The following is a 115,343-nucleotide window of genomic DNA, read 5'->3' on the forward strand; positions in this document are numbered from 1 at the left end:
TGTAAGTGCGGTAACGCATTCAGCTGACAGATACTAATAGGTCGAAGACTTATCCTGAGAGGTTCGAAAGATAAGCGGAAGAGATTGGAGAAAATGAAGTCGCAAGACTTTCTGTATGAAATTCTGAAGGTACATGAAATAAAAAGTATTGACATCAACCTGAATCTGTGTTAGGCTTGATGAGTACGCCGTGGTATACCAGGTGTTATTCCTCGATAGCTCAATGGTAGAGCACTCGGCTGTTAACCGAGGGGTTGTAGGTTCGAGCCCTACTCGGGGAGCTAATCTTATAAGGCCCCATGGTCAAGCGGTTAAGACATCGCCCTTTCACGGCGGTAACACGAGTTCGAATCTCGTTGGGGTCATTTAATTTAATATGCCGATGTGGCTCAATTGGCAGAGCAGCTGATTTGTAATCAGCAGGTTATCGGTTCGAGTCCGATCATCGGCTTTTTGCTGAAAAGCAAAAAATGGGTGGATTCCCGAGTGGCCAAAGGGGACAGACTGTAAATCTGCTGCGTAATGCTTCGGTGGTTCGAATCCACCTCCGCCCATTTCTTTTTATTTATATCGCGGGGTGGAGCAGTCTGGAAGCTCGTCGGGCTCATAACCCGAAGGTCATAGGTTCAAATCCTGTCCCCGCTACTATTATGTAATATGCCCAGATAGCTCAGTTGGTAGAGCAGAGGACTGAAAATCCTCGTGTCGCTGGTTCGATTCCAGCTTTGGGCACGACTTTGAAAAGCTGAAATCGTTATGATTTCAGCTTTTTCTTTTATCTGTAAAAAGATTGAAAGAAAATCAGATTCAGGTGTTGATAAATAAGGAGTGTGCAGTATGGAGTTTAATGTTGGTCAGGTAATTAAGATGAAGAAGCCGCATCCATGTGGTGCAAATGAATGGGAGATCCTTCGCGTTGGTATGGATTTTCGTTTAAAATGTAAAGGGTGTGATCATCAGGTGATGGTACCGAGAAAACTGGTTGAAAAGAATTTTAAAGGTTTTATAGAATAGCAAAAAAGTATTGAAATAATGCTGAAATAATAGAAAAAAATCCTTGCAACCCGGAAATTTTTATGATATTATTTTGTTCTGTGATGTGTTAATAATCATATATTTCCTTGCTCATATATCATATATGGGCCAGAGACCATAAGGAGGTGCAATTACATGAACAAGTATGAGTTAACTTTAGTAGTTAATGCAAAGATTGATGAGGATGCTAGAACAGCAGCAGTTGAGAAAGTAAAGGCTTACATCGAGAAAGCTAATGCAACTATCACTAATGTTGAAGACTGCGGACTTAAGAAGCTTGCTTATGAGATCCAGAAGATGGGCGAAGCTTACTATTACTTCATTCAGTTCGATGCAGAAGCTGATGTACCAGCACAGCTTGAAGCTAATGTTCGTATCATGGAGCCTGTTCTCAGATATCTTTGCGTTCGTTTAGACGCTGAGTAATAGGAGGAATTCCGTATGAATAAAGTAATTTTAATGGGTCGTTTAACAAGAGATCCAGAGATCAGATATTCTCAGGGGAATGATCAGATGGCAATTGCCAGATACACTCTCGCTGTAGATAGACGTTTTAACAGAAATGGTGATCAGACCGCAGATTTTATTAACTGTGTTGCTTTTGGCCGTTCAGCAGAATTTGCTGAAAAGTATCTGAAACAGGGTACAAAGATTGTGGCTACTGGAAGAATCCAGACAGGCAGTTATACCAATAAAGATGGAAACAAAGTATATACAACAGATGTTGTTATCGAAGATCAGGAATTTGCTGAGAGCAAAGGAAGTTCTTCATCAGATGGCGGAAGTTATCAGCCAGCTGGCAGACCTTCACCTGCAAATGCAAGCGCAGAAGGTTTTATGAGTATTCCGGAAGGTATAGAGGATGATTTACCATTCAAGTAAAGAAGGAGGTAAATACAATGGCTTATACAAAGACAGATAGAGCAGACGCTCCAATGAAGAGAAGAAATATTCGTAGAAGAAAGAAAGTATGTGTATTCTGTGCAGATAAGACTGCTGTTATCGATTATAAAGATGCAAACAAGTTAAAGAGATACATCTCTGAAAGAGGTAAGATTCTTCCTAGAAGAATTACCGGTAACTGTGCTAAGCATCAGAGAGCTTTAACTGTAGCAGTTAAGAGAGCAAGACAGATTGCAATTTTACCATACGTAGTAGATTAATCTATATTCATTGGTTACACCGTAAGGTGCATACAATCTGAAAAATGAAGGATGGTTGTGAAGTGATTCACAATCATCCTTTTTTACATTAAATAAGCAAGGCATAGATTTTGTATTTACACGAAAATCTATGCCTGACTCGTTTAACGAAATATTGACGTCTTGAACCATCCGGGATTTAATTTTGATTAAAGATATTATATAATATAGAAGATATAGTAATATTATTAGATAAAAAACAAATGAATAATCAGGAATATGAAAAAGAGAATAGCACAAAAAGAATGCAAGGAGACCTCTATGGCAGAGAAGATCGTACAGATAGATCATATTACAAAAAAATATAAGGAATGTACAGTATTGGATGATGTATCATTGTCTATACGGACAGGAGATGTCATTGGGCTGGTGGGCGGCAACGGAGCAGGTAAAACGACATTGATGAGGGCGATTGCAGGAAGCATTCCGGTTGATTCGGGAGAAATCATTTTTTCAGGAGAACGAAGAACTCAGGATGTAGGAACGCTGATTGAGAATCCGAATATATATACCGATATGTCAGGAATCGAGAATCTTCGATATTTCGGCAGATTATTTGGGGTAGAGGATGAAACGGTATATGAGAGCCTGTTGCAGCAGATGGGGCTTGCAGAAGCCGGAAAGAAATTGGTTGGCAGGTATTCACTTGGAATGAAACAGAGACTTGGCATAGCGGTTGCAATGCTCGGTGATCCGAGGCTTTTGATCTTAGATGAGCCATTAAATGGTTTGGATGTACAGGGGATGCAGGACCTGGAAGAACGTCTGTTGGCAATGCATGAGGATCGGTCAATCGGAATATTGATCAGCAGTCATGTGATCGGCGAATTGGTAAAACTTTGCAATCGGTATCTGGTTATGGATCATGGCAGAATCTGTATGGAATATACAAGGGAAGAACTGCTTCAACAGGCAGGCAGCGAGGAAACAGTTGAGAATTATATTATTACACGATTCCAGAAATCAATGTAAACAAATAGCATAAGTGTAGAAATAGAATATCAAATATTATAAAAAAATAACTATGGTAGATTCGGATAATAAAATAAATACAAAAGGTTTAAATGGCAGGAGATTTGAATAACAAGAGATTTGAATAACATGCTGTACAGAAAATAACAGCTAAGACGGAAAGGCAGGAAACAGATGATGAATCAGATCATTCGTGCAGAGAATTACAGAATCAGGAAGAATAAGACATTTCGTATTGCATGCATTGTGATCATTGGAATGGTATTGGTTGGATTTGCATTATTTTATGCTGCAACACATATTATATCCGGAGAACTGATGGAAGCAGCAGGTGGATACGATACGGATCTTGATGCATTTACAGATTTAAATCTGTTTGATTGTGCGGGAATTGCTGCTTCACTGATGCAGGTGCTTTCCATTTTATATGCGATTGTGATCACGATTATGATAGGGGCGGAGAAACGGAATGGGATCTATTCGCTGATGCTGGAACGCGGATATCAGGCATGTCAGATCTATATGGGTAAATTATATGAGACAACGGTGATAGCGGGCATCAGTTATCTTTTATATGTAGCAGTATCGTTGATTGCCGGGGCGATATTCTGGCATGGAACGATCGAACGCGAGGATGTGACAGGATTTATCCGAGTATTTCTTTTAATGCTTGTTATGTATGTAGTTTCTTCCTATATCTATATGGCAGTTGCGATGAATGTAAAAAATGCAGGAATGGCAGTTGCGGTGAATCTCATTATTGTACTTTTATTCTCAACAGTGATAACAGGTCTGGATCAGATTCTTGCTGATGGAGATGTGTTTCTCCGCAAGTACTGGCTCTTATCCGCAATCGAACAGTTTGCCTATATCGATCATACAGATACAACTGTGCGGGAAACTATAACAGGATTGATAGAAGCGGTCGGCTATGGCGGGCTTGCGGTGTTTATTGGCAATACTGTATTTACAAAGAAAAAAGATAAAAATAGAAAATGAACGCTGCCGGCTATGTGAAGATATTTGACCGATAAGCCTTATGATAAAGTGTGGTTTTCGTTGACAAAACAAAGGGATGCGTTTATGATTATTAAGAACTTTAATGTGGATGGAGTCTGTCCACAGGAAAGAATGCAACAGTGGAATACTTTTATATAACCAGACGCTGCATTATATCAACATTAAGTAATGAAAAGGAGTATATTATGGGTAAGTACACGAAAGCAGATATCTTAAGGATGGTAAAAGAAGATGATGTAGAGTTTATCAGACTTCAGTTTACAGATATTTTTGGAGACCTTAAGAATGTTGCTATAACTTCAAGTCAGATTGAAAAAGCACTGGATAACAAGATTATGTTTGATGGTTCTTCTATTGAAGGATTTGCAAGAATCGAGGAATCCGATATGTATCTCTATCCAGATTATGATACATATGAGACTTTCCCTTGGAGACCACAGCAGGGTAAGGTTGCCAGACTGATCTGTGATGTTTATAAGCCGGATGGCACTCCATTTGAAGGTGATCCAAGATATGTTCTGAAGAAGGCATTGAAGGAAGCTGCTGATATGGGTTACATGATGAACGTAGGTCCTGAATGTGAGTTCTTCTTGTTCCAGACAGATGAGAATGGATTACCAACAACGAATACTTACGAGCGTGCAAGCTATTTTGATCTTGGACCACTTGATTTCGGTGAGAATGCCAGAAGAGATATGGTACTGACACTGGAACAGATGGGATTTGAGATTGAAGCTTCCCACCATGAGGTTGCTCCTGCACAGCATGAGATAGATTTCAAGTATGGTGAGGCATTAAAGACTGCCGACAGCATCGAGACATTTAAGCTCGTTGTTAAGACAATTGCCAAGAAGCATGGTCTGTGTGCTACATTTATGCCAAAGCCAAAGTATGGCGTATGTGGTTCCGGTATGCATATGAATATGTCCTTGTCAAAGGATGGCAAAAATATATTTGCAGATGATAATGATAAGCTTGGTTTAAGCCAGGAAGCATATTACTTCATCGCAGGTATCATGGAACATATGAGAGAGATGTCAGCAATCACAAACCCATTAGTAAACTCTTATAAGAGACTGGTTCCTGGTTATGAAGCCCCAATTTATATTGCATGGTCAGCAAAAAACAGAAGCCCACTGGTTCGTATCCCAAGTGCAAGAGGAGCAGGAACAAGAGTAGAGCTTCGTTGCCCGGATCCAACAGCAAATCCATATCTGGCAATGGCTGTATGCTTAAAAGCCGGATTAGACGGAATCAAGAGACAGCTTCCGCTTGTACCAAGTGTTGACAGCAATATCTTTGAATTAACAAGAGAAGAAAAGAAAGCAAGACACATCGAGAGCCTTCCGGCAAACTTAAGAGAAGCTGTTTTATGTATGAGAGACAGTGACTTCATGAAGGAAGCACTTGGTGAGCATATCTTTACACGTTACACATCAGCAAAATTAGATGAGTGGAACGAATATACCAGACAGGTCACTGACTGGGAGATCAGCAATTACCTTTACAAAGTCTGATCAGAAGCCGGTATGTTTAAGTAAAACCGAAGAAGAACAAGGAGTAATACAGACACCCATTTTATGGGTGCCTGTGTTGCTATATTATAGAATCAATTTGTTCCATGAAAATATAAGGAACTGAAACTGGTCGGGTGAGAGGTTGCTGTTTTGGTAAATGTAATTGTACTATTTGCAAAAATAGAAGAAGCAAAGAGCATAAAAAATCTTTTGGTTCGACATGGAATCAATGTAACTCAGGTATGTACGACCGGAGCACAGGCGGCGCAGGCAGCAGATGCGTGTGATGATGGTCTTATTATATGCGGATACCAGTATCCGGATATGTTATTTTCGGAGCTGGCGGCAAATATACCGGATTATTTTGATATGCTTGTGATTGCATCTCGTGTGCATTACGAGGCGTGTAGAGAAAGTGGAATTACATGCCTGCCGATGCCACTTCGTACACAGGATTTTATCAATACTGTTTCACTGACGGTTGAAAATATTCTGTGGGAGCGTAAGAAACGCAAGACAAAACCAAAGGAACGTACAGAAGAAGAAAAAAAGGTAATTAAGGCTGCAAAACTGAAATTAATGGATGATAATGGATTTGATGAGCAGGGCGCTCATCGGTATCTGCAGAAAAAGAGCATGGATAATGGTATCAATATTGTTGAAATGGCATATATGATACTGGAACATACAGCACTGTTTTAAGGAGGCACGAATATGAAGTTTACAAAGATGGAAGGTCTTGGAAACGATTATGTGTACATAAATTGTTTTTCAGAGAAGGTAGAAAATCCTGAGAAACTGGCGATTGCCATGAGTGACCGGCATTTTGGTGTTGGAAGTGATGGAGTGATCCTGATTAAGCCATCCGATAAAGCAGATTTTACAATGGATATGTATAATGCAGACGGTTCCAGATCTGAGATGTGTGGAAACGGTATCCGTTGTGTAGGAAAGTATGTATATGACTATGGACTTACAGATAAGACGTCGGTATCTGTAGAGACACTTGCCGGAATCAAATATCTGGATTTTGTGATAAAGGACGGCAAGGTTGATATGGTAACAGTTGACATGGGTGCGCCGATCCTCAAGGCAGATCAGGTGCCTGTGCGTTCAGATAAAGAGCAGGTGATTGATGAGAAGATCACAGTAGCGGGTGTGGATTATCATATGACCTGTGTATCCATGGGAAATCCACATGCAGTTATGTTCGTAGACGATACAGAACATTTCCCGTTGAAGGAAGCTGGTCCGTTATTCGAGCATCATGAAGTATTTCCGAACCGTGTGAATGCGGAGTTTGTTCAGGTGATCGACCGTCATACCGTAAAGATGCGTGTATGGGAGAGAGGAACCGGAGAGACATTGGCATGCGGAACCGGAGCATGTGCAACAGCCGTTGCATGTGTATTAAATGGAAAGACAGATGATGAGGTAACCGTAAAATTATTAGGCGGCGATCTGATCATCCGCTTTGATAGAGAGAACAATAAAGTATACATGACAGGTCCTGCCAGGGTAGTTTTTGACGGCGAGACTGACAGATTTTAGGAGGAAATGACATGTTTAAGGCAAATGAGAATTATCTGAAGCTTCCGGGAAGTTATTTATTTTCAACAGTAGCAAAGAAACAGAGAGAGTACAGTGCGGCACATCCTGATAAGAAGATCATCCGTCTGAGCATTGGAGATGTAACACAGCCGCTTGCTCCTGCTATTATTGAGAGACTTCATTCGGCTGTAGATGAGATGGCGGTAGCAGAGACATTTAAGGGTTATGCACCGGATCTTGGATATGAATTCTTAAGAAATACCATCGTAAAGAATGACTATATTGACCATGGAGTTGATATTTCTGCTGATGAGATCTTTGTAAGTGATGGTGCAAAGAGTGATTCTGCAAATATTCAGGAGATTTTTGCACCGGAAAGCAAGATTGCTGTATGTGATCCTGTTTATCCTGTTTATGTAGATTCAAATGTAATGGCAGGCAGAACCGGAACTTATGATAAAGAGACCGGACTCTGGAGCGATGTGATCTATATGCCTTGTCTGGAGGAGAATGGATTTGCACCGGAATTCCCGAAGGAGGAGCCGGACATTATCTATCTGTGTTTCCCAAATAATCCGACAGGAGCAACCATCAGCAAAGCACAGCTTCAGGAATGGGTTGACTACGCAAATAAGATCGGAGCTGTGATCATTTATGATGCAGCATACGAAGCATATATCAGCGAAGACGATGTACCACATTCCATCTACGAGTGTGAAGGTGCAAGAACCTGTGCGATCGAGCTTCGAAGCTTTTCGAAGAATGCAGGATTTACCGGAACTCGTCTTGGATTTACAGTTGTGCCAAAGGATCTGAAGGATGCAAATGGTGTTGCACTTCATGGTTTATGGGCAAGAAGACATGGAACCAAGTTCAATGGTGCTCCATATATTGTTCAGGCAGCAGGAGAAGCTGTATATTCAGAAGAAGGTAAGGCACAGACAAAGGCACAGATCGCATATTATATGAATAATGCCAAGGTGATCTATGATGGATTAAAGGCAGCAGGCTATTCTGTATCCGGTGGCGTGAATGCACCATATATCTGGTTAAAGACACCGGATAAGATGACTTCATGGGAGTTCTTTGATTATCTGCTTGCAAATGCAAATGTCGTAGGTACACCGGGATCAGGCTTTGGACCGAGCGGTGAAGGGTATTTCAGACTGACAGCATTTGGTACATATGAGAATACAGTAGAAGCGATCGAGAGAATTAAAGCGTTATAATAGCGGGGTGCAATTAACTATATAATTGTGGAGGTAGCAAGATGAAAGATAATGGGCTGTTAGTGCAGTATTTTAATGCAAATACACCTGCTGATCAGACATTATGGGCAAAAGCAGCAAAAGATGCAGTGACATTGAAGAAAATCGGTGCAACAGCAGTATGGTTTCCGCCTGCAACTAAAGGGGCAGCGGGAAAAGAAGATATGGGTTATGCGCCATATGATCTGTATGATCTGGGGGAATTTAACCAGAAAGGGTCGGTTGGAACCAGATATGGTACAAAGAAAGAATATCTGGAAGCAATTGACGCGATGAAGGCACAGGGAATCAATGTATATGCAGATATTGCAGTCAGACAGAAGTTAGGTGCAGATTCTGTGGAGAAGGTTACGGCAGCGGATTTTAATGCCAAGGATATTCCACAGATGATCGGTAATAAAAAGATAGTAGGAGCCTTGTCGAAGTTCACCTTCGCGGGCAGAAGAAGTAAGTATTCTAAGTTCAAATGGAATTGGAATCATTTTGCCGGAATTGACTGGCAACAGGATGATTTTAAGAAACGTGTCTGCGAGCTGTCAGGTATGACAGAGGAAGAAGCGGAGAAGAAATATAAACTCAGCAAGTATGATTACATCATTGGCAGTGAACTTGATCTGTATAATCAGGAAGTATATGATGAATTAATGACATGGGCAAAGTGGTATGAGGATGTGACCGGAGTGGACGGATTCCGTTTTCAGGAAGCAGAGAAGGTTCCGGGATGGTTCATCAGAGACTTTGCAGAAGCTGCTTCGAATGCCGGAGAAGAAGAAAAAGAGATCTTTACGGTAGGAGACTTCTGGCACTGGAGATGTGACTATATCAATGATTACATTGCGTCTGCGGACAATCAGCCATCTATGTTTGATGTGCCGCTGCATTTCAGTTTCCATGATGCATCAGTTGCAGAAGGAGAATATGATCTGAGCCGGTTACTGGATGGTTCCATGATGATGAGCAATCCTGCAAAGGCAGTTACATTTGTAGAGAATCATGAATCACAGCCGGGCGGTGTGCTGGAATCTGCTGTAGCAGAGTGGTTTAAACCACTGGCATATGCGATTATCTTATTAAGAGAACAGGGATATCCTTGTATGTTCATGGGTGATTATGAAGGCATTCCTGCGGCTAAGATCAAGTCCAGAAAGACGGTTATGAACAAGCTGTTAAAGCTTCGTAAGAAATATGCATACGGAACACAGCATGACTACTTTGATCATCCGGATGTTGTCGGCTTCACCAGAGAAGGAGATGCAGAGCATGAGAATTCCGGTCTGGCAGTTATTATGTCAGATGGGACCGGCGGAACAAAGCGTATGTATGTCGGCAGACAGTTCGCAGGCTGCCATTTCGCAGATGTAATGGGAAATGCAAAGTATGATATCCGTATCGATGAAGAAGGCTGTGGCGAATTCTATGTAAACCGTCAGGGACTTGCGGTCTGGATCAAAAAAGATTGCAAATTATAAGAAATTGAGTTATCATATTAATACTTTAGATTGTAAAAGTGCATGAAAGTCTGAGGATGATCCGGATTTTCACAGCATAAGAGTGGCAAAGGAGTATGAGTTATGGGAAAGACAGTGCATACAGAAGCAGTCCGTGATCTGTTTGAAGCAATACTGACATTGGAGACAGAGGAGGAATGTTTTAATTTCTTTGAAGATGTTTGTACGGTAAATGAATTGTTGTCCATAGCCCAGAGATTTGCGGTTGCGAAGATGTTAAAAGAGGATAATACTTATCTGGAAGTTGCCGAGAAGACCGGCGCATCGACAGCAACGATCAGCAGAGTAAACAGATCTCTTAATTATGGTAAAGATGGTTATGAACTTGTATTCAGCAGAATGAATCTGGATAAAGAGAAGAAAGATTCGGAATAACAACATATAAAACAGGAAATCCTCCGGGAATGGATCAAGACAATCCGTTCCCGGAGGATTTTGTTTGTCCTACGACCAACCTATGTCTGCGCAGGCACTACGGCAAACAGGAGTACTGTGCAAATGACTCGTTTCGATTTCTATAAACTGCATATATCTGATTCGCAAATATTCCTGTGCTAACTCGCCTGACGGCTCAAACAAGCACCCATATTTGCTGATATATGCAATTTATTACGAAATCTTCGCTTGATGTCATTTGGCACAGTACTCCTGTTTGCCGTAGTGCCTGCGCAGACATAAAATTGATCGGACAGACATTGGTCTGCCCGACCATGCGGGAAGAAAATCCCATATATATTTGGTATTAGGAAGCGGAGCAGGATTTAAAGGGTATTTATAAAGCGCATGAATGCTTCTCTGCCTTCTGTGGTATTTTTGTATACACCGGAGCATTCCAGAACTTTTGAGAATACCTTGCCGATCTCGTTCTGGATGATTCCATGGATATTTTCCTGAGTAATGTCATAAGCTCCGATCCATTCATCTACCCAATCTGCATGTTTTTCGATGGTTTCATTTGCGCGGATGTCCTTGTGGTTTAATATTGCATCCTCAAGCTCTGCCATTTCGCCTTTTAATCTTGCAGGAAGAACAGCCAGACCCATAACCTCGATCAGACCGATGTTTTCTTTTTTAATATGATGATACTGGCTATGTGGATGGTAGAGTCCCATCGGACATTCTTCGGTTGTGATATTGTTACGAAGTACCAGATCCAGTTCAAACAGATCTCCATGCATTCTTGCGATAGGAGTAATTGTGTTATGTGGAGTATCATCTGTGTAAGCGTAGATATAAGCAGCTTCGTCCGTATAATTTCTCCATGCTGTCAGGATGTGATCTGCTGCATCTGCGATACGTGCAGGATCGGAACCCTGAAGACGGATAACAGACATAGGCCATTTGACGATACCGGCTGTCAGGTCTTCGTAACCAGGTAAGGTAAAGTTTGATTCATATGGAGCCTTTGCCATTGCAAATGTATAGCCGCCACCCTGAAAATGGTCATGGCTTAAAATGGAACCGCCAACGATCGGAAGATCGGCATTGGATCCGGCTGTATAGTGAGGAAACAGTCGGACAAAATCAAGCAGCTTCACGAATGCGGCATGGTCGATCTTCATTGGAGTATGGTTAGCATTAAAGATGATACAGTGCTCGTTATAGTATACATAAGGGGAGTACTGTAAAAAATATGCCTGTCCATCTAAGGTGATAGGCATGATTCTGTGATTCTGCCTTGCAGGATGTGAGAAATGTCCGGCATAGCCTTCGTTTTCACGGCAGAGCAGACAGGCTGGATAACCGGATTTCTTTGCCTTTCCGGCTTTTGCGATATCTCTTGGATCCTTCTCCGGCTTGGACAGATTGATCGTAATATCGATCGGACCGTATTCCGTTTCCGTAACCCATTTTTCATCCTTTGCGATACGGTCTTCACGAATATAGTTTGTAGCCTTGCTGAAAGCATAATAATAATCCGTTGCTTCCTTTGGGGATACAGCATATTTATCAGCAAATATTTTCCGTACAACGGATGGAGCAGGAGTGAGCATACCCATGATCTTTGTATCGAAAAGATCACGGTTTGTGATCGTGTCATCCTCCATCAGTTTATGCCGGTATGCATAATCTAACATATCGTTTAGGATATCAACGAGCGGACGGGATGGGATCTCGGCCGGTTCGGTGTATTCCTGAATGTCGAATAACTCTAACAGACGGTTTGTAACATATATTTCGTCTGCGGGATCTACGAGTCCTTTATTTAAACCATAAGTAACTAATTCTTTGATATATGTTTCTATCATAATCGTAACCTCCCATAAAATTTGTTATTATATCGTGAGCATAGCTCACTCAATGCATTCCGCAAAATCAGCATCCTTGCGAGCAAATAATTTTGCGTTCATTATATCATGTGCTTCGCACATTCTATGCATTCCGCAAAATCAGCCCTCTTGCAAGCAAGTGATTTTGCGTTCATTATATCGTGAGCTTAGCTCACTCAATGCATTCCGCAAAATCAGCCCCTTGCAAGCAAGTAATTTTGCGTTCATTATATCATGTCGTCTGTTTTACAGTACCTGCATACCGCCGTATTTGCGGATCTTCAGTACATGACAGGAGCCTTCGCCAAATACATGATCCATAGCCTGACGATAAGTTTCAACAGTGTCATTTTCTACAAATGCCTGAATGGTTCCGGCAAAACCACCGCCGTGAACACGGCTTACTCCGTGGCTTCCAAGTGTGATATCACTGACAGCCAGAGCAACAGATACATTCTGAGCCTGAATGTCTTTATTTGTATATACGTTCTGCAAATATTTGAAAGAAGAATCGCCGGATGCTTTAACAGCCGCGAGAAATGCCGGCATATCACCTTTTTTCAGGGAAGCAGCCTGAATTTCTACCCGTTTTACTTCTTCAAAATAGTGAAGGGCACGAAGCAGGTAACGGTCGCCGAGTTTGGTGCGGATATCAGTCATGTGGTCGATGATATCCTGTTCACTTAATTCGTTTAATACCGGTTTGCCAAGCATCTCCGCAACGGCACACATCTCGGCAGGAACTGCAGCATAGTCAGCAGTCAGATCTACATGGGAGCCCTTTGTATCAGTGATACAGAGACTGTAACCGCTCTTTGCCATATCAAAGTCGATCTTTTCAACAATAGGATCGGCCGGATCTGCAAAGTCGATATGTACAAGATTTCCGACGGAAGATGCCATCTGATCCATCAGACCGCAAGGCTTTCCGAAGTATACATTTTCTGCATACTGGCCGATGATCGCAATCTCGATTGCAGATACGGAACCATTATTATAAAGTCCCGACAGGATGGTTCCGATGATTGTTTCGAATGCTGCAGAAGATGAAAGACCGGCACCGATCAGTACATCACTGGTGATATATGCTTTGAAGCCGCCAACAGCGTGTCCGCGTTCCTTTAATCCGGCAGCAACACCCTTGATCAGAGCCATTGTTGTTTCTTTTTCACTTTCTACAAGAGAGAGGTCGGATGCGTCGATTGTAATGAGATCATATCCGTCTGAGATAACCTGGATCTTATCATCGGAAGTCTTTGCAACGATGGCAATCGCATCCAGATTGATAGATGCGGCAAGTACCTGACCGTGCTGATGATCAGTATGATTTCCACCTACTTCACTTCTGCCCGGAGCGGAGAAGATAGATACCTCTGTGTCTCCGAAATCTTTGATGAATTCCTGAAGAGCGGCGATATATCTGCCATTCTGATAAGCGAGCAGATGCTCATCGACATAGATATCGGTTAATAATTCATTGTACTGTTCTGATTCAAAGTCTTTTATTAGTTCAGATGCATGTTTCATATGTTTATCCTCCTGATCATACATGATAATTGATGTGCTTATATCTGTACGGTGCGTAAATGTGTGTTTACTTGTACAGATGTGTCTGTTTTTCTAAGTCTGTTTGTTCTTTATAGTGACAGGATAACATATGTTTAGTAAAATGTCAACAATACTTTAGTAAAGATTTACTGAAAAAGTAATTGAAAAATAAAAAAAAATCTGTTACACTAGGTTGGTAAAAATATAGTAAATTTATCCAATAAATATGGAGTAAAGAGGTATATTATGACGACAATCAAGGATATTGCGAGATGGGCAAATGTGTCACCGGCTACAGTTTCAAGAATTTTGAACGATGATCCGACATTAAATGTTTTACCGGAGACAAAGGAAAGAGTCCTTCGGGCAGCGAAAGAATTGCATTATACAAAGAAAAAGTCAGCCAGATTAAAGAAATCATTCCAGCTTGGGCTTGTGCTTTGGTTCTCTGCAGAAGATGAGATGAAAGATAGCTATTATCTGTCCGCAAGAAAGGGAATCGAGGATTTCTGTATCAGCCAGTCGATTGAACTGGTTCGGGTATTTCGGAATGACAGCAACTATCTGGACATGCTGCGTGGTTGTGATGGAATTATCTGCCTGGGTAAGTTTGCGCAGGAGGAAGTAAAATCATTTATAGAGATATGCAGTAATATTGTATTTCTGGATATGAAGGTGGAGCATTATAATATTACTTCCCTAACGATGGACTTTAAACAGGCAGTAAGGGATGTGCTTGATTATCTGTACCATCTGGGACATCGCAAGATTGGATTTATGGGTGGTAAAGAGTATGTGGGAAATCATGAGCTTCTGGTTGATCCAAGACTGGAAGAATACATTGCATATATGAAAGAAAAGGATCTTCCATACGAGAAATATCTGTATGAGGGAAACTTCAATACATTCTCCGGTTATGAGATGGGAAAAGTGATAGCAGGATCTGACGAACGTCCAAGTGCAATCTTTGCAGCCAGTGATGCACTTGCGGTAGGAGCATTAAAGGCATTCAAGGAAGCGGATATGGAAGTGCCGGAGGATATTTCACTTGTTGGCTTTAATAATACAGAGCTTAGTGAGTATACAGTTCCTGCACTTACAACGGTAAATGCTCCGGCATATGATATGGGACAGCATGGAGCAAACCTGATCTACGCTGCATCAAACCTTAGTATCCGTACTCCGTTAAAGGCTGAGATCCCATGTAATCTCATCGTCAGGGAATCCTGTATGGAATACACAGAAAAATAAAATTTAAAAAATGATTGATAAATTGCGCAAAAGTTGCTTGTTTAAATACAAGAGTTGCGCAAAACATTGCGCTACACTAAGAGAGAACAAGTGAATACAATGGATGATATGTCACAACTACAGAGAGCAGTTGAAAATCATAAGATTGATGGATTGATTCTTGGACGGACACTGATCCGGGATGATAGAATCAAATATTTAAAACAGACGGATCTTCCATTTGTAGCGATTGGAAGCACGGAAGAACCGAATGTTGCGCAGATCGATAACGATCATATCGCAGCCTGCCGGGAATTAACCTCCATTCTCATTATGAAGGGAATGAAGAAATTTGCATTGATTGGTGGGGACAGCAATCATGTAGTCAACCGGACAAGGCGAGAAGGCTTTGAACAAGGTATTACCGGTGCCGGACTTATGATAGAAGATATGAAAGTATATATGGATTGCGTTGATAGATCAAATGTCGAGATGACAGTAGAAGACAGTATGCGCCACATGGTCGACTGTATTGTCTGCATGGATGATGGTATCTGTAAATGGGTGCTGGACAAGCTTAGAAAAGAAGGCATATCTGTTCCGGAACAGATATGCCTTCTTTTTATAACAGCGCCCTGCTTGAAAATAACCGCCCGGCGATCACATCATTACAGTATGACCCAAAAGAACTTGGTAAAACAGCCGGAGAGACACTATTTCGGATGATCGAAGGTGAAGATATCGCAGACCGGATTTTATTAGGATATGAAGTGACACTGAAAGGATCTACGCAATAGATCAGGCATATAGAATGTATGCAAACCGTTGAAACCTTGAGGTTTTAACGTGAACATAAAATATCCCCCCTCCTTTAAAGAGAGCCTTATTAAGCTGATGATAAGGCTCTCTTTTGTGTTGGGTTAGAATGATATAAGTCTGGCTTCCTGTCTGATTATATAAACGCATGACTCATTTTGTTTCTATTCGATACACTCACCTATTTATCAGCAGTCGCCCAAACTCACCCTGTGGGTTCAGACATGGGCTTGGTGCTGATGGTTAGAGTGCATCTCATTACGAAACTGCATGAATGTCATTGCTTTTTATATAATCAGACAGGTAGCCGGGCTTATATTAGTTAAGTATTTCTCAGAAAGAGAGACTTATTTGCTACTTGCGCAAACTGTTGCACCATATTTTGGAAAAACTATTAAAAACACGCAACTATCTGTTTGAATAGATAGATGTATTTGTAATATAGCACATAAAAATAGGTTAAAAAACTGATCAAAATGTATCAACATGCTATGATTCACAGATAGCAAGATATGAAGCAAGAGACCTTGGACCATCTAACATCGAAGCATCAAATTCAGATGTAGTACAGGCAGATCCGGCTATCGCAGCACTTGCAGCACAGGCAGCATATGCTACACCACAGCGTGTTGGTAACAATTACTGGGATCCTGCAAAGACACTTGGACAGATGCAACAGAGCCTTTTTTCATTCATTTTAGTTATAAAGAAATACAGCAAGCGTGGCTTGCTGTATTTCTTTATAGTACAATCTGAAAATTTTATTTTATCTTTTTATTAGTTGACTTGAAGCTGACGGATGTATCGTTTGCTTTTGTCTTTCCGGCTGTGGCGGCTTTCTCTGCAGCTTTTGCTTTCTCTGTGTTTTTTATTTTTTGTTCATTTTTCTTTAATGTCTGTTCCTGAACGGAATGCATGTCATCAATCAGGTGCTCGATGCACTTCTTCTTAACATAGACATCAACGGACAACATAGAGACCATACACATATCGTGAAGATAAGCGTCTGTTTCCGGATCATACATATCGGATGCCTTATCATAGGTGGATAAGATGCTTTTGATTATGTCATTATAGTTATCGATCTCGTAATTGAATAATTTGCGGTAGACCTCTTCGATGTTGACCGGTGATTCACCGCTATAGCAGTCGTTGTTATTCATCGGGGCAAGAAGTGTCTGAATATCAGTGATACTTACAAAGTTCTTGAGGTAGTAAATATACAACAGCATGATCAGATGATCCTTGGAGTAACGCTTCTTGTCGGGTGGCGGGAGAAGGTTGTTTTTCGTATAATTATTGATCATGGTCTTTGTCATGGTCTTGTCATCGTCACTTCGTTTATTAGCGTTCAGCTTATCCTCCATAAAGGTTGTTAACTGATCCATATACAGATCGATCTCAGGTATATCATCCGGATCGATGTAACTCAGAGAAGTTGCAATCTGTAATAATTTTTTTCTGCGAGTAATATTTTTATTCATTAGAATCTCTCCCAAACATAACCAAATCTGTATGAATTCTATAGGAAAGTCCTGCTTTCATGTAAACGATATGAAATACAGGACTTTATAACCTTAGTATTCTATTATATAGGAATAAAAATCACAACACAAGCATTTTGACAGAATTTTTAAAATTAAAAACTCAAACTGAACAGACGTATGTGTGTCTATGTTATGATGCTCTTTTTAGATGGCAGTTTTTAAGAACAGATTGGATTATTCGTTGTTGCTATCAATATCAGTATTCGGCTTTGGTAGAATTTCGAGCAGAACTCGTGAAACACGATTTTTATCTAATTTTGTTACCTTGCAGGATATCACACCATCAGATGCTGTATCTCCAACGGATGGAAGGTGATCTAATAACTGGATGATATAACCACCGATAGAATCATAATCTTCAGATTCGATATCCAGATCCAGCGCATCGTTCAGGTCGTCTAATTTGATTCCGCCATCAATGCTGTAATGTGTATCATCTATTTTCACAATATTATTATGCTCTGCATCATCGTATTCATCCTTGATATCACCGATTATTTCTTCGATCAAGTCCTCCATAGAGATCAGACCAACACAGACGCCATATTCATCCAGCACGATACCGATGGAATTTGAACTGGATTTCATGTTTGCCAAAAGATCATTTGTTTTTTGAAATTCATAAACATAGAATGGTTCGCGGACGATGTTTGTTACGTCAAAATTGTTGATGTCATGGGTTGCTTTATAAAAGAACAGATCTTTTACATGCAGGATGCCGATGACATTATCACGAGAATCCTTATAAACAGGAAGTCTGGTGTAAGGAACCTCCATATACTGCTTCAGCAGTTCATCATAAGTAGCGGTAACAGGAACCATGGTCACATCGGTACGGGGAATCATAATATCACGAACACGGGAATCTCCGAAGTCCACTACGTTTGTGATCATTTCCTTTTCCTTGTTCTCGATGACACCTTCTTCCTCACTGACGTTTACCATGGTGATCAGTTCATCTTCGGTAATGGATTTGGCACTTTCGTTTGTATCCATATGTAAGATCCAGAAAATAACATGAGAGATCTTGTTTATGATGAATACAAATGGGGTAAAGATATATACCAGAAACTGTACGACGTCCACATAAAGTATTGACATTTTAACACTGTTATTTTGGGCAAGCGTTTTCGGTGTGATCTCACCAAATAACAGGATCAAAAGGGTGAGGATTCCGGTTGCGATTCCGACTGCCTTGCTTCCGAATAAATTAGTGGTAAGTGTTGTTGCAAGAGCGGAAGCTGAAATATTCACGATGTTATTACCTATTAATATTGTGCTGATCAGTTTGTCGCTGTTAGAGATCAGTTTAAGAACTCGGGCAGCACGTTTGTTCCCGCTATCAGCCATTGAACGCAGGGTGAATTTATTGACGGTTGTAAGAGCTGTTTCGGCAGAAGAAAAGAATGCCGATAACAGGATTAATAGAATAATTGTAATTAACTGGATAATTGTACTGGGGTGCAAAAAAAATCATCTCCTAAAAATATTTTTGCTTTTGATTGTACAGAATAGAGAAAAACTTGTCAAGAACAGAACGACTAAGAAATGGTGATTTTATATAAACATTAGACTATCCGGTAGTGTTCGGAATAAATGAAGGAGAAGATGCAGATACTAATGCATGTAGATGATAATAGACAGTTATGCAGATATCATTGCCTGATGTTGTTGGTGCATGACCGGATCTATGAAATCTGCGATAAAGACTGACAAATGTCAAGGAGGTAAGAACGATGAGAAGTTCAACAGAAACCTATCATGAGGTAGCAGAACGTTGCAGTGCTTATGAAAAGACATGCCATTGCAACAGCATGACCAACAAAGCGGATGGTGAAAAGAGCTGCTTAAACTGTTCCCATTTCAGCAAGGACAAACATTGCAAATTAGATCTTTATGATCCGATTGTAAAGAATCTGAAATAACAGGAAAACAAAACAGAAGGGTTCACCCCTGACCGGTCAGCCGGAAAAGACTTGCCAAATTAGCCTTTTCCGGCTTTTTTCAGGCGCATACGTTCTTTTCATAATTGACACATATTCAACTAGTTGATATACTTTTAGATTAGAAAAATGGAAAGGTATGTGTATCGATGATAAGTGCAAATAACGTAACATTAAGATTTGGAAAGAAAGCTTTATTTGAAGATGTAAATATTAAATTTGTACCGGGTAACTGCTACGGACTGATCGGAGCAAACGGAGCCGGTAAATCAACCTTTTTGAAGATCCTTTCAGGAGAGATCGAACCATCAAAGGGTGATGTCACAATGGATGAGGGGGAGCGTCTGTCTGTATTACAGCAGGATCACTACAAGTTCGATGAATACACAGTACTCGATACTGTTATCATGGGAAACAAGCGCCTGTATGAGATCATGAAAGAAAAAGATGCGATCTATGCAAAAGAAGATTTTACAGATGAAGATGGTATCCGTGCTTCCGAACTCGAGGGCGAATTTGCTGATATGAACGGATGGGAAGCAGAATCCGATGCGGAGACTTTGCTAAATGGCCTTGGTGTGGATACAGAATATCATTATATGATGATGAAAGATCTGGATGGTGGACTGAAGGTTAAGGCACTGCTTGCGCAGGCGTTATTTGGCAATCCTGACGTTCTTCTTCTCGATGAGCCTACGAACCATCTGGATATGGATGCGATCGCATGGTTGGAGGAATTCCTGATCAACTTTGAGAATACCGTTATCGTGGTATCCCATGACCGTTATTTCTTGAATAAGGTATGTACTCAGATCGCCGATATCGATTATGCAAAGATCCAGTTATATGCCGGTAACTATGATTTCTGGTATGAGTCCAGTCAGTTGATGATCAAGCAGATGAAAGAAGCAAATAAGAAGAAGGAAGAGAAGATCAAGGAATTACAGGAATTCATTCAGAGATTCTCGGCAAATGCTTCCAAGTCCAAACAGGCAACCTCCAGAAAGAGAGCACTGGAAAAGATCGAACTGGATGATATCAAGCCATCCAGCCGTAAATACCCATATATTGATTTCCGCCCAAAGAGAGAGATCGGAAATGAAGTATTGACTGTATCTCATATTTCAAAGACAGTAGAAGGCGAGAAACTGTTAGATGATGTATCGTTTACAGTAGGACATGATGACAAGATTGCATTTGTCGGACCAAATACAAAGGCAACAACAATGCTGTTCAAGATCCTTGCGGGAGAAGAAAAACCGGATGAAGGAAGCTTCAAGTGGGGCGTTACAACTTCACAGGGTTATTTTCCGAAGGACAACACAAAGGAATTCGATAATGACCTGATCATCGTAGACTGGCTGACGCAGTATTCGGAAGAAAAGGATGCAACTTATGTACGAGGCTTCCTTGGAAGAATGCTATTTGCCGGCGATGATGGCGTTAAGAAGGTAAAGGTTCTGTCTGGTGGAGAAAAGGTTCGTTGTATGTTATCCAAGTTGATGATCATGGCTCCGAACTGCCTGATCTTAGATGAACCTACAAACCATCTGGATATGGAATCTATTACGGCATTGAATAACGGATTGATCAAGTTCCCGGGTGTTATTCTGTTCTCATCACAGGATCATCAGTTTGTACAGACGACAGCAAACCGTATTATCGAGCTTACCAATACAGGCCTGATCGATAAGCAGACAACATATGATGAATATCTGGCAAATGATGAGCTTGCAAGAAAGCGCCAGATCATGAACATGGATGTTGACGGAGAAGATTAAGAATTAAGAATAGAAGTAAAAATGACAGACTGGGGATGTTTCATATGAAGATGAGATTAGAAAAGCCTGAGATTGCAAAACGGGCAGGCGAAGAAGGAAAGATTTATTCGTTTGGCAAGGAAATATGGCGGTTTATTCTGGTATTCCTGATCGGAAGCTTTATTGCAGGTTTGATCCCTGCGATATATGAAATGTACCTGTTCCTGTCGGATGTGGAAATGTTCGACCAACTGCAGCGGCTGTTTTTAAATGACGATTCATCATTTTCAGATATGATGGAATTGGCAACCAATATGACAGACGAAATGTATATACTTACATTATTCTGTACACTGATTCTGATTATTTCTGTTCTGGTCTATTGTAATAAGATAGAAAAGCGTTCCTATTATTCCATGGGAATTGTTAAGAAAGATGGAGCAAAGCATTATGTACAGGGCTTGCTTGTTGGCGCGGTATCCTTCTCTCTTTGCGTACTTGCAGGTGCTGCTCTTGGATTTGTAGATATTAAGGGATGGAATCAGAACTGCAATCTGCTGATCGTGCTTTTATATTTTATCGGATTTCTGGTACAGGGCTTCAGTGAGGAGATTGCATTCCGCGGATATTTTATGATAAGTCTGATGAAACGAAGCTCGGCAGTAAAAGCTGTTCTTGTGAATTCACTGGCATTTGCATTCTGCCATATGCTAAATCCCGGACTTACAGTTCTTGCTTTCTTCAATCTGATGTTGATCGGAATATTCCTGTCACTCTATGTGATAAAAACAAATGATATCTGGGGTGCGGCAGGCTACCACAGTATGTGGAATTTTGTGCAGGGAACCTTCTATGGAATCTCTGTCAGCGGAACCAATGTAGGAAGTGCTGTTCTTTCCTCTGAGATCAAACCGGGAAATATATTCCTGACGGGCGGTAAATTCGGCATGGAGGGCAGCATAGTGGCAACTGTCGTGATGGCAGTAGTCTTAGTTCTCGGAATGCTTTACTATAATAGAAAAGAAACAAAACAGAATATAACTGGATAGAAGAAGATTACACAGGGCTGTCTCCGGAGTGGATCCGTTATATGAATATACCCACTATAACATGACGTTTGCGAGGATTTCGTCGCAAGCAACACATTGCCAGTAAATACGGGTGCTTGTCTGAGCCGAAGGCGAGTTAGCACAGAAGTATTTACGAATCAGGCATGTGTTGCGAGCAGAAGCCGCAGCAAGTCATTTATAGTGGGTATATTTATATTTGGATCACTTCAGAGACAGCCTTGTGTGATCTTCTTCTATATAGGTATTATTTATAGCTCCAATCCGAGGTCGAAGATGAAGTTGCAGATCTGCTTGACACGCTTCTGGTTGTCTTCGGATACGCCGGGGAAACAGATGTAGACATCATCGTAGCCCGGATTCAACTTCTTTGCAAAGTCGGTATCACTGATGTTGATCGCGTATGGAGCACTCTTTCCTGTGTAAGCAGGAGAAGTTGTGATCTGATCATTATAATCAGCGGTGAAAATATCATACAGATCGGAAGGCAATGCTTCACCCAGTGTATGAATGATCGAACTTTCACTTAGGTATTCCAATCCGCGTTTATTTGTAATGATAATATCGTAGTAGTTTTCATCACATAGAGTAGGAAATGCAATGTAGTTTCCGCTTTCGGCATCTTTGGATACTTCATTGGTGCTGGTGCTTGGATCATACTTCAGATCCAGAACCTTCTGAAACTGATAATTGTCATCAAAACCATAGTAGTTCCAATAATCAGTTTCTATGACAGAGGAATCAAGTGCTTCCAGATCTTCGCAGTTTACAACTGCATAGGAGAGTGCAATCGGTTTGTTGCCACGGAAGAATGCAACTACGATCAGACTGATTGCGATGATCACGATCAGCGGCAACAGGATCTCCATCTTATATGCATATAAAAAGTATTGTAACTTTTGCACAAAGGTCATTCCTTCGGTAGTTTCCTTTAATCGTTTTCTTTTTGCTGCCCGGCGCTCTTTACGGGACATCGTTGCAAATTCCAGTTTGTCCTCAATCTTAAGATCTTCCTTTGGTGGAACCTTGCGGGGATCTTTGAACTCGTGCGGCTGATCCTGTTTGTTTTCAATATTCTGTGCTTTTGCCGGTTCCTTCTTTTCGACGGCAGTCTGAGTATTGACAGTTTCCTGTTTGGTTTCGATATTTTGTGCCTTAGCCGGTTTTGCTGTTTGTACAGCAGTCTGTTTTTTTACCTGCGCCTGAGAATTTGCGGCGACATTGTTGCTTTTCTTCTTTTTCTTTTTACTGTTGCCCATATTGTTTCCTTTTCTTCTTATATAATAATGATAAGTATAACACAGATGGAAATGGATAAAAAGGAGCAGGTATGGTAAAGAGTATGAAAAAAGAATGAAAATATAAGAAATGAAATATAAAGAATATGTATTTAGCAGATCATAAAGATGAGTACCTGATAAAAACAGAATTGGCGATGTGTGTTGTGGTAAAAACGTATACATTTTAACAAATACGCATTGACTATTGTGTACAGACAGAGTTATATAGAAAGAGAAATGCAACAATGTGAAAAATGAGACAAAGGAAAAGAAAAAGTTTAAATTGTATGTCAATTGAGCTAAAATTGTAGAAATAGTATAAATACCCCATGTCGCAAATTGGTAAATTTTTTTTAACGAAAATTTAAAAATGTACAAAAAAGATAAAAAAGAATAAAAAAGGACTTGCCAAATTAGATAATATGTCCTATAATAAGCCTATGTTGACAAGGAAATTTGTCAATAATATCTTAAGAAAGCCACATACATAATCATGTTTGACATATTGTGTAAATGATAAGTTAATCAGATCATGTATAAAAGTGGCAGGCATTCCAGTAAATAATACAGATGCAGATGTCAATCCGCAGAAGTATGAATGAAAGGAATAGCACACATATTTTAAAAGGAGGGTTTTTTTGTGAGAAAAATCAAAAAAGCATTGGCTCTTTCATTAGCACTTGCTATGGGATTATCACTTGTTGCATGTGGTGACAAGGATGATTCAACAACAGAGTCAAAATCATCAGAAGCAACATCAGAGGCAGCATCATCAGAGGATGCATCATCAGAAGAAGCATCATCAGAGGACGCTTCAGGAGCAGCTAAGATTGAAGCTCCTAGCACAGATGGATGGGATGACAGCAAGAAGATCTACGCTTATTCATGGGATGAAGATTTCTCAAAGAAGCTGAACATCGTTCTTGACAAGTTCCCAGAGTACAAGGATTACGTTGAGTTCGTAACACTTGGTCTTGGTGGAACATCAGATGACTACAAGACAGCTATTGATACAGCTCTTACAAGCGGAGACAAGTATCCTACACTTATCCCAGCTGATAACGATGTAGCTAAGTACTGGTCAGAGGATGATTCAAAGACGGCTAATCTGTATGACTTAGGTTTCACAGATGAGATGCTTGCTAACTCATACGACTTCGCTAAGCAGTATGGTACAACAAACGGCGAGCTTAAGTGTGTAACATGGCAGGCAACAGCAGGTTCTGTATACTACAGAAGAGACATCGCTAAGGAAGTTCTTGGAACAGATGATCCTGCAAAGGTTCAGGAAGCACTTGCTTCATGGGATAAGTTCTTCGAGACAGCTGAGACATTAAAGGCTGCTGGATACAAGATCGTGTCTGGTGCTCCTGATGTTAAGTATGCTATCTGGGATACTCAGTCACAGCCTTGGGTAACAGATGATGGTTCAAAGGAAACTCTTACACTTGACAAGTCAGTTACAGAGTATCTTGAGACAGCTAAGAAGATTTACGATGGTGAATATTCAAACAACACATCTATGTGGGATAATTCATGGGCATCAGATATGAAGGATGATTCTAAGGTATTCTGCTACTTCGGATGTCCTTGGTTCATTGGTTCAATGCAGGGTAATGGTGCTACAGATGGTAAGTGGGGAGCTGTTACAGGCCCTACATCTTATCACTGGGGCGGTACATATGTATGTGTAGGTAAGGATACAAATAACCCTGAGTTAGCTGCATTCCTTCTTTACGAATTAACATGTGATCCAGACGTAGGTGTTGAAATCACAAACAAGACAGGTGACTGTGTAAACAACAAAGAAGCTAATGCTAGACTTATCGCTGGCGAACTTAGCGTTGACAATGCAGCAGCTAAATTCCTTGGTGGTCAGAATCCTATCGAAGTATGGGCAGCATCAGCAGAAGGTATTAACCTCAGCAACTTAACATACCAGGATGCTTCAATCAAGGCATTTATTGATGAAGCTTCTACAGCATACAATTCAGGAACATACAAATCAGTTGATGAAGCTGTTAAGTATATCCAGGATAAGTGTGCATCAGAATTAGGTATTTCAGCTGAATAATCCCTAAAAACTGATTAAGTAACACAATTTGCACGCATCAGTAATGAAAGTTGCTGGTGCGTGTGTACTATAAACAATTAATTTTTAGGGGGTGCTCTTACACAATGAAAAAGAATAAGACAGTTGAATATGGAAAATATGGTTTACTTTTTCTCATTCCATTCTTTCTTGTATTCTTAGTTTTTCAGCTGTATCCTCTTCTTTATACTTTTTATAATTCATTTATCTATTCCGCTAAAAATGGTAGATATGTAACTGAGACGGTTGGTCTTGGAAACTTTACAAATTATGTATTTGCAAAGACTGGTAGCGAGTTCTGGCAGTCATTAATGGTAACAGTAGTTCTGTGGATCTTAAACTTCATTCCACAGATTTTATTGGCTTTACTTCTTGCTGCATGGTTTACAGACATCAAGATCAAGTTAAAGGGAAGCGGTATTTACAAGGTTATCATGTATATGCCTAACATTATTACAGCAGCTACAATCGCCGTATTATTCTACGGTATGTTCGAGGTTAATGGTCCTATCACGACTATTTTCAAAGACCTTGGCTGGTGCGATAAGGGTGGTATCTTAAATCATGGCTGGGCATCATTGATCATCATTGCTTTCATTCAGTTCTGGATGTGGTATGGTAACACAATGATCGTTCTTTGTGCAGGTATCTTAGGTATTAACCCATCCCTGTATGAGGCTGCAAGCGTAGATGGTGCTTCATCTAAACAGCAGTTCTTCAAGATTACACTTCCATTGTTAAAGCCGATCTTACAGTATACACTTGTAACATCAGCTATCGGTGGTTTACAGATGTACGATATACCTCAGTTGTTCAATGAGGGCGGTCCTGTAGTTGTAACAGGCAGTGGATCATCCGTTAATTCAACAACAACAGTCGTAATGCTGATTAAGAAGTATGTAAGTGCCGGAGGTACACAGGATTATGGTAAAGCCGCTGCATATTCAGTTATGCTTTTTGCATTCACACTGATTATCAGCTTACTGTTCTACAAATTAACAGCAGAAAAATCATCAAAGGATGGAAAGTAGGTGAACAAAGTGGATCAGACAGAATCAAAAGTATCAGGAGGCAAGATTGTCAGATACGTCGTTTGTATCTTGCTTTGTTTCCTGTCAATATTGCCATTTTATATTTTGATCATTAACTCTACTTTAAAGTCAACAGAAATTGTTACAGGTATTAAATTGATACCGGGTGGAGAATTTATTACAAACTTCAAAGGTTTGTTAGCAGGTAGTGAAAAAACAAGTGGTGTTAACGTACTTCAGGCTATGTTAAACTCTTTATTAGTTACTGTTCCGGCTACAGCATTGCAGATCTATTTCGGATCATTAACAGCTTATGCAGTTACAGTATATAACTTCAAGTTAAAGAAGTTTGCATGGGGCTTTATTTATGCGATCATGATGATTCCTCAGCAGGTATCAATCGTTGGTTTCATTAAGATTTGTAACTTAACACACTTATACGGATCATTCTTAGCGCTGATTATTCCGGCAATCGCTGCTCCTACTACTGTTTATTTCATGAAGCAGTACATGGAAACAGGTCTTTCAGTTGAGATCGTTGAAGCAGCCAGAATCGATGGATCGGGAGAAATTCATACATTCAATACGATTGTACTTCCGCTGTTGAAACCGGCTATGGCAACACAGGCGATCTTCGGATTCGTTGCATCATGGAATAACCTGTATACACCTTCAATTATTCTTGCAACAGAGAGACAGAAGCAGACAATGCCTATGTACGTTTCAGCGTTAAAGGCAAATGATAAGTCAAGAGACTGGGGTCAGATTTACTGTGGACTTTTCACTACAGTACTTCCAATTCTGGTTATGTACTTCTTCCTTTCTAAGTACATTATCGCAGGTGTAGCACTTGGTGGTGTAAAGGAGTAAAGAGGTCTTTTATAAAATATAATGTAGGTATCGGAAGCCATGGGCGATCGATACCCACATTATATATACTGAATAAGTGAGGAGAAGCTGCTGTAGCAGGTTCTCTATATTTTTGTTTATGAGGAAAATTTGATGAATGAAATGACAAACAATCAAGACAACAAGAATAGCGGAAGGGACAAAGAACCGTTTTTGAGACGCGCAATGGATGCATTTGGAACAATGTTTGCACTGAATATCTGTTTTGTAGTAGGCTGTATTCCGATCTTTACGATTGGTGCATCATTTACTGCATTGTATGCAATGTGCATCCGGCTTCAGGAAGATGAAGAGGAAACTGTTGTTTCTGGTTTCATTCATGAGTTTAAGCGTAGTTTCAAACAATCTACGATTGCGTTTTTACTGTTGCTCGTTGCAGTTGCTGTAATGTTGGCTGAATATATCATGATCAAGCGGGTGACAGGATTTATTTCAACATTTTATACATTTGTGCTTATAATTGAGGCAGTATTAGTTGCACTTGTTGTACCATTTTTATTTCCGTTAATTGCAAGGTATAATAATACGTTGAGCATCACGGTAAGAAATGCAATGGTACTTTCAATCACTTACCTGTGGTCATGGGTAAAGGTCGTTATCGCATGGTTTGTTCCGATATTTATCTGTGTGAAATATCCGGTTGTGTTTGTGAGTATCTGGTATATGTGGCTGTTGCTTTTATTCGGAGCTATCGCATGGGGAACAACGCATACGATGCGTAAGATATTCCGGTTGAATGAACAAAGGATTATTGATACTGCAGAGAAGGAGAGAAAAGCTGCGGAAGAAGCGGCGAAGGAAGCTGAACCGGATGAATCGGAATCAGTGGATGAAGAGGGAAAATAAAAGAAAAACAAATTGTATTCTTTCAAAATAAAATAAAGGAAAAAGAAAAAGTCTGTAGAATAATAAAATTGTACGGACTTTTTTGTTATATTCGTTATATTGACCATGGAGGATGGTAAAATATGCTGATTCGTGAAAAACAGGAGCGACAAGAACATGAGATTCTGAGTCCATATGCATCATTCAGTGATCAGAGCAGAGGCAGGGATCGGGAAGAAGAACAGTGCGATCTTCGGACGGTCTATCAGCGGGACAGAGATAGGATCATTCACTGTAAGGCGTTCCGCCGCCTGAAGCATAAGACACAGGTATTCCTGTCACCTGGAGATGATCATTACAGAACGAGACTTACACATACCCTTGAGGTGGCGCAGATTGCAAGAACGATCGCAAGATCACTTCGACTGAATGAGGATCTGACAGAAGCAATCGCACTTGGCCATGATCTGGGGCATACACCATTTGGACATGCAGGAGAACGGGCATTGTCCAGATGTTCCGGCAGGTCGTTTCAGCATAATGAACAGAGTGTGCGTGTGGTGGAAAAACTGGAGAAAAGGGGAGCAGGGCTGAATCTGACATGGGAAGTCAGAGATGGAATGTTGAATCATAAGACATCCTGTACGCCGGCAACATTGGAAGGTAAAATCGTCCGGTTGGCAGATAAGATTGCATATGTAAATCATGATATGGATGATGCAATTCGAGGTGGAATTATGAAAGAATCCGATCTTCCGGTTAGTATCGTTAAGGTACTTGGCAACAATACCAGAGATCGATTGGACTGTCTGATCCATGATGTGATTGATACCAGTTATGAAACGGATACAGTTCGGATGTCAGAAGAGATCGGTGAGGCGTTATCAGCGCTTCGCAGATATATGTTTGAATATCTGTATACGAATCCTGTGGCAAAAAGGGAAGAAGTAAAAGCAGAAAAGTTACTAGAGATATTATTTGATTATTACAGAGAAGATCAATCGAGGCTGAATAATGAAAGCATAGAAATGCTCTATATGGGAGAGGATCTTACGACCGTAATCTGTGATTATATAGCAGGTATGACGGATAATTATGCGATCGAAACATTTAAGAAGATCTATGTTCCGGGTGCGTGGAAGGGTATTTGAGATAACATCACTGTCAAGTTTGCAATATATATGTTTGCAACGAGAGCAAGTGACGAGGTGACAGAGTTAAACCCTGTAATCTGTATGTGATTACGTTTTTTATATAGGATAATGAACAGTTAGATGGGAAATTATTAAATTGGAAAGGAAGGGTAGTCGTTGTACTATTCAGATGAGGTCATAGATGAGGTGATATCCAGAAATGATATCGTAAATGTGATATCGGGATATGTCAGCCTCAGAAAAAAAGGAAGGACATTTGAAGCCTGTTGTCCATTTCATCATGAAAAGACACCATCTTTTAAGGTGGATCGGGACAAGCAGCTGTATCACTGTTTTGGATGTGGTGCCGGGGGAAATGTATTTACATTTATCATGGAATATGAGAATATGTCGTTTCCGGAAGCGGTACAGTATTTGGCAGATAAGGCAGGAATGACACTGCCTGAAAGCAGCCAGTCAGGACAGGATGCATCAAGAGAAAAATATAAAATACTGCTACGGGATATGAATAAGACAGCGGCAGCGTATTTTCACTATATTATGAGGCATACTGAACATGGAAAGAAAGCCTATGAATATTTTAAAGGCAGAGGACTTTCGGATGAAACGATCGATCGATTTGGACTTGGGTATGCCGATGTTTACCGGGATGATTTGTATCGATATCTGAAAGGTAAAGGGTATTCCGATTCTGAGTTAAAGGATTCCGGTCTGGTAGTGATCGATGAGAAAAATGGCGGATCGGATAAGTTCTGGAATCGTGCGATGATACCGATTCTGGATATTAATGGCAAGGTGATCGGCTTTGGCGGACGAGTTATGGGTGATGGAAAGCCAAAGTATATTAACACCAGTGATACCGTTGTGTTTGATAAGAGTCGGAATCTGTTTGCAATGAATATTGCCAGAAGAAGCAGGAGAAAAGGTTTTATCTGTTGTGAGGGCTATATGGATGTTATATCCATGCATCAGGCAGGCTTTGATAATGCGGTAGCATCACTTGGAACTGCATTTACCTTTGGACATGCAAATATATTGAAACGATATACGAATGAAGTATATCTGGCATATGACAGTGATGGTGCGGGTGTTGCAGCTACGCTAAAGGTTATTTCGATTATGCGAGAGGTAGGAATATCTGCGAGGGTCATCAATATGCGACCGCATAAAGATCCGGATGAATTTATTCAGACACTTGGAAGTGAAGCGTTTGAGGAGCGGATACAGAAGGCAGAGAGTGCGATCATGTTTGAGGTGCGGATGCTGTCTGAACAGTATAATCTGAATGATCCGGAGGAGCGAACCTCCTTCCACAATGAGACAGCAAAACGACTGGCACAGATAGAAGAAGTGCTGGAACGTAATAATTATATCGAAGCAGTATCGAATCTGTATCATATCGATAAGGCAGGCCTTACAGATCTGGTACACAAATATGGAATTGCAGGTGTTCCGCGTTCGGAGATCGTAGAGCGGGAGGAACGGCGCGTCGAACATGAAAACAGGACGACTGATCCGGCAAAGAATAAGCCGATGAAACTGCTTTTGACATGGATGGTGAATGAACCGGGATTGTTTCAGAAGTTGGACGGCATCATTGATGAAACCAGTTTTGAAGATGGCGTTTACCGTGTGGTGGCAGACAAGCTGTTTTCACAATATCGGGAAAACGGGAAGGTGGAACCGGCAAGTATCGTAACAACATTTGAGTCGATAGAGGAACAACGTCTGGTGGCAGAAATGCTTCAGACGAATATCGGAATTGACATGACGCAGGAAGAAATCAACAATGCGGTGACAGATGTTGTGAAAAAGATAAGATTAAGCAGTATAGAAGATAAACTGGCAAAGACAAATGATATAAAAGAGATGCAGAATCTCATACGTGCCAAGGCGGATCTTACGAAGCTGCATATTTCATTATAAAGTGGATAAACTATTATATATTTATGGAGGATCATGATTTATGGAATCAAAAGAGAATAAAGAGCAGATTGAAGAGAAATTTCAGGCGAAGCTTCAGGGCTTACTGGAGATGGCAAAAAAGAAAAAGATGGTAATTGAAGATACAGAGATTATCCGTTACTTTAATGATGCAAAAGAAATTGAGCTGAATCTGGAACGGATGGAACAGATCTTTTCATTTTTAGAGAGCCATAATGTTGATATTTTGACAATCACAGAAGAGGATGACGATGAGGAACTTCTGCTGGATGATCTGGAAGAGGATGTAGATGTAGATAAAATCGATATCTCTGTACCGGATGGGGTTAGTATTGAAGATCCTGTCAGAATGTATCTGAAAGAGATCGGTAAAGTACCGCTTCTGAGTGCTGAGGAAGAAATCGAACTGGCAAAACGTATGGAAGAAGGAGATGAGCAGGCAAAGCAGAAGCTTGCAGAAGCAAATCTTCGTCTGGTTGTCAGCATTGCAAAGCGTTATGTTGGACGTGGTATGCTTTTCCTCGATCTGATTCAGGAAGGAAATCTTGGTCTGATCAAGGCAGTAGAGAAGTTTGATTATAGAAAGGGATATAAGTTCTCCACATATGCAACATGGTGGATCCGTCAGGCGATCACAAGAGCAATTGCGGATCAGGCGAGAACAATCCGTATTCCGGTTCATATGGTAGAGACGATCAATAAGCTTATCCGTGTATCCAGACAGTTATTACAGGAGCTTGGAAGAGAACCACAGCCGGAGGAGATTGCAGAGGTTATGGATATTCCTGTTGAGCGTGTACGTGAGATCCTGAAGATTTCACAGGAACCTGTATCCTTAGAGACACCTATCGGTGAGGAGGAAGACAGCCATCTGGGTGATTTTATTCCGGATGATAATATGCCGGTTCCGGCAGATGCTGCTGCATTTACCTTATTGAAGGAACAGCTGGTAGAGGTACTTGATACATTGACCGAACGTGAAAAGAAGGTGCTTACGCTTCGTTTTGGTCTTGAAGACGGCAGGGCAAGAACACTGGAAGAGGTTGGTAAGGAATTCAACGTAACCAGAGAGCGTATCCGTCAGATCGAGGCAAAGGCTCTTCGGAAGCTCAGACATCCAAGCAGAAGCAGAAAACTGAGAGATTATATATACTAAAATAGGGATGGAGAGCATATGATAGAACTGTCGAAACGGATGCAGTCGGTTGCGGATATGATACAGCCATGTGATGCAGTCGGAGATATTGGCTGCGATCATGCATTTGTATCGATATATCTGATAGAGCAGCACAGAACAAAACGGGTGATCGCATCCGATGTCAGACGAGGACCGATCGCGATCGCAAAACGAAATATAGAGGCAATGAACCTGGCGGATCAGATAGAGATACGTATGGGCGACGGGCTTGATACAATCGTACCGGGCGAGGTGAATGCTGTTGTTCTGGCTGGAATGGGCGGTATGTTGATGATCGACATTCTGGAACGCGGCGAAGAGGTGGTCACACGTTGTGATCAGCTTGTGCTTCAACCACAGTCGGATATTGAAAAGGTCAGGCGATATCTGGCAGAAAAGGGGTACCATCTTGCAGATGAACAAATGTTGATCGATGCCGGAAAATATTATAATCTTTTGGATGTACGGATTCAGAGGATGCTACAGGCGGATGAATGTATGATCGATTTGCCACAGCCTGATGTGTGGAATGGAGATTTACCACAGCACGATGAACAACCTGCAGATGTGGCGTGGACAGATAAGGCAGATAATTTAGATTTTGCAGAGGACTGGTGCTATATGTATGGTGGAAGCCTGTTGCGAAAGAAAGATCCGGTTTTGCGGTCGTGGCTGGTAAAACAGCGAGATACAACAGCAGGGTTGATTGACAGCCTGAGTGGTAAGAATACGGAGAATGCCGCAAAACGTCTGAAAACAATAAAAGCAGAACAAAAGACCATCTGTGCAGTTTTGAAACAGGTGTACAGCATAGATGGATAACAGAGAGCCGGACATTTAAATGTCGGCATACTCTGTTAACAGAATGTTTTGGAGGTTTATTAAGGATATGAGCGAAAAAGCGATACATAACAGCGTGCTGACTTTAAAGGAGCTTGCAAAGAAATGGGCGATTCGTGTAGGCGCTGATTCGGTAGAGAAGCTCAATGAGATCGTAGAAGCGGGTAAAGGTATGGAGTTGATCCTTGTGTGTGAAGCCATGCAGCAGAATACGATTTATGATATTGCGAGAAACATACGCAAAGAAAAGAAAAAGATCATATTGATCGCAGGACCAAGTTCTGCCGGTAAGACGACATTTTCGCATCGCCTTAGTATACAACTTCGGGCACTTGGATTGCATCCGCATCCGATTGCAGTAGATAATTATTTTGTCAATCGGAAAGATAATCCAAGGGATGAAAATGGAAACTACAATTTTGAATGTCTGGAAGCGGTGGATGTGGAACTGTTGAACCATGATATGCAGATGCTTCTTCAGGGGGAAACGGTCGAACTTCCCGAATTTGATTTCTTAAATGGAAGAAGATTGTATAAGGGAGATAATTTGCGGATCGGAGATCAGGATGTGCTTGTGCTTGAGGGAATCCATTCATTGAATCCGAAGATGTTATATGCATTGCCCGATGAGGATAAATATCGTATATATATCAGTCCGTTAAACCAGTTGACGATCGATACAGATGATAAGATATCTACCATAGACAGTCGTTTGATCCGCAGGATCGTTCGAGATAACCGAACTCGTGGGCACAATATAGAACGAACACTTTCAATGTGGAAATCTGTCAGACAGGGTGAAGAACGGTATATATTTCCATATGAGAGTAATGCTGATGTTATGTTCAATTCCGGATTGTTGTATGAATATTCTGTATTAAAAAAATATATAAATCCATTACTGATGGAGGTATCGGAGAAGTCGCCGTTTTATTCAGATGCATTACGCCTGAAAGAATTGACTGATCGTTTTGTAACTCTGGAAGATACCATTGTTCCGTTGAACTCGATTTTACGTGAGTTTATCGGTGGAGGCTGTTTTAAAGTCTGAGGATGAAGAAAGAGCTTTTAAGAAACAAATATTTATAATCAAAGACAGAGAAAAAGTTATCGTATTTCTTTATATAAATAGCATATAATCAGTTGTATACAAAATGGGAGATAACATTACTATTGGGATATGTATGTTATCTCTCACTTTGTATAAGTCAATGAACAGATAAATGGGCTGGCTATATATGTATGAAACAGACCTTTTTCTACGTCGGTACTTAACGAGCCGCTTGAAAAGCGGAGAGCTTAGAACCGCTATGTAGAAAATAGAACGCGAGTGTTCTGTGAAATACATATATAGCCAGCCCATTTATCGTCATCATATAAAAGCTGGACGATAAGCCGGGTTATGTCGAGAGTGATCATCTATCTAGGCTTTATGTTACCATAAAGCTCAAGCGACCTACCTGAGACTTGACGGGCAGCCATTCGTCTCACAGCCGAAGCTGCTTTTTTGGTCTTGCTTCGAGTGGGGTTTACAGAGCCTGTTCTGTTACCAGAAGCAGCGGTGAGCTCTTACCTCGCCTTTCCACCCTTACCATGTACATGGCGGTTTATTTCTGTTGCACTAGCCTGGGAGTTTCCTCCACCGGACGTTATCCGGCACCCTGCCCTGCGAAGCCCGGACTTTCCTCACCTGTCATATGACAGCCGCGATCACTTGTCCAGCTCATTACTTTTATAGCAGAATGAACACAAAAAGTAAAGGGGAAAATAAAGAAACAGAAAACATGGTTTTAAAAACTACTTCTCATGGTATAAAAAATTGTTGAAGTGGTGGCAGATGGGTGTTATAATCTCTCTATAGAAGCCTGATAATATATATTGTCCAAGATTTAATATAAGAGGGTGAAATATATGGAGAATAATTATCTGTTAAATAAAGAATATATTAGAATAAAAAATATGAATACAATCAGCTATGGCGGAAATCAGTCATGGTGCAGGAGTAAGAAGATGCAGAAGGTAGGATGTGGTGTAATTGCTTTGGCAGATATATCAATCTATCTTGCAGAACAGAACCCGGGGCTTATGACAGATGCAATTCGCAAAATCAACAAGCCGAAGGGCTTATATAATAAAAATGACTATCTTGCATATGTAAAATGGTTCTATAAGCATTATGTTTTTTTCCTGTGGTATAAAGGAATGACAGGTGTGACGTTAATGAATACATTGAACCGATATTTTATGCTGAATGACATCGGACTTCGTGCAAGATGGAGATTGTTTTTGTCAGATGAGGAAATGATGAAGCAGATTCGGCATTTGATCCGTAAGAATAAACCGGTTGTATTATCAATCGGACCGAATATCCCGAATGTATTTGGCGATAAAGGAATCCATATGTATGTGGAAAAGGATGGACGTATGCTTGCTTCCATGAAAAAGAATGTTCACAGTCATTATGTAGTTGTGACAGGGGTAGAAGAAATATCAGGTCATGAGTATCTGATCGTTTCATCCTGGGGCAAAAAATACTACATCAGCTACGAAGAATACCGTGACTATGTAAAACATTCCGGTGGAAGAATTACAAGTAGCATTCTGTACATCAAGGGAATGATCTAATACTGAAAATTTTATTTGTAATTTATGCGGATATTGTTATTTATTACAAAACATATAGAAGGGGTTCTGCCCCGGATACAAACAACCACTATAAATGACTCGCTGCGGTTTCGATTCGCTGCACATGCCCGATTCGTAAATGCTCCTGCGCTAACTCGCCTTTGGCTCGAACAAGCGCCCGCATTTACTGGCAATGTGCATCTCATTTCGAAATCCTCGCTTATGTCATATTATAGTGGTTGGTTGTATCCGGGGCAGAATTCCTTCTGTATGTTTATACGGAATAACAATATCTGCGCAAAACTAAATTAAAAAGATTTTCCGTATTAGATCATTCTCTTTGGAGATCAATGTCAGACTGGATAGTTATTCATCTGTTGGTTAATGCATATTACATTATAATCATGTATTGCTACATAGTTATTTTCGGGTTAATGCCTGTAACTCGGTTTCTGTCAGTTCGCGGAATTCGCCGGGAGCGAGGGCTTTGTCCAACGTCAGACTTCCCATGGACAGGCGTTTCAAGTAGGTGACCTTCATGCCGAGGGCTTCGAAGGAGCGTTTGACCTGGTGGTAGCGTCCTTCAGTGATCGTCAGGAGAATCTCCGAAGTCTGGGTGTTTAGGTCGGTGTTTTTTATGACTAAAGTACCCGGTTTGGTTGGCTTGTCATCGCCAATGTCCAACCCTTCTTTAAATGCTTTTGTGTGTTCTTCTGTTGCCAGACCATCGATGCGAGCAAAATATGTTTTTGCTACATGTTTGGACGGCGACAGGAGATTGTGGGATAGTTCTCCGTCATCGGTGATAAGCAGCAGGCCTTCTGTGTCGATATCCAGACGACCGACAGGAAAAAGATTCTTTACAGGGACGGAAGCTTTTAACAGATCCAGAACTGTTATATGTAGATTATCATTTGTTGCGCTGACACAGCCCGAGGGCTTATTCAGCATATAATAATGGTGCTTTTGGTATCCAATCACCTTTCCGTTATAAGAAATCTGATCTGCATTTTCATCAATCTTCTGTTCGGGAGATTTGCAGACGATTCCATTTACCGAGATCATTCCTTTTTTTATATATTGTTTTACCTGGGAGCGGGAGCCAATGTCCTGATTTGCCAGAAATTTATCGATTCGCATAGTATATACCTGCCTTTGGTGTTTTAGTTATTCGAAAAAACACTTGTATCCAAGAGATTTTTCATTATTATAGCATGGATTTTTTTGATGTTGGAGAATAAATTCAGTTAATTTCAGAAAACAGGTGGTATTGTATGAAAATGTTATAATAAACCTGCATTTGTGACGGAAATGTTAAATGTTAGATTGTAAAATAAAATTACAGCAGATTATATAAAATAAACAAAAAAATCCAGCGTTTATTTACGGAAAATTAATACATTTTACCATAAAAACTTTGGTTGGAAGACATATGCGTATTGACAGAAACTTTGAATTAGAGTATTATTTTTAACAGAAATGTAACATTTTGTCATGGATTTTAATAAATAGGTACGAAAAGATGAGAATTAGAAGAAATAATCGTTTTTCCCATGTGGGAAGAGGTTTGTTTAGTTATAGATACATAAAACGTAATCTGCTTGTGGCAGCAGCTACGATTGTTACAGCAGCGGGAATTGGACTTGTTGTAAAGTATGGAGAGGCGTTGGATCACAGCCCGGCATATCTGAACAGCCAGACTGCTCAGACTGCATCTGTTGGGACAACTACTGAGGAGGCTGCCACTGTTGATGTGGCTGCACTTCAGACCAGCACGACAAAGAAGGCTGCTCAGAAGAAGACTGTAGTGGCAAAAGCAGAGGAGAAATCCGAATTTGATGGTAAGTTTATCGCAAAGATCAATGATACATTAAATATCAGAGAAGAAGCTACGACAGATTCCAACATCGTAGGTAAGCTGTTTGACGGTAATGTAGGTGATGTATTAGAGACATCCGGTGAATGGACAAAGATTTCATCGGGAGATGTAATCGGGTATGTAAACAGTGATTATATTCTGACCGGCAAGGATGCTGAGACATATGCAGAAGATTACAAGAAAGTCCTTGGAACAGTAACAGATGATACGGTTCGTGTACGTGCAGATAAGTCTACACAGTCAGATATCCTTGGGCTTGTAGCGAAGGATACCGTTCTTTCTGTTAAGACACAGGATAAGGATTGGGTAGAAGTTACAATGAATGACGGAACAGATGGTTATATAGCTGCGGATTATATCACAGTAGAAGAAACTTATGAGTATGCAATGTCGATTGATGACTACACAGCTATGGTAGAAGCTGAACAGCAGAAAGCATATGAAGTGGTATCAACTGATGACAGTGCAGATATAATGACGGCAGATGAAGAAACAACCGAGACGGCAACAACTGAGACTCCGACAACTGAGGGAGCAACAGAAGCGGATACAGAAGTGTCTACAACAGAAGCAACAACAGAGGAGAAGTCGGATGATAGTTCTAAGATTGATGCATCCCAGTATGATGATGCTTATCTGTTGGCATGTTTGGTCAGCATGGAAGCAGGATATGAATCCTATGAAGGACAGTTGGCAGTAGCAAATGTCGTTTTGAACCGTGTAAGAAGTGGTAAATGGGGAAGTTCTATTTCATCAGTTATTTATGCACCGAATCAGTTCCCTTGTGCAACGGGAAGCGTAATGCAGGGATACTTGCAGGATGGTCCGTTATCAACAGCACAGCAGGCAGCAAATGATGCCTTGGCCGGTAACAACAACATTGGAAGTTTTATGAGCTTCTTAAATAAGAATTATATTGATACAGATTCTTTATCTGATTATCAGATTATTGGAAATCATTGTTTCTACTAAAGTGTTTTTGAAAGATGGATTTAAGCTTATGAAGATAAATGAAAATATTCATGGGGAGCGGGAACTCGATACAGATCCGGTTACTTCAACGATAACGATAAACAATGACAGATTTAACAGAAGATACATACGCAGTTGCGGGATGTATCTTTTGTTGTTTCTGATATGTATTGGATTTTACATGATAAATATGGCTGTAGAACATGTATATCCGTTTGGCAGCAGAAGCTTTCTGTATCAGGATGCATGTGATCAATATCCCGGTATACTGAAAATTTTCCTTGAATGGCTGCATTCAGGGGATAAAGGTTCATTTATATGGGAACGGGGGCTTGGAATCGATATTGTTCTGAACATGTTCTATTACTGCATGAGCCCGTTTAATATTATAGCCATAGTACTTGGTCCGGATCGTGTTGAATTATCTATGACATTGATGATCGTACTCAAAGCATCATGCCTGGCTCCGGCAGGACTGTTCTTTTTCAGGCATTCAAAGATTCGCAGATTTGCGGAAAAGGGATTGTCAGAGAAATATATAACTGTAATTTCCATGATGTTCGGACTCCTGTATGCGTTAAACAGTTATGTGGTGGTATATAATCATAATGTGCTCTGGCTGGACGGACTGATTCTGCTTCCGTTTATTGCGATTGCAGTTGAGCATCTGGCGGAAGGCAAATGGCAGCTCCGTTATACGTTGTTATTAGCCTGTGCATTTTTGTTTAATTATTATTTTGCATTTTATATTTGCCTGTTTATAGTCTGCTATTTTTTTATGCAGGATTGGAAGAATGCTAAGAATTTATGGTCCGGTGTATGTCGTTTCTTCGGATGGTCGGTTATGGCGGTATCGATTGCGGGAATGGTTGTTCTTCCGTCTCTTTATGCCATTATGAATCTGTCATCCTGTGGAAACGGGGACTATAGTCTTCCATGGTATAGAATCAGTAATCTAGGAATGTTTGTTAATTCATTTTATCCATTGCGACAGATATCGACGGGATATTTGTTCAGTCACAATAATTATTGCGGTATTCTGGTGATTATGTTCTTCCTGCTTTTCTTATTCGGAGCGGGAATCAAATGTAGTTTTAAGCTTCGATATACGGCCGTTATTTTATTCCTGACTATTGGATTGAACATGGTCGGATTAAATTATGTCCTGCATGGCTTTACGATTACGCATGGACTCGGAAATCGTTTTGCATTTATCCTTGTCTTTTTCATTTTGATGGCAGGTTATATCGGAATGCTCAGATTACAGCAGGTAAAGGTATGGCAGATAATCAGTATGTCAGGTATCGGTATTACTATATTCCTTTTGGAGCTGTTCTTAAATAAGGAAGATGCGAATTCCTATTCCTATGCGGCTGTATTGCTCTTTGGTATATCATATCTGATCTTATTGATCTTGTATGTCAGAAAGAGTATTCGTTATACGACCTGCTATGTGTGGATGATAGTATTATTGTGTATAGAGATCTTTGCAAATGCATGGATTCAGATGCCGCAGAAGTATAATGATGAGCGGCTTCAGAGCGAGATATCTGCTTCGGACTGGTTAACGGATTATGAGCAGTTGCAGCTTGCAGAAGGGGAGAGAAAGACTGCATTGGTGTCACAGAACTATATGCCGTATTCAGACGTAAACTGGTATTCATCTGTGGCAAATGGCAGTATAGTAGATGTGTTTACCAGCCTTGGAATATCAAGATATCAGAATATTGAATATACCTATAGAGGGGTAACTCCGATCAGTCGCCAGCTCTTTAATGTACGGTATGTTGTGACTGATGAAACAGGGGTTGCAGGTGGGTATCGTCTGATCGACCGGAAAAATGAGAAGATTGATTTCTACGAAGCGGATAATCTGGCGGGCATGGGATTTTTGATGAGTAAAGATGTTCTTGACTGGAGCGGAACAGCGAAAACGGAAGATACATCGGATGTATTCGAGAAAGGCAGCATGGCAGAGAATCAGAATGAACTGGTAAAGCTTGTGACCGGACATAAGATCACGCAGAATGCCTTTACAAGAATTGATATACCGGAGGATGCAGTAACAAGTGCCGGTATGGATATTACCGGACAGAAGAACGGTGAGTATTCCTATATCAGTACCAATGATGTTTTTTCAGCAATCACGGTGAATCTTACTGCGGAAAAAGACGAAGATCTGTATCTGGAATGTGCGGACACGAAGCCTCAGTGTATCGAAGTAAAGGTGAATGATGAAGTAACAGTGTCTACGAATTACACGGATTCAGCGGATTTTTATCATGTAGGTCAGGTAAAAGAAGGGGATGCTGTACAGATTCGAATGTATGCGATAAGAATTCGTCTTTATACAACGGCAGTTAAAGATCAGGAGGGAACGAAAGCATTTGCGCTGTATTCCTTAGATCAGAATGTAGTGAAAGCATTTGAAGAATATACAGAGTCACATCAAATGACATTTGACGGATGGACCGATAATACTTTAAATGGTCACATAACGACAGAAGAATCCGGTATTTTATATCTGGCGGTTCCGTACAATAAGGGATTTTCGGCAGTTGTTAATGGCAAAAAAGTAGCTCCTGTAAAGATCGGAACCGGCCTGATGGGTGTTCCTGTAGAAGCAGGGGAACATGTGATTACACTGACCTACAATACACCATATCTGATGGCGGGCATATGCCTGTCTGTGATAGGAATATTAATATTGGCAGGATATGTGATGATCAGCAGAAAAAAATCGTCCAATAAATAACGGACACAAATTATCAGCTTATAAGAATGCAGATATTGAAAAACAGATCATAATAAATTCTTATAATAAAAACAGGCAACTTGAGTGCGATCGCGCAGGTCAAGCTTCATAAGGATATTACTGAGATAATTGCGGACGGTTCCTTCCGAGAGAAAGAGCTGCTCCGCAATTTCTTTGTTGTTCAGACCATCTGCAACCAGTCGGATCAGTTCAAATTCCTTTTCCGTAAGATTGTAGGACAGGTAATCAAAACGATCATCAGTCTGTAACAGGGTAGGGATCTTGTTCATGATCTCATTCCCGAAGACAGTTTGACCGTTGTGTACGGCAGTGATCGCAGATGCAACTGTCTCAAAATCCTGTTTTAAGATGTATCCCTTTGCGCCGGTCCGGATGGCTTTGATGATATAGTCATCGTCGGCAAAGGTAGTAAGTAACAGAATCTTTGCGTCAGGGTGTCCGGTGATGATTTCTTTCGCTGCGGTCAGACCATCCATGCCTTCCATACGGATATCCATTAACAGAACATCGGGGCTGTATGTATCGTACAGGGAGATGGCATCGTGGCCATTTGCTCCGGTTGCAAGTACGGTAATGTCTGAGCAGGATTCTAATATGATCTTTAAAGATGCACTGACAAATGCATCATCATCAACAATTATAATATTCATGCAGTTCTATCTCCTTTTTGTGTATGTTTTGGAATACTGACAAACAGGCGGAAGCCGGATTCGGTTGATATCTGTAAAGTGCCGGATAAGGATTGGACTCGTTCCCGGATGTTGGTAAGTCCGATGCCGGGGGAGTCTGTAAGGTGAATGCCTGTTCCGTTGTCACGGATCGTCAACTGATAGAAGCCCGGATGTTCCCGGATCAGAATCGAGAGTTGATCACCGTTGCTGTGCTTTACGGCATTGGTGATCGCTTCTTTGGCAATGCTGATAAGACAGTATTTGATATCCTTCGGAACAATGTTGCTCATATCATATTCAAATGAAGTATGAAAGCCTGTTATATCATTTAACATATCCTGAATGGCAGCTTTCGTATCAATGGATTCATCGTGAAGGTCGTGGACACTTGATCGTATACTGTTCATGGCAGTATCCAGCGTAGCGCGGAGGTCAGAAAGCGGATTTGTAAGGATCGGTTCTTTGTTGATCGTCTGGATCGCACCAACCTGGAGAATGGATCTGGTGAGCATATGACCGACATTATCATGGATCTCTCTGGCGATACGATTTCTCTCTTTCAGGGTTGCAGTATAGATCCTGTTATCCTGTTCCTTCCGGATCATACGGATCCGTTCCTTTGCCAGAAGTTCGTTTGTCTCCGATGTATCTGTAAGGTGTTTCATCTGTTGATGAAGGGTGGCAAGCTCTGTAGTCAGATATCCGTATAACATGCTGCACAGACAGAGGACACCTATCAGAAGTAAAGTATCCATCGGAAGTTTTGCAGATGCCAGAATGATGGAAAGAACTCCGATGGGTGCAGTAAAACAAACCGGTCGTTTGCTCAGATAGAAGCAGAAAAGCGGAAGAAATACAACAAACTTAAGGCACAGACAGCACAGAATAAATATGCCTACGTGGATCAGTACCGGAGCTGTGGGTGGGAGTCTGTCGGCAATCAGTATTGTGCCAAAGGCAAGGATGATCGCAAACAGAATATATATTACGCTGCGCGTGCATATAGAAAAAGTGTGAATACACATAATACAGCATATTGCAAATATAAGCAGTCGAGTCAGGATTTGCTTCATAACTTCTCCTTGTATGTAGACAGGTCACGCGGGTGTCAGGTAATTGCGTGAACCGGCTTGGATTTATAAGTGACGGTATTAGTATACCTGTTGAGAAATACAGCGTCAATTGACTACGGTTGAAAAACTCCGGATTTTAAAAGAATGTGACAAATGTCATATTACAGATGTGATGATTGGCACTGAACAAAAATTTTGGTATATGGTAGAATGACAGCATAACATGGAACATATGCGATGAGTTTCAGACGCGATGCCGGAAGAAACAATAGCATCCGAATAGAAAATGAATGAGGAGACAGTTATGGAATATGCGATTGAAGTAAAAGATCTGGTGAAACGATATAAAGATTTTGTAGCATTATCACATTTTGATCTGGAGGTGAGAGAGGGCGAGATCTTCGGTCTGCTTGGACCGAATGGATCGGGCAAGACGACGACGATCAACTGTATCTTGTCACTGCTTACATACGATCAGGGCGATGTCCGCGTATTTGGTAAGAAGATGACATCGACGAGCTACGATCTGAAACGGGAGATCGGTGTTGTAATGCAGAATGTGGCTGTATTTGATGAAATGACGGTATATGAGAATATCGATTATTTCTGTGGGTTGTATATCAGGGATAAAGAGACAAGAAAACAGTATGTAGAGGATGCAATCGCATTTGTCGAGCTTCAGGACTATAAGAAGTTCCTGCCGAAAAAACTGTCAGGAGGACTTCTCAGACGATTAAATATTGCGTGTGGAATCGCACACAAACCGAAGCTGATCTTTTTTGATGAACCGACGGTAGCGGTAGACCCACAGAGCAGGAACAAGATCTTAGAGGGAATTGTCGAGCTGAATAAGAAGGGCGCAACGATCATTTACACTTCTCATTACATGGAAGAGGTAGAACAGATCTGTAGCCGTATATTGATCATGGATAAAGGTCGGAAGGTCGCTCTTGGCACGAAGGAAGAGCTGAAAAAAATGATAAAGAAGACAGAGAGTATCTTCATAGAAGCTCCGGCACTGACAGATGAACAACTGCTGGAGCTGAGACAGCTTCCACATGTGTATGACAGTTCATATCAGGATGGAATGTTGAAGCTGACCTACTCCGGTGGAGATCACAATCTGATCCGGGTTATGGAATATATGAAGGAGCATGCGGTATTATTTGGAAAAGTATATACCGAGCTTCCAAGTCTGAACGATGTGTTCCTTGAGATTACCGGGAAGACACTTCGGGATTAGGAGGGGTGGATATGTTTTGGCATAATTTTAAATATGCAGGTAAAATGCTGATAAAAGGAAAAGATACACTGTTCTGGACGATACTGTTTCCGATCGCATTATTCACATTCATGTACATGGCATTCGGAAATATCATGGAAAAGGATGAGATGTTTAAAGATATCCCGGTCGCAGTTGTGAGGGATGGTAAGAACGATACAGCGCTTATGATGGTGCTGTCTACGCTTTCTATGGACGGTGAGAATAAACGGATCGACATGGAGGTGCTCAGTGAGAAAGAAGCACTTCGGAAGTTAAATGATGAAGAAGTGACCGGTGTGATCTATACATCGGATGCGAGCCTGACAGTGAGGCAGAGTGACATCAAGGAGTCGATACTGGAATCAATCCTGAATCAGTATAAGCAGATGGAACAGATGTATCTGAATCTGATGCAGAAGGATCCGGAGGCTGCATCGGAGATCATTCAGAAGGCAGTGCAGAGCGATGCGGTATATTATGAAGAGATTTCCACAACGGACGGATGTCAGAATGAGTATTATAATTATTTCTATGCAGTGCTTGCTATGAGTTGCCTGTTTTCTTCCTTTGCCGGAATCACAAGAATGCATAAGCTGCAGGCAAATGAAAGCGCACTTGGAATGCGTCGTTGTCTGTCGCCGAATCCTAAACTTGTGACTGTTCTGGCGGAGTATCTGGCATTACTGCTGGTTCAGTTTGCAGCCGAGGTTATCACTGTAATCTATATGCGGCTGTTCGGTGTACAGTTTGGAACAAAATATCCGGCTATTTTACTGGTACTCTTTATTGCATGTAATATCGGTATTGCCGGAGGAATGCTGATTGGTACCTGGTCAAAATGCTCATATGGAGGAAAGATTGGAATTGCGGTAGCGGCCAGCCTGATCTTCTCTTTTATGGCGGATCTGATGGTACATGGAATCAAAAACAGTATTGAAGATAAACTTCCGATCCTGAACCGGGTTAATCCGGCAGTGTTGGTAACGGATTGTCTCTATGCGCTCAATGTATACGATAATTACGATCGTTATTTCAGAAATATTCTGATCTTAACCGGTATGGCTGTCTGTCTGCTTGGAGCGAGTATTCTGGTCTTAAGGAGGAATAAATATGCAAGTGTTTAAATCCTATTTTAAAATCTTAAATAAGAAAAAAGGCTCAATGTTGATGTATATTGGGATCTTTGCAGGCATTATATTTGGATTTATATTGCCGAATTCCGGTAAAACAGAAGATGAATATAAAAGCATGAAGTGTAAATTTGCCTGGTTTGATTATGATCATACGGAAGAAAGTGAAGAACTGTTTTCGTATCTGGATCATGCACATAAACATGCTGAATTAAAAACAGATACGACGGAAGCGATGCAGGACAGTCTGTTTAACCGGAATACAGACTGTATCGTCCGCATTAAAAAAGGTTATGCGGATCATCTGGATAAGGAAGATCTGTCCGATTATATCGAGATCGTTGCAATTCCAAACCGGAGTAAGGTGGAACTGTTTGAATCGGACGTGAATAAATACATCTCTTATCTGAATGCATATTTTGCAGCCGGATATGACCGGGCAGAGGCAGCAACTCAGGTAAATGAACTGTTTCAGATCAGAACGAACGTAACGATGACGACCGAAGACCATGGCGGAAAACATAGTACGAGATATACATTTTTCAGTTATCTGGGATGGATATTTGTGGTCATGATGATCGAAGGTGTGAGCCCGGTATTGATCGTATATGATAAAAAAGAATTAAGAGAACGGATCGCAAGCTCAGCATATAAATATTCCAATATGACAAAAGAAATCCTTCTCGGAACGATCGTAACAGGATTCCTTGGATGCGCAGTATTTGCGGTTGGAGGGTGCTTTGTATTCAGAAAAGAAATGTTTACGGCGGCAGGACTTGGAAATCTGCTCAATATGGTTTGCTACATGTTCGTAGCTATGGCACTTGCCTTTCTTGCAAGTAAGATTGTCCGAAACGAGGAGGGCTTCAGTATGATCGGCAATATAGTGTCCCTTGGTATGGCATTCCTGTCCGGCATCTTTGTTCCGGTGGAATTTCTTGGTGAAGGGGTCATAAAGCTGGCACATTTCCTTCCGGCTTACTGGTATGTCAAAGTCGTTGATCTTCTGGACTATGAGGCAAAGATACCATCGGAAGCATTCGTATATATGGGGATCGAGGTGCTCTTTGCAGCCGCCATCATCACAATTGCAATCGTGATCGACCGTGCCAGAAACCAACGCTTGGTGAGTAGTTAGATGATGAAAGTTTTATAAAAAGGGAAGTGGACATTATCTATTATTCCGCAAGACGCTTTCGCTCTGTTTCTCATGTAGCGGTACTAAAGTTCACCACTCCGTGGTTCACTAAGTACCGACATTCGAAAAGGCTTGCTTCATAATAATAATGTCCACTTCCCTTTTACATAAAACTTTCATCATCTGGAAGCTACATTCCTGTTATGAAGGAAACATATCTGGAAATCGATATATGAAACAAAATGGGAAATAGCATTACTATTATGAAGCAAGCCTTTTTTAATGCCGGTTCTTAGCGAGTCGCCATGGGCGAGGAGCTTAGTGCCGTTGCGTTAAAATAGAGTGCGAACGACTTGCGGAATAATATGTAATGTATTTCCCATTTTATTTCAAAGATTTACGGAAGAAATTTCCTTTATAACAGGAATGCCGCTTCCATTTCAACTATTATTTGTCGTTGTTCTTGTTCTTCTCGTTCATCATTGCGCGGACTTTCATGGACAGACCGAACAGGTTGATGAATCCGGTTGCATCCTTATGGTCATACAGCTCACCGGTAGTGAAGCTTGCAAGACTCTCAGAATACAGAGAATATGGAGAAGTTGTTCCGGCTTTGATGATGTTTCCTTTGTACAGTCTCATCTTAACCTGACCGGTAACTGTCTCCTGTGTCTTTTCAACAAATGCCTGAAGAGCCTCACGGAGAGGGCAGAACCACTTTCCTTCGTATACAAGATCTGCAAACCTGGTTGCTACGAGCTTCTTGTATGCAAGTGTTTCACGATCCAGAGTCAACTCCTCTAACTGCTTGTGAGCTTCCATCAGAATTGTTCCGCCGGGAGTCTCATAAACACCACGGGACTTCATGCCGACAACACGGTTCTCAACGATATCGATAATACCGATACCATGCTTGCCGCCTAAACGGTTTAATTCACGAATGATATCAGAAACTTTCATCTTTGTACCGTTAATAGCAGTTGGGATACCCTTTTCAAAATCAAGTGTCAGATATTCATCCTCATCCGGTGCCTTTTCAGGGGTAACACCGAGAACCAGAAGATCATCGTAGTTTGGTTCGTTTGCAGGATTCTCCAGTTCCAGACCTTCATGGCTGATGTGCCAGATATTACGGTCACGGCTGTAAGAATGAGCAGCATCAAACGGAAGATTGATACCGTGTGCCTGACAGTATGCAATCTCCGCATCACGGGAATCCAGCTTCCATTCCGGCTGTCTCCATACAGCGATAACCTTGATGTCAGGAGCAAGAGCCTTAATTGAAAGCTCAAATCTTAACTGGTCATTTCCTTTTCCTGTTGCACCGTGACAGATCGCAACAGCACCTTCCTTACGAGCAACCTCAACTAATTTCTTAGCGATCAGAGGTCTTGCGAAAGAAGTACCGAGTAAATATTTATTCTCATATACAGCATCTGCCTGAACGGTTGGCATGATGTATTCATCACATAATTCATCAACAACATCCAGAATGTATAACTTGGAAGCTCCTGAATATTTTGCTCTTTCATCCAGTCCTTCCAGCTCACTTTCCTGTCCTACGTCGATGCAGGCGCAGATAACATCGTAATCATAAGTTTCTTTTAACCAAGGGATGATAGCTGTTGTATCAAGGCCGCCTGAGTATGCAAGAACAACTTTGTCTTTTGCCATTTCTAAATCCTCCTTAAAATCCGTCTGTGTGGAATATGTACATTTCTGATATATCATAATTCCATTTGTTGAATAAAGGACATATCGTCCTGTCTGCAAATTAATATATAACGGTAGTGAATATTATGCAAGTGTTTTTTGAATAGAAAAGTGGAAAAAATAAAAAAGAAACAAAATGGAAGAAAACAGAATTTACAATATAGAAGAGGGATAGAAGAAAAAATACGATCATGAAACAAAAAGAATAAAATATGAATATTACATATACAAATATGAATAATATTCATATACGCATTGAATTACAGGAAACATCGGTTTGTATATAATGAATAGAAAGTTGTAACAAATCAGAAAAAAATAGTAGAAATAAGAAAAAATAGGAATAATGTTTGAGTATCTTGTAGAAATGCTATATAATATAATAGACTGTGGATACTGGTTATTATAGACTGTGAATGGGAAATCCTGAAGTTAGAAATCACAGCCAGATATAATAATTCGGGTGAAAGAATGAAAAGTTTTTTGATTAACAGGAGGAATAAGAGATGAAAGGCATTATTTTAGCCGGAGGATCTGGAACAAGGTTATATCCGTTGACAAAAGTAACATCGAAGCAGCTGCTTCCGATTTATGATAAACCGATGATCTATTATCCGATGTCAGTTCTGATGAATGCAGGGATCCGTGATATATTGATCATTTCAACACCGCAGGATACTCCAAGATTTGAGGATCTGTTGGGAGATGGAAGTCAGTTTGGTGTAAATCTTACTTATGCTGTACAGCCTACACCGGATGGACTTGCACAGGCTTTTGTTATTGGTGCGGATTTTATTGGTGATGATACTGTGGCAATGGTTCTCGGTGATAATATTTTTGCAGGCCACGGACTTAAAAAGAGATTACGTGCAGCTGTTCAGAATGCGGAAAACGGTAAGGGTGCAACTGTATTTGGTTATTACGTAGATGATCCGGAGCGGTTTGGAATTGTTGAATTCGACAAAGACGGACGTGCGATCTCGATTGAGGAAAAACCGGAAAAGCCAAAGAGCAATTACTGTGTAACAGGTCTCTATTTTTACGATAATAAAGTTGTTGAATATGCAAAGAATCTGAAACCATCCGCCAGAGGCGAGCTTGAGATCACCGATCTGAACCGTATTTATCTTGAACATCAGCAGTTAAATGTAGAGCTTCTCGGACAGGGATTCACATGGCTGGATACAGGGACACATGAGAGTCTGGTTGATGCCACGAACTTTGTAAAGACGATAGAGCAGCATCAGCATAGAAAGATTGCATGTCTTGAGGAGATTGCATACCTGAATGGATGGATTTCCAGAGAAGAAGTTCTTGAAGTATATGAAGTTTTGAAGAAGAATCAGTATGGACAGTATCTGAAGGATGTATTAGATGGTAAGTATCTGGATGTGCTTGCATAGCTTTTGCAGATAAAAAGATAAAAGATAGATTGAGGAGAAAGATAAAAATGAGTAAAACAATCATAGTAACAGGTGGAGCCGGCTTTATCGGTTCAAATTTTGTATTCCATATGCTTGATAAATATCCGGAATATCGTATCGTATGCTTGGACAAGCTGACATATGCAGGTAATCTGTCAACACTTGAGCCGGTAATGAAGAATCCGAATTTCAGATTCGTTAAAGCGGATATTTGCGACCGAGATGCCGTTTACCGGTTATTTGAGGAAGAAAAGCCGGATATCATTGTGAACTTTGCAGCAGAGAGTCATGTTGACAGAAGTATCGAGAATCCGGATATTTTCTTAAAGACAAATATTATGGGTACGGCAGTGCTTATGGATGCCTGCAGAAAATATGGAATTGAGAGATATCATCAGGTATCCACCGATGAAGTGTATGGAGATCTGCCGCTTGACAGACCTGATTTGTTCTTTACAGAAGAAACACCGATTCATACAAGCTCTCCTTACAGCAGCTCAAAGGCAGCAGCAGATCTTCTGGTATTGGCATACCACAGAACTTACGGATTGCCTGTCAGCATATCCAGATGTTCGAATAACTATGGACCGTATCATTTCCCGGAGAAACTGATACCATTAATGATCGTAAATGCATTGAATGACAAGCCTCTTCCCGTATATGGTGAGGGCTTGAATGTGCGTGACTGGTTATATGTAGAAGATCATTGTAAGGCTATCGACCTGATCATTCATAAAGGGCGTGTTGGCGAAGTATACAATGTCGGTGGTCACAATGAGAAACAGAATATTGAGATCGTTAAGATCATCTGTAAAGAACTTGGCAAGCCTGAGTCTCTGATCACACATGTTGGCGATCGTAAAGGACATGATATGCGCTATGCAATCGATCCGACAAAGATCCATAATGAACTTGGATGGCTTCCGGAGACAAAGTTTGAAGATGGAATAAAGAAGACGATCCAGTGGTATCTTGATAACAGAGAATGGTGGGAGACCATTATCTCGGGAGAATACCAGAATTACTATGAGAAGATGTATGGTAATCGTTAATTTGTGGAAAAGAGGTAGAGAAATAAGATGGGACAGATTAAAGTTACAAAAGCACCGATAGAAGGATTGTACATTATTGAACCTGCAGTACATGGAGACAGCAGAGGATATTTTATGGAAACCTATAACCAGAAGGATATGGAGGAAAATGGTCTGAATATGGTATTTGTTCAGGATAATCAAAGTATGTCGACAAAAGGCGTGCTTCGTGGACTTCATTTTCAGAAGAAATATCCGCAGGGAAAACTAGTACGTGTGATTAAAGGTGCAGTTTATGATGTTGCTGTTGATCTGAGATCAGGAAGCAAAACATATGGAAAATGGTATGGTGTGGAGTTGACAGAAGAGAACAAGAAGCAGTTCTATATCTCGGAAGGTTTCGCTCATGGATTTTTAGTTTTATCGGATACGGCGGAATTTTGTTATAAGGTAACAGATTTCTATCATCCCGGTGATGAGGGCGGTCTGGCATGGAATGATCCTGAAATTGGTATTGAGTGGCCGAAGGTCTTTGGTGAATATCAGGGAAACGCAAGTGCGGAAGGGTATCATCTGGAAGATGGAACCGCGCTCAACCTGAGTGATAAGGACCAGAAATGGCTGGGATTAAAGGAAACATTTAAGTTCTAATAAAGTTTTTAGTTGCAGAGAGGATGTCTTTCACTAATGGATAATAAGACTACACAGTATGATAAACGTCTATCGGAATACAGAGACAGACTGTTACAACGGAATAAGGAAATGACAACGGACGATGATGAGCTGATCGATTCGATCATCAATCAGAATGAACCGGAAAATAGCAAAGCTGACGGTAAAGCAGATGGTACATCTGAGGAGAAAATGGCAGATTCTGTATCAGATGCTTCTTCGGCGAAAGAAACACCGGTATCGGAATCCTATAAGGAATATGCAGACAAATTAGAGTCGGTATTAAAAGAGGTTGGGGTTGCGACAGCGGAGAAGTCCGAATCGAAGCAGCCGACAGAGAGAATAAAAGAAGACCGTGTAGCCGAAGAACGGAAAAGGCTTGCTTATAAGAAGCTCGGTTATGAAGAACAGACGCAGGATGATACCATGGAATCTGAGGCAGATATGGATGAATCGGAAGAAGATGGACATACAGTTGCTGATGTATTTGCAAATCTGAGAGAAAGTGTCCGGGATGCAGTAGGTGAGGCTGAGAAGAAGGTCAGAAGCCGGAAGCCTGTCAGATCAGAAGTGGGTAATGATGGACAGAAACGATCATTTCGACTGAATACACTCGGTAAATGGGCGGTTACAGGCATTGTATTGTTCGTAGTATTCCTGATCCTTACGATCGGTTATGTATCGGCGAATAAATCTTATAAGTATAATCAGATGGATATTCGTCCGATCAAGAACAGTGATCTGGTTGTCAACGAAGGTGTAAAAGAACAGACAAAGGGTTATACCACGATTGCACTTTACGGAGTTGATTCCAGAGATTCAAATCTGGATACAGGAACAAACAGTGATGCGATCATTTTACTCAGTATCAATAAAGATACAAAAGAAGTTAGGATGGTTTCGGTATACAGAGATACATTGTTACAGATACAGAGCGACTCTCAGACAACTCATAAGGTCAATTACGCATATCAGCTCGGGGGTGCTTTAATGTCGATCAATACGTTAAATGCAAATCTGGATCTTGCTATATCGGATTATATTACCGTTGATTTTAATGCTATGGCAGATATAATCAATGCGCTGGGAGGCGTAGAGGTAACGGTAACAGAAGATGAGGTAAATAATCTGAACAAGAATCTTGCGGAACAGATCGGTATTTCGGGAAAATATTCCGAGGGCGTTCATGAGGCGGGAACGAAGGTATTAAACGGACAGCAGGCAGTTGCATATTCCAGAATCCGAAGCACGGGTAAAGGAGATATTACCAGAACCATGAGACAGCGTACCGTATTACTTGGTCTGGTAAATAAAATGATAAATGCAGACAGTAAGATGATATCGAATCTGATCGATGTATCCTTTAGCTGCATATTAACCAGTCTTACAAAGGATGAAGTGACTTCGTTGGCGAAAGATATTGCTGACTATAAGATTACAGGAAATATTGGATTCCCGTTCTCTTATACACCGATGTCCTTAGATGGTAAAGGCAGTGTGATCGTAGCAGCGGATCTGAATGCAAATGTTACAGCATTACATGAATATCTGTATGGAACATCGGGTTATACTCCGTCGACTACAGCATCATCTATAAGCACAGAAGTATCATCGGAAACGGGAGTAGCAGCAACAGAAGCAATTGATATAGATAAGGTATCAGGCGAAACTGCTGTTACAACACAGGAAAGCAGTGAAGCTTCGAGTGAATCGGCAACAAATGGATCTGAAACAGGTTCGACAACAGAAGTACAGACGATCACGACACCTCCGGCGGGAATGATAGAAAATGAATAATATCAGAATCCGTCTGAGACTTTTCACAGGGAAGATTCCGGTGCTGACAGTGATCATATGTGTGATAGTATTACTTTTCGGGAAATACAGACAGATGGAATATGTCCGGGCGAATGAAACCGGAGTAATAGAGATAGAAAATACAGAGATCTTACCGAAGCAAATATTTTGCAGGCGCAATACCAATGACAGCTTCCCTGTACGTGGGGTATTGCTTCATGAATGGATTAAAGATATAAGACAGAATCTTGCATGGGCAGGTATGACAGAACGATATATCGCTCGTATGGGACTGCATGAAAAGGTATGTCAGATGATGTTTGTAAATCCTGAGAATCTGGTTTTAAGTCATGATGTGACCAAGCTGGATAAGGAATTTAAGTCGGCGCTTAAGAAGTATCCTGTCGGTGGGATTATGCTGAAATCAAAAAACATACAGACGAAGAAACAGCTGAAAAAGCTGTTGAAGAAAATGCAGGATAATTCTGATATTACACTCTTCCTTGCTGTAGATGAGGAAGGCGGAACGGTCAGCCGCGTAATGCAGAAGCTTGGCAATATAGATGGTGGCGATATCGGATCAATGTATGATTACAGAAATCTGGGTGGAGATATTGCGTATGAGAATGCAAGACAGATCGGAGATAATCTGTCGTATTATGGATTTAACCTTGATTTTGCTCCGGTAGCAGATGTATGGTCAAATCCGGGAAATACAGTCATAGGAAAGAGAGCTTACAGCAATATTTATAGTGAAGCGGCGGAATTAATTCCATATGCGGTGCGCGGTTTTCATGCAGGCGGAGTGCTCTGTACTTTGAAGCATTTTCCCGGGCATGGCAATACAAAAGAAGATTCCCATTATGGAAATGCATATGTATATGAGACGAAAGACGATCTTGAAAACAATGAATTTCAGTCATTTCGGGCAGGAATTGATGCGGGAGCTGACTTTGTGATGGTAGGGCATATGATCGTAACCGATATATCGAATATCCCATCCGATCTTTCTAAAGAGATCGTGACAGATATTCTTCGGACAGAACTTGGGTTTTCCGGAGTGATCATTACGGATTCGTTGCAGATGGAATCAATTACCGATACATATTCAGCCGGGGATGCTGCGATCTATGCGGTGGCTGCAGGAAATGATATGATATTGGAACCGGAAAATCTGGAACAGGCAGTTGAGGGGATAAAGCAGGCGGTAAAAGATCAGATTATTGCGGAGGCTCGGATCAACGAAAGCGTAAGAAGAATTTTGGTGATGAAGCATACTGCTATTGAGAAAGAATAGACCGATTGGGCAAATTCAAATACAAAACGCACACAATGCAGATTGTATATTTTAAAAGTAAAAGACACGATTTCAATGGAAAAACCATTGCAATTGTGTCTTTTTGATTTGCAATAATTTATATTGGCTATACAAAACACTTTATAAAATTAAGTTTGCAAACTATCTGACAATTTGACGAAAAAAGTTGTTTACAAACGGAAAAAAAGATAGTATGATTACAAATCATAAAAAGCACAGAGCCGCATTTGAGAATTACTATCAGATAACCTGACTATAAGATCTCTACAGGTACTGTCAATAAGTTGGAAAGGAAAACGAGCATGGAAGATAACAGAAACGTAGTAAATCCAGGGTTATACAGTGAAGAATACGAACATGATAACTGTGGTATCGGTGCCGTTGTTAATATCAAAGGCATTAAGACACATGAAACCGTAAATAATGCGTTAAAGATTGTTGAAAATCTGGAACACAGAGCAGGAAAAGACGCAGAAGGAAAAACCGGTGATGGTGTAGGTATCCTTCTTCAGATTTCACATAAATTTTTTAAGAAAGCAGTTGCGGAGCTCGGATATGATCTGGGTAAAGAACGTGATTATGGTATTGGTATGTTTTTCTTTCCGCAGGATGAACTGCCAAGAAAACAGGCAATGAAGATGTTTGAGGTTATTGTCGAGAAAGAGGGACTTGAGTTCCTGTGTTGGAGAATGGTTCCGACTACTCCGGGAATTCTTGGAAAGAAGGCTGTTGATGTTATGCCGTGCATTATGCAGGCATTTATCAAGAGACCTGACAGCGTGAAAACGGGACTTGATTTTGACCGAAAGCTTTACTTTGTCAGAAGAATATTTGAAGAAAGTAATGATGATACCTATGTACCATCACTTTCCAGTAAAACGATCGTATATAAAGGTATGTTCTTAGTTGGAGAACTTCGTAAGTTCTATAACGACCTTCAGGATCCGGATTATGAATCAGCGATCGGACTTGTACATTCGAGATTCTCCACGAATACAACTCCTAGCTGGCTTCGGGCACATCCGTATCGTTATCTCTGCCATAATGGTGAGATCAATACGATTCGTGGAAATGAAGATAAGATGATCGCCAGAGAAGAGACAATGGAATCTACGATCATGCAGGACGAGATGTACAAGGTTATGCCTGTACTTGATCCAAATGGTTCCGATTCCGCAAGACTGGATAACTGTCTTGAATTCCTTGTATTAAATGGTATTCCGCTTCCGCTGGCAGTTATGATCACGATCCCTGAACCATGGGAAAATGATCGATTTATGAGCCAGGAGAAGAAAGATTTCTATCAGTATTATGCAACAATGATGGAGCCATGGGACGGACCTGCATCGATCCTGTTCACAGATGGAGATATCATGGGTGCAGTGCTTGACCGTAACGGACTCAGACCTTCCAGATATTATATAACAGATGATGATTATTTGATCCTTTCATCTGAAGTTGGTGTGTTAGAGGTCGATCCATCTAAGATTGTGAAAAAAGACCGTCTGAGACCGGGACGTATGTTGTTAGTCGATACAGTGAACGGAAGATTGATATCAGATGATGAGATCAAGGAGAAATATGCAAAAGCAAAGCCATATGGTGAATGGCTTGACAGTAATCTGGTTCATTTAAATGATCTTAAGATACCGAATATTCGTGTAGAAGAATATACAGATGAAGAGCGTGCAAAACTCCAGACCGCATTTGGTTATACATTTGAAGATTTTAAAAATACAATCTATCCAATGGCTGAAAAAGGAGCAGAGGCAATCAGTGCAATGGGAACTGATACTCCGCTTGCAGTATTATCAAACAGCCACAAGCCATTGTTTAATTACTTTAAACAGTTATTTGCACAGGTAACAAATCCTCCAATTGATGCGATTCGTGAGGAGATCGTAACATCGACTTCCGTATATCTCGGAAAGGATGGAAATATTCTGGAAGAGAAGCCGGAGAACTGTCATGTATTAAAAATCCATAATCCGATCCTTACAAATACAGATCTTTTAAAGATCAAGAATATGAAGGTAGAGGGACTTAAGGTTGGCGTTCTTCCGATTCTTTATTATAAGAATACATCACTCGAAAAAGCTTTGGATCGATTGTTTGTAGAAGCAGACAAGTTGTATCGTGACGGTGTGAATATTCTGATCTTATCAGACCGTGGCGTAGATGAAACTCATGTTGCGATTCCTTCATTATTAGCTGTTTCGGCTATGCAGAAGCATCTGGTAAGAACAAAAAAGCGTACATCGGTTGCAATCATCCTTGAGAGTGCCGATCCTAGAAATGTTCATCATTTTGCAACGCTGCTTGGTTATGGTGCGTGTGCGGTTAACCCATATCTGGCGATCGAGACGATCAAGCAGATGGTTGACAGTCACCTGTTAAACAAAGATTTCAATGCGGCTGTTGATGATTACAATGCAGCGATCATGCATGGTATTGTAAAGATCGCATCCAAGATGGGTGTATCAACGATCCAGTCATACATGGGATCACAGATTTTTGAATGTATCGGACTTTCAAAAGAAGTAGTCGACAGATACTTTACTAATACAGTAAGCTGTGTAGGCGGTTCTGGTATCAAAGAGATCGAGGAGACGGTAGATGCTCTTCATTCATCAGCATTTGATCCGCTTGGTTTGGATACTAACCTCGCACTGACAAGTATCGGTGCACACAAGTTCAGAAGTGGCAAGGAAGAACATCTGTATAACCCACAGACGATCTACCTGTTACAGCAGGCAACCAGACGTGGTGATTATAACCTGTTCAAGCAGTACACCGCATGTCTGGAAGATGAGACAAAACCATTCCATCTGAGAGGCCTGATGGAATTCAAATATGCAGAGAATCCGATTCCAATGGAAGAAGTAGAGCCGGTTGAATCAATCGTAAAACGATTCAAGACAGGAGCTATGAGTTATGGTTCTATCTCACAGGAAGCACATGAGTGCATGGCGATCGCAATGAATACGATCGGAGGCAAATCCAATTCCGGTGAGGGTGGAGAGTCCATTGAACGATTAACGATAGGAAAAGATGGCAAGAATCGTTGTTCAGCTATCAAACAGGTAGCTTCGGGACGATTCGGTGTTACATCCAGATATTTGGTCAGTGCAAAAGAGATTCAGATTAAGATGGCGCAGGGAGCAAAACCCGGTGAAGGTGGACATCTTCCGGGAGGCAAGGTATATCCTTGGATCGCAAAGACCAGATTGTCAACTCCGGGTGTCAGCCTGATCTCACCACCACCTCATCATGATATCTATTCGATCGAGGATCTGGCACAGTTGATCTATGATTGTAAGAATGCAAACCGGGATGCAAGAATTTCTGTAAAGCTGGTATCAGAAGCCGGTGTTGGTACAGTTGCAGCCGGTGTAGCAAAGGCAGGAGCACAGGTTATCCTGATCTCCGGTTATGATGGAGGTACCGGTGCGGCACCCAATAACTCTATTCATTATGCAGGACTTCCTTGGGAGCTTGGTCTGGCAGAGACACACCAGACATTGATCAAGAATGATCTTCGTAATAAAGTTATTCTGGAGACAGATGGTAAGCTGATGACCGGACGTGATGTTGCTATCGCGGCGATGCTTGGCGCAGAAGAATTCGGATTTGCGACAGCTCCACTGGTAACAATGGGCTGTGTAATGATGAGAGTGTGTAATCTGGATACCTGTCCGGTTGGTATTGCTACACAGAATCCGGAGCTTCGTAAGAGATTTAAGGGCAAACCGGAATATGTTATTAACTTTATGAAATTTATCGCAGAGGAGCTTCGTGAATATATGTCGAAGCTTGGTGTCAGAACTGTGGATGAGCTGGTAGGACGTTCCGATCTGTTATATGCAGGTAAGGGCGCAGAGGACAGAAATGTTGATCTGTCACTTATCATCAATAATCCATATATTGATGCACCTCAGAATAAGATAAAATATAACGAGAAGCATCCATATGACTTCCAGCTGGAGAAGACGATCGATATGCGTGTTCTGTTAAAGAAGCTTGGACCTGCCCTTGAAAAAGGACAGAAGAAGAGCATCGAGATCGATGTTACAAACACGGATCGTTCCGTTGGTACGATATTTGGATCAGAGATTACAAAACGTTATGGAGAGACTTTGGAGGATGATTCCTACCTTGTAAAATGCAATGGCGCGGGTGGACAGAGCTTTGGTGCATTTGTACCGAAGGGACTGACGCTGGAGCTTGTTGGTGACAGCAATGATTATTTCGGAAAAGGACTTTCCGGTGGTAAGCTGATCGTATATCCACCACGATCTGCCAGATTTGTCCATGAAGATAATATCATCATCGGTAACGTAGCACTTTATGGAGCAACCAGCGGTAAAGCATATATCAATGGTGTAGCCGGTGAAAGATTTGCTGTTCGTAACTCCGGTGCAACTGCAGTTGTAGAGGGCGTCGGTGACCATGGATGCGAGTATATGACAGGCGGTAAGGTAGTAGTTCTTGGACGCACCGGAAAGAATTTTGCCGCAGGTATGAGCGGTGGTATCGCATATGTATTGGATATAGAGAATGATCTGTATAAGCGCCTGAATAAGGGAATGATTCATGTCGAGGCCGTAACCGATAAATACGAGATCGGTGAATTAAAGCAGATGATCATGGATCATGTAAATTATACAAATTCAGAGGTAGGAAAACGGATTTTGGATAAGTTCGATGAATATCTTCCAAAATTCAAGAAGATCATTCCAAAGGATTACGAAAAGATGATGAACACGATTGTCGCATTGGAAGAAAAAGGTCTGAACAGTGAGCAGGCAACGATAGAAGCATTTTACAGGATTAAAAATGGAGGTAAATAGATATGGGAAAGCCAACGGGATTTTTAGAGTATGAAAGAGAAACCAGTATAGAGATCGCTCCGGAAGAAAGAATTAAGAATTTCAATGAGTTCCATATACCTTTAAGTCTTGAAGAGCAGAAGATCCAGGCTGCCAGATGTATGGACTGTGGTGTCCCGTTCTGTCAGGCAGGAATGATGATCGGCGGTATGGCATCCGGTTGTCCGTTGAATAATCTGATACCGGAATGGAACGATATGATCTATAACGATAACTGGGAGCATGCTTATGCGAGACTGAGCAAGACCAATAATTTCCCTGAATTTACCAGCCGTGTATGTCCAGCTCTCTGCGAGAAAGCCTGTACCTGTAACATTAACGGAGATCCGGTATCGGTAAGAGAGAATGAACGTGCGATTATTGAATATGCTTATGCAAATGGTCTGGTAAATGATCAGCCTCCAAAAGGAAAAACAGATAAAAAGGTTGCAGTGATAGGCTCCGGCCCGTCCGGACTTGCTGTGGCAGATATGTTGATCAGCCGCGGGCATGAGGTTACTGTATATGAGAGAAGTGACAGACCTGGTGGACTGTTAATGTACGGTATTCCGAATATGAAGCTTGAAAAAGAAGTGATCGACCGCAAGATTGCATATATGGAGAAACGAGGTATCCGTTTCGTATTAAATACAGAAGTAGCAACCGGAAAATCTTCGGCGAAGGCACCTTATCCAAAGGATGATCAGATAACAGGATACCTGAAGAATCCAAATCAGAAGTATGTAAAGGCGGAAGATCTGTTAAAGGAATATGACGCTATCGTACTTGCCTGTGGTGCTTCTAATCCGAGAGATATCAAGGCAGCAGGCAGAGATGCGAAGGGAATCTATTTTGCGGTAGATTTCTTGAAGACAACCACAATGAGCCTTCGAAATTCGAAGTTTGCAGATAAACAGTTCGTGAACTGCAAGGGAAAAAATGTTCTGGTCATTGGTGGTGGTGATACCGGTAATGATTGTGTAGGAACGGCTGTCAGAGAAGGGGCAAAGAGTGTCACACAGCTCGAGATGATGCCGAAGCTTCCGGATCAGAGGGCGGAGAATAATCCATGGCCGGAATGGCCTAGAGTCTGCAAGACAGATTATGGTCAGCAGGAAGCGATCGCAGTATACGGACATGATCCTCGTATCTATGAGACAACAGTTAAAGAGTTTATAAAGGATAAGGATGGAAATGTCAAAGGAGCAAAATGCGTAAAGCTTGACTGGCAGAAAGATCCAAAAACCGGTCGTATGAATATGACAGAAGTACCTGACAGCGAATATGTGATTGACTGTGAAGTGGTTTTGATCGCGGCAGGATTCCTTGGAAGCCAGAAGTACGTAGCAGACAGCTTTGGTGTAGAATTAAATGAGCGTACTAATGTAAAGACTGCATGTCCGAAGTCTTATGCAACAAATGTTCCTAAGGTATTTGTTGCCGGTGACATGCACAGAGGACAGTCTCTGGTCGTATGGGCGATCCATGAGGGCAGAGAGGCAGCGGTTGCGGTTGATTCCATGCTGGTTGGATATACGAATCTTATGTAACATAAAATAAAGGGAAAAGCTCTCTTTTGAGAAGCAGGCTTGTAATAGTCTGTTATCCGAAGGAGAGCTTTTTGTTGTGTGCCCGGAGCAGGAGCCGGACTGACTGTTATTATAAATTTAAATAAGCCCTTCTCGAAAAGAAAAGGGCTTATCTAATATCTTCAACAACAAAGAAAAAAATTATGAATTAAGAACTGTCTATATAGTATCGGATAATTATGAACAAATTATGACCATAAAAACAACTATTTGAAAATATAAAGTAATTTTTTTTTGACATAAAGTGTGCATTTGTGCGATATGAACAAAAAAGTTTTATTCGCTTTGTGTATATTGATATTTTACTGTTTCTTTGTTATTCATATATAAATTTAATGTAATAAATGGTCGACCGGGAGATAAACTGGAAGTCCGTCTTTATACTGGAGGGATATTTCACCGATGATCAAAGGACGGAGATAGTCGATCATCTCGTCTGTGACATCATTTCCATCCGGATGGATCCACTCTGATGGTACGGACTTTGCTTCATTTGCGATCTTTGATACATCAGCCGACTGGATCACCCATTGATATGGATCATTGGAGATACGATTGATCGTAACCATGATACCGGTCTTACCTTCAGCGGCATATTTGACTGCGGCCTGCCCGAGAGCAAAGGATTCTGTGATATCTGTTCTGGAAGCAATGTGACCTGCACAGCGCTGCAATACATTTAATTCGATTGAACGAACTTTTACACCGATTTCATCACGTACAAGATATTCTAAGGCTTTTCCGGCACCACTTAGCTGTGCATGACCGAATTTGTCAGCAACTGCAGAATCAGAACTGATATAATTGCCATCAGCATCGTGGATTCCTTCTGAGACAGCTACGATAACCGTTTTTTGTTTGGTAAGCTTGTTTTTTACATCTTTTAAGAACTGCTCTTTTGAGAATGCGACTTCCGGCAGATAGATGAGATCCGGTGCCTGACTGTAAGTTGTTCTGGCAAGTGCAGAGGATGCTGTGAGCCATCCTGCATCGCGCCCCATTATTTCTACGATGATAACAGCCGGAATCTTATAGATATAAGCGTCGTGTGCAATCTCAAGCATGGTGGAAGCTACATATTTGGCAGCAGAGCCAAAGCCCGGGGTATGGTCGGTTGCATATAGATCGTTGTCAATCGTCTTTGGTATACCGACGATCCTGACATCAGAATGAATACTTTCTGCATATGCACTGAGTTTCATAACCGTATCCATAGAATCATTTCCACCAATATAGAAAAATGCTGCAATTCCGTATTCTTCAAAACGTTCAAAGATCTGTTCATAAGGCACAGGATCTTTATCGTAGTCCGGAAGCTTATATCGGCAAGAACCGAGATACATGGCAGGTGTCAGTTCGAGGGTATTTAACATCGGGAAATGAGAAAGAGCCATCAGAGACATATCCATCAGATTATTTTCAAGTACTCCGGTTATGCCGTGGAGAGAACCGTAGATACGGGTGAAGCTGCCGGATTTTTTTACTCCATCGATCACTCCGGCAAGAGAAGCGTTGATGGCAGCGGTTGGACCGCCGGATTGAGCTACGATGCAATTTTCTTTTTTCATTTTGATTCTCCATTCTTTTGTGTAATAAAATTAAAAACCGTTTTCTAATCATAGAGACCGGTTAGGGTAATGATTCCTTTTTTGTATAAAATGTCAGGAACATAAGACATTTTGGATTTGCGAAGCCCGGGAAGTCCCAGATCCTCTTCTCTGTTTACATATGTGTAATTTTGAAGTTCGTTTGCAACAAATGTTTTGTTGATCATAGGATAGATGCCGTCAATGCTGTCGTCCGCTTTCTCAAAATGTACATCAAAAGTATCATTGGTCAAGGGCTCGCCCAGTGTGAATGCAGAAGGAATGTGATTGACGTATATGATTCCGCCTGTCATCTGCATTTTTCTCCTGTTTGACAGGGCTTTTCGGATAATATTATATTCATAAGCATGTTCTTCGGCAAGCTCAGGCTGTAGGACATCGTGTTTTTCCACCCAATATCTGGCGATCGCAAGACATGCATCTATGTGTTCGTCCGTGATCGTGTAATATTCATAGTCCGGGTAATTACGCATGAAATTATTGATATGATTACGTTTGCCGTGCAGCTTTTTGCCACGGAGATATGTGAGCTTTTCTACCGTATAGATATAGTCAAAATCACCGGGATCCAGTGTGTAAGGGAATTCCTTTCCATACCAGCCTGTGATAATTTCATAGATTTCCGGTGTAGCACAGTGTACACATGGTGTAACACCCTGAGCATGAAAATAGGTACAGACTTCATCAAATACAGAACGCGCATTCAGCAGATAATCCGGGTTCTGTATATCTTTTATAAAATCTGTACCAATGCCGATCGGAAAGGTAAAAGAAGAAGGTTTGCCATCTTCTTCAGCTATAAAAACAAGCATTTCTGAAAGAATTACATAAGAGACATGGTATTCTTCTGCCCATAGAATTGCATTGCCGGTACAGAAGCCGCAATCTTTAATGCTGCTTCCTTTCAAATAGCGGTTTAAAATGTCAAGTTGCGATAAATTTGGTTTAATAAGTTCCATTTTTATATATCTTTCTAATGATTTATAATTCTGATTAATTTTATTCCGGACTGTAAAGCAGTGTGCGGAGATTCTTTCTTCCGTAGGTCATCAGTCCGTCAATGATTGCTTTTTTGTTGTCATCGGAGGTCTCTATATCTACCATTTCCAGAAGTTCATTTACATATCCGCTCCATTTTTCATATATTTTACGCTGAGCTTCATCAGAAACCGGTGGGAGAGAGAGGGATGCATGGACGTTGGATTCGTCTTCGCCGGAATCATCCGAGATCCGGTAAACAACGGAATCGGGAGTCAGAGCATCCTGACCATAGGCGATGGAATATAGTTCCTCTGTTCGCACAAGACCGCAGTCGTACATCTCGATAACCAGATCACGAATACATTCATCTAATTTGTTGAAATAGTGTTGATACCGGATTTTCATGATCTCATCGGCATCGGCCATATCTTCTTTGTTGTACCAGTATCCCATGCTTTCGTCAATATCATCAATTTCGTCAAAAAGATCATTTTCAAGATTCCGTTTGGCGGCGGCAGATCGTTTGCTGCGTGTCGTTGATACCTTTTTCCCGGAAGAGCTGATTGTCCAGATAATCAGAAAAATAAAAACCAGAAGCAATAGGATGCCAAATATAATTGTCAATATTGTTTTACTCATATCGGTTTACCTGCCATATTTTATTAATCCCTGCCTTGTAAAAAACAGTAGAAATTTTCATACTTAGATGCATTATACTACAGGGATAAAGGTTTTTTCAATTCTTCTGACTGAAAAAAAGAAACCATTATTCAAATTTTAGGTATTGCATGTAAAAAAGGCCTATAGTATAATTACGTTAAAGCTGAGATGTACTAAGCTTCTTGCGATTTTGAACCTACATTTGAATAAAAGGGATTCCTATATTGCTGCTTGTGATGTCATGCCTCTTTAATACGTGGAAGACAGAGATTCAGTTGCGGTTGCCCACCTAGCATTGGCTAGGACTCAAAATGCAGGAACGCATTTCAGTTTTATACGAAAGATAAAGAGCAGCATCTAAGATGCTGCTTTTTCTGTGTTAAAGTATACCCGAAAAATGGAGAATATATGAAAAAATTAATCAAATTTATTACATTATGCATAACATGCCTGTTGGTTGTGGGTACCCTGTATGCGGCAAAGATGGCAGTAAGCGAGAAAACGGATGTGGATGATATTTTTTCACGGGCGGATATCAGTATATTTTCGAATATAAGAGAACGTACGCAGACGGCGGCAGAGCATGCGGATAAAAAAAGTAAAGAGACAGATACAAAAAAGAAGAACGGACAGGATGAGAAAAAAGAAGCAGAAATAAAACCTGTGGTGCCGGAACAGGTGAAGGTACTGTTGTCGAATCATGGAGTCTATCTACAGGATACGGTGAGCATCAGCTGTGCCGGAACATATAATGTAAATGTGGACGGAAAGAAGACCATCTCGTATAAGAGAAATGATGTATTTGATGTAGCGGCATTTGCTGAGGAGAATACATTTGACTATATCACGGTGGAGCCTGAGACCGCTTCTGACCGGATCGTACTTAAAAATTTTGAAAAATCAGACGGAACGCCATCCTATCACGGGACTATACACATACAGAAAAAGGAAGGGTATATCGTTACAAATGAGATTGATCTGGAAGAGTACCTGTATGCGGTTGTATCCAGTGAGATGCCATCTTCCTATGAGAAGGAGGCATTAAAGGCACAGGCAATCTGTGCCAGAAGTTATGCGGTAAACAGAATCCGAGATCATGCATATGAAAAGTATGGTGCCGATCTTGATGATACGACAGCCTGTCAGGTATATAACAATATATTTGAAACACCGGAAACGATAGAGGCGGTACAGGAGACTGCAGGTGAAGTGCTCACTTGCGATGGCGATATGGTGCAGGCATATTTTTTTTCTACTTCATGCGGAACCACATGCAGAAATGATGATGTATGGGGAGGAGATAAATTGTCATATCTGAACGATCAGTTGGAGACTTATGCAGAGACCGAAGCAAAGCTAAATAGTACACCTGTTATGCTTGATCATGGATATTTTCAGATCGGGGATGGAAGACTGTCTACAGAGGAGGTTTTTCGTGATTTTATAGATAAGAAGATATATGTGAATAGTATTGAAAAAGAAGAACCGATGTATCGCTGGTCGATAGACTATAGTAAAGAGCAGATGCAGTCAGCTGTGTCACAGGGGCTTCCGCAGGTGGCTGCCGGTTCTCTTACTTTTTATGATAAAGAGGGGAATGAATCGGATGCAATAACCGAATTTGCGGGGCAGGAAGCAGAAGAGATTCTTGGGACGATAAAAAATATCATAATAACAGAAAGAGGAAATAGCGGAATCGCACAAAGTATGGTAATATACGGAAAACAGGGTGCTGTAAAGGTTGATGGCCAGATGGCGATCCGGCAGGTATTATATCCGTTTGAAGTCGAAATTGTAAAACAGGATGAGAGCAGAGTGAGCGGATGGTCGTTGTTGCCAAGTGCATATTTTTATATCGAAAAGGACAAAGAAGGGGCGTATCATCTATATGGCGGCGGTTTTGGCCATGGTGTCGGAATGAGCCAGAACGGAGCAAACGATCTTGCGAAAAAGGGCTATAAATATGAGAAGATTCTGCTGCATTATTTTTATGGAGCAGAAATAAAAAAAATAAATGAGACAGGATTTGTAACAGATGAAAAAATACAGGAATAAGGTCACAGGGGTGATAGACAGAGTTCAGAATATTGCTATTGTCCGGATGGTTCAGGGAGTGATGGGAATTAACAAAGACAATCAGTTGTCTGCGTTTGCGGCACAGGCAGCTTTCTTTTTACTGCTTTCATTTTTTCCATTTGCCATGATGCTCCTGATCGGTATACGATTTTTGCCGGTGACTCAGGCAGAATTTGTGGCATTGATAGAAGAAATCATTCCCGGTGATATGGCGAATATGCTCAGTTATATGGTGGATGAGATCTATAGTGCTCAGGTTGGGATGACAATGATCATATCAGCGATTGTAGCAATCTGGTCGGCAGCAAAGGGAACGATGGCGATCGAACGGGGACTCAATTTTATGGATCGGACAAAGGATACTAAGAATTATATATTAAGAAGACTGACAAATGCATTATATACGTTAATTTTCTGCGTTATGCTGATCGCACTGGCAGGTGTATATGTTCTGGGAAATACGATCATGGAAGATATACTGGCAAAGACGAACTGGGTGGATTATTCAGAAAAGGTATTTTTCTATTCGAGACTGTTAACCGCACCGGTATTGGTATTTGCCGTTATTCTGCTGATATACTGTCGTTTGTCGGATAATCACCTGCGCCTTAAGACAGCAATACCGGGGGCGGTATTTACAACCGTATGCTGGGTTCTGTTATCAGCAGCGTTTTCTTCCTATCTTACTTATTTTGGAATCAATACTTATATGTATGGGAACCTTGGAAGTATGGTAATCGCTATGCTCTGGTTATATATATGTATGTATATCCTGCTGCTGGGTGCTGAATTAAATCTGTTCTTCAGGGATAGTATACGGGATATTTTTATTAAGCTCAGGGATCAGATTCAGAAAAAATTCTCGGGAAAAGAAAAAAAATAGCAGAAAAATATTGAAAAATATGGATGAGAGAAATATACTAAGCGTATAAATGAATGGGGAATTTGAATTCGATGAGAGGAGAAAAAATGAAAAAAAGATTCTTACAAAATGAAGGCTTTTCACTGGTTGAACTGATCATTGTAATTGCGATCATGGCTATTCTTGCAGGAGCACTTGCTCCGGCGCTTATTAAATATATCAAGAAATCCAGATTACAGGTATATCTGGATACGGCATCCGAGCTGCAAAAGGCAGTTGTAAATATGGCGATCGAAGCAAATGAAGCAGGGTATGCCGTTCGTGCTGTCACATATTCCGGTTCGACGGATGACGGCTCCGGTACAGGGACGATCATCTGTAAGGATAATGCCGGCAACTTCGTAGATATGCCTGCGGCAGATAAGGCGAAGTATTTTAAACAGATGTTTACATCGCTTGGAATGGGAAGTATTACACTCTATAATCAGGGAGTTCCGCTTCAGATCGCGCTTTCAGAAAACGGCGGTGCCGTTGCATCCGACCCGGATACAGGTGTACAGTCGGTTATCATGTTATCAGACGACAAAGGAAATCTGAGAGCGAAGCTTACATTTTCTGTAACAGATAATGAATGGGTCGTTGAAGAAAGTTATTGACACATATTAAAAATGTGCTATATTTAAGTATAGTTTTAACCATCCTGACTATAAGCGGATGGAAGAGAAGACGTTGAAGATGCAAAAGATGGGATATGTCTGACAGAGAGACCGGGTCATCGGCTGGAAGCCTGGTCGAGCACCATATTTCATTTAATTTCACATCCGAGTTTTATCTCTGAGGATTCCTTAAAAGGAAGCGTAGGAGATAACGGGTTATGACCGTTATAACATAGAATGAGTGCTGGCAGTTCCGGGAAGACCGGGTGTCAGAATCAGGGTGGTATCGCGGTTGCTCCGTCCCTTTGTGGACTGGGGCTTTTTTTATTTTTAATTTATTTTAATTTAAGGAGAATGAAAGATGAAAGACAGATTAGAGGCAATCAAAGCAGCAGCACTTGCCAAGATCAATGAAGCAGATGTACTGACATCCTTAAATGATGTAAAAGTATCTGTACTCGGAAAGAAAGGTGAACTGACCCAGGTATTAAAGGGTATGAAAGATGTAGCACCTGAAGATCGACCAAAGGTTGGACAGATGGTAAATGAAGCAAGACAGGCGATTGAGACAGCCTTAGAGGAAAAGTCAAAGAAGATCAATCAGTCACTTCGTGCAGAGAAGATGAAGCGCGAAACGATCGACGTTACCCTTCCGGGAATCAAGAAGATCGATGGACACAGACATCCGAATCAGATCGCTCTTGAAGATCTGGAACGTGTATTCATCGGTATGGGCTATGAGATCGTAGAAGGCCCTGAAGTTGAATATGATAGATATAATTTCGAATTATTAAATATCCCTGCAAATCATCCTGCAAAGGATGAACAGGATACCTTCTATATCACAAAGGATATCCTGCTCCGTACACAGACATCTCCGGTACAGGCAAGAATCATGGAGAAGGGCAACCTTCCGATCCGTATTCTTTCACCGGGACGAGTATTCAGAGCTGATGAAGTAGATGCAACACATTCACCATCCTTCCATCAGGTAGAAGGTCTGGTTATCGATAAGAACATTACGATGGCTGACTTAAAGGGAACCTTACAGCAGTGGGCAAAGGAATTCTTCGGTGAAAACACAAAGGTTAAGTTCCGTCCACATCATTTCCCATTCACAGAGCCATCAGCAGAGATGGATGTAACCTGTTTCAAATGTGGCGGAAAGGGCTGTCGTGTATGTAAGGGAAGCGGCTGGATCGAGATCCTTGGCTGTGGTATGGTTCATCCAAAGGTACTTCATGACTGTGGCATTGATCCGGAGGAATATTCAGGATTTGCATTTGGTATCGGTCTGGAGCGTGTAGCACTGTTAAAATACGAAATCGACGATATGCGTCTTCTTTACGAAAACGATGTACGTTTCTTACAGCAGTTCTAAAAAACAGGAAAAGGAGATAGAAAAATGAATACACCACTTTCATGGATAAAAGTATATGTGCCTGATCTTGATGTAGAGGCACAGGAATTTGTCGATGCAATGACACTTTCCGGTTCACATGTAGAAGGTTTTGAGAAAAAAGACAAGAATCTTGAAAAGATCGTAGTTGGTAAGATCGTTAAGATAGAAAAGCATCCGGATGCTGACAAGCTGGTTGTATGTCAGGTCGATATCGGAGCAGATGAGCTGCTTCAGATCGTAACCGGAGCACCAAATGTAAAAGAAGGAGATCTGGTTCCTACCGTACTTGACGGTGGTAAAGTAGCAGGCGGACACGATGGCGGGGAGCTTCCTGCTGATGGAATCAAGATCAAGAAGGGCAAGCTTCGTGGTGTGCCATCTTATGGTATGATGTGTGCGATCGAGGAGCTGGGATCATCCAGAGAGCTGTATCCGGAAGCACCGGAAAACGGTGTCTATGTATTTCCTGCGGAAGCAGATGTAAAGCCGGGTGACGATGCAGTAAAGGCACTGGGTCTGGATGATGTCGTTGTAGAATATGAGATCACATCAAACCGTGTAGACTGCTTCTCCATGATCGGTATGGCAAGAGAGGCTGCTGTTACATTTGACAAGCCGTTCTACCCACCGGTGATCAAGGAAACAGGAAATGACGAAGATGTAAATAACTATGTATCTGTAGAAGTACAGGACACAGATCTGTGTAAGCGTTACTGCGCAAGAGTTGTAAAGAACTTAAAGATTGGCCCATCACCAAAATGGATGAGAGAGAGACTTGCTTCACAGGGAATCCGTTCGATCAACAATCTGGTTGATATCACAAACTATGTAATGGAAGAATACGGACAGCCAATGCATGCGTATGATCTGTCTACGATCGCAGGAAATAAGATCATTGTCAGACGTGCAAAGGATGGCGATACATTTGTGACACTCGATGGTCAGGAGAGAAAGCTGGATAAGGATGTCCTGATGATCTGTGACGGAGAAAAAGAAGTTGGTATCGCAGGTATCATGGGTGGTGAGAACTCCATGGTAACAGATGATATCCGGACCTTATTATTTGAAGCAGCATGCTTCGACGGAACCAATATCCGTCTGTCATCCAGAAGACTCGGACTTGCAACGGATGCTGCATTCAAGTTCACAAAGGGACTGGATCCAAACCTTGCAGAAGAAGCAATCAACCGTGCATGCCAGTTGATCGAAGAAATGGGTGCAGGTGAAGTTGTTGGCGGTATGGTTGATGTATATCCGGATCCTGTACAGCCTAAAGTGCTTCCATTTGAGCCTGAAAAGATCAACAAGCTTCTTGGTACCGATATTGATGAAAAGACTATGCTTGATATATTCGGCAAGCTGGAATTAACATATGATGAAGCAGCAAAGACACTTACTGTTCCAACCTTCCGTCAGGATTTAAACTGCATGGCAGATCTGGCAGAAGAAGTTGCCCGTTTCTATGGATATGATAAGATTCCGATGTCACTTCCAAAGGGTGAAGCTACCGTAGGTAAGAAGCCATACAGCCACAGAATCTATGACATTGCAAGAAACATTCTGGAAGGGAACGGATTCTCCGGCGGTATGTGCTATTCATTTGAAAGCCCGAAGGTATTTGACAAATTACTGCTTCCTGCTGATTCTGTCTACAGAAAGGCGATCACGATCGCAAATCCGCTGGGAGAGGATTTCAGTATCATGAGAACGGTATCCTTAAATGGTATGCTGACTTCTCTTGCAACGAACTTCAATCGTAAGAATAAGGTTGCACGTCTGTACGAGTTCGGAAATGTATATCTTCCAAAGCAGCTTCCACTGACAGAGCTTCCGGAAGAACGTATGAAGCTCACGATCGGTATGTACGGCGAGGGTGATTTCTTCAACTTAAAGGGTGTGATCGAGGAGTTATTCGATAACCTTGGTATGAAGAATATCTGTACCTATGTTCCTACAACAGAGCATCCGTTCTTGCATCCGGGTCGTCAGGCAAATATCGTAAAGGACGATACCGTTGTTGGTTATCTCGGTCAGCTTCATCCGGAAACCTGTGATAACTATAACTTAAAGGGTGAGGTATATGTAGCAGTTCTCGATATGCCAAATGTCGTAGCACTGTCGTCCTTTGATATCAAGTATGAAGGTATTGCAAAGTTCCCTGGAAGTACCAGAGACTTGAGTATGGTTATGGATAAGAGCATCTTTGTCGGTCAGGTAGAAGAACTGATCAAGAAGTGTGGCGGCAAGCTGCTTGAAAGCTATAAGCTCTTTGATGTATATGAAGGCGAGCAGATCGCAGCCGGTAAGAAGTCTGTTGCTTACACGATGACTTTCCGTGCAAAAGACAGAACCTTAGAGGCCGGAGAAGTCGATAAGATCATTGAGAAGCTTGTAAAAGAATTAGGAAAGCTTGGTATTGAACTCAGAGCTTAATTTACAGGTTTAGATAATTCTGGTATTATGAACCGGAGGATATTTGTAATGCAGGTATTCTCCGGTTTGGTATATCAGATTGTTCAGACCCTTTTGGTTATAGGGATAAGAAGGAGAGAAGATAGGAAAAAGAAAGTTACAAATGATGGCAGTAGCTATGGTGCTTGTCATGGCAGCAGGGATGATCGGGGAATTATTTGAAAATCAGGGAACGATATCTACGGTATCTGAAGTGCATGCAGAAGAGACTGATACGATTTATACAACGGAGAATCGATATTATCAGTATCGCATACTGGATAAAGAAAAGAAGACCATAGAGATTGTAAAGGGTGTTGAAGGCGGTCTTATGTTGAAGATTGTGGAAGGAAAGGCAGTCTTGAATATTCCGTCAGAACTGGAAGGTTATACCGTAGTATCCCTTGGTGGAGAGGCATTTGCCAATATGATAAAGATAGCTTTAAAGAAACAGATGAAAAAGAAATCCATTGGATATGTAAAGACATGGAAGATAAAATAATTAGAAAATAAATTTATAAAACCCTTGCCTGTTATGGATATGAGAAATATATGAATCTATAGCAGACAGGGGTTTTGTTATATTTTATTTGATATGAGATGCTGTATCCGGATTTTTTATGGTTAAACTTGTTTTCCCCTTTGATATCCGTTACAATCAAATTTGGAGAGATGGCGGCAATATACTAAGCAAAAAAATACGCATGTTATTCTGTTCTGTCAGGAAAGAAGATGGAACATGGATAATGAATTAGTATATTCCGCTGATGCGACATATCAGAAAGCACAGTATGATGCCAGTGCCAAGCGCTTGCTTGGACAGAAGATCATATTGGCGCATATACTGATCAGGTTAGTAGAAGAATTTAAAGGTATGGATGCAGATATGGTTGCTTCGCTGATCGAGGGCGAACCGTATATCAGTCAGGTTCCGGTAGAACCCGGACTAACGAACAAAGAAATGGTAGATGCCGGAACCGGTGAACGGATTGTCGGGCTGAACACAGAAAGTTCCGAGATCGATGAGGGCAAGGTGTGTTTTGACATCATTTTCTATGTGCGGATGAGGGATGGACTGGCAAAAATGATCATCAATCTGGAAGCGTCGCAGACAATGACGGCAGAACAAAAATTGAAGCTTATGAAACAGGAGTATGATATACCGGTAGAGAGACGCGGTATAAGAGATGGGGTGAAGATCATGTGCAATCTGAGTGAAGGCGTAGAGGAAATGGGATATGCAAAGGGCGAAGCCGCTGGAATAGCGATAGGCGAAGCACGAGGCAAGGCTGTTGGAAGGTCGGAAGAAAGAGCTGGTATTATCCTGAAAATGCATAAGAAAGGCTATTCCTTGGAGCAGATCATGGATGTAACCGAAATGAGTGAAGCTGAAATCAAGGCAATCATAGGATAAAGACATAAGCAGAACAGATAACATGTATATTTTAGTAGAAGTCCGGATATGGCAGAATTGCTGTATCCGGATTTTTGCTATATAGGAAAGTTCGTTCTATAAAGTAAAAAGCACTCTCACTAAGGCTGGCTGCTTCATTTTCTTCCTTGCATTTAGACATAAAACGTGGCATTATCATAGTTGAGTTTTAAGGAGGATAAGAAAATGCAGTTATCAGATTTTTACTATGATCTGCCTCAGGAGTTGATCGCACAGGACCCACTCTTAAAGCGTGATAATTCAAGATTAATGGTTTTAGACAGAGAAGAAGGAACCATCGAACATAAACATTTTTATGATGTAATATCATATCTGAAAGAAGGCGACTGTCTGGTTATTAATGATACAAAGGTGATTCCTGCCAGACTGATCGGTGAGAAAGAAGGAACAGGAGCAGCTATCGAGGTGCTGTTATTGAAGCGTTTGGATGATTGTACATGGGAGACGCTTGTAAAGCCGGGAAAGAAAGCCAGAGTCGGCGCAAGGATCATCTTTGGTGGCGGCAAACTGGTTGGTGAAGTCATCGATATTGTGGAAGAAGGAAACCGTATCGTTCGGTTTGAATATGAGGGAATCTTTGAGGAGATTTTGGATGAACTTGGACAAATGCCGCTTCCGCCATATATCACACATAAACTGGAAGATAAGAACCGTTATCAGACGGTCTATGCAGAGCATGAAGGTTCTGCGGCAGCACCGACAGCCGGACTTCATTTTACAAAGGAGCTTTTAGAGGAGATCAAGGCAAAAGGCATCAAGATTGCACATGTAACCCTTCATGTCGGACTTGGAACATTCCGTCCGGTAAAAGAGGACAACATTCTGGATCATCATATGCATTCAGAATTCTATGTGATCGATGAGAAAGCAGCAGAGACAATAAATGAGACAAAGAAAAATGGCGGTCGTATCATTGCAGTAGGAACGACCAGTACGAGAACATTGGAAACAGTAGCTGATGAAAACGGTATGCTTCGGGCTTGCAGCGGCTGGACAGATATCTTCATCTATCCGGGTTATAAGTTCAAAGCCATCGATGGATTGATCACGAACTTTCATCTGCCGGAATCCACGTTGCTGATGTTGGTATCAGCCCTTTACAGCCGCGAGAAGATTCTCGAAGCCTATAAGGTAGCCGTGGAAGAACGCTATCGTTTCTTCTCCTTCGGCGATGCCATGTTGATTCTGTAAAATACCTTGCGCTCATCTGATTGATATTTAGTTATAACCTGAGCTGCACATAAATACTACTGCCGGGATGGTTATATACAAAGACAAGTATATTTTCTATTCGGTTCGCACGCTGATTTGTCAGCAGCCGCCCAAACTCACCCTTACGGGTTCAGACATGGGCTTGATGCTGACAGCTAGTGCAAAACTCATAACGAAAATACAACTAATGTCTTGTGTATATAACAACCCGGCAATATTTTTATGCACAGCTTCAGGTCAAAATTAATTCGCCAATCAGATGAGCCACAAGGTATTTTACAGAACTTCTGTATTGCAGCGATTTGAAACTGTCGGACGCTGGGATGAGTTATATCGAGATATTATATAAGGAAATTACAATAAAAATCCTGCTGCCCTGCTATGTACAAAAGACATAAGCGAAGTTTTCGTTATGAGGTTTGCACGAATTGTCAGCACCAAGCCCATGTTTGAACCCGTAAGGGTGAGTTTGGGCGACTGCTGACTAATAAATGTGCGAACCGAATAGAAAACTTGCTTGTCTTTTGACATAGCAGGGCAGCAGGATTTTTTTGTAATTCCCTATCAGAAATGTTGATACATTCATCCCAGCGTCCGAGGATTATTTATCTCAGCCCGGCGAGATCCTGATAGAAGGTCGGGTAGGAGATATTTACGCAGTCGCTGCCAAGGATCTCTGTGTCGCCGTCGGCGTTAAGTCCGGCAATGGCAAAGCTCATGGCGATCCGGTGATCGAGATGGCTGTCGATGACAGCGCCGTGAAGCGGCTTGCCGCCATGGATGATCATGCCATCATCGGTAGCAGTAATATCTGCGCCCATAGCGGAAAGATTTCTCACCATAACATCGATCCGGTTTGATTCCTTCACCTTCAGTTCCTGTGCATCTTTGATAACGGTCTGGCCTTTTGCGAAGCATGCCATGATGGCAATGATCGGAATCTCGTCGATCAACTTCGGAATCAGAGAGCCTTGGATCACACAACCTTTTAAATCTGATGTTTGTACAGTGATATCGGCAGAAGGTTCACCAGGCTGATCCAGCCGGTCGTAGGTGATCGTACCTCCCATCATTTTTACAACCTCTAATATTCCGTCGCGGGTATTGTTGATACCCACATTCTTGATCGTGATACAGGAATCCGGTGTGATAAGTCCGGCTGCGATAAAGTAAGCCGCCGAGGAGATGTCTCCCGGGATCATGATCTTCTGACCGTATAATTTATCCGCAGGTTTTACAGTTGCGGTTGTGCCGGAGGTCTTGATATCGACACCGAAAGCATCAAACATCAGCTCCGTATGATTTCTGGATACATATGGTTCGGTTACACTGGTTTCGCCGTCGGCATACAGTCCGGCAAGAAGAATACAAGATTTGACTTGTGCCGAAGCAACCGGTGAATCGTAGTGGATGCCATGTAATGGCTTTCCGGTGATCAGAAGCGGCGCACAGTCGTTTCCGTTTTCGCTCACGATATCAGCGCCCATCAGAGAGAGCGGGGTCATGATCCGTTTCATTGGGCGGCGGCAGATCGATGCATCACCGATCACGCGGCTCTTGAAATTCTGTGCCGCAAGAATTCCGGACATCAGTCTGGTAGTTGTTCCGCTGTTACCGACATCGAGTGTTTCTTTCGGAGCCTGCAAACCATGAAGCCCTTTACCGTGAATTATAACGGTATCCCCATTGTGGTCGATCGTTACACCCATTTCGCGGAAACAGTTCATAGAAGAAATGCAGTCTGCACCGTTTAAGAATCCATGTACTTCGGTTATACCATCTGCCAGTGATCCAAGCATGATCGAACGGTGGGAGATGGATTTATCTCCGGGGATCGTAAGGGTTCCTTTTAATCCTGTTCTTCTGGAAAATATCATAATGTATTACCTGTCTGGACGCTATATCGTCCATTTCCTTTTTATGTAGTCTCATCTGTTATATAAACGGTATCCGGCATCTGCAAGAAGGTCAAATGCTTTCCGGCATGCATCCGTATCGTAGAAGGATAAACGTAGAACGCCTTCCTCGTCTTCACGATTATGGGAGATACCGAAGTTCTTCAGATTGATGCCTGCATCAGCGAGCAGTACCGTAACCTTTGCCAGAGCGCCCGGTTCATCCGGGATATCGACAAAGAGTTCATACTGCATACGGATAACACCGCTTGTATTGTTCGGGATTGAATCCCGATATTCTCTGGATGACTCAAAGAAAGCATTGATGTCTTTTGCGTCATTTCTTTCAATATCATAAATCATTTTATTTAGAAGCTCAATATATTCCTTCAATCCATTCACGATGTTCTTCGGATTGCTGAGTAGAATGTGCTCCCAGACTACCGGGTTTGAGGATGCGATTCGTGTGATATCTTTAAAACCTCCGGCTGCCAGAGATTTAAAGATTCCGTCCGGGGAATCGGCATGCCGTACCAGATTGACCAGAGATGCGGCGATCACATGCGGTACATGACTGATATAGGAAGTGATCTTATCGTGTTCATCCGGGGAATATCGGATCGGGATAGCACCCAGGTCACCGATAAATGTCATGAATTCCTCCACGCGGTCTGTCGGAGCGTCCGGAGATGGGGTGATGAAATAATAAGCATTCTCGATCAGACGGTCGGTTGCTGCATCGTAGCCGGAGCGCTCGGATCCGACCATTGGATGACCGCCGATAAAATGAGAACCAAGTCCCAGTTCCTTAACAGCATCGTAGATGTCGGATTTGACACTGCCGACATCAGACAGGATACAGGAATCAGAGATCAGTGGTTTTAAAGTTTTCAGATATTCTATATTATAATGAACCGGCGCACACAGAAAGACATAATCACAGTCTGCGATGTCGCTGATATTTGTTGTATAATGATCTAAGGTGCCATCCGCCTGCGCTTCTTTTAAGGTTACAGTGTTGACATCATAGCCGATGATCGTATAGTTTGGGAAAATACGGTGAATAGATTTTGCCACCGATCCACCGATCAGCCCAAGACCGATAAAACCAATTTTAAATGCATTCATAGCTGTTTCTCCTTTTTGAGGTTTAACGCGTTAAAGCGTGTAACAACATTATATACACATAAAATCAAAATAGCAAGAAAAACTAAAAAGGTGTACAATAGAAAACAAAGTAAAAAGACAGGAGAACAGAGCATATGGAAGAAAGAAAAACAGAAGTTGATCTCATATCAGAAAAGCCGGAACAGACAGGCTTGTTAAAATATATGTTAGAAAAAGGAATCACCCAATTCCATGTTGTAAAGCACGTAGAGGAATATCTGAAAGAACACGGATTTTCCGAGCTTAAGTTAAAGGACAAATGGCAGCTTCAGGCAGGAGCAGATTATTATGTCAGACCATACAGTTCTGTTATGATCGCATTTCATCTGCCGAAGCAGCTGCAGCATATCCGGATAGCAACCAGTCATACGGATTTTCCAATGCTGAAGTTAAAGCCGTCAGCCGATATGGAAAAAGGCGGTTATCATATGTTGAATATAGAGACATATGGCGGATTGTTAATGAAGACATGGTTTGACCGCCCACTGGGACTTGCCGGCAAGGTAGTGGTAAAAGGCAGCGATGCATTTCATCCGGAGGTACGATTATATGATTCCGAGAAGCCGGTTGCGATCATACCGAGTCTTGCGCCACATCTGAAACGTGGAGACGCAGAGACAAAATTAGATCCGCAGAAAGAACTGATCCCGGTATTTGGGCTTTGGAAGAAGGATGAACCGCATAGCTTTTTAGATGAGGTTGCAGAAAAGCTTCAGATCGATAAGGCGGACATATTAGACTATGATCTGTATTTATATAATTGCGATTCCTGCCAAATGATCGGAGACAGTGGCGTATTTACATCACCGAGAATTGATAATGTATCTTCCGTTAGTGCGATTTTGGAATCTTTGGTGCAAACCGGAAACAAGTGGAAAGAAGAAAAAGGTAAGGGAACAGAAGCTGCATTGGCAGATGAAAAAATATCGGAAGCAGATGGATCTGATATGAATCTCGACATCGGAGTATTCTTCGATAACGAGGAGATCGGAAGTTTGTCCAAACAGGGAGCAGATTCCGGACTGCTTCGGATGATAACGGAACGTATCTTAAAAGACAGCGGAGAGAGCCGTACCATACAGGAGCTGCTTCCGGAGATATTTTTGATCTCTCTTGATGTGGCACATGGAACACATCCGAATTATCAGGAGAAATCCGATCCGGTCAACCGGGTACTGCTTGGAAATGGGGTTGTCTTAAAGAGCAGCGCGTCTCAGCGATATGTGACAGACAGCGAGGCTGCTGCAGTGATTCAGGTGCTCTGTGAGGATGAAGGGATTCCGTTTCAGCGTACGGTCAATAAGACAGGAATGCCGGGTGGAACCACGCTGGGTCCGATCGTTTCATCCTATCTTCCGGTAAAGGCAGTCGATATGGGAATGCCGGTACTCGCTATGCATTCAGCATGTGAAATGGCACATTTGTCAGACTATGAGTCAATGAAACGGCTGCTTATCGCTTTTTGGTTGAAATAGAGCCATATTTATGCGATAATAGACATTAGGTATATAGAAATATAGACGGAGGTTACTTATGAAGAAGGTTTACAGAACAATACTTATATGTATGATGATCATTCTTTCAGCATTTGTACTTGCAGCCTGTGGGAAAAAGGATGCAGGAAAAAAGACGACCACCGAGAGTTCAACAGAAGCTTCTGAAGATGTAGCATCCACAGAGGATACAACAGAAGCGACGACGGAAGCACAGGTGGATGAAGAAGGATTCACGATCGTAAATGACAAGGTGACGACGACTGATTATGTAAATGTCAGAACAGCACCATCGACAGACGGAGATCCTGCGATGCAGCTTGCAGATGGTGTAGAGCTTGACCGGATCGGTTATAACGATGAGTGGAGCAAGGTATCGATCAAGGGTGAGACCTATTATGTTTATTCGGAATTTGTAAAGGCAGAAGGAGCAGCATCCAGTGGTGATGGCAGCAGCACAGAAGAATCAACACAGGAGACAAGCAATGTTGGCGAAGGCAAGCTGATCTGTATTGATGCAGGTCATCAGGCAACGCCGAATACTGATACAGAGCCGGTAGGTCCCGGTGCGGAAGATAAGAAAGCAAAAGTCTCAGCCGGTAATACAGGTGTTACAACTGGTACAGAGGAATATGAACTGAATCTTGAGGTAGCGTTAAAGCTTCAGAGTGCATTAGAGGCAAGAGGCTATACTGTGAAGATGATCCGTACATCCAATGATGTCGATATCAGTAACGCTGCAAGAGCAGAACTTGCAAACAGTGATAAGGCAGATGCATTTATAAGAATTCATGCAAATGGTTCTACAGATACAAATGCGAGCGGTGTTATGACAGTATGCCAGACTAAGGATAATCCATACAATGCAGATATCTATGATTCCTGTAAACGGTTGTCTGCCGATGTATTAAGCGGAATGGCAGCAGCAACAGGGGCAAACAGCGAAGGTGTATGGGAGACAGATTCCATGAGTGGAATTAACTGGTGTAAGGTTCCGGTTACGATCGTTGAGATCGGTTATATGACAAATTCAGAAGAAGACCAGAAGCTTGTAACATCAGATTATCAGAATCTGCTTGCAAAAGGAATTGCAGATGGTATAGATGCATATTTTGCAGGTGAGTGATCTGTAACAGATAATGAGATGATTTTTCGAAGACATTGAGTGAGTTATACTTGCGATATATGTAAGAAGATACAAAAGATATTTATAAAAATACAGGAGGACAAGACATGGAAGCATTAGAATGTATTAAGACAAGAAGATCGGTAAGAAAATTCAAAGAGGATATCATTCCGGATGAAGTGATCCGTGAGTTAGTAGAACTCGCATCCTATTCACCATCCTGGAAGAATACACAGACAATTCGTTACATCAGTGTTTCTGATCCGGAGAAGATCAAGAAGATCGCAGAAGAGGGTGTAATGGGATTCGCATTAAATGAGAAGACAGTTTCCAGAGCACATCAGTTGATGGTTGTAACACAGAAGAACGGTATCTGTGGATATGAGAGAGATGGAAGCTTCAGTACAAGCAAGGGTGCTGGGTGGGAGATGTTCGATGCCGGTATCGCAGCCCAGACATTCTGTCTTGCAGCACATGAGAAGGGAATCGGAACGGTTATCCTTGGAGTATTTGATGATAAGAAAGTTGGAGAGATCGTAGGTGTGCCGGAAGGACAGACAGTTGCCACTGTTATCGCAATGGGATATCCGGTATTTGCACCGGAGATGCCGCCAAGAAAATCAGTTGACGATCTATTAACGATCCAATAAGAACTGTTTTATCCATTGTGTAATGAATATTGACAGAGGGCGGATTTTGAAGAATCGAAGGTCTGACAGAACAGCCCACAAAATGAATAATGTCTCGAAAGAGAAAAAATATACTGCACTTTAGTATAGATGATATGGTCTGCTAAGGTGCAGTTTTGTTGTAGAAGGTGATTTTTTCATGGTTTTGACAAAAGCAGATACATTAGATTATTTGAAAAACAGAATAACAAAATCGAGAATAGAAGACCTTATGATCGTAACCGGGGAAATGTATGGTGAGAACCGGAAACAGATCCTTGCCGATATTCAATCACAGTTTAAAGGACAGACGATCGTTGTTCGAAGCTCCTGTTCCAATGAAGATTCCTCCGAGACATCAAATGCGGGTCATTATGACAGTATATTGGATGTCGACGCTGATGATCGCGATGCTGTATGTCATGCGGTTGAGACAGTATTTGATTCTTATAAAAAAGATCTACCAGATATCAGGAATGAACAGGTTTTGATCCAGACGCAGACGAAATCTATCATCAGCAGCGGAGTTATCTTCTCCAGAGAGATCAAATCAGGAAGATTGTATTATGCAATCTCATATGATGAAGATTCGACCGATGCGGTAACCAGTGGAAGCGGAGGAAAGACGATCTATATTGCAAGGACAGCAGAGAGTTCATCTCTCCCGGAGCGCTGGGGTGTTCTGATCACAGCCATGAGGGAATTAGAAGACATCTTTCCGGAGTATCCACTCGATGTGGAATTTGCAGTTGGAGCAGATCTGACAGTTACGATCTTTCAGGTGCGTCCGCTTGCGGCCTGTATTAAGAAACTGGAAAAGCCGTCTGACTACAAAGAAGACAGAGTAAAGAATGATCGTATATTTGGAGAATTGATAAACAAGACAAAACAGCAGTATCAAAAGCTCAGTGATCTGTTGTATGAGAAACAGGCAATTTTATCCGATATGGCATTCTGGAATCCGGCTGAGATCATAGGAGTGAATCCGCATCCGCTTGATTTCTCCCTTTACAGAGAGATCATAACGAAGGCTGCCTGGAATCAGGGACTTACCACGATCGGATATCGTGTGGTAGACGGAGATCTGATGTACAAGGTCGGAAATAAACCATATATATCATTGCGGAAGTCATTTCTGTGTCTGATGCCTGCGGATTTAGATGAGGACATGGTGAAAAAACTTTTGGCATTTTATGACCGGAAGATATTATCGGATATAACGGCACATGATAAAATAGAATTTGAAATCGTATTTTCCAATTATGATTTTACAACGGAGGATCGGTTGCAGGAATTATTAGAATATGAATTCACGAAAGGCGAGATTCAGGATTTGTCAAATAGCCTGTTTCGTCTGACGGATCGTGCAATCTGTAATTTCAGGCAGAACCGGATGCAGGATATCCGTTCCTTAAACGGACTGAAGGTGCATCGGGAAAATATCAGGAATAACTGGCTGATGGCAGCAAAGGATGTGAATACTTCCATCCGTTATTTTATAGAATTGATCGAGAGTATCAAACAGTACGGAACGCCGAAATTTGCAAGACAGGCAAGACTTGCATTTATCTCAAAGGCTCTTTGCAGGTCGCTTAGTGCAAAGGGATATTTTACGAGCCGTGAGATTGATGACTTTATGATGTCAATCTACACAGTAGCATCGGAGTACGATTCGGATTTTCAGGATTTTGCAGAAGGGCGGATTACCAGAGCTGCATTTGATGAGAAATACGGGCATCTTCGTTCCGGCACTTACGATATCACCTGTGAGACATATGAGGAACGGGATTTTGACAGCTCCAAGGCAAGCGAGACAGCAAAGAAGCAGAGACAGAGAATTGAGCGGTTAAAGCATACGCCATTAGATCCGGAGAAGGTAGAACAGGCACTTTCCGATATCGGCTTTGGTGTTGATGCAAAGAAATTTGTGGAATTCTTAAAGGATTCCATGGAAGAACGGGAATATTTTAAATTTGAATTTACGAAATCCTTAAGTCTGGCGATCGATATTCTGATCAATATTGGAGAAATGTTGAATTTTTCAAAAGAAGATATGGCATATCTCACAGTAGATGATATAATTGCAGTGTATCATAAACCAGAAACGGAGATCCGAAGGATATGGGAACAGGTGATCGCAGAGAACCGTAGGGCATATACAGATGCTTCCGATATGATTCTGCCGGATGTGATCTGCAATAAGCAGCAGTTAGAATATATCGAGATGGTAGAGGCTAGACCGAATTTCATCACTTCGGAGATCGTTGCCGGAGCAGTTGTCGTATTGGAGGATGAGGAATCAAAGCGCGAGGATGCCGGAGCGGTTGATGTTGCAGATAAGATCGTAGTGATCCCGAAAGCAGATCCCGGATATGACTGGATATTTGCAAAAGGAATCCGGGGCTTTATTACGAAGTATGGTGGTGTCGCATCGCATATGGCAATCCGATGTGCGGAATTCAATATTCCGGCGGCTATTGGATGTGGCGACGTTATTTATAATTATGTAACAGGACTTGACAAACTGACACTTGATTGTAAAAATGGAAAGATACTGAAGGAGGAATAGGCGTATGCTTCACGCACTGATAACACAACGCGAAGGTCAGAATATGTATGGAAAATCCACGGATGTTCTGGAAGCTGCCTATACGGAATTTTATGAAAGCATGGGAATAAGACTTCATCCGGTGTCAAATTTCACCAGAGATTTTGAAGCCTTATTTGAAGATCCGATTGACGTACTGATCGTAACGGGTGGCGGTACGCTTCACCCGAAATATTATGTAGAACCGCATAAGGCAGAGCTGCAACCACATCGGGATGTGATGGAGGAACGGCTCATTATGTACTGTGTGGAGAATGAGATACCGATCATTGGAGTATGCAGGGGCATGCAGCATCTGAATGCATTATTTGGAGGAAAGATATCTTATTCTGCACCGTTTGTAGTGCCAAGACCGCGAGGTGTTGACCATATGGCAAAAATCTGTAATTCGGATCGATATATAAAGATAAATAATTTTCACAGTGATTGTGTATATCTGGAAAACCTTTCAACAATGTTTTATCCGTTGGTTGTAGATGAAGAAAATGGATCGGTTGAGGCATTTGTGTCACCAACCATGAGTATTCTTGCATTTCAGTGGCATCCGGAGCGGTATTTTGAAAGTGAAGAAGGAAGGCTTTTCAGCAGACATCTGATCCAGGATTTTTTAGGTATTCCAAGAGATGATAAGAAACCGGATCTATAAATAAAATCCTATAAAGCCATAGTTGGAGGAAGTAATAGACATGGAAAAAGGAAAAGCAAAACAACTGCTTGATAAGATGCAGGTATTGATCGAGGACGGACAGAATGTTCCATTTGCAGCAGGGAAGGTTCTTGTAAATAAAGAAGAAATGCTGGAAATGATAGAAGATCTGAAAAAGACGATAGATATAGAATTAAAAGCGTATCATGAGATTACGGATAAGCGTGGCAAGATCATAAAGGATGCGAATAAAGAAGCCGAGGACATCATCGTAGAGGCAGAAGAATCCGCAAGCCGGATTCGTATGAGCAAGCCGAATCCACTCTATGTCCAGAGACAGGTAAAGGATCTGAATAAGAAAGATAAGATGGCACTTCGGACAGCAAATGAGATCTATGCGGCATCAATCATTTATACGAATGAGATGCTTATGGAGATCAATGAATCGGTACGACAGGCATATAATATGATCAGTGAGGAAACCGATCGTGTATTGGATTCTCTCAGACAGAAATCTGATGTCATCGAGCAGAATAAGCGTGAGCTGATGGATGGACTGCTGGATATGAAGAAGCAGGAACGTTATGCCGATATCTTAGAGATCAGCCAGCTTCTTGCAAATGAATTGTATTACGAGAAGAACCGGTTTGAGGAAGAAGAACAGAAGAAGCAGGCAGAAGAAAATGAGATGGTTCAGTGGGAATTTGACTTTGAAGATAAGAAGGAAGATCCGATCAAGGTAAAACCATCCAGACAGCCGGTGAAGCTTCATGATGATATTCTACACGATGAGGTTGTGGATTCAGCATTTGAGATTGCAGATGAATTAAAGGAAGAAAAGAAAAAGTCATTATTTGAGGATCGGACACCTGTGCCGTTAGAGGAATCAATTACGGATGCAGGGGTTGCGGGAAAGGCAGCAGAAGGGGCTCCTAAGAAGATTCCGGAGTTCAGGATCGGTGGAAACATCCATAAGAACCTTGACAATGAACTTTAAAACCGCTTAAGAACAGAAGCGTGATACTTTACATTTAATTCATGATTCAAGCGTTGCGAAGCGTACGCCTGTTATGATATTATGAGTTTGTGAGCACGAAAAACAAGAAACCATAAAGTGTAAATATATATAGGAGGTAATTATTTATGGGGATTTTAAAAAGATTCAAAGACATTATGTCAGCAAACATCAACGCTATGCTTGATAAGGCAGAGGATCCGGAGAAGATGATCGACCAGTATCTCAGAGACTTACAGGAAGATCTTAGAAACGTAAAATCAGAGACAGCAACCGTTATGGCAGATGAGACCAGATGCAAACGTGCATTGGATGACTGTGATGCAGATATTGCCAAGATGCAGAGCTATGCAGAGAAGGCACTTCTTGCAGGAAACGAAGCAGATGCCATGAAGTTCTTAGAGAAGAAGAATCAGTTATCGACCAAGAGAACTTCTTTACAGCAGTCTTATGATATGGCAGCAGGAAATGCAGCTAAGATGAAAGAGATGCATGATAAGCTGACAAAGGATATCATGGATCTGAATGCAAGAAAAGATGCGATCAAGGCTAAGGTTCAGGTTGCAAAGACTCAGGAGAAGATGAATAAGATGATGGGAAGCGTAACGGATACAGCCGGAACGATCTCAGCATTTGACAGAATGGAAGCAAAGGCTGATGCAATGCTTGACAAGGCAAATGCAATGGCAGAATTAAATGCCAGCGGCAAGGATGAGACAGATGATCTGATGAGTAAATACGATGCAGAACCATCATCGGCAGTTTCAGATGAACTTGCAGCATTAAAGGCAAAGATGGGACTTTCATAGGAGGAAACAGATGGGATTATTTTCAAATCAGTTTGCCAATGTAGTTGAGTGGGAAGAATACAGAGATGACCTGCTCTTCTGGAAATGGACAAATCGAGAGATAAAGAAAGATTCCAGACTTATCATTAAACCGGGACAGGATGCGATCTTCCTGTATAACGGTGCGGTAGAAGGTATCTTCACAGAATCAGGAAGTTATACGATTGATTCGGATATCATTCCATTCCTTTCTACATTAAAGGGATTTAAGTTTGGTTTCAACTCAGGACTTCGGGCAGAGGTTCTGTTCATCAATACGAAAGAGTTTACCTGTAACTGGGGAACCAGTTCCCCGATCCGTTTACAGGCACCGGGACTTCCGGGCGGACTTCCTGTACGATCAAATGGTAAATTCTCATTCAAGATCGATGATTACAATGTATTGATCGAGAGAATCGCCGGAGTAAAGGCAATCTTTACAGTGGATGATGTCAGGGATCGTATTAAGGGAATCTTAGATGGACTGTTGATCAAATGGATTACAAAGACCGGCGGTGATGTATTCAATCTGATGGCAAATGCCACCGATATTGCAAAGGGTATTTTAGAAGATCTGGATATGGAACTGATCAAGATCGGTCTGACCATGACAGATTTCAGAATCAGCGAATTTACATATCCTGAGAATATATCAAAACGTGCAGATCAGGCTGCTGAGTATACGATGCTTGGTGATATGGGCCGGTTCCAGCAGGTGAAGATGGTAGATGCACTTGCAAATTCCAATGGAAAAGGCGGAACCAATATGGCAGATGTTGCCAGTGGTATGATGGGAATGCAGATGGGTATGATGATGGCAAATCAGATGACCGGTAATCTGCAGAACAACATGAACGGACAGATGAATCAGCAGGCAGCTCCAACCGGAAACGGTACGGCTCCTAAGTTCTGCCCGAACTGCGGAACCCCTACAAATGGAGCAAAGTTCTGTGGTAACTGTGGAACAAAGCTGATATAAAGGAGTACAAAAGCGATGGCTGGATTAAATGACATGCAGGATCTGGCATGCAGACATGTCGATGGACCGCTTCTGATACTGGCAGGTGCCGGATCGGGAAAGACCAGAGTGATCACCCACCGGGTAGCGTATCTGATGGATGAGATCGGAGTGAATCCATATAATATCCTTGCGATAACATTTACAAATAAAGCCGCAGCCGAAATGAGAGACAGAGTAAATAACATTGTTGGAGAGGGTGCTGAACGAGTATGGGTCAGCACCTTTCATTCGTTATGTGTACGGATTCTGCGACGATTTTCAGACAGGCTCGGTTATGCAACAAATTTTAATATCTATGATTCGGATGACCAGAAATCTGCGGTTAAGAACATTCTGAAGGAACTGAAGATCGATCCAAAGAAGTATCCGGAGAAGATGTTCATGGCAGAGATATCAAATGCAAAGGAACGGTATATTTCACCGGATCAGTATGCGAAGATGAATGCGACAGATTTTGTGAAGACACAGACGGCAACCGTATATTCCGAGTATATGAAGCGACTCCGTAAATTCAATGCATTTGACTTTGATGATCTGATCTATAAGGTGGTTGAGTTGTTTGAACATAACCCGGATGTACTGGAATTATATCAGGACAGATTCCGTTATATCATGGTGGACGAGTATCAGGATACGAACCACATACAGTTTCTGATGGTAAAGCAACTTGCATCCAAATATAGAAACCTTTGCGTCGTTGGCGATGATGACCAGTCAATCTACAAATTCCGTGGTGCGAATATTACGAACATCCTGAATTTTGAAAAGGAATATCCGGATGCAAAGGTTGTGAAGCTGGAACAGAATTATCGTTCCTGTGGGAATATTCTGGCGGCTGCAAATGCGGTGATCAAGCATAACGAAGGAAGAAAGGATAAAGCCCTCTGGACAGATCAGGGAGATGGCGAGAAGCTTGTATTTAATCAGAGTGAGGATGAATACATGGAGGCTGATCGCGTCGTAAATGAGATCATCCGTCTGACAGCGAACGGTGTACAGTATAAAGACATTGCTTTGCTATATCGTACGAATGCACAGTCTCGTATCCTTGGTGAGAAGCTGGTTATGCGAGGAATCCCGCATCGGGTCTACGGTGGTCAGAATTTCTATGAACGAAAAGAAATTAAAGATGTAATGGCATATCTGAAGGTTGTAAATAACTCTACAGACGATACCTATCTTAGACGAATCATCAATGTACCAAAGCGTGGAATCGGTGATGCTACCGTTGATAAGGTGGCAGCATTTGCTGCTGCAAATGATATGACACTGATGGAAGCCATGCAGATCATAGAGCAGATTCCGGGATTACAGCGTTCGGTTGCAAAAATTTCCGGCTTTGTGGAATTGATCGACGGATTCCGGGAGATAATAGAGGAGCAGGAACCACTCAGTACATTATTTGACCGTATTCTGGAGGATACCGGATATGAAGATGAACTGATCGCGGAGCACACGGATGAATCGATGGCGAGACTTGAGAATATCGATGAGTTAAGAAACCGTGTGGTTCAGTTTGAAACCGATTATGAGGAAGCAACACTGGCAGATTTTCTAGAGGATATCGCGCTGGTTTCGGAGACCGATAAAATGTCTGATGATGATAATATGGTCAAATTAATGACGATCCATGGTTCAAAGGGACTGGAGTTTCCATATGTATTCTTATGTGGTATGGAAGAGCGAATCTTCCCAAGTGCGATGGCGATCAATTCGGATGATGAAGATGCGCTGGAAGAAGAACGCAGACTTTGCTATGTAGGAATTACAAGAGCGATGAAGAAGCTATATCTGTCCTGTGCAAGAAACCGTATGCTGCATGGAAGTAGAAACTGCAATGACATCTCCAGATTTATTAAAGAGATTCCGCCGCTGCTGTTCCAGGATTCCGGTGATATTACAAGGCATGTAAAACGGATGGAAGAACGGCAGTTTGCAGACACCGGATATACCGGAAATAGGTATGGTAGCAGCGGGCAGTCTGGATATGGAAAAGGTTCATATCATGGAGGATCGTCGCAGACGGGTTCCGGATATTCTTCATCGAATCCATACAGCAGTTACAGTAAGGCAAAGAAAGAGCCAATCAGTATAACACCATCGACCAAACCATCATTTGGCAAAGAATTTACCGTGAACCGGGAGCTGGTTCTTGACTATGGAGAAGGTGACCGGGTGCGTCATATGAAATTTGGAAACGGTACTGTAACGCAGCTTGTAAAGGGCGGCAGAGATTATGAAGTGACAGTAGACTTTGATCGTGGCGGTACAAGAAAAATGTTTGCTTCCTTTGCAAAATTAAAGCGCCTGGAAGAATAAAGAAATTATAATAATTCCAAGATAATATAGAAATAGAAAAAAGAGTATGCTATAATGACGGCATACAGAAACTAAATGAAAGGGTGGTAGTTTACAATGAAAAATAATGATGTAATCTTAGTAAAAAGTGAACCAACAGAAGAAAAGGCAAAAGGTGTTGTATTTGTAATCCTTGCAATCATCGGTGCTGTAGCAGCAATCGCAGGTATCGCATATGCAGTATATTCATACCTGACACCTGATTTTCTTGATGATTTTGATGATGATTTTGACGATGATTTTGATGATGACTTCTTCGATGATGACGATGACGACGAGGAAGAGACTCCGGCAGAGCAGCCTGCCGAGACAGCAGAAGCACCGGCAGCAGAGCCTGTAGCAGACGCTGAGTAAGATCACTCAGACAGAATCAACAAAAATTAACGAATTAAAAAGAACCATTTGAATTAGTATTTAAAATCTGATTCAGACGGTTCTTTTTTGTTAGGTATTAAATGTTTACAGCGAGAAATTTTGTGTAGTGAAAAAATGTAGTCACAGCATAGATTAGGATATCAATGTTTAAATCAAAAATGAGAAGTGAGATTTGGCATTGGAGTATATGTACTTTATGAAGCAAGCCATTTCCGGATATTGGTGTTTGGATAAAAATGAAAGACAGCATTACTTATTATTCCGTAAGACGTTCGCACTCTATTTTAACGCAACGGTGCTAAGCTCCTCGCCTATGGCGACTCACTAAGAACCGGCGTTAAAAAAGGCTTACTTCATAATAATAATGCTGTCTTCCATTTTTATCTACTGACAAGACACCTGTAAAGTGGTGTAAAATACTATATTGTCATGTGTGACAGAACGTGTTATACTAAGGCAACGCTTTTTTATACAAGAAGAAAAAACGAATAAATATAGTTGGAGAAACAATATGAAGACAGATATTTTAATTGTGGGAAGTGGATGCGCAGGTTTATATGCAGCATTGAATCTCCCCGGTGATAAACAGATAACGATCATAACAAAGGATATCGTAGAACACAGTGATTCCTTCCTTGCACAGGGGGGGATGTGTATGCTGAAATCAGAAGATGATTATGACAGTTATTTTGAAGATACCATGAAGGCAGGGCATTATGAGAATGATCCAAAGAGTGTAGAGGTGATGATACGTTCGTCAGTTGATATCGTAAATGACCTTGTAAAGTATGGGGCAGACTTTCATCGGGAGCCGGATGGCAGTCTTAGCTATACAAAGGAAGGAGCACATAGCCATCATCGTATCATTTTCCATGAGGATGTAACAGGAAAAGAGATCACGAGTACCCTGCTCCGCAATGTAGAGAAGCTTCCGAATGTAACAATCTACGAGCATGTAACCATGGTGGATATCCTGTGTAAGGATAATTGCTGTTACGGTGTGGTGGCAAGAGATGCGGAGGATAAGATCTTCCCGATCGAGGCAAACTATACCATGCTTGCCTGTGGAGGAATCGGTGGTATTTACAGACATTCGACTAATTTCAGACATCTGACCGGAGATGCCGTTGCAATCGCATTAAAGCATGGGATTGAGACAGAGCATGTGAACTATGTCCAGATCCATCCGACAACATTATACAGCAAAGAGCCGGAGGACAGGAGTTTTCTGATCTCGGAGTCAGTTCGTGGCGAGGGCGCGCTTCTCTATAACAAGAATCATGAGCGGTTTGTAAATGAACTTCTTCCGAGAGATCTGCTGACGATCGAGATTCGCAAACAAATGGAGAAGGACGGGACAGATTATGTCTGGGAAGATATGACTGTGATTGATAGAAAAGAATTAGAAGACCATTTCCCGAATATCGTTGAGCATTGTAAAGAAATGGGATATGATGTGTATACAGAATGCATACCGGTTGTGCCGGCACAGCATTATTTCATGGGTGGTATCAAGGTGGATTTGTCCAGTAAGACATCGATGGATCAGTTATATGCGATCGGAGAGACTGCATGTAACGGAGTTCATGGCAAGAATCGTCTGGCAAGCAATTCGCTTCTTGAGAGTCTGGTATTTGCCAAGCGGGCAGCAAAGGAAATGACTGAGCAGTTCGACCGGACAAAGATAGAAGAAATCTCTTACAGGGAAGACGATTATACAGATAAGAAGAAGTTGGCAGCAGAATATAAGGCGCTGCTTAAGGCTGAGATCGCAAGGGAAAACGAAGAAGCTCAGAAGCACAGCGCATAGAAACGAAACGTTTACAGAAAAAGCATGGCCGACAAATGCCGGATCATTTGCAGAAAAATACGGCCGGTAAGTACCGGATAGGAAATACAGAAGAATCATTCAGGAGGATATTATGTACGATCAGATTACTTTAAAATTAAATGTAGACCCTTTTATTCTTGGAGCATTAAAAGAAGATATTACAAGTGAGGATGTATCAACAAATTCCGTTATGCCGGAGGCATGCATGGGAAAGGTAGAGTTAATCTGCAAGCAGGATGGAATCATCTGTGGTTTACAGGTGTTTAAGAGAGTATTTGAATTATTAGATGATACAACCGTAACAGAACTCTACTGCAAGGATGGCGATGAGGTAAAGGCAGGACAGTTGATGGGAGTTGTAACCGGGGATATCCGTGTATTGTTATCGGGAGAACGGACAGCACTGAATTATCTGCAGAGGATGAGCGGTATTGCTACGTACACACATAAGGTTGCAGGACTTCTTGCAGGAAGCAAGATCCAGTTGCTTGATACCAGAAAGACGACCCCTAATAATCGTATTTTTGAAAAATATGCGGTTCGTGTCGGTGGTGGACATAATCACAGATATAATCTTTCGGACGGAGTCCTTCTGAAGGATAACCATATAGGCGCAGCAGGCGGAGTGAAAGAGGCAATCCGTATGGCAAAGGAATATGCACCGTTTGTCAGAAAGATCGAAGTCGAGGTTGAGAATCTGGATATGGTAAAGGAGGCTGTTGAAGCCGGAGCTGATATTATCATGCTGGATAATATGTCAGATGAAATGTTAAAAGAAGCGATCGGTATCATTGACGGCAAGGCAGAAATTGAGGTATCAGGTAATGTAACAGCAGAAAATATCGAGCGTTTGAAGAACCTTGGTGTTGATTATATATCAAGTGGAGCGCTGACACATTCCGCCCCGATCATGGATATTTCTCTGAAAAATCTTCATAGAATCTAACTGAACATTGTAACAAAATTTCTGTTGCCGTTGGGCGCAGGGAAGGTTTACATGAGAAATAGAATGGGCTAATGGATGATAAGATTGGGAGGAAGAACATGACAGGAGTTGAAAGACGGGCAAAACTGTTGTCGATGCTTGCGAAGAGTAAAGAGCCGATCGCGGGGGCGGAAATGGCGAAGAGACTCAGTGTGAGCAGGCAGGTGATCGTACAGGATATTGCCCTGCTTCGGGCGGCTGACAATAATATTGTTTCAACAAACCGGGGATATGTGTTATTAAAGCCGGGAAAATGTGAACGAATATTCAAGGTGCGTCATACTGCGGAAGAGATAGAGAAAGAATTACAGATCATCGTAGATAATGGCGGCAGGATTCTGGATGTATTTGTATATCATAAGATTTATGGAGTTGTAAAAGCTCCGATGAACATAAAAACCAGAAAAGATATTTATGAATATGTAAAGACCTTAAGCAGTGGAAAATCATCGCCGCTTCTTAAGATAACCGACAATTACCATTATCATACGGTGCAGGCCGATTCAGAAGATATTCTGGATAATATTCAGAAGGATCTGGAGGAATGTGGTTTTCTTGCGAAACTGCTGGATTTCGAACCGGTTGATTTTTGGGAAAAAAGTGAATGACACAGGATGGCAGGTAGTCTATAACAGATTGCCTGCCATTTTATGTTATAAGATGATGAGAGGAAGAAATTAATAAGTCAATATTGTGCAACAAATTTATAAAAATAATGTAAGAAAAACGGATGGACAGATAATATAATAACATTATCAGGTATAATAAATTATATACCAAATAAAAAGGAAAAGAGGAAATGAGAATGATAAAAAAATACACATATGGTAATCCGTTTTTTACAGAATCGGTTGTTGCGTCATTTGAGGCATCGGAAGGTATGCCTGAAGTTGGAACAGTAAATCTGGATAATGGCTTTTCATTTCTTTATGATATGAAAGCAGAGGATGCAGTATATGGACTTGGTGAAGCAAATCGTGGAATCAACAAAAGAGGATATAAATATATAAGCAATAATACAGATATTCCGAATCATCATGAGGATGTTTATTCTTTATATGCATCTCATAATTTTGTTGTTATATCCGGCGAGAGAACATTTGGATTGTACATAGATTATCCGTCTTCGCTGGTATTTGATATCGGATATACTAAGATGGACGAACTTCATATTTTCTGCGATAAAGCAGATTTGGATCTCTATGTGATCACAGGCGAAAGTATATATGATATTGTAAAACAATTCAGACAAATGATAGGAAAAAGTTATATTGCTCCAAAGTTTGCTTTTGGTTTTGGACAGAGCCGTTGGGGCTATAAGACACCGGAAGATTTTGCTTATGTTGTGAAGAAATACAGGGAGAATCATATTCCGATTGATATGGTATACATGGATATCGATTATATGGATCATTATAAAGACTTTACGATAAATGAAGCATTTGGTGATTTTTCTGAATATGTAGAAGAGTTGAAAAAAGAAAATATACGCTTGATCCCGATTATTGATGCGGGAGTGAAGATCGAAGAAGGATATGATGTGTATGAAGAAGGCGTAGCAAACAATTATTTCTGTAAAAGAGAGGACGGAAGTGATTTTGTTGCAGCTGTATGGCCGGGATACACACATTTTCCGGATGTATTGAATCCGGAAGCAAGAAAATGGTTTGGCGGGAAATATAAGCTTCTTACAGATGCAGGGATTGAAGGCTTCTGGAATGATATGAACGAACCGGCAATTTTTTATACACCGGAAGGTGTTTGTGAAGTGAAAGAGGCAATGCGGGAATTTATTGATAAAGAAGAATCCGTGGATGATGTCTGGGGAATCCGGGATATGGTAGCAGATCTGGCTAATAATGCCAAAGACTATGCTTCGATGTATCATAATATGAACGGAAAGATGGTGCGTCATGATCAGGTACATAACCTTTTCGGTTATAATATGACACGGGCAGCAGGTGAAGCACTTCGAGAGATCTGTCCGGAGAAAAGATGCCTGTTGTTTTCCAGATCATCTTATATCGGAATGCATCGTTATGGCGGTATCTGGACCGGAGATAATAAATCCTGGTGGTCCCATATCCTATTGAATCTGAAAATGCTTCCATCATTAAATATGTGTGGTTTCTTATATACAGGAGCAGATCTGGGCGGATTTGGCTGTAATACGACCAGGGATCTTTTGCTCAGATGGCTTGCACTTGGTGTATTTACACCGCTGATGCGTAATCATGCATGCCTTGGCACAAGAGAGCAGGAGTGTTATCAGTTTGAGCAGATTGAAGATTTCAGACATATCATAGGTGTTCGTTATCGGTTGCTTCCATATATTTACAGTGAATATATGAAGGCTGCTTTAAATGATGAAATGATGTTCAAACCGCTTGCATTTGAATATCCGGAAGATCGTATGGCGGTAAATGTAGAAGACCAGCTTATGCTTGGTAATGAGATTATGATCGCACCGGTATATACACAGAATGCAATCGGAAGATATGTTTATCTGCCGGAGGATATGATGCTTGTCCGTTTCAAGGCTGAGGGTGATATTGAACAGACCGAGATGAAAAAAGGACATCATTTTGTAGAAGTGCCGTTGAATGAAGTGATTTTATTTATTCGGAAAGGAAAATGCATTCCTCTTGCTGACTTTGCCGAGTGTGTTGCGGATATTAATACGAAGAAGCTGCAGTTACTTGGGTATGCGGGAAGTAGTTATCAGTTGTATGATGATGATGGATTTACAAGAGAATGTAATTTGAAGATGTCCCGTGTAATTTTCAATAATTAGTAACAGGATATCAGATAAAAGAAAAAGGCAATCGATTATGATTGCCTTTTTTGATGCGGATAACAGGAGTTGAACCTGCACGTCTGTTGACACTAGAACCTAAATCTAGCGCGTCTGCCAATTCCGCCATATCCGCAGAGTTTCTTCTATATATAAAGAACAGAAGAGTAGATATAAAAAAATCAGATATAAAATTATATCTGAAATTTTAATGAGCCATCGGGGACTCGAACCCCGGACAACTTGATTAAAAGTCAAGTGCTCTACCGCCTGAGCTAATGGCCCATATAAATTAAGTTTTTGACTGGGCTAGCTGGATTCGAACCAGCGAATGCAGGAGTCAAAGTCCTGTGCCTTACCGCTTGGCGATAACCCAAAAGCATCGCTTAATATGCGATAAAGAAAAGGGTGGATAGAGGGACTCGAACCCTCGGCCTCCAGAGCCACAATCTGGCGCGCTAGCCAACTGCGCCATACCCACCATATAAGTGAAACATCCATATGGAACAGCAGTAGTGCCACAGAATGAAACAAATAAATGTGCCCGAAGGGATTCGAACCCCCGACCCACGGCTTAGAAGGCCGTTGCTCTATCCAGCTGAGCTACGGACACATTTTAAATTCCCGCTATAAATATTAGCGAAAATAAAGAGCGGGTGATGGGAATCGAACCCACGTATCTAGCTTGGAAGGCTAGTGTTCTACCATTGAACTACACCCGCATGATTGCTTAACAGTGTTTAGATTTATGATTATCTAAGTCGGGGTGACAGGATTCGAACCTGCGACCTCTTGATCCCAAATCAAGCGCTCTAGCCAAGCTGAGCCACACCCCGGAACAAAGTGTTTGTCGTTTTTTATGTTCGCCATATCTCTGACGCAAGACATATTATACATAAACACCCCCTTGATGTCAACAATAAATTTTATTTTTTTTATATTTTTTTTGACAGAGCGGATTTTATAAGGTTTTAAGCCGCTTCCCAGTATTCGTTTTTTTGAATATTATATATGGATTGATGATAATTTCATATATTTTAGCATTAATTTAAAGTTTTCGAGGTCTGGCAGGTATGTATCTGTTGCATATAGATCTTTTAAAAAAATCGGATAAAAATTGAATCGGGTAACAAGCTGTGCTATAGTAAGGGCTGCGACAGTTTAATTAAGGAAAGAGAGAATGGAATGAGTGATTTTTTATTTAGTATAAATGCGACAGTGCCGATCTTTCTGGTGATCCTGTTGGGGTGGTTTCTGAAACGGATTGGGCTGATCAATGATGAATTTGCAAATATAGCAAATAAATATGTGTTTAAGGTATCCCTTCCGGTGCTTTTGTTCCGGGATATCGCAACAACCTCGGTATTAAAAGACGTAAATATGAAATTTGTGGCGTTTTGTTTCTTTGGAACTTTTATTATGTTTGCATGTGCATGGTGCTTTGCAAAGATATATTGCCGGGATAAGACGATGGTCGGAGCATTTGCGCAGGCATCGGCAAGAGGCAGCGCGGCGGTGCTTGGAATTGCCTTTGTAGAAAATATCTGTGGAAGCTCAGGGATGGCTCCGCTTATGATCGTTGCGGCAGTACCATTGTTCAATATCCTGTCTGTTATTATGCTGACCTTTGGGGGCAGAGATAATATCCATGGTTCAGACGGAATTAAAACGGCATGCATTAATATTTTAAAGAATCCGATCATAATCGGTATCGTACTCGGAGTTCCGTTTTCATTATTTAATATTACGATTCCGGCGATCCCGATGAAGACGATCAATTATATAGCACAGACGGCGACTCCGATCGCATTGATCGCCATAGGAGCTGGTTTTAATACAAAAGCGGCACTGGAGAAAATGAAGCCTGCGGTTACAGCAGCTCTTATGAAGCTGATTGTATTTCCTTTGATCTATATGCCGATTGCGATCAAGCTTGGGTTTGCACCGAGTGAGTTGGCAGCAATATTGATCATGACAGGCTCACCATCCACGGTAACCTGTTATATTATGGCTAAGAATATGAATAATGATGAAGTCCTGTCGTCAAATGCAATCGTGCTGACAACTCTGTTTTCATCGATCACGATAACGGCATGGGTATATGTCCTTCGCGTTATGGGATGTATATGACAGAAGCAATAATAGAAATCCTTGAATATACAGAACTGGGATTAAATAAGAAGTAATGAATACAGAGAATAAATGAAAAGATTAGGATAATATAGAAAATTAAAATACAGAGAATGGAGAAAGAAGATGAAAAATATAGTTTTGATCGGAATGCCGGGATGTGGAAAGAGTACGATAGGTGTGGTACTCGCCAAGGTTCTTGGATTTGATTTTGTAGATGCAGATGTGTTGATCCAGAAGAAGCATGGTAAGCTGCTTCGTGAGTTGATAGCGGAATACGGAGATGATGGGTTCCTTCAGATAGAAAATGATGTAAACAAAGAAATTGACTTAAAGAATACGGTTATTGCAACCGGAGGAAGTGTCGTATACTGTGATGAAGCCATGCAGCATTATGTAAAAAATGATATTGTAGTATATATCGAGCTTCCATATGAAGTGATCGCTTCCAGACTGGAAAATGTAAAACGACGTGGCGTAGTGTTAAAGGATGGTCAGACTTTAAAGGATCTTTATAAAGAGAGAATCTTATTATATGAAAAATATGCACAGATCACGGTAAAAGCCGAGGGGCTTTCCGTAGAAGAACTAATGGATACGATTGCAGAAAAAGTGTTGGCATATGAGAACACACATTAATGTGAAGAACAAGCGCAAACAGCATAGATCCAAAGTAATGGTATGAATTTGGAAATGTGCAGCGGGCTTATGAGGTACTAAAAACAGATTGGAAAAACGACTTCTGAACAGCAGAATGAAATATTTGGCGAAAGCTGAAAAAATATCTGCACGGAAGTCGTTTTTTATATTGACGAAAATGGATGTATCCAATATAATCTATTTTGTGGTTTAAAACGTAGAACTTTAAAGTTACTTGACTTCAACGCAATAAAGTAAAATGAGCCGGATTATATCAGAATTCGAAAATCAGAAATTATAAGATGCGCTATTGTTGGTGGAAAGTTGGCTGTAAAATTCTGCGAATACAAAAATGAGAAGTGACGGGAGGTCGACATGGTTATTAAAGTGATTATGCTTGTTGTATTCTTTGGCATAATGATCGGTGTAGGATTTTATGCAAGAAAACAGGCGACAGATGTGAACGGATTTGTACTGGGAGGAAGAAGCGTAGGCCCGTGGCTTACAGCATTTGCATATGGTACATCCTATTTTTCGGCAGTTATTTTTATTGGATATGCAGGACAGTTTGGATGGAAATACGGAATTGCATCCACATGGATCGGTATTGGAAATGCGATCCTTGGATCACTGCTTGCATGGGTAGTGCTTGGCAGAAGAACCAGACTGATCACGCAGAAGCTGGATTCCAGAACAATGCCGGAATTCTTTGAGAGAAGATATAACAGCAAATCCATGAAGATCATTTCTTCCTGGATCATATTCATATTCTTGATCCCATATACGGCTTCATTGTATAATGGTCTTTCCAGATTGTTTGGAATGGCATTCGACATTGATTACAAGATCTGTGTTGTTGCTATGGCAGTTCTTACCGGTATCTATGTAATCGTTGGCGGATATATGGCGACAGCGATCAATGACTTTATTCAGGGACTGATCATGCTGGTTGGTATAGTAGCAGTTATCTATGCAGTATTAAACGAGAGAGGCGGTCTTACAGGTGCGTTAGACAAGCTGGCTCGTGTAAATGATCCGGCGGTTTCGGACACACCGGGTGTATTTGCATCCTTCCTTGGACCGGATATCTTCAATCTGGTATGTGTTGTCATTTTAACCTCACTTGGAACATGGGGACTTCCTCAGATGATCCAGAAATTCTATGCGATCAAAGATGAGAAGTCAATTAAGACAGGAACGATCGTATCTACTTTATTTGCTACGATCGTAGCCGGAGGATGTTATTTCCTTGGTGGTTTTGGACGACTGACTGAGACGGATGTAGCAACAGAAGGATTTGATGCGATCATTCCACACCTGCTTGAGAATCTTCCGGAAGTATTGATGGGACTGGTGGTTATCCTTGTATTGTCTGCTTCGATGTCTACCTTATCTTCATTGGTTCTGACCTCAAGCTCCACACTTACGATCGACTTTATCAAAGCATCGATCGCACCGAAAATGTCAGAGAAGAAGCAGGTTCTTACAATGCGGATCATGCTGGTAGTATTTATCGCATTATCAGCGGTCATTGCAGTCATTCAGTATTCCAGCAAAGTGGCATTTATCGCACAGCTTATGGGTATCTCATGGGGTGCGATCGCAGGTGCCTGTTTGGCTCCGTTTTTATATGGTCTGTACTGGAAACGTACGACAGTGGCAGCCTGCCTTGTAAGTTTTATCTGGGGCGTTGGTATCATGACACTGAACTTTATCAGTAATACATGGCAGTTATTTAGTTTTCCACAGGCATTACAGTCACCTGTAAACTGTGGTGCAGCAGCGATGATCGGTGGATTGATCCTTGTTCCGGTCGTCAGTCTGATCACAAAGAAACCGGATCAGGAGCGCGTAGAGGAGATCTTCTCCTGTTATGAAGCGACAGTAACCGTACCTCAGAAGGAAGCATTGGACTAATATTATTCAAAAAATATACATAATATGTATAAAGCCGGCAGACAGAAAAACATTCTGTCCTGCCGGCTTTAACATTTGTGTGAAATGCGTAAAAATGTGTTTGTACAAGAGCTTTTTGAATGTAAAATCAGTTTTCAAAACAGAAAGAAAGTATACGAACATATTAAAAATAGAATAAAAAAATAAATATCAAAATAATTTTTTGTATATTTATTAATTAATGCTTGAATATTATGCATAATAACTGTATAATCATGGAAGATTATACGAACTGTATTTTCCTATGAAAGCGGTTGACGGAAGAAAATGCAGAGAGTAAGATAAATGAATGTGTAGAAATACAAATAGGACGATGGCTGTAACGGAAAATGACCGGTCGCAGCAGATTGGAGTAAGATATGATAAAAGCAGGAATTATTGGTTCAACCGGATATGCCGGTCAGGAAATAGTAAGAATTCTTCTTGGACATAAGGATGTGGAAATAGTCTGGTATGGTTCCAGAAGTTTTATAGATAAGAAATATTACGAAGTATTTGGAAACATGTTTCAGATCGTGGATGCAACCTGTCTGGGCGAGAACATGGATGAACTGGCTGAGAAAGTGGATGTTATTTTCACTGCAACCCCACAGGGCTTATGTTCTTCTCTTGTAAATGAGGATATCTTATCAAAGGTTAAGATCATTGATCTGAGTGCGGATTTCAGAATTAAGGATGTTGCTACTTACGAGAAGTGGTACAAGATTGAGCATAAGAGTCCGGAATTTATCGATGAGGCCGTATATGGTCTGTGTGAGATCAACAGAGATAAGGTAAAGGGATGCAGACTTCTGGCAAATCCGGGCTGTTATACAACCTGCTCCATTCTTTCCTTATATCCGCTTGTAAAAGAGAAGCTGATCGATCCGAATACGATCATTGTAGATGCTAAGTCCGGTACATCAGGAGCAGGACGAGGAGCAAAGATCCCGAACCTGTTCTGTGAGGTAAATGAAAGCATTAAGGCATATGGAGTAACGACTCATCGCCATACACCGGAGATCGAAGAACAGCTTGGATATGCATACGGCAGTCCGATCATGATTAATTTCACACCACATCTGGTTCCGATGAATCGTGGTATTCTGGTTACGGCATATGCTTCATTAAAAGAAAAGGTAGATTACGATACTGTTCGTGCTGCATATGATAAATATTATGCAAACGAGAGATTTGTCCGTGTTCTTGACAAGGATGTATGTCCGGAGACACGTTGGGTAGAGGGCAGCAATTATGTAGATGTCAACTTTAAGATTGATGAAAGAACCAGACGTATCATTGCAATGGGAGCACTTGATAATCTGGTAAAGGGAGCAGCCGGTCAGGCAGTTCAGAATATGAATATTATGTTTGGACTTCCGGAAGAAGAAGGACTGCTGATGGCTCCGGTATTCCCATAAAGAGTAACGGCATCGGATATCGTGGAAGAACAGATGATATAAGGCGGTGATCGGTATGGAGATCATTTCCGGCGGAGTGACAGCTCCAATCGGATTTCTGGCAGCAGGTATGCACGCCGGAGTAAGAAAAAATAAAAAGAAAAAAGACATGGCATTGCTAGTCAGCAAGTGCCCGGCGAAGACAGCTGGAGTATTTACACAGAATGTAGTCAAGGCTGCACCTGTTATGTGGGACAAAGCATTATGTGACGATATCGGCTTATGTCAGGCACTGGTTGTAAACAGTGGAGTGGCAAATGCATGTACCGGAGAAGCAGGAGATGTTGATGTGGCGCATATGGCAGAGCTTGCGGCAGCAGAACTTCAGGTACCGGCTGATCAGGTTGCGGTTGCTTCGACCGGAGTAATAGGTATAAGGCTTCCGATGGAGACGATCGCGCATGGAATCCGCGAACTTTCAGGGATGCTTTCCGATGATTTGGAAAGTGGAAGTCATGCGGCGGAAGCCATTATGACGACCGATGTATATAAGAAAGAGATCGCGGTAAAGCTGCAGATCAAGGGGAAGACAATTACCGTCGGAGGCATGTGCAAAGGTTCCGGTATGATCAATCCGAATCTTGGAACGGTGCTTGGATTCCTGACAACGGATCTGAATATCAGTCAGGAGTTATTGCAGAAAACACTGAGAAATGATGTCATAGACACTTATAATATGTTATCTGTCGATGGGGATACTTCAACGAATGACACCGTTATGATATTTGCAAATGGCATGGCAGGAAATGATGAGCTGCTTGAAACGGATGCGGACTATCCGGCATTTGCGGAGGCACTTCGATATATCAATACCTACTTCGTGAAGCTGATCGCAGCGGACGGAGAGGGAACGACGAGGATGTTTCAGGTACAGGTAGCAGGGGCGGAATCCAAGGAGGGCGCAAGAAAGCTTGCAAAATCCGTGGTGACATCAAACCTTGTAAAATGCGCCGTATACGGTTCGGATGCGAACTGGGGACGTCTGGTGTGCGCGATGGGACAGAGCGGGATCGCTTTTGATCCATATAAGGTAGATATTATAATATCCAGTGAGGCCGGTTCCTTAAAAATAGTTGAAAACGGGGTCTGTACCGATTATGATGAAGAAAGAGCGACGGAGATCCTGTCGCCGGATCAGGTATGTTTTCATGCGGATATGCATGCCGGTACAGAGACAGCTTCCGCGTGGGGCTGTGACCTTACATATGAATATATCAAGATAAATGCAGAGTATAGAAAGTGAGGAAGTAAATAAGATGGTAAAGGGAGATTATACAGTAGATCAGGTAATATCAAAAGCACAGACACTGATCGAGGCTTTGCCTTATATCAAGAAATTTCAGGGGAAAACAATTGTTGTAAAATATGGCGGAAGTGCTATGTTGGATGAGAATCTGAAATATAATGTGATTGAAGATGTTGCATTATTAAAGCTGGTTGGACTGAAACCGGTTATCGTGCATGGCGGCGGTAAGGAGATCAGCAAATGGGTAGAGAAGATTGGAAAAGAACCTGAATTTATTAATGGACTTCGTGTAACAGACGGGGAGACAATGGAGATTGCCGAGATGGTATTATCCAAGGTAAATAAGAGTCTTGTCAGCATGATGCAGAAGGTTGGTTTAAAGGCTGTGGGTATCAGTGGAAAGGATGGTGGACTGTTTACCGTTAAGAAGCGTCTGCCGGGTGGAAAAGATATCGGTTATGTAGGCGAGATCACAAAGGTTGATACAGAGGTGATCGATGCACTGGTCGATCAGGATTTTATACCTGTTATCGCCCCTATCGGTGTCAGTGAAGAATATGAGGATTATAATATTAATGCTGATGATGCGGCATGTGCTGTTGCAACAGCATTAAAGGCAGAAAAGCTGGTATTCTTAACAGATATTGAAGGTGTATTTATCGATCCGACAGATAAGTCTACCCTGATCTCAGAAATGGATATCCATGAGGCAAAGGATATCATTGAGAAAGGTGTTGTCGGCGGTGGTATGCTTCCAAAACTTAATAACTGTATCACAGCCATGGAAAATGGTGTATCAAGAGTTCATATTTTGGATGGTCGCCTGAAGCATTGCCTGCTTCTTGAGTTCTTTACTCAGAAGGGTATCGGTACTGCAATCTTAAAAGAGCCTCTATTCTAAATGATAATTTTAGTAATACAAAAAAATAAAACAGAAAAAGATCGGAACTGTGTGGTAATAATGAGAAAAACCAGGAACTACAGTTCCGGTCTTTTTTCTATTTTACTATTGTAAAAGGAAAAGAAGTTCGTTAAAATGGAAATGTGTATGGTCATATCGGCATATACAGGAGGTTATGCAGATATGATGAAGGGAAAAAGAAAAAATGCCGGCTGTATTTTATTCAGGGCGATAGCCGGTTTTATGATTATTTTCATGCTGTCGGGCTGTGGAAATGACCACGTTTCCTATGAGCCTGCAGATGTGACAGATGATGCAGATGTACAGGTGACAGAGCAGCAGACAGATGAAAGTTCGGCAACATCGGAAAATACAGGATATGTATATGTCTATGTGTGTGGTGCTGTTAAGCAGGAAGGGGTATACCGGCTGCCGGAAGGCTCCAGGATCAATGATGCGCTGCTTCTTGCGGGCGGACTGACTGAGGATGCGGCTTCGGGTGTCTTAAATCTGGCAGAACCGGTTCAGGATGGACAGAAGCTTTATTTTCCAACGAAGGATGAAATGGAGAATCAGCAAGGTGTTCCGGTAGACAGAACATATACGGATGGTCAGGCGAATAATAGTGAACAGTCACAGAAAATAGATATCAATACGGCTGATAAAGAACAGTTGATGACACTTTCCGGTATCGGAGAGGCGAAGGCAGAATCAATCATCCGATATAGGGCGGAGCATGGAAATTTTGCACAGATCGAAGATATTACAAATGTAGACGGGATTGGCGAGAGCCTTTTTCAGAAGATAAAAGAATATATATATGTTAAATAAAGATATAGGGGTGTAATCGTATGAAAAAAGTACTGGTTGTAGATGATGAAAAATTGATTGTCAAGGGATTGAAATTCAGTCTGGAACAGGATGATATGGAAGTCGATGTCGCCTACGATGGTGGAGAGGCATTTGAAAAAATAAAGAACAATTCATATGATATCGTTCTTCTTGACATTATGATACCGGTATATACAGGAATAGAAGTCTGTCAGATGGTGCGTGAGTTTTCCAATGTCCCGATCATAATGCTTACAGCAAAGGGAGAGGACATGGATAAGATCATGGGGTTGGAATATGGAGCAGATGATTATATCACAAAGCCGTTTAATATCCTTGAGGTTAAAGCAAGAATAAAAGCAATTCTCAGACGAAGCGGTAAGAAGGCAGAACCTGTAAAACCTGTGAATATCATGGAAATTAATGGTATGAAGGTAGAGCTTGACAGCAGACGGGTATTTGTTCATGGAAAAGAACTGAATCTGACAGCAAAAGAATTCGATCTTTTGGAATTATTAATGGCACATCCGAATAAAGTATATTCAAGAAACGAACTTCTTGATACTATATGGGGAAGTACATATCCGGGAGATGCCCGTACCGTGGATGTCCATGTTCGAAGACTCAGAGAAAAGATCGAAGATAACCCGGGAGAACCGGTATATATCCATACGAAATGGGGCGTCGGCTATTATTTTAAAGGCTGATATTTGCGATGAAAAAAGACAGAAATGATGATTTGAAAAAGACAAATATCATGATACATGGAAAACAGCATATTCGTCTTCAGACAGTGCTCTTTCTGATTATTGTTCTATTGGTGTTCCTTGTCGCGATAGGTATGCGAACTGTTTTTTTCAATTTGCTTGTAAAAAATGAATATCGTGATGTTGAAAAGCTTCTGAGAAATAATTCAAAAAATCTGGAATATCTGGTCAATGATATTAATTCAGAAGCCGAGGGCACAAGTCAGACTTATCAGGGAGTAGATACACTTGCGTACAGTATGTCGGCCAGGATCATTATCGTTAATACAGATTATAATGTGATCTATGATAGTTTTCGTTTAATGAGGGATACTTATATCATGGATAATGATATTCACAGAATCATGAGCGGTGATGAGGCGGAAAAGATGGTGGCAGATGCTGCTTCGATCGAGTACATGTTTCCTGTGGTAAATCGGGAAGGCTATACCGATGATGTAGCAGTAGTGGCAGTCAGTCTTAAGGATTTCAATGATAATAAGATATATCTGGAGTATCGTGCGAATATTTTGATTTGTATATTTTTGGTACTTGGAGTGATTGCTGCTGTAGTGATTTCTTATACAGCGATCCGTGACACCAGAGAGATACGCAGACAGCTTTTGAACATGAAGGATGGATTCCTTGGGCAGCTTCAAAAGGCAGGTTTATGGAAAGAAACCGGTATGGTCGTGGATAATATGAATGGGATATTTGCAAAAGCTCAGCTTCTGGAGGAATCACGACAGGAATTCGTATCAAATGTATCCCATGAATTGAAGACGCCAATCACATCTATGAAGGTTTTATCCGAGTCCATATTGATGCAGGAGAATGTTCCTGTTGAGACATATCGGGAATTTATGAATGATATTGTGCTTGAGATCGATCGCGAAGCCCAGATCATCAGTGATCTTCTGACTCTTGTAAAAACAGATAAGGGATCAGACAGTCTGAATATTGAACGCGTAGATATTAATGAGTTGATGGAGGTTATTCTGAAAAGATTGACTCCGTTGGCAGAAAAAAGAAATATTGAGATTACCTTTGAGAGTTTCCGTGAAGTATCAGCGGATATAGATAAAGTGAAATTCACACTTGCAATATCAAATCTCATCGAGAATGGGATAAAGTATAATGTGGATGGTGGTTGGATCAGGGTATCGTTGAATGCAGATCATAAAAATCTGTATATAAAAGTCGCTGATTCAGGTGTTGGTATACCGGAAGATTGTGTAGAGCATATCTTTGAACGTTTTTACAGAGTAGACAAAGCACGAAGCCGAGATACCGGAGGAACAGGATTGGGTCTGGCGATATCCAAGAATATTATCGTTATGCATAAGGGAATTATCAATGTATATAGTGAACCGGGTAAGGGAACTACATTTACGGTTCGTGTTCCGATGAATTATGTCAACTAGACGGAAGGATGAAGGAGTAAGATATGAAGACTAGAATCTTCGGTTATCGAATCGTTATTCGTATGGTCATGGTTTTTGCTTTATTATTTACACTGACAGGGTGTGGAGATAATAAAGTTAAGGATACGACGGGTTCGGGTCTGGATGCCAGTGAAGGCATGGATATATATACTATTTATTATATGAATGGTGACTGGACTGATTTTGTTGTTAAGCGTACGAATATTGATCAGCTTGAAGCAACAGAGAATACGATAGATAAATTAATGAATCTGTTGATAACATCAACAGATGACAAGAATTGTCAGATACCGGTACCAATGGGCATGACTTATCAGCGCTACGCATATGATGGACAGGGTGTTGTGACGATTATGTTTAATCTGGATTATGAAACTGCCGAGAATTATCAGATCTTGCTGTGCAAGATGGCATTTACAAATACTCTTTGTCAGGTTGAGGGTGTTGATAAAGTGTCCTTTGAGTTGTCTGATCTGATCGGAGAGAGGGAACTTGATACGAGTGTCTATTCAGAACAGTCTTTTTCAACCATAGACGGTAATTTTTTGAAGTCTGATTATTCGGTTGATATCTATGTGCCTGATACAACCGGAAAACGATTGGATAAGAAAACAATTGTGATCGATGCAATGTCCTACAAGACATCGGAAGAGCAGGTGATGGAAAATCTGCGAAACTCAAAGGAGTGGAAAAGTCCGTTAGGAGATGATATAGATATTTTGGACATTTATGTTCAGGATCGTGTCTGCTATGTGAATTACAGCAGTTCTTTTCTGACAAATGTGGAGCAATATGACGACAGGGTGCTTTTGTATTCTGTTGTGAACTCATTGGTTCAGCTCTCAGATGTAGACAGGGTTGTATTCAAGATAGATGGCAAACAGGATTTGACCTATGGTGAAAATCTGGATTTCACAAGAGCATATACAGCAGATTATTCAATTTGTAATTGAGAATAAAGGATAAAGGTATAAAACGCAAATGCAGGAGTACAGGCATTTGGAAGTTTAATAGCGGTAAGTCAGGAGGAAAATAAAATAAAAAGACCACTGTTTTGGGTAGCGTGTGCCTTTCTGTTTGGAGAGACGGGGGCAATAGCTGGCAGCAGATGGTATATTTGGGCTGCAATCATATTTGCAGCTCTTTTTGTTATGCGCAGATATGAGATGACAGTACATACGAATGATCGTGTACATAAGTGGCGTAATGCAGTGTTTGTATGGCTGATCTTTGTTTTTGTGGGAATTGCAGGGTACTGCAATATGTCTTCGCTCCAGACACAGGAGAATTTTGCAAAGTGCGTAGCGGGGGCTTCCTGTAAAGTGAGTGGAATTATATATGACAGACAGGAGACGACTTCCGGCTGGGTGATACAGATTCGTGCAAAGAAAGTGTTTGTTAAAGGAGTTGAAGAGACAGAAGAAGGAGCCGAAAAGACAAAAGAAATTGAAAAAGTAGGGAACAAGCTTGCTTATTCGGGACAGATGAAGATAGTTGCATATATGTCAACATCGGAAAAACCGATACTTGGACAAGATGTAGTGCTGTCCGGTATTGCAGCTTTACCGGAGCATGCGACGAATCCGGGTGGATTTGATGCAGCGGACTACTATAAGGCAAAGAAGATATTTATGTTCTTAAAAGATGCTTCTTATGTGGAAACAGGAGTGAAAAAATCTGAACTGTTGAATACCCTGCATGGGATAAAGGAACGGGTTACTTCCGTATATGATCAGACATTTGAGCCGAAGGCTGCTTCGGTTCTTTCTGCAATGGTACTAGGTGATAAGCGGGGGCTGGACAGGGATACAAGAAATATGTATCAGCTAAATGGAATCGCACATATTCTTGCGATATCGGGGCTTCATATAGCGATACTTGGTATGACACTTTTTGAATGGCTTCGTAAAAGAACAGGATCTTATCGTATTTCCGGATGTGTGGCGATGATCGTGGTTGTATTTTATGGAATCATGACAGGACTGTCCGGATCTACCAGTCGGGCGGTGATTATGATGGGACTTGTAATGATCGGAAAAGCAAAAGGACGATCTGCGGATCTTCTGACATCGGCGGGAATTGCAAGTATATGCATGGCTGTATGGAATCCGTATGTAATCCGGGATGCGGGTTTTCAATTATCCTTTGCTGCTGTTGCAGGATTAGCGGTGATTCATCCGGTATATGTTCAGACATTCGGGAAAAAGGGGAGACTGAGGCAGGCATTTGGGGTCAGTCTGTCGTCTTCTCTGGCTACCCTTCCAATCTGTGTATTCTATTATTATCAGTTTCCGTTATATGGAATACTTTTAAATCTTCTGGTTGTGCCGTTAGTTTCCTGCTTGTTGATGTCGGCACTTGTAACAGCAGGATGTGGCATTATTTCTATAAAGGCGGCAGAGCTTGCCGGGATACCGGCACATTTTATTCTGATATTGTATGAAAGACTGTGCGGTCTGTCCGAGAAGATTCCATTTAGCAGTATAAATGTAGGGCATATCACTGTTCGAATGGTTCTCGTTTATTATTTGGGACTTGGAGTGGTTCTTTTTATCTTGAGGTGTTATGCGGGAGAGAAGAATTCCTCTCAGAGTATGGATGAGAACAATTCGGCGGGCGAAGAAGTTAATAAGTCGATAAGAAATAATTTGGCAGGCAGAAAGTTGGAAAAGCCAATGACAAACAATCTGTCAGACAAGGACTTAGTAAGACCGTTCAGAAACAAACCATTAGGTGGAGACTTGGCTAAGCCGGTGAGGAAAAAGTCAGGCAGATGTGGCAGATATTTATATGGAATTATACTTGTTATACTGCTGACGGCGTTATATGAATACGCCAATTTTGATCGTTCATTTGTCACTGTATTTCTGGATGTTGGGCAGGGCGATGGAATTCTGATACGGACGGAGCAGGGAACTTCGATATTGATTGATGGAGGATCTACCAGCAACCAGAGAGTTGGGGAATATGTTCTGCTTCCGGCAATCAGGTATTATGGGATGTCGGAGCTTGATTATGTATTTGTGACGCATGGGGATGCCGATCATATATCAGGCATAGAGTATCTGCTGAATGCCGAACATATCGGTGTACGGATACGGAATCTGGTTCTCGCAAAGTATGGAGATAGACAGGGACTTGCAAATATAGAGACATTGGCAAAAGAGAAGAACATCAATGTTATATATATGGAAGCAGGGGATAAGATTCGGGAAAAGCTGAATTCGGATATGGCAGGTTTGACTTTGGAATGTCTTTATCCATCCGAGAGAACTTTGGAAGCTAAACAGGTGGTTAAGCGAGAATCTGATAGTATAGCGGAAGCCAAACAGGTGGCTGAACGAGAAGCTTCTGGTATAACGGATGATAAGAAGATAGCAATTGGGTTGGGTAATGAAATTACAGAAAATGTTCCGGGAGATGAGGTTACAGGATCCGGTCCGGATGCGAATGATCTGTCTATAGTTCTTCTTGCGAAATATGATGGCAGAAAAATCTTGTTTACAGGAGATGCCGGAAGTATGGTAGAGAAAAGATTGATTTTAGAAAAAAATCTCCTGTTGTCAGAGACAGATGTCTTAAAGGTGGGGCATCACGGCTCGCGTTCCGCATCGTCCGAAGTTTTCCTTCAGACGATAAAACCGCAATATGCCATTATCAGCTGTGGCAAAAAGAACCATTACGGACATCCACATGAAGAAACTCTGATGCAGCTTCAGACTATTGGCGCAAGGGTTTACCGCACCGATCAATGCGGTGCAATAATTTTACACATACAATCAGGAAAAATTATGCTTCATGGGTATGGATAAAGAAAATTAGACAATATACCCCAAACAGGATGAGCAGAAGGGTATAAAAAGTGGGAAAATAGCCTGATACCATGGGAGAAGTGCTCTCAAGGGGTATTAACAAATAAAAATGGAAATTATACCAATAAAAATTTGCAGAAAAAGAACATAAAAGAAACGAGGAGAATGCGTATGATCAAAGATATGATAATAAAAAGAATTGCTAAATTGAAAAATGAAATACATGAGATTGAGATGTTAGAGAAAACACTTCCGAAAGAAGAATTAATATGTGCCAAAAACGGAAAAGGATATAAGTGGTATTTGAAGAATGCAGGAAAATAAAAACATATTGTAATAATGGAATAATACCATCTATTAATTTAATTATGACATATGAAACCAGTGCTTGTCCTATCGGAATGGAAAGAATAGAGCAAGTGGCAGAATATTATTTCGGATAAATGACACATTTGATATAATGAACGCAAAATTATTTGCTCGCAAGGATGCTGATTTTGCGGAATGCATAGAATGTGCGAAGCACATGATATAATTAGCGTAAAGGGGCAGCAAATCATACTCTACAGTGCGTAGAATCCGCAGAAATTCACCATTTTCTACGCTTTATGGGTATGATGCCGGATGCAGGTATGTAATAATCTGGTCAGAAAGGAGGAAAATATGGATCAGGTCAATATAGGAAGGTTTATTGCAGCGGAAAGAAAAAGAAAAGGTTGTACACAGAAGCAGCTTGCAGAAAAACTGAATATCAGTGATAAAACCATTTCCAAATGGGAATGTGGAAAGGGATTCCCGGAAGTGTCTCTATTATTACCTTTATGTAAGGAACTGGACATTACGGTAAATGAACTGTTGTCTGGTGCAAGAGTGTCTGAGGAAGAATATCAAAAGAAAGCGGAGGAAAATATGGTGAATATGATTAAAGAAAGAGAAGAAAACAAGAAGAAATTAATTCCTACAGTTATAACGGGGATAATTGCAACGATATCATTTATTACATTGATCATGGTTGTTGCAGTGTATACAGAGGTGATCGCAGTACCGGTTAAGATATTACTGATAGTGATCGCATGTGTTATATTTGGTTGTGGACTTATGGTTGCGATGGAAGGTGAGCGCACCATCGGTTATTACAAATGCCGTCATTGCAATGAGCTGTTTGTTCCGACCTTTGGTGCATATACAATGGGATTGCATATGATTTCAACCAGATATTTGAAATGCCCAAAATGCGGAACAAAAACCTGGTGTAAAAAAGTTCTGGCAAAAGAAAATAGAAACATAATGTAAAAAAGTTCTGGCAAAAGAAAATAGAAACATGATGTAAAAAAGTTCCGGTAAAAGATAAGTAATTTCTGTTATAGAAAACAACCTGTCTTTTGCCGGAACGATGAAGATTCAAAACCTAAATATGAAAAATATTAATTAAAAATACCATTGCCAGTCCATAGTAGGTGATCACGGCCACCAGATCATTGACTGTAGTAATGAGTGGACCGGAAGCAACCGCAGGATCAATATGGATCTTGTGGAAGAACATAGGAATAATGGTTCCGACAAAGCTTGAGATTACCATTGCAACGATCAGCGAGATGCCGACACAGCCAGAGATCAGGAATGCGGATACCCACACATATTTCTTGAAATAATGGATATAAATTCCTAAAAACAGGAGTGCCATGATTCCAAGGCTTGCACCATTTAAGAAGCCGATCTTCATTTCTTTAATAAGAAGGGAAAGCTTCTTTTTTGTACTCAAATCTTCGTCCATAAGCACACGGATCGTAACGGCGAGGGACTGTGTGCCAACATTTCCGGCCATATCAAGGACAAGGGACTGGAAGCAGATCACGATCGGAAGCACTGCAACAACAGATTCAAACATTCCTACCACAGAGGATACAGCCATACCAAGAAACAGAAGGATGATGAGCCATGGCAGACGTTTTTTCATGCTGGTAAAGGTTGGCTCATTCAGATCTTCTTCGGATGTAAGACCGGCGAGCTTGGCATAGTCATCACTCATGGCATTATCAACCAGCTCTACAATGTCGTTTGCAGTCAGGATGCCGGCGAGGGTTCCGTTTTCAGATAAAACAGGGATGGAGTCTTCTTCATAATCGGTAAGGTCATCGATACAGTCTGCAATCTTCATATGTTCATAGACAGACGGATAGGAGCGGCTGATGATATTTGACAAAGACTCATTTTCCCGTGCGATGATCAGATCCTTCAGATCGATAGCACCGGAAAACTGGCCATTTGTATCAGTGGTATAGATCGTCGAGATATTGTCGTGTTCTCCTGCCTGCCGAACCAGTGCACTCATAGCTTCACGGATGGACAGTGTGTCCGGAATACAGATATAATTGTTCGTCATGCAGCTTCCGATTTCATCATCCTCATAAGAAAGCAGCTTCTTTACATCTCTCCGGGAATCATCATCCAACCGGGCAACCATTTCCTGCTGTTGCTCATCGGAAAATTCATCCAGAATATCCAGAGCATCATCTGCATCCATATCGGATATGACTCTTGCGGCTTTATCAAGTGACAGTTCATCCAGATATGGCTTGGCATCATCCAGATAGGAGAAAATCTCTGCAAGCCGTGGGATATCGATCATAGTGTACAGGCGCATTCGTTCTGTTTCACTCAGTTTTGTGATTGCTTCGGCGATATCCTTGTCATGATAGTTAGACAAATGCCTTTGCAGCGTCTGTGCATTCTTTGCATTACGAATGATCTTTACAAGTTCTGTTACATAATCTCTTTTAAATACTGTGATTTTTTTCATTGTGACCTCCTTCTTGCCCGTTTTAGGCATAAAAATACATCGTCTCAGTGTGAAGACCGGATGGTCAGGATCGTCTGATGCGATGTATGAAAAGGCACACAACAATATAAGATGAGGTTATTGGATCTTCATAGACAGCCACATCCATTGATGCTTTGTTATCACAGCACCGCATATTTTACTTCGTCCAATACGATCGCAACTATCCATGAAAATTCACCTCCATTTGAAAATAGAATTTGGGAATTTGATATTTATCAAAACCTTTGAAACTATAACAGAATAAACTCGGATTGGCAACCCATAAAAACATATATGGGAAAATTTTAATAATTGTGTTATATTTTTTAGGAAAATATAAAATACAGGAGGAAATCGGAAATGCAGATAGAACATGTTGCTATGTATGTAGAAGATCTGGAAAAGACAAAAGATTTTTTTATAAAGTATTTCGATGCAAAAGCCGGTGAGCGTTATTATAATCCACAAACAGAGTTTCAGTCTTATTTTTTAAGCTTTGATGATGGAGCAAGACTTGAGATCATGCAAAAGCCAAGGGTGTCAAATCTGAGAAAGGAACTGGCAAGGATCGGTCTTATTCATGTGGCTTTTTCGGTTGGAAGCAGAGAGAAAGTCGATGAACTTACCAGGAGACTTCAGGAGGACGGATATAAAGTCATCAGTGGACCGCGGGTGACGGGAGACGGATATTATGAGAGCTGCATTTTTGATGTAGAGGATAACCAGATCGAGATTACGGTTTAAGGGAAAAAAGACCGGTAACAAAGGCATTTGGAATATGGCGCGATCATCTGTATTACGGAAGAATATCATAGACAGGTGTTGAAAATAAAAATGGTATTTGGCATAATGTACTGGAGCAGGAAGGAAAGGAGACATAGCTATGGCAGCAGGAAAAAAGCAGAGCGATAAGGATGCAATGGCGGTTATAAATGAGCATATAAAAAACGAAAGCTATGCTCCGCTATATCTGTTATATGGGGACGAAACATATCTCGTGAACCAGTACAGAGATAAATTGCTTTCGGCGGTAACAGACCGTGACGATAATATGAACTTTGCAAAGTTTGCAGGCGAGAAGACAGATCCGATGGAGATCATAGGCTTCTGTGAAACAATGCCGTTCTTCGCTGACCGGCGGGTGGTGCTGGCAGAAGGGACCGGATTGTTTAAAAAGAGCTGTGAGGAATTTGCCGAGCGGATCAAAGAACTGCCGGACACCTCGTTGATTCTGTTTGTTGAGTCAGAAGTTGATAAGAGAAATAAATTATATAAAACCGTTGATAAGATGGGAGAAGCCTTGTGCTTTGAAACTCCAAACGAGAAGACTCTGGCTGTATGGGTTAAAGGAATGTTCAAAGGCGAAGGAAAACAGATAACTGATGATGCGATCCGTTCGCTGATCGAGCATACCGGATCGAATATGAATTCGATTAAGAATGAGATTGATAAACTGATAAGCTATATAGCGGACAGGGAGACTGTAACAGCATCCGATGTTGAGAATCTCTGCGTGGGGAATTCGGAAGGACATATCTTTGAGATGATTGATGCAATCTCCACAAAACAGCAGGATCGAGCGATCCATCTGTACCATGAGCTGCTTGAGAACCGGGAACCGGCGATGCGGATCCTGTTTTTGATAGCGAGACAGTATGATCTGTTGTTAAAGACTAAGATGTGTCTTGCGGAGAATAAGAATTATGCAGATACGGCATCTGTACTTGGGGTTCCGTCCTGGTCGGTGAAGAAATATGCGGAA

Annotated in this window: 91 protein-coding genes, 13 tRNA genes and 1 other RNA gene (1 of these 105 running past the window's edge); 82 read left to right on the plus strand and 23 right to left on the minus strand. The window is 41.3% G+C overall.

What is annotated here, in order from left to right; translation table 11 throughout:
* The first annotated feature begins 209 nt into the window (after positions 1 to 209).
* The 18 genes from GT641_RS00010 to GT641_RS00095 all read left to right on the plus strand — a co-directional run bounded on the left by GT641_RS00010 (position 210) and on the right by GT641_RS00095 (position 10,448).
* Positions 210 to 281: transfer RNA gene (locus tag GT641_RS00010), tRNA-Asn, on the plus strand.
* Positions 282 to 293: 12 nt separating this feature from the next.
* A tRNA-Glu gene (locus tag GT641_RS00015) sits at positions 294 to 365 on the plus strand.
* 13 nt (positions 366 to 378) lie between these two features.
* Positions 379 to 451, plus strand: a tRNA-Thr gene (locus GT641_RS00020).
* Positions 452 to 472: 21 nt separating this feature from the next.
* Positions 473 to 554, plus strand: a tRNA-Tyr gene (locus GT641_RS00025).
* A gap of 17 nt (positions 555 to 571) precedes the next feature.
* A tRNA-Met gene (locus tag GT641_RS00030) sits at positions 572 to 645 on the plus strand.
* A 14-nt stretch (positions 646 to 659) separates the two neighbouring features.
* A tRNA-Phe gene (locus tag GT641_RS00035) sits at positions 660 to 732 on the plus strand.
* 105 nt (positions 733 to 837) lie between these two features.
* A complete protein-coding gene (locus tag GT641_RS00040) occupies positions 838 to 1,014 on the plus strand; it encodes a DUF951 domain-containing protein (protein WP_021943524.1) in 177 nt (58 codons plus the stop codon).
* Between the two features lie 156 nt (positions 1,015 to 1,170).
* Positions 1,171 to 1,461, plus strand: coding sequence for a 30S ribosomal protein S6 (gene rpsF, locus GT641_RS00045; protein ID WP_008401218.1), 291 nt, complete (start codon positions 1,171 to 1,173; stop codon positions 1,459 to 1,461).
* Positions 1,462 to 1,476: 15 nt separating this feature from the next.
* Positions 1,477 to 1,917, plus strand: a complete 441-nt coding sequence (locus GT641_RS00050; protein WP_008401219.1) for a single-stranded DNA-binding protein — start codon at positions 1,477 to 1,479, stop codon at positions 1,915 to 1,917.
* A gap of 17 nt (positions 1,918 to 1,934) precedes the next feature.
* A complete protein-coding gene (gene rpsR, locus GT641_RS00055) occupies positions 1,935 to 2,198 on the plus strand; it encodes a 30S ribosomal protein S18 (RefSeq protein ID WP_008401221.1) in 264 nt (87 codons plus the stop codon).
* Between the two features lie 300 nt (positions 2,199 to 2,498).
* A complete protein-coding gene (locus tag GT641_RS00060) occupies positions 2,499 to 3,209 on the plus strand; it encodes an ABC transporter ATP-binding protein (protein ID WP_161116520.1) in 711 nt (236 codons plus the stop codon).
* Positions 3,210 to 3,383: 174 nt separating this feature from the next.
* Complete coding sequence (locus GT641_RS00065) at positions 3,384 to 4,208, plus strand: ABC transporter permease (RefSeq protein ID WP_161116521.1); 825 nt, start codon at positions 3,384 to 3,386, stop codon at positions 4,206 to 4,208.
* A 206-nt stretch (positions 4,209 to 4,414) separates the two neighbouring features.
* Positions 4,415 to 5,746: a type I glutamate--ammonia ligase gene (gene glnA, locus GT641_RS00070; RefSeq protein ID WP_161116522.1), complete on the plus strand. Its 1,332-nt coding sequence runs from the start codon at positions 4,415 to 4,417 to the stop codon at positions 5,744 to 5,746.
* Between the two features lie 150 nt (positions 5,747 to 5,896).
* Positions 5,897 to 6,448 (plus strand): ANTAR domain-containing protein, encoded by a 552-nt coding sequence (locus tag GT641_RS00075; protein WP_119962896.1) that lies wholly within the window; start codon positions 5,897 to 5,899, stop codon positions 6,446 to 6,448.
* Positions 6,449 to 6,460: 12 nt separating this feature from the next.
* Entirely contained in the window at positions 6,461 to 7,297 is an 837-nt protein-coding gene (gene dapF, locus GT641_RS00080) for a diaminopimelate epimerase (protein WP_161116523.1), read from the plus strand.
* Between the two features lie 11 nt (positions 7,298 to 7,308).
* Positions 7,309 to 8,526, plus strand: coding sequence for an LL-diaminopimelate aminotransferase (locus GT641_RS00085; protein WP_008401227.1), 1,218 nt, complete (start codon positions 7,309 to 7,311; stop codon positions 8,524 to 8,526).
* Positions 8,527 to 8,567: 41 nt separating this feature from the next.
* Positions 8,568 to 10,034, plus strand: coding sequence for an alpha-amylase (locus GT641_RS00090; protein WP_008401228.1), 1,467 nt, complete (start codon positions 8,568 to 8,570; stop codon positions 10,032 to 10,034).
* 102 nt (positions 10,035 to 10,136) lie between these two features.
* Positions 10,137 to 10,448, plus strand: a complete 312-nt coding sequence (locus GT641_RS00095) for a YerC/YecD family TrpR-related protein (protein ID WP_008401229.1) — start codon at positions 10,137 to 10,139, stop codon at positions 10,446 to 10,448.
* Between the two features lie 386 nt (positions 10,449 to 10,834).
* Here GT641_RS00095 and galT read toward each other — a convergent pair whose 3' ends face one another.
* Together galT and GT641_RS00105 are read right to left on the minus strand one after the other, a co-directional pair.
* Positions 10,835 to 12,322, minus strand: coding sequence for a UDP-glucose--hexose-1-phosphate uridylyltransferase (galT, locus tag GT641_RS00100; protein WP_161116524.1), 1,488 nt, complete (start codon positions 12,320 to 12,322; stop codon positions 10,835 to 10,837).
* A 267-nt stretch (positions 12,323 to 12,589) separates the two neighbouring features.
* The gene (locus tag GT641_RS00105) at positions 12,590 to 13,870 is read right to left on the minus strand and encodes a galactokinase family protein (protein ID WP_161116525.1); all 1,281 of its coding nucleotides are present in this window, start codon (positions 13,868 to 13,870) and stop codon (positions 12,590 to 12,592) included.
* Between the two features lie 267 nt (positions 13,871 to 14,137).
* On the opposite strand from GT641_RS00105, the gene GT641_RS00110 reads away from it, so the two are divergent.
* Positions 14,138 to 15,142 (plus strand): LacI family DNA-binding transcriptional regulator, encoded by a 1,005-nt coding sequence (locus GT641_RS00110; RefSeq protein ID WP_008401233.1) that lies wholly within the window; start codon positions 14,138 to 14,140, stop codon positions 15,140 to 15,142.
* Positions 15,143 to 15,241: 99 nt separating this feature from the next.
* The gene (locus tag GT641_RS00115; RefSeq protein WP_243143663.1) at positions 15,242 to 15,847 is read left to right on the plus strand and encodes a substrate-binding domain-containing protein; all 606 of its coding nucleotides are present in this window, start codon (positions 15,242 to 15,244) and stop codon (positions 15,845 to 15,847) included.
* Between the two features lie 851 nt (positions 15,848 to 16,698).
* Here the strand turns inward: GT641_RS00115 and GT641_RS00125 are convergent.
* Together GT641_RS00125 and GT641_RS00130 are read right to left on the minus strand one after the other, a co-directional pair.
* A complete protein-coding gene (locus GT641_RS00125; protein WP_161116527.1) occupies positions 16,699 to 17,421 on the minus strand; it encodes a DUF1836 domain-containing protein in 723 nt (240 codons plus the stop codon).
* Between the two features lie 237 nt (positions 17,422 to 17,658).
* Positions 17,659 to 18,951: a hemolysin family protein gene (locus GT641_RS00130; RefSeq protein WP_119962905.1), complete on the minus strand. Its 1,293-nt coding sequence runs from the start codon at positions 18,949 to 18,951 to the stop codon at positions 17,659 to 17,661.
* Positions 18,952 to 19,220: 269 nt separating this feature from the next.
* Between GT641_RS00130 and GT641_RS00135 the strand changes: the two genes are divergently transcribed.
* The 3 genes from GT641_RS00135 (at position 19,221) to GT641_RS00145 (ending at position 22,236) form a co-directional block, all read left to right on the plus strand.
* The gene (locus GT641_RS00135; protein WP_008401239.1) at positions 19,221 to 19,409 is read left to right on the plus strand and encodes a hypothetical protein; all 189 of its coding nucleotides are present in this window, start codon (positions 19,221 to 19,223) and stop codon (positions 19,407 to 19,409) included.
* A gap of 167 nt (positions 19,410 to 19,576) precedes the next feature.
* The gene (locus tag GT641_RS00140; RefSeq protein WP_008401240.1) at positions 19,577 to 21,208 is read left to right on the plus strand and encodes an ATP-binding cassette domain-containing protein; all 1,632 of its coding nucleotides are present in this window, start codon (positions 19,577 to 19,579) and stop codon (positions 21,206 to 21,208) included.
* A gap of 44 nt (positions 21,209 to 21,252) precedes the next feature.
* Complete coding sequence (locus GT641_RS00145) at positions 21,253 to 22,236, plus strand: CPBP family intramembrane glutamic endopeptidase (RefSeq protein ID WP_161116528.1); 984 nt, start codon at positions 21,253 to 21,255, stop codon at positions 22,234 to 22,236.
* Positions 22,237 to 22,505: 269 nt separating this feature from the next.
* On the opposite strand, the gene GT641_RS00150 is transcribed toward GT641_RS00145, so the two are convergent.
* Positions 22,506 to 23,513, minus strand: a complete 1,008-nt coding sequence (locus GT641_RS00150) for a hypothetical protein (RefSeq protein WP_008401243.1) — start codon at positions 23,511 to 23,513, stop codon at positions 22,506 to 22,508.
* A gap of 661 nt (positions 23,514 to 24,174) precedes the next feature.
* Here GT641_RS00150 and GT641_RS00155 point away from each other — a divergent pair.
* The 9 genes from GT641_RS00155 to GT641_RS00195 all read left to right on the plus strand — a co-directional run bounded on the left by GT641_RS00155 (position 24,175) and on the right by GT641_RS00195 (position 34,557).
* On the plus strand, positions 24,175 to 25,608 hold the full coding sequence (locus GT641_RS00155; RefSeq protein WP_161116529.1) for an ABC transporter substrate-binding protein: 1,434 nt from the start codon (positions 24,175 to 24,177) through the stop codon (positions 25,606 to 25,608).
* A gap of 104 nt (positions 25,609 to 25,712) precedes the next feature.
* A complete protein-coding gene (locus tag GT641_RS00160; RefSeq protein ID WP_161116530.1) occupies positions 25,713 to 26,657 on the plus strand; it encodes a sugar ABC transporter permease in 945 nt (314 codons plus the stop codon).
* Complete coding sequence (locus tag GT641_RS00165) at positions 26,658 to 27,527, plus strand: carbohydrate ABC transporter permease (RefSeq protein ID WP_117808768.1); 870 nt, start codon at positions 26,658 to 26,660, stop codon at positions 27,525 to 27,527. It begins immediately after the preceding gene.
* A 132-nt stretch (positions 27,528 to 27,659) separates the two neighbouring features.
* Positions 27,660 to 28,412, plus strand: coding sequence for a YesL family protein (locus tag GT641_RS00170; RefSeq protein WP_161116531.1), 753 nt, complete (start codon positions 27,660 to 27,662; stop codon positions 28,410 to 28,412).
* A gap of 122 nt (positions 28,413 to 28,534) precedes the next feature.
* Entirely contained in the window at positions 28,535 to 29,542 is a 1,008-nt protein-coding gene (locus tag GT641_RS00175; protein ID WP_161116532.1) for a deoxyguanosinetriphosphate triphosphohydrolase, read from the plus strand.
* Between the two features lie 159 nt (positions 29,543 to 29,701).
* Complete coding sequence (gene dnaG, locus GT641_RS00180) at positions 29,702 to 31,471, plus strand: DNA primase (RefSeq protein WP_161116533.1); 1,770 nt, start codon at positions 29,702 to 29,704, stop codon at positions 31,469 to 31,471.
* Positions 31,472 to 31,511: 40 nt separating this feature from the next.
* Positions 31,512 to 32,645 (plus strand): RNA polymerase sigma factor RpoD, encoded by a 1,134-nt coding sequence (rpoD, locus tag GT641_RS00185; protein ID WP_161116534.1) that lies wholly within the window; start codon positions 31,512 to 31,514, stop codon positions 32,643 to 32,645.
* Positions 32,646 to 32,663: 18 nt separating this feature from the next.
* Positions 32,664 to 33,488: a class I SAM-dependent methyltransferase gene (locus GT641_RS00190; protein ID WP_161116535.1), complete on the plus strand. Its 825-nt coding sequence runs from the start codon at positions 32,664 to 32,666 to the stop codon at positions 33,486 to 33,488.
* Positions 33,489 to 33,555: 67 nt separating this feature from the next.
* Positions 33,556 to 34,557, plus strand: a complete 1,002-nt coding sequence (locus tag GT641_RS00195; protein WP_243143651.1) for a nucleoside kinase — start codon at positions 33,556 to 33,558, stop codon at positions 34,555 to 34,557.
* Positions 34,558 to 34,881: 324 nt separating this feature from the next.
* Here the strand turns inward: GT641_RS00195 and rnpB are convergent.
* Positions 34,882 to 35,232: RNase P RNA component class A (gene rnpB, locus GT641_RS00200), an RNA gene on the minus strand.
* A gap of 185 nt (positions 35,233 to 35,417) precedes the next feature.
* Here rnpB and GT641_RS00205 point away from each other — a divergent pair.
* Complete coding sequence (locus GT641_RS00205; RefSeq protein WP_008401254.1) at positions 35,418 to 36,131, plus strand: hypothetical protein; 714 nt, start codon at positions 35,418 to 35,420, stop codon at positions 36,129 to 36,131.
* 420 nt (positions 36,132 to 36,551) lie between these two features.
* On the opposite strand, the gene GT641_RS00210 is transcribed toward GT641_RS00205, so the two are convergent.
* Positions 36,552 to 37,271, minus strand: a complete 720-nt coding sequence (locus GT641_RS00210) for a pseudouridine synthase (protein WP_119962914.1) — start codon at positions 37,269 to 37,271, stop codon at positions 36,552 to 36,554.
* A 427-nt stretch (positions 37,272 to 37,698) separates the two neighbouring features.
* Between GT641_RS00210 and GT641_RS00215 the strand changes: the two genes are divergently transcribed.
* Positions 37,699 to 38,982 carry a cell wall hydrolase gene (locus tag GT641_RS00215; RefSeq protein ID WP_049941088.1) on the plus strand — a complete coding sequence of 428 codons (1,284 nt, stop codon included), beginning with the start codon at positions 37,699 to 37,701 and terminating at the stop codon, positions 38,980 to 38,982.
* 28 nt (positions 38,983 to 39,010) lie between these two features.
* Positions 39,011 to 41,737: a YfhO family protein gene (locus tag GT641_RS00220; protein WP_147554296.1), complete on the plus strand. Its 2,727-nt coding sequence runs from the start codon at positions 39,011 to 39,013 to the stop codon at positions 41,735 to 41,737.
* Between the two features lie 47 nt (positions 41,738 to 41,784).
* Here the strand turns inward: GT641_RS00220 and GT641_RS00225 are convergent, their stop codons facing one another.
* Together GT641_RS00225 and GT641_RS00230 are read right to left on the minus strand one after the other, a co-directional pair.
* The gene (locus GT641_RS00225) at positions 41,785 to 42,408 is read right to left on the minus strand and encodes a response regulator transcription factor (RefSeq protein ID WP_008401258.1); all 624 of its coding nucleotides are present in this window, start codon (positions 42,406 to 42,408) and stop codon (positions 41,785 to 41,787) included.
* Positions 42,405 to 43,502, minus strand: a complete 1,098-nt coding sequence (locus GT641_RS00230) for a sensor histidine kinase (protein WP_161116537.1) — start codon at positions 43,500 to 43,502, stop codon at positions 42,405 to 42,407. Before GT641_RS00230 ends, GT641_RS00225 begins: the two co-directional genes overlap by 4 nt.
* Positions 43,503 to 43,806: 304 nt before the next feature.
* On the opposite strand from GT641_RS00230, the gene GT641_RS00235 reads away from it, so the two are divergent.
* From GT641_RS00235 to GT641_RS00245, 3 genes are read left to right on the plus strand one after another with little or no spacing between them, the layout of a single operon-like run.
* Complete coding sequence (locus GT641_RS00235; protein WP_192919773.1) at positions 43,807 to 44,745, plus strand: ABC transporter ATP-binding protein; 939 nt, start codon at positions 43,807 to 43,809, stop codon at positions 44,743 to 44,745.
* Positions 44,746 to 44,756: 11 nt separating this feature from the next.
* Positions 44,757 to 45,890 (plus strand): ABC transporter permease, encoded by a 1,134-nt coding sequence (locus GT641_RS00240; protein WP_161116538.1) that lies wholly within the window; start codon positions 44,757 to 44,759, stop codon positions 45,888 to 45,890.
* The gene (locus tag GT641_RS00245) at positions 45,877 to 47,034 is read left to right on the plus strand and encodes an ABC transporter permease (RefSeq protein WP_161116539.1); all 1,158 of its coding nucleotides are present in this window, start codon (positions 45,877 to 45,879) and stop codon (positions 47,032 to 47,034) included. Before GT641_RS00240 ends, GT641_RS00245 begins: the two co-directional genes overlap by 14 nt.
* Before the next feature lie 447 nt (positions 47,035 to 47,481).
* On the opposite strand, the gene GT641_RS00250 is transcribed toward GT641_RS00245, so the two are convergent.
* Positions 47,482 to 48,708 (minus strand): argininosuccinate synthase, encoded by a 1,227-nt coding sequence (locus GT641_RS00250; protein WP_161116540.1) that lies wholly within the window; start codon positions 48,706 to 48,708, stop codon positions 47,482 to 47,484.
* 545 nt (positions 48,709 to 49,253) lie between these two features.
* Between GT641_RS00250 and rfbA the strand changes: the two genes are divergently transcribed.
* The 7 genes from rfbA (at position 49,254) to GT641_RS00285 (ending at position 61,407) form a co-directional block, all read left to right on the plus strand.
* On the plus strand, positions 49,254 to 50,150 hold the full coding sequence (gene rfbA, locus GT641_RS00255) for a glucose-1-phosphate thymidylyltransferase RfbA (protein ID WP_008401266.1): 897 nt from the start codon (positions 49,254 to 49,256) through the stop codon (positions 50,148 to 50,150).
* A gap of 47 nt (positions 50,151 to 50,197) precedes the next feature.
* A complete protein-coding gene (gene rfbB / locus GT641_RS00260) occupies positions 50,198 to 51,223 on the plus strand; it encodes a dTDP-glucose 4,6-dehydratase (RefSeq protein ID WP_008401267.1) in 1,026 nt (341 codons plus the stop codon).
* Between the two features lie 27 nt (positions 51,224 to 51,250).
* A complete protein-coding gene (gene rfbC, locus GT641_RS00265; protein WP_161116541.1) occupies positions 51,251 to 51,853 on the plus strand; it encodes a dTDP-4-dehydrorhamnose 3,5-epimerase in 603 nt (200 codons plus the stop codon).
* Positions 51,854 to 51,889: 36 nt separating this feature from the next.
* Entirely contained in the window at positions 51,890 to 53,671 is a 1,782-nt protein-coding gene (locus GT641_RS00270; protein WP_161116542.1) for an LCP family protein, read from the plus strand.
* Positions 53,664 to 54,968, plus strand: coding sequence for a glycoside hydrolase family 3 N-terminal domain-containing protein (locus GT641_RS00275; RefSeq protein WP_161116543.1), 1,305 nt, complete (start codon positions 53,664 to 53,666; stop codon positions 54,966 to 54,968). Before GT641_RS00270 ends, GT641_RS00275 begins: the two co-directional genes overlap by 8 nt.
* Positions 54,969 to 55,291: 323 nt before the next feature.
* Positions 55,292 to 59,839 carry a glutamate synthase large subunit gene (gltB, locus tag GT641_RS00280; protein ID WP_008401271.1) on the plus strand — a complete coding sequence of 1,516 codons (4,548 nt, stop codon included), beginning with the start codon at positions 55,292 to 55,294 and terminating at the stop codon, positions 59,837 to 59,839.
* A 2-nt stretch (positions 59,840 to 59,841) separates the two neighbouring features.
* Positions 59,842 to 61,407 (plus strand): glutamate synthase subunit beta, encoded by a 1,566-nt coding sequence (locus tag GT641_RS00285; protein ID WP_119962924.1) that lies wholly within the window; start codon positions 59,842 to 59,844, stop codon positions 61,405 to 61,407.
* A gap of 371 nt (positions 61,408 to 61,778) precedes the next feature.
* Here GT641_RS00285 and GT641_RS00290 read toward each other — a convergent pair whose 3' ends face one another.
* The 3 genes from GT641_RS00290 to GT641_RS00300 are packed head-to-tail and all read right to left on the minus strand — an operon-like array spanning position 61,779 to position 64,673.
* Positions 61,779 to 63,014, minus strand: coding sequence for a 6-phosphofructokinase (locus GT641_RS00290; protein ID WP_119962925.1), 1,236 nt, complete (start codon positions 63,012 to 63,014; stop codon positions 61,779 to 61,781).
* 44 nt (positions 63,015 to 63,058) lie between these two features.
* Positions 63,059 to 64,012, minus strand: a complete 954-nt coding sequence (locus GT641_RS00295; RefSeq protein WP_008401274.1) for a phosphatidylglycerol lysyltransferase domain-containing protein — start codon at positions 64,010 to 64,012, stop codon at positions 63,059 to 63,061.
* Between the two features lie 40 nt (positions 64,013 to 64,052).
* Entirely contained in the window at positions 64,053 to 64,673 is a 621-nt protein-coding gene (locus GT641_RS00300; RefSeq protein ID WP_161116544.1) for a hypothetical protein, read from the minus strand.
* A gap of 429 nt (positions 64,674 to 65,102) precedes the next feature.
* Here GT641_RS00300 and GT641_RS00305 point away from each other — a divergent pair, with 429 nt between their 5' ends.
* The 8 genes from GT641_RS00305 (at position 65,103) to queA (ending at position 74,785) form a co-directional block, all read left to right on the plus strand.
* Positions 65,103 to 66,749, plus strand: coding sequence for a SpoIID/LytB domain-containing protein (locus tag GT641_RS00305; RefSeq protein ID WP_161116545.1), 1,647 nt, complete (start codon positions 65,103 to 65,105; stop codon positions 66,747 to 66,749).
* Complete coding sequence (locus tag GT641_RS00310) at positions 66,730 to 67,653, plus strand: YihY/virulence factor BrkB family protein (protein ID WP_161116546.1); 924 nt, start codon at positions 66,730 to 66,732, stop codon at positions 67,651 to 67,653. The genes GT641_RS00305 and GT641_RS00310 overlap by 20 nt, the downstream gene beginning before the upstream one ends.
* Positions 67,654 to 67,739: 86 nt before the next feature.
* The gene (locus tag GT641_RS00315; RefSeq protein ID WP_049941089.1) at positions 67,740 to 68,288 is read left to right on the plus strand and encodes a type II secretion system protein; all 549 of its coding nucleotides are present in this window, start codon (positions 67,740 to 67,742) and stop codon (positions 68,286 to 68,288) included.
* A 361-nt stretch (positions 68,289 to 68,649) separates the two neighbouring features.
* A complete protein-coding gene (pheS, locus tag GT641_RS00320; RefSeq protein WP_008401280.1) occupies positions 68,650 to 69,669 on the plus strand; it encodes a phenylalanine--tRNA ligase subunit alpha in 1,020 nt (339 codons plus the stop codon).
* Positions 69,670 to 69,693: 24 nt separating this feature from the next.
* Positions 69,694 to 72,123, plus strand: coding sequence for a phenylalanine--tRNA ligase subunit beta (gene pheT / locus GT641_RS00325; RefSeq protein WP_008401281.1), 2,430 nt, complete (start codon positions 69,694 to 69,696; stop codon positions 72,121 to 72,123).
* 142 nt (positions 72,124 to 72,265) lie between these two features.
* Entirely contained in the window at positions 72,266 to 72,643 is a 378-nt protein-coding gene (locus GT641_RS12920; RefSeq protein ID WP_008401283.1) for a hypothetical protein, read from the plus strand.
* Positions 72,644 to 72,880: 237 nt separating this feature from the next.
* Entirely contained in the window at positions 72,881 to 73,555 is a 675-nt protein-coding gene (locus tag GT641_RS00330; protein WP_008401284.1) for a hypothetical protein, read from the plus strand.
* A gap of 204 nt (positions 73,556 to 73,759) precedes the next feature.
* Positions 73,760 to 74,785 carry a tRNA preQ1(34) S-adenosylmethionine ribosyltransferase-isomerase QueA gene (queA, locus tag GT641_RS00335; protein WP_044945243.1) on the plus strand — a complete coding sequence of 342 codons (1,026 nt, stop codon included), beginning with the start codon at positions 73,760 to 73,762 and terminating at the stop codon, positions 74,783 to 74,785.
* A gap of 626 nt (positions 74,786 to 75,411) precedes the next feature.
* On the opposite strand, the gene aroA is transcribed toward queA, so the two are convergent.
* A complete protein-coding gene (aroA, locus tag GT641_RS00340; RefSeq protein ID WP_119962927.1) occupies positions 75,412 to 76,683 on the minus strand; it encodes a 3-phosphoshikimate 1-carboxyvinyltransferase in 1,272 nt (423 codons plus the stop codon).
* Positions 76,684 to 76,734: 51 nt separating this feature from the next.
* Complete coding sequence (locus tag GT641_RS00345; protein WP_119962928.1) at positions 76,735 to 77,829, minus strand: prephenate dehydrogenase; 1,095 nt, start codon at positions 77,827 to 77,829, stop codon at positions 76,735 to 76,737.
* 134 nt (positions 77,830 to 77,963) lie between these two features.
* Between GT641_RS00345 and GT641_RS00350 the strand changes: the two genes are divergently transcribed.
* The 14 genes from GT641_RS00350 to GT641_RS00415 all read left to right on the plus strand — a co-directional run bounded on the left by GT641_RS00350 (position 77,964) and on the right by GT641_RS00415 (position 95,615).
* Entirely contained in the window at positions 77,964 to 79,343 is a 1,380-nt protein-coding gene (locus GT641_RS00350; protein WP_119962929.1) for a M18 family aminopeptidase, read from the plus strand.
* A 58-nt stretch (positions 79,344 to 79,401) separates the two neighbouring features.
* Positions 79,402 to 80,487 (plus strand): N-acetylmuramoyl-L-alanine amidase, encoded by a 1,086-nt coding sequence (locus GT641_RS00355; RefSeq protein ID WP_161116547.1) that lies wholly within the window; start codon positions 79,402 to 79,404, stop codon positions 80,485 to 80,487.
* Positions 80,488 to 80,594: 107 nt separating this feature from the next.
* Positions 80,595 to 81,137 (plus strand): nitroreductase family protein, encoded by a 543-nt coding sequence (locus GT641_RS00360; RefSeq protein WP_008401292.1) that lies wholly within the window; start codon positions 80,595 to 80,597, stop codon positions 81,135 to 81,137.
* Between the two features lie 178 nt (positions 81,138 to 81,315).
* Positions 81,316 to 83,724, plus strand: a complete 2,409-nt coding sequence (locus GT641_RS00365; RefSeq protein ID WP_161116548.1) for a PEP-utilizing enzyme — start codon at positions 81,316 to 81,318, stop codon at positions 83,722 to 83,724.
* Positions 83,725 to 83,728: 4 nt separating this feature from the next.
* On the plus strand, positions 83,729 to 84,409 hold the full coding sequence (locus tag GT641_RS00370) for a gamma-glutamyl-gamma-aminobutyrate hydrolase family protein (RefSeq protein WP_021943991.1): 681 nt from the start codon (positions 83,729 to 83,731) through the stop codon (positions 84,407 to 84,409).
* Positions 84,410 to 84,449: 40 nt separating this feature from the next.
* A complete protein-coding gene (locus GT641_RS00375; protein ID WP_008401295.1) occupies positions 84,450 to 85,406 on the plus strand; it encodes a hypothetical protein in 957 nt (318 codons plus the stop codon).
* A gap of 146 nt (positions 85,407 to 85,552) precedes the next feature.
* The gene (locus GT641_RS00380) at positions 85,553 to 86,233 is read left to right on the plus strand and encodes a PspA/IM30 family protein (RefSeq protein WP_008401296.1); all 681 of its coding nucleotides are present in this window, start codon (positions 85,553 to 85,555) and stop codon (positions 86,231 to 86,233) included.
* 10 nt (positions 86,234 to 86,243) lie between these two features.
* On the plus strand, positions 86,244 to 87,230 hold the full coding sequence (locus tag GT641_RS00385) for an SPFH domain-containing protein (protein ID WP_008401297.1): 987 nt from the start codon (positions 86,244 to 86,246) through the stop codon (positions 87,228 to 87,230).
* 15 nt (positions 87,231 to 87,245) lie between these two features.
* Positions 87,246 to 89,591 (plus strand): UvrD-helicase domain-containing protein, encoded by a 2,346-nt coding sequence (locus GT641_RS00390; protein WP_161116549.1) that lies wholly within the window; start codon positions 87,246 to 87,248, stop codon positions 89,589 to 89,591.
* A 96-nt stretch (positions 89,592 to 89,687) separates the two neighbouring features.
* On the plus strand, positions 89,688 to 89,984 hold the full coding sequence (locus GT641_RS00395) for a hypothetical protein (protein WP_008401299.1): 297 nt from the start codon (positions 89,688 to 89,690) through the stop codon (positions 89,982 to 89,984).
* A gap of 532 nt (positions 89,985 to 90,516) precedes the next feature.
* Positions 90,517 to 91,815 carry an L-aspartate oxidase gene (locus GT641_RS00400; RefSeq protein WP_161116550.1) on the plus strand — a complete coding sequence of 433 codons (1,299 nt, stop codon included), beginning with the start codon at positions 90,517 to 90,519 and terminating at the stop codon, positions 91,813 to 91,815.
* A 112-nt stretch (positions 91,816 to 91,927) separates the two neighbouring features.
* A complete protein-coding gene (gene nadC, locus GT641_RS00405; RefSeq protein ID WP_161116551.1) occupies positions 91,928 to 92,782 on the plus strand; it encodes a carboxylating nicotinate-nucleotide diphosphorylase in 855 nt (284 codons plus the stop codon).
* Between the two features lie 98 nt (positions 92,783 to 92,880).
* Entirely contained in the window at positions 92,881 to 93,429 is a 549-nt protein-coding gene (locus GT641_RS00410) for a transcription repressor NadR (protein ID WP_161116552.1), read from the plus strand.
* Between the two features lie 197 nt (positions 93,430 to 93,626).
* A complete protein-coding gene (locus GT641_RS00415) occupies positions 93,627 to 95,615 on the plus strand; it encodes a TIM-barrel domain-containing protein (protein ID WP_161116553.1) in 1,989 nt (662 codons plus the stop codon).
* 54 nt (positions 95,616 to 95,669) lie between these two features.
* On the opposite strand, the gene GT641_RS00420 is transcribed toward GT641_RS00415, so the two are convergent.
* The 7 genes from GT641_RS00420 to GT641_RS00450 all read right to left on the minus strand — a co-directional run bounded on the left by GT641_RS00420 (position 95,670) and on the right by GT641_RS00450 (position 96,451).
* Positions 95,670 to 95,751 (minus strand) — tRNA-Leu (locus GT641_RS00420).
* Between the two features lie 76 nt (positions 95,752 to 95,827).
* Positions 95,828 to 95,900 (minus strand) — tRNA-Lys (locus GT641_RS00425).
* Positions 95,901 to 95,919: 19 nt separating this feature from the next.
* Positions 95,920 to 95,991 (minus strand) — tRNA-Gln (locus GT641_RS00430).
* A 31-nt stretch (positions 95,992 to 96,022) separates the two neighbouring features.
* Positions 96,023 to 96,096 (minus strand) — tRNA-His (locus GT641_RS00435).
* A gap of 58 nt (positions 96,097 to 96,154) precedes the next feature.
* Positions 96,155 to 96,228, minus strand: a tRNA-Arg gene (locus tag GT641_RS00440).
* A gap of 38 nt (positions 96,229 to 96,266) precedes the next feature.
* A tRNA-Gly gene (locus tag GT641_RS00445) sits at positions 96,267 to 96,337 on the minus strand.
* Positions 96,338 to 96,376: 39 nt separating this feature from the next.
* Positions 96,377 to 96,451, minus strand: a tRNA-Pro gene (locus GT641_RS00450).
* A gap of 349 nt (positions 96,452 to 96,800) precedes the next feature.
* Here GT641_RS00450 and GT641_RS00455 point away from each other — a divergent pair.
* The 13 genes from GT641_RS00455 to GT641_RS00515 all read left to right on the plus strand — a co-directional run bounded on the left by GT641_RS00455 (position 96,801) and on the right by GT641_RS00515 (position 112,053).
* On the plus strand, positions 96,801 to 97,745 hold the full coding sequence (locus GT641_RS00455) for an AEC family transporter (protein WP_008401306.1): 945 nt from the start codon (positions 96,801 to 96,803) through the stop codon (positions 97,743 to 97,745).
* Positions 97,746 to 97,871: 126 nt separating this feature from the next.
* Positions 97,872 to 98,384 (plus strand): shikimate kinase, encoded by a 513-nt coding sequence (locus GT641_RS00460; protein WP_008401307.1) that lies wholly within the window; start codon positions 97,872 to 97,874, stop codon positions 98,382 to 98,384.
* Positions 98,385 to 98,759: 375 nt separating this feature from the next.
* Positions 98,760 to 100,301, plus strand: coding sequence for a sodium:solute symporter family protein (locus GT641_RS00465; protein ID WP_119962940.1), 1,542 nt, complete (start codon positions 98,760 to 98,762; stop codon positions 100,299 to 100,301).
* 398 nt (positions 100,302 to 100,699) lie between these two features.
* The gene (gene argC, locus GT641_RS00470) at positions 100,700 to 101,740 is read left to right on the plus strand and encodes an N-acetyl-gamma-glutamyl-phosphate reductase (RefSeq protein ID WP_161116554.1); all 1,041 of its coding nucleotides are present in this window, start codon (positions 100,700 to 100,702) and stop codon (positions 101,738 to 101,740) included.
* A 55-nt stretch (positions 101,741 to 101,795) separates the two neighbouring features.
* On the plus strand, positions 101,796 to 103,022 hold the full coding sequence (gene argJ, locus GT641_RS00475; RefSeq protein WP_119962941.1) for a bifunctional glutamate N-acetyltransferase/amino-acid acetyltransferase ArgJ: 1,227 nt from the start codon (positions 101,796 to 101,798) through the stop codon (positions 103,020 to 103,022).
* Between the two features lie 13 nt (positions 103,023 to 103,035).
* A complete protein-coding gene (gene argB / locus GT641_RS00480) occupies positions 103,036 to 103,926 on the plus strand; it encodes an acetylglutamate kinase (RefSeq protein ID WP_044945251.1) in 891 nt (296 codons plus the stop codon).
* A 183-nt stretch (positions 103,927 to 104,109) separates the two neighbouring features.
* Complete coding sequence (locus GT641_RS00485; protein WP_161116555.1) at positions 104,110 to 104,757, plus strand: helix-hairpin-helix domain-containing protein; 648 nt, start codon at positions 104,110 to 104,112, stop codon at positions 104,755 to 104,757.
* A 20-nt stretch (positions 104,758 to 104,777) separates the two neighbouring features.
* Positions 104,778 to 105,464: a response regulator transcription factor gene (locus tag GT641_RS00490; RefSeq protein WP_008401318.1), complete on the plus strand. Its 687-nt coding sequence runs from the start codon at positions 104,778 to 104,780 to the stop codon at positions 105,462 to 105,464.
* A gap of 8 nt (positions 105,465 to 105,472) precedes the next feature.
* Entirely contained in the window at positions 105,473 to 106,927 is a 1,455-nt protein-coding gene (locus tag GT641_RS00495) for an ATP-binding protein (RefSeq protein ID WP_161116556.1), read from the plus strand.
* 23 nt (positions 106,928 to 106,950) lie between these two features.
* Positions 106,951 to 107,901: a GerMN domain-containing protein gene (locus GT641_RS00500; protein ID WP_161116557.1), complete on the plus strand. Its 951-nt coding sequence runs from the start codon at positions 106,951 to 106,953 to the stop codon at positions 107,899 to 107,901.
* A 162-nt stretch (positions 107,902 to 108,063) separates the two neighbouring features.
* Entirely contained in the window at positions 108,064 to 110,760 is a 2,697-nt protein-coding gene (locus GT641_RS00505) for a ComEC/Rec2 family competence protein (protein ID WP_347562817.1), read from the plus strand.
* Positions 110,761 to 110,931: 171 nt separating this feature from the next.
* Entirely contained in the window at positions 110,932 to 111,084 is a 153-nt protein-coding gene (locus GT641_RS00510) for a hypothetical protein (RefSeq protein WP_161116559.1), read from the plus strand.
* A 339-nt stretch (positions 111,085 to 111,423) separates the two neighbouring features.
* Positions 111,424 to 112,053 carry a helix-turn-helix transcriptional regulator gene (locus GT641_RS00515; RefSeq protein WP_243143653.1) on the plus strand — a complete coding sequence of 210 codons (630 nt, stop codon included), beginning with the start codon at positions 111,424 to 111,426 and terminating at the stop codon, positions 112,051 to 112,053.
* 115 nt (positions 112,054 to 112,168) lie between these two features.
* Here GT641_RS00515 and mgtE read toward each other — a convergent pair whose 3' ends face one another.
* The gene (gene mgtE, locus GT641_RS00520) at positions 112,169 to 113,560 is read right to left on the minus strand and encodes a magnesium transporter (RefSeq protein ID WP_347562811.1); all 1,392 of its coding nucleotides are present in this window, start codon (positions 113,558 to 113,560) and stop codon (positions 112,169 to 112,171) included.
* 381 nt (positions 113,561 to 113,941) lie between these two features.
* Here mgtE and GT641_RS00525 point away from each other — a divergent pair, with 381 nt between their 5' ends.
* Together GT641_RS00525 and holA are read left to right on the plus strand one after the other, a co-directional pair.
* A complete protein-coding gene (locus tag GT641_RS00525) occupies positions 113,942 to 114,325 on the plus strand; it encodes a VOC family protein (protein WP_161116562.1) in 384 nt (127 codons plus the stop codon).
* A gap of 139 nt (positions 114,326 to 114,464) precedes the next feature.
* Positions 114,465 to 115,343: the 5' portion of a DNA polymerase III subunit delta gene (holA, locus tag GT641_RS00530; protein WP_161116563.1), read on the plus strand. 135 nt of this gene lie beyond the right edge of the window; 879 of the gene's 1,014 nt are visible here — the first part of the coding sequence; the start codon lies at positions 114,465 to 114,467; its stop codon lies off the right edge, out of view.

It is taken from the genome of Clostridium sp. BIOML-A1 (genome assembly GCF_009874105.1).
Taxonomy (GTDB): domain Bacteria; phylum Bacillota; class Clostridia; order Lachnospirales; family Lachnospiraceae; genus Coprococcus.

What these genes read in the sequence shown, in the direction of transcription:
- GT641_RS00295 (WP_008401274.1), bottom strand. Translation starts at nt 64,012, where the DNA reads ATGGAACTTATTAAACCAAATTTATCGCAACTTGACATTTTAAACCGC.
- nadC (WP_161116551.1), top strand. Translation starts at nt 91,928, where the DNA reads ATGTACGATCAGATTACTTTAAAATTAAATGTAGACCCTTTTATTCTT.
- GT641_RS00400 (WP_161116550.1), top strand. Translation starts at nt 90,517, where the DNA reads ATGAAGACAGATATTTTAATTGTGGGAAGTGGATGCGCAGGTTTATAT.
- pheT (WP_008401281.1), top strand. Translation starts at nt 69,694, where the DNA reads ATGAATACACCACTTTCATGGATAAAAGTATATGTGCCTGATCTTGAT.
- rpsR (WP_008401221.1), top strand. Translation starts at nt 1,935, where the DNA reads ATGGCTTATACAAAGACAGATAGAGCAGACGCTCCAATGAAGAGAAGA.
- GT641_RS00050 (WP_008401219.1), top strand. Translation starts at nt 1,477, where the DNA reads ATGAATAAAGTAATTTTAATGGGTCGTTTAACAAGAGATCCAGAGATC.
- GT641_RS00210 (WP_119962914.1), bottom strand. Translation starts at nt 37,271, where the DNA reads ATGCGAATCGATAAATTTCTGGCAAATCAGGACATTGGCTCCCGCTCC.
- GT641_RS00310 (WP_161116546.1), top strand. Translation starts at nt 66,730, where the DNA reads ATGAAAAAATACAGGAATAAGGTCACAGGGGTGATAGACAGAGTTCAG.
- rfbC (WP_161116541.1), top strand. Translation starts at nt 51,251, where the DNA reads ATGGGACAGATTAAAGTTACAAAAGCACCGATAGAAGGATTGTACATT.
- GT641_RS00330 (WP_008401284.1), top strand. Translation starts at nt 72,881, where the DNA reads ATGGATAATGAATTAGTATATTCCGCTGATGCGACATATCAGAAAGCA.
- pheS (WP_008401280.1), top strand. Translation starts at nt 68,650, where the DNA reads ATGAAAGACAGATTAGAGGCAATCAAAGCAGCAGCACTTGCCAAGATC.
- argC (WP_161116554.1), top strand. Translation starts at nt 100,700, where the DNA reads ATGATAAAAGCAGGAATTATTGGTTCAACCGGATATGCCGGTCAGGAA.
- GT641_RS00285 (WP_119962924.1), top strand. Translation starts at nt 59,842, where the DNA reads ATGGGAAAGCCAACGGGATTTTTAGAGTATGAAAGAGAAACCAGTATA.
- GT641_RS00360 (WP_008401292.1), top strand. Translation starts at nt 80,595, where the DNA reads ATGGAAGCATTAGAATGTATTAAGACAAGAAGATCGGTAAGAAAATTC.
- GT641_RS00485 (WP_161116555.1), top strand. Translation starts at nt 104,110, where the DNA reads ATGATGAAGGGAAAAAGAAAAAATGCCGGCTGTATTTTATTCAGGGCG.
- mgtE (WP_347562811.1), bottom strand. Translation starts at nt 113,560, where the DNA reads ATGAAAAAAATCACAGTATTTAAAAGAGATTATGTAACAGAACTTGTA.
- GT641_RS00525 (WP_161116562.1), top strand. Translation starts at nt 113,942, where the DNA reads ATGCAGATAGAACATGTTGCTATGTATGTAGAAGATCTGGAAAAGACA.
- GT641_RS00490 (WP_008401318.1), top strand. Translation starts at nt 104,778, where the DNA reads ATGAAAAAAGTACTGGTTGTAGATGATGAAAAATTGATTGTCAAGGGA.
- GT641_RS00355 (WP_161116547.1), top strand. Translation starts at nt 79,402, where the DNA reads ATGAAGAAGGTTTACAGAACAATACTTATATGTATGATGATCATTCTT.
- GT641_RS00350 (WP_119962929.1), top strand. Translation starts at nt 77,964, where the DNA reads ATGGAAGAAAGAAAAACAGAAGTTGATCTCATATCAGAAAAGCCGGAA.
- queA (WP_044945243.1), top strand. Translation starts at nt 73,760, where the DNA reads ATGCAGTTATCAGATTTTTACTATGATCTGCCTCAGGAGTTGATCGCA.
- GT641_RS00370 (WP_021943991.1), top strand. Translation starts at nt 83,729, where the DNA reads ATGCTTCACGCACTGATAACACAACGCGAAGGTCAGAATATGTATGGA.
- GT641_RS00245 (WP_161116539.1), top strand. Translation starts at nt 45,877, where the DNA reads ATGCAAGTGTTTAAATCCTATTTTAAAATCTTAAATAAGAAAAAAGGC.
- rpoD (WP_161116534.1), top strand. Translation starts at nt 31,512, where the DNA reads ATGGAATCAAAAGAGAATAAAGAGCAGATTGAAGAGAAATTTCAGGCG.
- GT641_RS00275 (WP_161116543.1), top strand. Translation starts at nt 53,664, where the DNA reads ATGAATAATATCAGAATCCGTCTGAGACTTTTCACAGGGAAGATTCCG.
- GT641_RS00415 (WP_161116553.1), top strand. Translation starts at nt 93,627, where the DNA reads ATGATAAAAAAATACACATATGGTAATCCGTTTTTTACAGAATCGGTT.
- GT641_RS00515 (WP_243143653.1), top strand. Translation starts at nt 111,424, where the DNA reads ATGGATCAGGTCAATATAGGAAGGTTTATTGCAGCGGAAAGAAAAAGA.
- GT641_RS00315 (WP_049941089.1), top strand. Translation starts at nt 67,740, where the DNA reads ATGAAAAAAAGATTCTTACAAAATGAAGGCTTTTCACTGGTTGAACTG.
- GT641_RS00090 (WP_008401228.1), top strand. Translation starts at nt 8,568, where the DNA reads ATGAAAGATAATGGGCTGTTAGTGCAGTATTTTAATGCAAATACACCT.
- GT641_RS00065 (WP_161116521.1), top strand. Translation starts at nt 3,384, where the DNA reads ATGATGAATCAGATCATTCGTGCAGAGAATTACAGAATCAGGAAGAAT.
- GT641_RS00345 (WP_119962928.1), bottom strand. Translation starts at nt 77,829, where the DNA reads ATGAATGCATTTAAAATTGGTTTTATCGGTCTTGGGCTGATCGGTGGA.
- GT641_RS00270 (WP_161116542.1), top strand. Translation starts at nt 51,890, where the DNA reads ATGGATAATAAGACTACACAGTATGATAAACGTCTATCGGAATACAGA.
- GT641_RS00390 (WP_161116549.1), top strand. Translation starts at nt 87,246, where the DNA reads ATGGCTGGATTAAATGACATGCAGGATCTGGCATGCAGACATGTCGAT.
- GT641_RS00060 (WP_161116520.1), top strand. Translation starts at nt 2,499, where the DNA reads ATGGCAGAGAAGATCGTACAGATAGATCATATTACAAAAAAATATAAG.
- rfbB (WP_008401267.1), top strand. Translation starts at nt 50,198, where the DNA reads ATGAGTAAAACAATCATAGTAACAGGTGGAGCCGGCTTTATCGGTTCA.
- GT641_RS12920 (WP_008401283.1), top strand. Translation starts at nt 72,266, where the DNA reads ATGATGGCAGTAGCTATGGTGCTTGTCATGGCAGCAGGGATGATCGGG.
- GT641_RS00085 (WP_008401227.1), top strand. Translation starts at nt 7,309, where the DNA reads ATGTTTAAGGCAAATGAGAATTATCTGAAGCTTCCGGGAAGTTATTTA.
- GT641_RS00240 (WP_161116538.1), top strand. Translation starts at nt 44,757, where the DNA reads ATGTTTTGGCATAATTTTAAATATGCAGGTAAAATGCTGATAAAAGGA.
- GT641_RS00225 (WP_008401258.1), bottom strand. Translation starts at nt 42,408, where the DNA reads ATGAATATTATAATTGTTGATGATGATGCATTTGTCAGTGCATCTTTA.
- GT641_RS00455 (WP_008401306.1), top strand. Translation starts at nt 96,801, where the DNA reads ATGAGTGATTTTTTATTTAGTATAAATGCGACAGTGCCGATCTTTCTG.
- GT641_RS00220 (WP_147554296.1), top strand. Translation starts at nt 39,011, where the DNA reads ATGAAGATAAATGAAAATATTCATGGGGAGCGGGAACTCGATACAGAT.
- GT641_RS00095 (WP_008401229.1), top strand. Translation starts at nt 10,137, where the DNA reads ATGGGAAAGACAGTGCATACAGAAGCAGTCCGTGATCTGTTTGAAGCA.
- GT641_RS00205 (WP_008401254.1), top strand. Translation starts at nt 35,418, where the DNA reads ATGGAGAATAATTATCTGTTAAATAAAGAATATATTAGAATAAAAAAT.
- GT641_RS00395 (WP_008401299.1), top strand. Translation starts at nt 89,688, where the DNA reads ATGAAAAATAATGATGTAATCTTAGTAAAAAGTGAACCAACAGAAGAA.
- glnA (WP_161116522.1), top strand. Translation starts at nt 4,415, where the DNA reads ATGGGTAAGTACACGAAAGCAGATATCTTAAGGATGGTAAAAGAAGAT.
- GT641_RS00195 (WP_243143651.1), top strand. Translation starts at nt 33,556, where the DNA reads ATGAGCGAAAAAGCGATACATAACAGCGTGCTGACTTTAAAGGAGCTT.
- GT641_RS00510 (WP_161116559.1), top strand. Translation starts at nt 110,932, where the DNA reads ATGATCAAAGATATGATAATAAAAAGAATTGCTAAATTGAAAAATGAA.
- dapF (WP_161116523.1), top strand. Translation starts at nt 6,461, where the DNA reads ATGAAGTTTACAAAGATGGAAGGTCTTGGAAACGATTATGTGTACATA.
- GT641_RS00365 (WP_161116548.1), top strand. Translation starts at nt 81,316, where the DNA reads ATGGTTTTGACAAAAGCAGATACATTAGATTATTTGAAAAACAGAATA.
- GT641_RS00460 (WP_008401307.1), top strand. Translation starts at nt 97,872, where the DNA reads ATGAAAAATATAGTTTTGATCGGAATGCCGGGATGTGGAAAGAGTACG.
- GT641_RS00380 (WP_008401296.1), top strand. Translation starts at nt 85,553, where the DNA reads ATGGGGATTTTAAAAAGATTCAAAGACATTATGTCAGCAAACATCAAC.
- GT641_RS00040 (WP_021943524.1), top strand. Translation starts at nt 838, where the DNA reads ATGGAGTTTAATGTTGGTCAGGTAATTAAGATGAAGAAGCCGCATCCA.
- GT641_RS00230 (WP_161116537.1), bottom strand. Translation starts at nt 43,502, where the DNA reads ATGAAGCAAATCCTGACTCGACTGCTTATATTTGCAATATGCTGTATT.
- GT641_RS00175 (WP_161116532.1), top strand. Translation starts at nt 28,535, where the DNA reads ATGCTGATTCGTGAAAAACAGGAGCGACAAGAACATGAGATTCTGAGT.
- GT641_RS00305 (WP_161116545.1), top strand. Translation starts at nt 65,103, where the DNA reads ATGAAAAAATTAATCAAATTTATTACATTATGCATAACATGCCTGTTG.
- GT641_RS00500 (WP_161116557.1), top strand. Translation starts at nt 106,951, where the DNA reads ATGAAGACTAGAATCTTCGGTTATCGAATCGTTATTCGTATGGTCATG.
- GT641_RS00495 (WP_161116556.1), top strand. Translation starts at nt 105,473, where the DNA reads ATGAAAAAAGACAGAAATGATGATTTGAAAAAGACAAATATCATGATA.
- galT (WP_161116524.1), bottom strand. Translation starts at nt 12,322, where the DNA reads ATGATAGAAACATATATCAAAGAATTAGTTACTTATGGTTTAAATAAA.
- GT641_RS00235 (WP_192919773.1), top strand. Translation starts at nt 43,807, where the DNA reads ATGGAATATGCGATTGAAGTAAAAGATCTGGTGAAACGATATAAAGAT.
- GT641_RS00250 (WP_161116540.1), bottom strand. Translation starts at nt 48,708, where the DNA reads ATGGCAAAAGACAAAGTTGTTCTTGCATACTCAGGCGGCCTTGATACA.
- GT641_RS00145 (WP_161116528.1), top strand. Translation starts at nt 21,253, where the DNA reads ATGAAGATGAGATTAGAAAAGCCTGAGATTGCAAAACGGGCAGGCGAA.
- GT641_RS00150 (WP_008401243.1), bottom strand. Translation starts at nt 23,513, where the DNA reads ATGGGCAACAGTAAAAAGAAAAAGAAGAAAAGCAACAATGTCGCCGCA.
- GT641_RS00135 (WP_008401239.1), top strand. Translation starts at nt 19,221, where the DNA reads ATGAGAAGTTCAACAGAAACCTATCATGAGGTAGCAGAACGTTGCAGT.
- argJ (WP_119962941.1), top strand. Translation starts at nt 101,796, where the DNA reads ATGGAGATCATTTCCGGCGGAGTGACAGCTCCAATCGGATTTCTGGCA.
- GT641_RS00160 (WP_161116530.1), top strand. Translation starts at nt 25,713, where the DNA reads ATGAAAAAGAATAAGACAGTTGAATATGGAAAATATGGTTTACTTTTT.
- gltB (WP_008401271.1), top strand. Translation starts at nt 55,292, where the DNA reads ATGGAAGATAACAGAAACGTAGTAAATCCAGGGTTATACAGTGAAGAA.
- GT641_RS00110 (WP_008401233.1), top strand. Translation starts at nt 14,138, where the DNA reads ATGACGACAATCAAGGATATTGCGAGATGGGCAAATGTGTCACCGGCT.
- GT641_RS00125 (WP_161116527.1), bottom strand. Translation starts at nt 17,421, where the DNA reads ATGAATAAAAATATTACTCGCAGAAAAAAATTATTACAGATTGCAACT.
- argB (WP_044945251.1), top strand. Translation starts at nt 103,036, where the DNA reads ATGGTAAAGGGAGATTATACAGTAGATCAGGTAATATCAAAAGCACAG.
- GT641_RS00170 (WP_161116531.1), top strand. Translation starts at nt 27,660, where the DNA reads ATGAATGAAATGACAAACAATCAAGACAACAAGAATAGCGGAAGGGAC.
- aroA (WP_119962927.1), bottom strand. Translation starts at nt 76,683, where the DNA reads ATGATATTTTCCAGAAGAACAGGATTAAAAGGAACCCTTACGATCCCC.
- GT641_RS00290 (WP_119962925.1), bottom strand. Translation starts at nt 63,014, where the DNA reads ATGAAAAAAGAAAATTGCATCGTAGCTCAATCCGGCGGTCCAACCGCT.
- GT641_RS00140 (WP_008401240.1), top strand. Translation starts at nt 19,577, where the DNA reads ATGATAAGTGCAAATAACGTAACATTAAGATTTGGAAAGAAAGCTTTA.
- GT641_RS00105 (WP_161116525.1), bottom strand. Translation starts at nt 13,870, where the DNA reads ATGAAACATGCATCTGAACTAATAAAAGACTTTGAATCAGAACAGTAC.
- rfbA (WP_008401266.1), top strand. Translation starts at nt 49,254, where the DNA reads ATGAAAGGCATTATTTTAGCCGGAGGATCTGGAACAAGGTTATATCCG.
- GT641_RS00115 (WP_243143663.1), top strand. Translation starts at nt 15,242, where the DNA reads ATGGATGATATGTCACAACTACAGAGAGCAGTTGAAAATCATAAGATT.
- GT641_RS00375 (WP_008401295.1), top strand. Translation starts at nt 84,450, where the DNA reads ATGGAAAAAGGAAAAGCAAAACAACTGCTTGATAAGATGCAGGTATTG.
- rpsF (WP_008401218.1), top strand. Translation starts at nt 1,171, where the DNA reads ATGAACAAGTATGAGTTAACTTTAGTAGTTAATGCAAAGATTGATGAG.
- GT641_RS00300 (WP_161116544.1), bottom strand. Translation starts at nt 64,673, where the DNA reads ATGAGTAAAACAATATTGACAATTATATTTGGCATCCTATTGCTTCTG.
- GT641_RS00190 (WP_161116535.1), top strand. Translation starts at nt 32,664, where the DNA reads ATGATAGAACTGTCGAAACGGATGCAGTCGGTTGCGGATATGATACAG.
- GT641_RS00385 (WP_008401297.1), top strand. Translation starts at nt 86,244, where the DNA reads ATGGGATTATTTTCAAATCAGTTTGCCAATGTAGTTGAGTGGGAAGAA.
- GT641_RS00410 (WP_161116552.1), top strand. Translation starts at nt 92,881, where the DNA reads ATGACAGGAGTTGAAAGACGGGCAAAACTGTTGTCGATGCTTGCGAAG.
- GT641_RS00465 (WP_119962940.1), top strand. Translation starts at nt 98,760, where the DNA reads ATGGTTATTAAAGTGATTATGCTTGTTGTATTCTTTGGCATAATGATC.